We start from the raw sequence: 115,343 nt of genomic DNA, 5'->3' as shown, positions 1-115,343 counted from the left end.
GCGCCGGTAGCCACGAAGTGCGCCGAACTCGGGCTGTCACGTCTGCTGGTCGATGCGGGACTGGCCTAACTCGCGGCCGGCCGTATCGTCGTGCAGATCTTGCAGCCACAAGACGATGGGAGCAAGCATGCAATTCGGTGTCCTGACGTTCGTCACCGACGAGGGAATCGGCCCGGCGGAGCTGGGTGCGGCACTCGAGCACCGCGGGTTTGAGTCGCTGTTCCTCGCCGAGCACACCCATATTCCCGTCAACACGCAGAGCCCCTACCCGGGCGGTGGCCCAATTCCGGAGAAGTATTACCGCACCCTGGATCCCTTTGTGGCGTTGGCGGCCGCGGCAGCTACCACCCAGTCACTGGTGTTAGGCACCGGCATCGCGCTGATCCCGGAACGCGATCCGATCGTCACGGCCAAGGAGGTCGCCTCGCTGGATCTGGTGTCGCAGGGACGGTTTCGCTTCGGCGTGGGTGTGGGCTGGTTGCGCTAAGAAGTCGCCAACCATGGTGTGGACCCTGCGGTGCGCGGACGTGTGATCGATGAGCGGTTGCGCGCGATAATCGAGATCTGGACGCAGGAGCAGGCGGAATTCCATGGGACATATGTGGACTTCGATCCGATCTACTGCTGGCCGAAGCCGGTGACAAAGCCCTATCCTCCGCTGTATGTGGGCGGGGGACCGGCGAACTTCCCGCGGATAGCCCGGCTCAATGCCGGGTGGATCGCGATCAGTCCATCACCGCAGCGGCTGTCGGGTCCGCTTCAGCGGTTGCGCGCCATGGCCGGGGGCGACGTGCCGGTGACCGTGTGCCAGTGGGGTGAAGCGGCGGCTAAAGACCTTGAGGGATACCGGCATCTAGGGGTGGAGCGGGTTTTGCTGGAGCTGCCGACCGAGCCTCGCGACCCGACGCTTCGATATCTGGACAAGCTTCAGGCCGAGCTAGCGCGGCTGGCGTAGTTGGACGGGTCGCCGTCAGAGGCCAATGATGACGATGACCACGCCGATCACGATGGCCACCGAGAGGGACAACAACAGAAAGCTGACGAATCCCTCCTTGGCGGCCGGGGCTTTGTGGTCGCCGGTCGCGATGGGCGCGAATTTACGGCCCGCTCCCCAGGCCGCCGCGAGCAGGGTCGCCAGCCAGTTGGCGTAGGCGGAGTAAACGATCAGCGCCACCGCGATAACCTGCCATGCCTCGGGCAGATCGATGTGCGGCCAGAGCAGGCCGAGCACGACGAGGAACATCCCGTTGAGGACCCCCTCGAGGTGGCTCGACAGCGCCATGCGCGGGTTCTTCAGTGCCGGGATGACCAATCCGGTAAGCAGGCCGATCAGGAACAGGGCCAACCCGATGGTGAATAGCAGCTTCTGCAATTAGCGCACGAACCTTCCCAACACTCGCCGCACCAAACCGTTGGATGCCCCGCTCGGCGGCAGTCGATGAGCATACGGCCACGGTTGGTTGCGTTCCGGTACCGATACCGCACGTTGCTGTTTGAGCAGCATCCGCAGATGCTGTCGCAGCTCGTGCAGTTGTGGGTCGGTCCACCGGTTGTATGCCTCGATGGGATCGGCGGTCAGGTCGTAGAGCTCCCACTGGTCGTCCAGTGGATCGGTGCGATAGGCGTCGCCGCCCATGCCGTTGGTGGCCAGGTGACGCACACCGGGTTCGGTCCAGGTGGCCGGGTCGTCGAAGGTACGCACCAGTTTCCACAGGTGCCCGGCACCACCGGCGGCGTCGGTGTCATCGACCCGTACGACTAATCCCTCGAAGTTGGCGGCGACGTGGGCGGGCACCTTGATGCGCAGCGGTGCAGGCGGATTCACGATACGGCCCAGTTGCCGCGACAGCAGGGACGCGCCGGTGTCGCCTTCGAGCACGTTGTCACGCGTCATCAGGTAGATGGCCCGACCCTCGTCGGCCGAAGCCCCGTCCACGACCGGCATCAGGTCACGACCGGGCAGCGGATGCACCTCGGAGAACGATTCGGCCAGGGCCGCGGCCACCACGTCTACGTCCACGCCGGCCGCGCTAAGCAGCGTCGGCACCAAGTCGACATGCGAGGTGGGCGCCGAGACCGTGCGCGGTTGGGTTGCCTTCTCGCCGATGCGGGCAATGACGAACGGCACCCTGGTTGCCTCGTCATAGAGGTTGAACCACTTCTGGTGCAGTCCGCCATGCGCCCCGAGCAGATCGCCATGGTCGGAGGTGCGCACCAGCATGGCATCCTCGGATCCGCCCTCGGTGACCGCGCGGCGCACCCGGTCGATCGGCCCGTCGACCTCGGCGTGCAGGCGGTAGTAGAGGTCCCGGTAGCGCTGCGCGTTGCGGGCATAGTTGCGGCTGACCATACGCGTTAGGCCGTATCCGGAGTAGTACGCCTCCCGGTAGGCGACCTGCGCGGCCGGCTTGGTCGACAGGTCCTCGTCGGCGGTCGGCGCCGCCGGTACGTGTGGCGGGTCCAGTGGGGAGGGCTTTAGCGGGCTGCGCCACACCCATGCCGGGAACAGCACGATGTCGTGCGGGTTGACGAAGCTGGCCACCAGCAAGAACGGGCGCATCGCGGCGGTGTCACCGGCGCGCCGCCGGGCGTAGCGCTCGGTCAGCCACGCGACGACACGATCGGCGACCAGCGGGTCGCGACGAAAACCGCTGTTGGCCAACCCCGCCCCATGGGGCTCGGGGCCCACCCACCCGGAGAAGCCGTATGGCCCGAGCGGGTCGGCGTCGAGGTAACGCCGCACCGCGGCCGAGTCGACGACGCCCTCGTTGTCGTTGGTGGCCAGTGGTGCACCGGTCGCGGGGTCTTCCAGATCGGCGTGCGAGATGTGCCACTTGCCGTCGTAGTGAGTGTCATACCCGGCCGCGCGAAACCAGTTACCCAACGTCGGCACCTCGCCGGCCCGTAGCCAGCGCAGCCGCGAATCATCGAATCGCTTGCCGATGCCGTCGGTCTGGGTGACGCCGTGCAGATCCGGATATTGGCCGGTGAAAATCGTCGGGCGGCTGGGCACGCACGCCAGCGAACCGGTGTAGTGCCGAGTGAAACTGATCCCGTGCTCGTCGAACCAACGGCGGCCGGTCAAGCTGCGTTGACGCCAGGCGAGCACCTCGGCCGACTCGTACGGCGGCACCGCACGTTCCTCGTCGGTCATCACGATGATGATGTCGGGACGGTTAGCCATGTTTGTCCTCCAATCGTTGTGCCAGCCCGGCGAGCATCGTGTTGGACCGCTTGGCCATGGCGCGGCCGACGACAAGTTCGGCCAGACGCGCCAGCGGGTTGCCGCCGATTTCGATCGTGCTGGTCAAGGTGACCACCGTCACCGCGCCTACAGGATCGGCCGGCCGTAGTGTCCAGCGGTTGGTGACTTTGCGCAGCCGGGCGGGCAGGCCCTCGATGCGGTAGGCCAGTGTCGTGGGTGGGTCGAACTCGATGACACGCTCCACCAGCGTGTTGCGGCCGACCTGCACGCGGCGGGTGCTGCCTAGAGCTCCGCCGTCGGGACCGTGGTTCAAGACGCAGGAGTGGTCGACGCCCTCGACCCATGAACTCAAGGAACCAAAGTCGGCCAGGACGTCCCAGATGGTTTGCTGCCGGGCCGCTATCGTCCGGCTGCGGCGAGTGTCGGACACCACGCCATCCAACACCATGGACGTGGGTTTTGCGGGGCATCCTGCCAATCCGATTTGCGACGTCGCTACGGTTTAAGGAGAACAATGTCGACATCGACTGAGCGAAGAGACACTAGATGACCTCAATGTATGAACAGGTCGATACCAACACGGCGGATCCGGTGGCCGGGTCTCGTATCGATCCGGTTCTCGCGCGGAGTTGGTTACTGGTCAACGGCGCGCACGGCGACCGGTTCGAGTCCGCCGCGCACTCACGCGCCGACATCGTCGTGCTCGATATCGAGGACGCGGTCGCTCCCAAAGACAAGCATGCCGCCCGGGACAACGCCGTGCGTTGGTTTGGTGACGGAAACGCTGACTGGGTGCGCATCAACGGCTTCGGCACACCTTGGTGGGCGGACGATCTAGCGATGTTGGCCGATAGCCCCGTTGGCGGAGTGATGCTGGCGATGGTCGAATCGGTGGACCATGTCACCGAGACCGCGAAACGACTACCTAACGTGCCGATCGTTGCACTGGTCGAAACGGCGCGGGGTCTGGAGCGCATCAACGAGATTGCTGCGGCCAAGGGCACCTTCCGGCTCGCCTTCGGTATCGGCGACTTTCGCCGGGACACCGGCTTTGGCGAAGACCCGGCAACATTGGCCTACGCGCGGTCGCGCTTTACCATCGCGGCCCGGGCCGCCGGTCTGCCCAGCGCGATCGACGGGCCGACCATCGGCTCCAACGCGCTCAAGCTGATCGAGGCCACGGCCGTCTCCGCCGAGTTTGGCATGACCGGCAAGATCTGCCTTTCGCCGGACCAATGTCCGGTGGTGAATGAGGGGCTATCCCCGTCGCAGGACGAAATCGTCTGGGCGAAGGAATTTTTCGCTGAGTTCGCCCGCGACGGGGGCGAGATCCGCAACGGGTCTGACCTGCCGCGCATTGCCCGGGCCACCAAGATCCTCGATCTGGCCCGCGCCTACGGCATCGAAGTGTCCGACTTCGAGGACGAACCGGTTCACATGCCGGCTCCGACTGACACCTACCACTACTAGGCGGCGTATCGAGCGAGCGCGATGCCGATTCGGACCTCGAGTTCGCTGACGGTGACCGCAGGCAGGTGCGGCGGGGCGCCGGACCGGTGTCGACTGCCTGTCGGGGTAATGAATTCGGCTGTGTGCGTGTGATTTTCGTCGACACTTGTGCTGACCCGCCAGCCGGGGGCTTGTTTGGCGTAGTTGCAGCGTTCGCAGGTCCCAAGCCCGTTGTGCGCGCTGGTCGGGCCGCCGTCGGCCCAGGGGTGGGCATGGTCGCGGTGTCGGATCGGCGCGTCACAGTAGGGGGTGCGGCAACGCTGATCGCGCAGCTCGATGAAGGCGGCCAGACCGCGGGGAAACAGCCGCGCCCGTGATTCCATCGACACCAGCGCCCCGGCCTGAGGATGAGCGTAGAGCCTGCGCAGGGTGGCCCGCGATCTCTGGTCGGTGACGGCGCTAGCGACCATGGTCCGTGCCACGGCCGCAGGAATGGGACCGTAGCCGCACAGCTGCGCCGGTGTGTTGGCCGCACCCAGCAGCGTTTCATCCGACATGACCAGGTTGACCGCGATCGGGGTCGGGACCGCCGCGTCGCGGCCGGTGACCCGTTCGACCAGGGTGTCGGCCATGACTTGGCCGCGGGAGCGCCCGTCGCAGCGGGTGTCTGCCGCTCGGGTCAGCGCCGCATACACCGACACGCCTTGGGCGACTGGCAACAGGGCGGTCAGATACGTCATGGTGTCCGGTGCCGGCCGAATGGTGACCGTACGGTCATTTTCGGCGTTGGCCGCCCGGTCGACGACGGCCTGCGGGTCCAGCCGATAGGCGATCGCCCTGGCGGCCGCGACCACCCGCGCATCGCCCATCCCCTCCAAGTCGCCGGGGTCGCCACATAACTCGGCATCTAATGCGCGCCGGTCCGCGACATCCAGACATGCGCTTTCGCGCACGATCAGGGTGGCCCGCCACTCCGAGAGGGCGCCGCAGTCCAGGGCGGCCAGCGTGTGTGGCATCTCGTAAACCAAGGCCTTGGCAAACCCCAGATGCCGGCTGCCCCGGGCTGGTGAATCTCGTCGAGCCAGGGCAATCTCACTGGCCAGCCCACGTCCACGGCGCGCAGCCGGCACCCCGGCAGCTCCTTCGGCGGCTCTGCGGGCGGCGTCCACAGCGGCCGCCGCCCGCGCCTGGCCAGCCGCGGCTGCCGACTTAAGCCGCTCCAGCTCGGCGATTCGCTCGATCAACGCCGCTTCCTCGGCATCCGGGTCGATCGCGGTCAATGTCTCGAACATGTGTTCGAGAATAGCAGCCTGCACAGACCGGGACAACTGGTGGCGCCGGTGGCTGTGGATAAGCCCCCGCGGTAACGGCTATACGCTGGCACAATGGTGCGCGAGACACGGGTGCGGGTGGCCCGCGTCTATGAAGACATCGATCCCGACGACGGCCAGCGTGTCCTGGTCGATCGCATCTGGCCGCACGGAATCCGCAAGGATGACCAGCGGGTGGGCATCTGGTGCAAAGACGTCGCACCATCCAAAGAGCTGCGCGAGTGGTACCACCACCAGCCGGAGCGGTTTGACGAATTCGCGTCGCGCTACCAGGAGGAGCTGCACGACAGCGCGGCACTAGCCGAGCTGCGCAAGCTGACCGGGCGCAGCGTTGTGACCCCGGTGACCGCGACGCGCCACGTGGCACGCAGCCATGCGGCCGTCTTGGCGCAGTTGCTCAACGGCCGCTAATGCCAATTGGCCTGTGTGAGACGCTCGTGCGATGTGACTGGGACTGCACGCGCTGGAATAGGTGCCGGCGCCGACCCGGCGGTCGTCGATGCCGTCGCGGTTGCGGCGGACGACTGTGGCTTCGCCACCTTGTGGGTCGGCGAACATGTCGTGATGGTGGACCGGCCCGCGTCGCGTTATCCCTACTCCCGCGACGGCGTCATCGCGGTTCCGGCACAGGCGGATTGGCTTGACCCGATGATCGCGTTGAGTTTCGCCGCTGCCGCCTCGTCGCGGGTGGACGTCGCGACGGGCGTGCTACTGCTGCCTGAGCACAACCCGGTGATAGTGGCCAAAGAAGCGGCGAGCCTGGATCGGTTGAGTGGTAGGCGGCTGACACTAGGCGTGGCGTCGGATGGTCCAAGGAGGAGTTCGACGCGCTCGGAGTGCCATTCGAGCGGCGCGCAGAGCGCACCGCCGAATACGTCGCTGCAATGCGCACATTATGGCGCGACGACGTCGCATCGTTCGACGGCAACAGTCGGGTCGTGATCGTGGCGAACTGCGGCTGGCCGTGGCCCTGGCTAATCCTCAGGTTGGTGATGTCGATGTGCTCGCGAACTGGGCGTTGACGAGTTGGTGTTGGTCGAGGTGCCACCGGATAATCCTGAGGTCGTAGCGGGCTGGGTATCGGCGCTGGCCGACAAATGGATGTTCGCATCGCGGGTTGGGTAAGCGTCCCCGACGTGGGATCTGACCAATCTGGCGGCTGGCACTCAGTAGTCGTAGCGCGCCAGTGGGGTTTCACCGGTCTTTTGCGTGCCATCCCGTGACCCGGTGAGTGACACGGCCGCAGGGACCATCTCACTGGTTACCAGCCCGTGCCAGTTCGTCAGCTCATCGACGATGTCGAAGCTGCGCGCGATAGCCTGGGGTGTGTCGACGATGATCGTGGTCACCGGCACCCTACGCACCAGCTGAAATAGCTTGTCCCCATGGGGTTTATGGTCGCCGTAAAAGCCCCAGATGCCGCGCAGCGCGGTAGCGCCCCGCGCCGTTTCGGACTGCATCAGTCGATGGACAAGCGCTCGGTGGATCGGCAGCCCCTCATGATGGGTTGCTTCGGCGGTGTGAACCATGAGCTTTTGCCACAGGGTGCGTCCCTGGTCATCGGTCTGCGGCAGCTGTTGGGGGCGGGCGAACAACTCGCCGTCGCGCTTGCACAGCCGCACCCGTTCGATGGTCAGCAGCGGGTTAGGCAGTGCTGCGGTGAGTTCCATTGCGGCCACGGCAACCTGTGCAGGCGTTCCGACGGCAATGATCATCAGTGGAACATTGACGTTGCGGCCGAAGAACCGGGCCCGGCGGCGCCGACCGTGTGCCGTGCCGTCGACGCCGAGCAGCACTGTGGCACCTGCGAATCCATGTCGATGCAAAAGCTCGCAGATGGTGTAGTAGGCCGGCGCCCCGGCAACCCGCACCTGGCGGCCGGCGTAGATGGTGAGCTTGGCGGCATCTCCGTTTCGGCTGTCGATGTCGCCGAATTCCTCGGCGCCGCTGTGCCGGGTGACCAGTCGCGCCCGTTCCAGGGTCACCAGGCCGCGGTCGGTCATCGCTGTGACGTCGTCGACCAGGGAGCGGATTTTCGATTCGATGTCGACGGCGGCGACGGTCACCGGCGGGTCCTCGGACAGGCTCAGCGATTGATCGCAGCGAAACTCGTGCTTTGGCCCGAAACTGGTGGTACCGCGCAGCATCACGCTGGTCGCGACGTTATGGGAGCCGAACAGATCCAGCATCGCATCGGCCAGAAACCTCCCCGCCCCGCCGACAGCGCGTTGCCGCTCGCCGAAATACGCGGTCAGCTTCAGGCATTGCTCGTTCATATCTGGGCGATCCACTGACCGAGTAGCGCCGCGGCTAGACCGAGCACAACGCTGACGACGATATTGGCCAATGCCGAAACCATCTGGCGGTCCTCTCCCAACCGTTGGGTTTCTAGCATCCAGGTGGAAAAGGTGGTGTAGGCGCCGACGAACCCCGTGCCGGCCAGTAAGGCTGCGTCTTTCGGCAACGCCAGGCCGGCCAGAAACCCCAGCAGCGCGGCTCCGGTGATGTTCACCGTCAGTGTGCCGTAGGGAAAAGTCCGGGCCAGCCGGCGGGCCACCGAGCGATCGACCAGAAAACGCAACACGGACCCAATACCGCCGATGAGCATCACGCCGATCCAGATTGCCACCGTCAGGGCCGTCGAGGCCGTCATCGGCGTATCCGCACTCGGCGTACCAAGACCGTGGCCAGGTGCACCGCCAGCAATCCGAGGGTGATGCTGACGACGGAGTAGGCAGCGGCCAAACCCCAATGACCGTGTTCGATCATGCTGATCGTCTCGACCTGCATCGTCGAGAAAGTGGTCAGTCCGCCGCACAATCCGGTGCCGAGCAATGGGCGTCGATAACTCGACAGGGGCAATCGCTCCAGCAGCCGGGTGGTGAAATAACCCACCAGGAAGGCGCCGACGACGTTGACCGTGAACGTCGGCCATGGCCACCGGGCTGGGTCGGGGATGGCGAGTGCGCTCAGCGCTGCTCGGGCCAGCGCACCCAACGCTCCGCCGGCGAAAACCGCAGCCAACTCGCGATAATCGTGGTTTGGCACTGGTCGATCCCTCTCGGTGTGCTAATGCTGCGCTTCGCACTGTAGGGCCTGTGGGCAGAATTGGTAGCCATGGTGGCCAACCCACGAGCCGGTCAACCGGCCCAGCCCGAAGACCTCGTCGACCTGCCCCATCTGGTGACTGCGTACTACTCGATCGAACCCGATCCCGACGACCTCGCTCAACAGGTCGCTTTCGGCACCTCAGGGCACCGGGGCTCAGCCCTGACCGGAACGTTCAACGAACTACATATTCTGGCCATCACCCAGGCTATCGTCGAATACCGCGCCGCCCAGGGGACCACCGGGCCGCTGTTCATCGGCCGTGACACCCATGGCCTTTCGGAACCGGCATGGGTATCGGCGCTGGAGGTACTCGCCGCCAATCAGGTGGTGGCCGTCGTCGACTCCCGCGACCGCTACACGCCGACGCCGGCAATCAGCCACGCCATCTTGACCTACAACCGCGGCCGGACCGAAGCGCTGGCCGACGGGATCGTTGTGACGCCGTCGCACAACCCGCCGTCCGACGGCGGCATCAAGTACAACCCACCCAACGGTGGCCCGGCGGACACCGCTGCGACCACCGCAATAGCCAAGCGTGCCAACGAGATTCTGCTCGCTCGGTCGATGGTGAAGCGGTTGCCGCTGGCCCGCGCGTTACGCACCGCCCAGCGACACGACTACCTGGGCCACTATGTCGATGACCTGCCGAACGTGGTCGATATCGCCGCCATTCGCGAGGCCGGGGTGCGGATCGGCGCCGACCCGCTCGGCGGGGCCAGCGTGGATTACTGGGGTGAGATCGCCCACCGGCATGGCCTAGACCTGACCGTGGTCAATCCGCTGGTCGACGCAACCTGGCGGTTCATGACCCTGGACACCGACGGGAAGATCCGGATGGACTGCAGTTCACCGGATGCGATGGCTGGGCTCATCCGAACGATGTTCGGCAACCGGGAGCGCTACCAGATCGCCACCGGCAACGACGCCGACGCCGACCGACACGGCATAGTCACCCCTGACGAAGGGCTGCTGAATCCTAACCACTATCTGGCCGTGGCCATCGAATATCTCTACACCCACCGCCCGTCCTGGCCGGCCGGCATCGCCGTGGGCAAGACGGTGGTCAGCTCGTCGATCATCGACCGGGTGGTCGCCGGGATCGGCCGTCAACTCGTTGAGGTACCGGTCGGATTCAAATGGTTCGTCGACGGTCTGATCGGCGCCACCTTGGGCTTCGGCGGCGAGGAATCGGCGGGGGCATCATTTCTGCGACGGGACGGATCGGTATGGACCACCGACAAGGACGGCATCATCATGGCGCTGCTGGCCGCCGAGATCCTGGCGGTCACCGGGGCTACGCCGTCGCAGCGATATCACGCGCTGGCCGGCGAGTACGGTGGGCCGTGCTATGCGCGGATCGACGCGCCCGCCGATCGGGAGCAGAAAGCCCGCCTGGCCAGGCTGTCGGCCGACCAGGTGAGCGCCACCGAGTTGGCCGGTGAGCCGATCACCGCAAAGCTGACGACCGCGCCCGGCAACGGTGCTGCGCTGGGCGGATTGAAGGTGACGACGGCCAATGCGTGGTTTGCCGCGCGTCCGTCGGGCACCGAGGACGTCTACAAGATCTACGCGGAGTCCTTCCGTGGACCGCAACATCTGGTCGAGGTGCAGCAGACCGCCCGCGAAGTGGTCGATCGGGTCATCGGGTGAGGCTCGCTGACCTGGGGCTTTGAACGCTTTCCGGCGGTGGTGTAGCTTCGATGGGCATCACTTCATGGGGCTATGGCGCAGCTGGTAGCGCACCACACTGGCAGTGTGGGGGTCAGGGGTTCGAGTCCCCTTAGCTCCACTCAGGATCCCGGTGGCAGCACAGCGTCGTACTTCGGACAATACGTGCGAATCGAGACGGCCACGTAAGCGGTTGTCCGGTCGCCAAGTGCAGGGCTGCTACTCTGCAATGCCTCGACCACCTGCTGCACGGTCATGCCGCCGCCGAGATTGGTGCAGACCATCTTGCCGTTGTAGACGGCGGCATCGGGGTTGGTGAACGAGATGCCGCGATCGTGCAGGTTGCCAAGAAAGACGCTGTCCAGGTCTGGGCTTTGCAGCGTTGACGGCGGGGCGGCGGTGGGCGCGGACCGTGTTGTTAGCCCCGCAGGGGGTGGTGTCGCGGCCGCCCCAGGCTGGTCCGGGTGCCGGTGCGCTAACGTGAACCACCCGAGGAGGATGGCCGCGCCTATCCCGACGCCGACCGTCAGCAATGCTGCGGCGCTTCCCCAGAAGACCCGCCAGGACTGGTATTCGGCGGTTACTTCGTATTCGCGGGCGGTGTCAATCTCAGGTGCCGCACCGGTGGTGGGAGCCGCTGCGGTGTCAGTCGGGGGTTCGTCCCGCATGGGCAGATTGTCCCACTTCGCGCTGTTCCGGGCCGTCCGCAACCAGCCTGGCGATGGCATCGGTGAGCTCATCGGTGCTCAGCGGGGTACCGGTGATAAGCGCGTGCAGCGTAGCGCCGTCGAAAAACACGGTGACCGCGTTGGCGGCTCGTCGACCGATGCGCGGTTCGAGCAGCGCGAGTAGACCATCTGGCCACAGCCGGGCCAAGCGCTGCAGTTCCGGTCGATGAGCTGCCGCCATGTACAACTCGTTGAGCGTGCGATAGCGGTCCTGGTCGGCCAGGTAGACGGTGGTGAGCCGGGCCAGGGTCGCGGCCAGGTCGCGGTCCTTGTCGAGGTCGCTGCGCCACTGCGCCAACAGGTCGGCCGAGGCGTTTGCGGCGTGCGCGAGCGCGGCTTCCCGCAGCGCGTCGAGGTCATTGAAGTAGTAGGTCGTCGACCCGACCGGTACATTGGCCTCCGCGGCAACCCTGCGGTGGCTCAGCCCGCCAAGGCCCTGGCGAGCGATCACGCGCTCGGCCGCCTCGACGATCGCCTGCCGGCGACCGGCTGGGTCGCGTGGACGGCGGTCGGAGCCTGCGGTCAATGGGCACCCGCCAGGTTCAACGTGACCACGCCGACGACAATCAGGCCGACGCCAACCACCTTCATCACAGATATCGGCGAGCCGAGAAACAGTACGGCGACCAGCACAATGGCGGCCGTACCGATTGCCGACCACAGCGCATAGGCGACGTCCGTCTGCATGCCGTGCGAGATCGACAAGGCCAGCAGCGCGAAAGCGATGCCATAACCCACTAGACAGCCCACCGTGGGCCACAACCGAGTGAACCCTTCCGTGCTTTTGAGCAGGCTGGTTGCCACCACTTCCGCGAAGATCGCGCACAAGAGGTATAGGTAGATCAAGACCCCTCCTTTGTGTACATTTGTACATGTACAAATGTACACAAAGGAGGCTCGTGCGTCCACACGTGAGTAGGCACACCGGTGGGAGACAAAATCCGCCCAGCGTTCGCGCGGTCGATCCCCGTAACGTCGTGTCATGGTGAAAGATCTCGACCGTCGGCTCGCCGGCTGTTTGCCGGCTGTGCTGAGCCTCTTTCGGTTGGTATACGGGCTGCTGTTCGCCGGCTACGGATCGATGATCCTTTTCGGCTGGCCCGTCACCTCGGCTCAACCCGTCGAATTTGGATCCTGGCCCGGCTGGTATGCCGGGGTCATCGAGTTGGTGGCAGGTCTGCTGATCGCAACCGGGCTGTTTACCCGCGCTGTGGCGTTCGTTGCCTCGGGCGAAATGGCGGTCGCCTACTTCTGGATGCATCAACCGTATGCACTGTGGCCGATCGGCGGTCCACCGGACGGCAATGGCGGAACTCCGGCGATACTGTTCTGCTTCGGCTTCTTCCTGCTGGTGTTCACCGGTGGTGGGATCTACTCAATTGATGCTCGACGCACTGTCACTGCATAAGGCTGGTCAGGCTACCCAAGCGTCCATTGTGGCGGGGCGTCAGGGCACGTCCCTATAGGTGCCTTCGAATCCGTTTACCTGGAATCGTCGATGATCGGGGCTAGCGGATCAGGTTCCAATGGATCCTCGCGAGCGACACCACCGCCGCTCGTGAGAGCCATCGTGCCCAGCAGACCGGCCATGAGTCCCCGAGCGAACCGATAACGTCTCTTGGTCGCCCTCTCCGCCGGCTGCCGCGAATCGCGGGTTGGACCCACGCCTACTCGCCGTCTGATTGCGGCGCCGGTACCACTGCAGCGGGAGGGCTAGTCGGGCGCCGCGACGGAAGCCGAGGCCGGCGCGCCCAAACGTCGTTGCAACTTTCGCTCTGCGGCTGTAGGAATCAGGCCAGCGGGCGCGAACAACGTCGACGGCGCCGGATCGTCCTCGGCCAACGGTATGCCGCGGCCGCGAATTGTCTTCAGCGCCACTATGACTCCGGCGACAACAACCAGCACGACGACCACCACGAAGACGATCGACAGGGTGCCCTGGACGAATGTGTTCCGGACGACGTCGTTGATCTCATCGGCGTTGGTGGCCGAGCCGAACGCGGTCTCGCCTGCGTGCTGGGCTGCCGCGTAGTGAGCATGCTGAGTCCAGTAGCCGACAGAAGGATCAGCGGAGAAGATCTTCTGCCACGATGCGGTCAGGGTGACCGCCAGATCCCACAGCAGTGGAATACCCGGTATCCAAGCCCACTTCAGTCGCCCCTTCTTGATGACGACGACGGTGATGACGGTCAGCGCAATTCCGGCAAGCAACTGGTTGGCAATGCCGAACAGCGGGAACAGCGTGTTGATGCCGCCCAGCGGATCGGTCACACCGAGCAGCAGGATGCTGCCCCACGCCGCGACGACCACCAAACTGCAAGCCCACGCACCGGGACGCCAGCTCGGATTCTGCAGTTTGCGCAGCACACCGCCAAAGTTGCCCAGCGCATCGGAGATCATGAAGCGCGCGGCCCTGGTGCCGGCGTCGACGGTGGTGAGGATGAACAGAGCCTCAAACATGATCGCGAAGTGATACCAGAACGCCTTGAGGCCCACACCGCCGACCACTCGATGCAGCATCTCCGCCATGCCGAACGCCAGCGTCGGCGCACCGCCGGTGCGCGACACGATCGTCTGTTCGCCGACGCTGGCGGCGGCCTGGCTGATGTGGTCTGGGGTCACCGGTGAGCCCGTCAAACCGAGCCCGTTGACGTACTTGGCGGCGGTGGCTGCGCTGTCGTGGGTATGCAGGGACGGCGCGTTGAGGGTGAAGTATAGGTGCTGGTCGAGGATCGCCGCGGTGAGTAGTGCTATGACGGCGACGAAGGACTCGGTCATCATGCCGCCGTAGCCGATCACGCGCATCTGGCCTTCCTTCTCCAGCATCTTCGGCGTCGTGCCCGAGCAGATGAGCGCGTGGAATCCAGACAGCGCCCCGCACGCGATGGTGATGAACAGGAATGGAAACAGTGAGCCGGCGAACACCGGGCCGTTGCCGCTACCGGCGAATTTCGACACCGCTGGGGCCTCGATGATCGGGTGAGCCGCACAAACACCGATCGCGAGAAGCGCGATGGTGCCGACCTTCATGAACGTTGACAGGTAGTCGCGTGGCGCGAGCAGCAGCCACACCGGCAGCACCGAAGCTGCGAAGCCATAGCTGATGAGAAGCCAACACAGTGTCACCGGTGACAAGCTGAACCACGCTGCGCCCCAGGAGGTATGGGCAACCCAATCACCGGAGACAACGGCGAGCAGCAGCAGTCCGATCCCGATCAATGAAACTTCCGACACCCGCCCGGGACGTAGGAACCGCAAGTAGCAGCCCATGAAGATGGCGATGGGGATGGTCATGGCGATCGAGAAGACGCCCCATGGGCTCTTGGCCAGGGCCCGCACGACCACCAGCGCCAGCACCGCGATCACAATGGTGATAATGACCGGGATTCCAACGAGGGCGGCCACTCCGGCGGTGGCGCCGAGTTCGTCGCGAACCATCTGACCCAGGGAGCGGCCACGCCGCCGCACGGAGATCCACAACACCAGGTAGTCCTGGACACATCCGGCCAGCACCGCGCCGACGACAATCCAGATGCTGCTGGGTAAGTAACCCATCTGGGTGGCCAGTACTGGTCCGACAAGCGGCCCGGCACCGGCGATAGCGGCGAAGTGGTGTCCGAATACCACCCGCCGGTCGGTGGGCACGTAGTCGGTGCCGTCGTCGAGGATTTCGGCCGGGGTGGCGTGATCGTCGCGGGGACGGACGACTTTCATTTCGATCAGCCGCGCATAAAACCGGAACCCGATGATGTAGGTGCAGCCCGCTGCGACCACGATCCAGACCGCGTTGACCGGCTCGTTGCGGAAGAACGCGACGACGGTCCAGGCGAGAGCGCCGATCACGGCAACGGCCACGAAGAAGATCTTGTGCCGAAGCGTGATGGGGGAGCGACCGAGGATGGCCACGGGTGGCAGGTCGGCATCGGCGCGGACGCAGCTGGCGTGTCCGGAGCGTTCTTCGATCCGATTCGACGGGGTCGGCGCTGCCACCGTCACCTCCCTCAATCACGGGTGCGATCTCCGTTGATCCTTGCAGCTGCTTGTCCCGCCCGCTTGGTCGACGAGCGTGAATCTGGCGACGCCCAGCCGGCGTGTCCCGTCGCAGGAGTCACTCTCGCCGTGCGATCAGTAGAGCGCGCGCACGGCATCGATGGTGTCGGCCTCGGCCGGGTCCTTGTCGGCGCGGTAGCGCACCACGCGGGCAAACCGCAATGCCAGCCCGCCCGGGTAGCGCGACGACCTTTGCACGCCGTCGAGGGCTACCTCGACCACCTGCTCGGGCCTAAGTTGGACGACGTAGCCGTCTGTCGGACCCACCGCGATCTCGTGAAACCTGGTGGTCTGCCAGTCCAGCATGGCGTCGGTCATTCCTTTGAAGGTCTTGCCCACCATCACGAATCCACCGGTAGCCGGATCGCGTGCGCCCAGGTGAATATTGGAGAGCTTGCCGCGCCGGCGTCCCGAGCCCCATTCCACCGCGAGCACCACCAAGTCGAGTGTGTGCACCGGCTTGACCTTCAGCCAGCCCGCTCCGCGGCGACCCGCAAGGTAACGAGCGGCCGGTGCCTTGGCCATCACCCCCTCGTGGCCGGCGGCCAGCGTCGCATCCAGGAAGTTGGCCGCGTCCGTTGGATCGGACGTGATCAGCCGGTCCACGCGGTGCCGAGCCGGCACCAGTGCGTCCAGGGCGGCCAGCCGCTCGGTGGTCGGCGCTTCGAGCAAGTCGGTACCATCCCGATGCAGGATGTCGAAGAAGAACACCGAAAGTGGCTGCGTCGCGCGGGCAGCCGCAACATCGACCGATCGGCCGAACCGTGATGCGGTGACCTGGAAACGCTGCGGCCGGTTGTCCGGGCACAGCGCGATCGCCTCGCCGTCGGCCACTAGATCCCGGACCGGCAGTGCCAGTGTTGCCTCCACCACCTCGGGCAGCCGGGCAGTGACGTCGTCCAGGCTTCGGGTGTAGATCCTGACCTGGTCGTTTGCCCGGTGGATCTGCACTCGCGCGCCGTCTAGTTTAGCCTCGAAAATGGTTGTGCCGCCGTGACGTTCGAGTGCATCATGGACGCTGGTCGCGGTCTGTGCCAGCATCGGGCCTATCGGTCGGCCCACTCGCAGGGTGAAGGTGTCCAGCGCCGCGCCGGACAGGCCGGCCGCCGCCGCTGCCGCCAGGTCGCCGCCTAGCATCGCGGCGCGTTGGACCGTCGCGGCCGGGAGCCCGGCGGCCTGGGCGACCGCATCGGCCATGATCCCGCCCTTTGCGCCCTGGCGCAGTTCACCGCCGAGCAGTCGCAACAAAAAGGTTTGCTCAGCTTCGGTTGCGGCGGAGAACAATTCCGCAACGAGTGCCGCGCGCTGCGCCTGAGACCCTTTGCCCGATAGAGTGCCGATCTTAGAGAGGGTGGCGTCGACACCGGTGACGGTCAACGCCGGTTGCGGCGCGGGCGGCGGTAGGGACCGCAATGCCGCCCACCCGACACCGATATGGCGTTGCGGCAGCTCGCCGGAGAGCCACGACACGATGATCGTGACCAGCTGTGTGTCTGGCGCGGCGCGGTGCAACAGGGCGGCGATGCGCGCGACCTTGGTCAGCCGCGACGAGGTGGCGGCCACGTCCATTGAGGTGATGGCCACGTCGTGAAGGAGCACGGTTCAGCTTGGCATGTCTCGCCGACATCGTTGGCGAGGGCAAGGCTGGCGTGCCCGAGCAAGCCGTGTCTCGCGGCCGCGACAGACAATTAGTATACTCTTTACCAATACCGCCTGGGGGCTATGTGGGTCCGGTAGTGCCGCTAGGAGGCCTTGATGGGTATTGCATTGACCGACGACCATCGCGAGCTCTCCGGGGTGGCTCGCGCGTTCTTGACTTCGCAGAAGGTGCGCTGGGCGGCGCGTGCATCACTGGACGCGGCGGGGGACGCCCGCCCGCCGTTCTGGCAGAACCTCGCCGAGCTGGGCTGGCTCGGCCTGCATATCGACGAGCGACACGGTGGCTCTGGCTATGGCCTGTCCGAGCTTGTGGTGGTGATCGAAGAGCTCGGTCGTGCGGTGGCACCGGGGCTGTTTGTGCCGACCGTGATCGCCTCAGCGGTGGTCGCCAAAGAAGGTACTGATGACCAACGGGCACGGCTGTTGCCGGCGCTGATTGACGGAACCCTGACGGCGGGTGTGGGACTGGATAGTCAGGTGCAGGTTACCGACGGTGTTGCCGACGGTGAGGCGGGAATCGTGTTGGGCGCCGGGCTTGCCGAGCTGCTGTTGGTTGCCGCCGGTGACGACGTGCTGGTGTTGGAACGCGGCCGCAAGGGCGTCTCGGTTGATGTGCCGGAAAACTTTGATCCGACCCGGCGGAGTGGCCGCGTGCGCCTGGACAACGTGCGCGTCACGACCGACGACATCCTGCTTGGTGCGTATGAATCGGCTTTGGCCCGCGCGCGCACATTGCTGGCCGCCGAGGCCGTCGGTGGGGCGGCCGACTGCGTGGACAGCGCCGTGGCCTATGCCAAGGTGCGACAGCAATTCGGCCGTACCATCGCCACGTTTCAAGCGGTGAAGCATCACTGCGCGAACATGCTGGTGGCCGCCGAGTCGGCGATCGCCGCGGTCTGGGATGCCGCGCGTGCGGCAGCAGAGGATGAGGAGCAGTTTCGGCTGGCCGCCGCGGTCGCTGCGGCCCTGGCGTTTCCGGCCTATGCACGCAATGCCGAGCTCAACATCCAGGTGCACGGCGGTATTGGCTTTACCTGGGAGCATGACGCGCATCTGCATCTACGCCGGGCGTTGGTGACCGTGGGATTGTTCGGCGGTGATGCGCCCGTCCGAGACGTTTTCGAGCGCACCGCGGCTGGCGTTACCCGGGCGATCAGCTTGGACCTGCCGGCACAGGCCGAGGAGCTGCGCGCCCGCATCCGTTCGGACGCCGCTGAAATCGCTGCTCTGGAAAAGGATGCACAGCGCGACAAGCTGATCGAGACGGCCTATGTGATGCCGCATTGGCCCAGGCCGTGGGGTCGTGCCGCGGGCGCGGTGGAGCAGTTGGTGATCGAGGAAGAGTTCAGCGCGGCGGGCATCGAGCGCCCGGATTACTCGATCACCGGGTGGGTGATCTTGACGCTGATTCAGCACGGAACGCCTTGGCAGATTGAAAGATTCGTCGAGAAAGCGCTGCGCCAGCAGGAGATATGGTGCCAACTGTTCTCCGAACCTGACGCGGGGTCTGACGCGGCCTCGGTCAAGACCCGCGCAACTCGGGTGGAGGGCGGCTGGAAGATCAACGGGCAAAAGGTGTGGACCAGCGGAGCGCAGTACTGCGCGCGTGGCCTGGCTACCGTGCGTACCGATCCGGATGCCCCCAAACACGCTGGCATCACCACGGTGATCATCGACATGTTGGCCCCCGGTGTCGAGGTGCGGCCGCTGCGGCAGATCACCGGCGACTCGGAATTCAACGAGGTGTTCTTCAACGATGTCTTCGTCCCCGATGAGGACGTTGTCGGGGCGCCGAACTCCGGGTGGACGGTGGCGCGGGCAACGCTGGGCAACGAGCGGGTCAGCATCGGCGGCAGTGGCTCGTACTACGAAGCAATGGCGGCGAAGCTGGTGCAATTGGTCCAGCGGCGGTCAGATGCGTTTGCGGGCGCCCCAATTCGAGTCGGCGCTTTCCTCGCAGAGGATCACGCACTGCGGCTGCTGAACCTGCGCCGTGCCGCTCGCAGCGTCGAAGGAGCCGGCCCTGGTCCGGAGGGCAACATCACCAAGCTCAAAGTGGCAGAGCACATGATCGAGGGCGCCGCCATCGCGGCCGCGCTATGGGGGCCCGAGATTGCGTTGCTGGACGGCCCCGGCAGGGTGATTGGCCGAACGGTGATGGGCGCCCGTGGCATGGCGATCGCCGGCGGCACGTCGGAGGTGACCCGCAATCAGATTGCCGAGCGGATCCTGGGCATGCCGCGTGATCCCCTGATTAGCTAGGGCCCAGCTCGCCCGGTTGCGCGAGCAGACGCAGAATCGCCTCAAAATCTTGGATTTTGGGCGATTCTGCGTCTGCTCGCGCCCTTGACTCAGCCAATACAGTACACTCTATTGAAATGAGCACCGAGCCGGACGCGGTCTGGACGGACAAGCGAGCGTCGAAGATCGCCCGCCGCATCGAGGCGGACATCGTCCGCCGCGGCTGGCCGATCGGAGCATCCTTGGGTTCGGAAAGCGCTTTGCAGCAACGCTTTTGCGTGAGTCGATCGGTGCTGCGCGAAGCTGTGCGTCTGGTTGAGCACCATCAGGTGGCAAGAATGCGTCGTGGACCGAACGGCGGGCTGTTCATCTGCGAGCCAAATGCCGGGCCCGCTACCCGCGCCGTGGTCATCTATCTCGAATACCTGGGCACCACCATCGGTGACTTGCTCGGCGCGCGTCTGGTGCTCGAACCCTTGGCGGCCTCTCTTGCCGCAGAGCATATCGACGAACCCGGCATCGAAAGGCTGCGAGCGGTCTTGCGCGCAGAGGAACGGTGGCGGCCCGGTTTGCCCCCGCCGCCTGAGCAGTTTTACCGCGTGCTCGCGGAGCAATCGAAAAACCCTGTCCTACAGCTGTTTATCGACATCTTGATGCGGCTGACCAAGCGATACGTCCAGAAGTCAGGTACCCAATCCGCAGGTGAGGCCGTCGAGGCGGCCGGTCAAGTGCACAACGAACATTCCGATATCGTCGCGGCCGTCACGGCGGGTGATTCGGCGTGGGCCAAAACCTTAAGCGAACGACACGTTGAGGCGGTAGCCGGCTGGCTGCAGCAGCACCAGCGCGGCAACGATGCGGCCGTCCGCAACGGGGGCCGGGCGCGTGAGCCGCGCCGGGCCCAGCAGCTGATCCTGGGCGCGCCCCGCGGCAAGCTGGCCGAGGTGTTGGCGGCCACCATTGGCGACGATATCGCCGCCAGCGGCTGGCAGGTCGGGTCGGTCTTCGGGACCGAGACAGCGCTGTTGGAACGCTACCAGGTGAGCCGCGCGGTGCTTCGGGAAGCGGTGCGGCTGCTGGAATATCACGCGATCGCGCACATGCGCCGCGGACCCGGCGGCGGGTTGGTCGTCACCACCCCCCAGCCACAAGCCAGCATCGACACCATCGCGCTCTATCTGCAGTACCGCAAGCCGAGCCGCGAAGACCTACGGTGCGTCCGGGATGCCATCGAGATCGACAATGTCGCGAAAGTTGTCAAGCGCCGCAGCGAACCTGAGGTTGCGTCCTTCCTCGATACGCTGGGGCGGCCGAGGTTGGATAACCCCACCGACGATGTACGCGCGGCCGCCGTCGAGGAGTTTCGGTTCCACGTCGGACTGGCGCGAGCGGCCGGCAATACGATGCTGGATCTGTTCCTGCTGATACTGGTCGAGCTGTTCCGCCGGCACTTGTCGAGCACAGAGCAGGCGCTGCCGACATGGAGCGACGTGGTCGCTGTGGGACATGCCCACGTACGGATTCTCGAAGCGATCGGCTCTGGTGACGACAGCCTGGCCCGTTGCCGCACCCGCCGCCATCTGGACGCTGCCGCTTCCTGGTGGCTCTAAGCACCAAAGTACGGATGAGTGTGTCCGCGCTCGTCCGCACCGTGCCCGACGGCGACGTGACTGCCCCATCGGGTAGTTAGCAGCTACCCTGAGGCCGGACCTACCGCCTTAACTCCTGCTGCGGGAGAGGTGGCTGAGGCATCTGGATTGTGCATCCCACCGCTGTCAGGGCAAAAGCAGCGACCAGTGCTGCGCCCAGCAATTGCCCTACCCGGATCCGCCTGTTGCCTTTTGCGATCATCGGTCGCGCCCTTCTTGCTCCTGCATGTGCGTGGTTGCGCTGCACCCGTCCGGCGAGGTCGCAGAGCAGCTAACCGAGGCTTTGAGGAATTAACTCCGATTCCGGCAGAACCGTGGGAACGCGCTGGGTAGCGCAGCCCGCTGCTAGTACTGCAACTACCGCAGCCAGCGCCGCGACCAGTGTCTGAAACGCCCGCAAACCCTTGCTTTTAGTCGCGCTCATCGATTGAGCCTTTCGTCGCTGGAGCACACCCATATTCCGCGGTTTCCACACCGTCATCAGATGCTATCGCCAGGTTCCACCGCAGCGAGGGTTTTCTGCAACAGGGGACGTCCAAATTCAAACGGTCGTCATAGAAGTCGAAAGGGCTTGCACCGTCGGCGCACGATAGCGACGCTGACCATTCGCGCGACCCGCGGCGGGATCTGATCCAGACCGACTCCCGCCGCGGGTCGAAAGTGGGTGCGGGCTGCGCACTGGCACTTTCATCTGCGGCACCGGTGGATTGGCGGAATCCGCCGAAGAGGGCCTACCTGGGACGCAGCACGATCGGCATCCCGTCCATCGGGATCGGCATGGCACTGTAGTCCCAGCGGGGCTGGTAGTCGGGACGGGACAGCTCCAGCCGGTAGCGGCGCAGCAGCCGGTGCAGGATCGTCTTTATCTCCAATTGGCCGAACACCATCCCGATGCACTTGTGCACGCCGCCGCCGAACGGCGTGAACGCATAGCGGTGCCGCTTGTGCTCGTTGCGCGGCTCGGTAAACCGTTCCGGGTCGAATGTCAGCGGGTCTGTCCAGATTTCCGGCAGGCGATGATTCATCCCTGGGTATGCGATCACGTTGGTGCCCTTGGGTAGGTAGTAGCCCAGCAGTTCGGTATCGCGCACCGTCTGCCGCATCGCCCACTGGACCGGCGTCACCAACCGGATCGACTCGTTCATCACCAGGTCGAGCGATTCCAGCTGCTCTAGGGATTCGATGTCGAGCGGCCCATCGCCATGCCGGTCCGATTCGTCGCGGCAGCGCTGCTGCCATTCCGGGTGGGCGGCCAGCTGGTAGGCCATCGTCGTGGCCGTTGACGTCGAGGTATCGTGGGCGGCCATCATCAAGAAGATCATGTGGTTGACGATGTCGGCGTCGGAGAACCGGTTGCCGTCGTCGTCTTCGGTCTGGCACAACACCGTCAGCAGGTCGTTGCCCGACGCTTCGCGGCGCTCTTTGACTCGGGCGGTGAAGTAGTTTTCCAGCAGCTCGCGTGCTCGCAGTCCTCGCCACCAGGTGAACGGTGGCACGCTGGTGCGGATCACCGCGTTGCCGGCACGGGTGGTAATCGTGAACGCCTTGTTCACCTTGGTGACCAGTTCGTGATCGGTGCCGGGTTCGTGGCCCATGAAGACCATCGAGGCGATGTCAAGCGTGAGCGCCTTCATGGCCGGATAGACAAGGAAGCGTGCGTCGTTGACGACCCAGTCGTCGGCGACCACCCGCGAGACGACCCTGTCCATCTGCTCGAGGTAGCCGGCGAGCCTGGACCGGACGAACGCCTCCTGCATGATCCGTCGGTGGAACATGTGCTCTTCGAAGTCGAGCAGCATCAGGCCGCGGTGGAAGAAGGGCCCGATCACGGGCACCCAGCCCTGCTGCGAGTAGTCCTTGTTGCGGTTGGAGTAGATGACCTGCGCCGCGTCAGGGCCCAGTGCTGCGACACCCGGCAGCACAGCTGAGTCGCCGAATACGACCGGACCCTTCGTCTTGTACAGGAACATCAGATAGTCCGGTCCGCCGCGCAACATCTCGATCATGTGCCCAAGGATCGGCAGCCCCGCGTCACCGACGACCGGCTTGAGCCCGCTGCCTGGCGGCGGTTCGGCGAGTTTCTTCTCCGGGAATTTGGTGTTCAGCAGCATGTGTTCGACAAGACTCATGCCGGGAAAGTTGTTGAACGACGGCGTGAAGCGACGCTTGGCTTGGTCAAGGAGGTATGCCGGGGGGTGGATCGTCGCCATTGGCGCTCCTTACCGGTGGTGGCTGTAACTGAAATCTATCCTTCTGGTCAATTTGACGGCTACCGATGTTCCGTTTTCAGACGCCATGGTGCAAGGTCAAGGGGGTGATCAAAAGGTGACCAGTCATGCCGCAGACGAGAAGCAGGCTGCGCCGCCGATGCGACGGCGTGGTGACAGGCATCGCCAGGCGATTCTGCGGGCCGCACGCGAACTGCTGGAGGAGACACCGTTCGCGGAATTGTCGGTGCGCGCTATCAGCCTTCGCGCAGGGGTAGCCCGCTCCGGTTTCTACTTCTACTTCGATTCCAAATACTCGGTGCTCGCCCAGATCTTGGCCGAGGCCACCGAAGAACTCGAAGAAGCCAGCCAGCATTTCTCCGCCCGTCAGCCAGGGGAGTCACCCGAGCAGTTCGTCAACCGGATGATCGGCAGCGTCGCCGCCGTTTACGCGAACAACGACCCGGTGCTGCGGGCCTGTAATGCGGCACGCCAGAGCGACATGGAGATCCGCGATATTCTCGAGCGGCAGTTCCAAGTGCTGTTGCGTGAAACCATCGGCGTCTTCGAGGCTGAGGTGAAGGCCGGCACTGCGCATCCGATCAGCGAAGACCTCCCGACGCTCGTCCGCACCCTGGCAGCTACCACCGCGCTGATGCTGACCGGTGACGCTTTGCTCGTCGGCCCCGACAGTGACGCAGCGCGCCGGGTTCGGGTGCTTGAACAGATGTGGCTCAACGCGCTTTGGGGTGGCGGCAAGGCCCCATAGCTATCGGGGCGCATCGATCGTCCTACCGGAGGGGGTGTCGGTACCGCCGGTATCGTCACGACCATGTTGCAGAGGGGAGCCGGACAGTATTTCGCGGGTAAGCGGTGCTTTGTCACCGGCGCGGCCAGTGGCATCGGTCGCGCGACCGCGTTGCGCCTCGCGGCGCAAGGTGCCGAGCTGTATCTGACCGACCGCGACCGTGATGGCTTGGCGCAAACCGTGTGTGACGCCCGTGCACTCGGCGCTCAGGTGCCCGAGCATCGAGTTCTGGACGTCTCCGACTACCAGGACGTGGCGGCATTCGCGGCCGATATCCACGCCCGTCATCCCAGCATGGACGTGGTACTAAACATCGCCGGTGTGTCGGCCTGGGGCACCGTTGACCAGCTCACGCACGATCAGTGGAGCAGGATGGTCGCGATCAATCTCATGGGCCCAATCCACGTCATCGAGACCTTGGTCCCACCGATGGTCGCCGCCGGTCGGGGCGGGCACCTGGTCAATGTGTCCTCGGCGGCCGGGCTGGTTGGCTTGCCGTGGCATGCGGCCTATAGCGCTAGCAAGTACGGGTTGCGGGGACTTTCTGAGGTGCTGCGCTTCGATCTGGCCCGGCACGGCATCGGGGTGTCGGTCGTGGTGCCTGGCGCCGTCAAGACCCCGCTGGTCAATACGGTCGAGATCGCCGGAGTGGATCGCGACGACCCGAGGGTCAACCGCTGGGTCGAACGGTTCAGTGGTCACGCCGTGACGCCGGAGAAGGCGGCCGACAAAATTTTGGCCGGGGTCACAAGGAACAGATACCTGGTCTATACGTCGGCGGACATCCGGGCGCTGTATGCGTTCAAGCGATATGCGTGGTGGCCATACACCCTGGTGATGCGACGAGTCAACGTGTTCTTCACGCGCGCGCTTCGGCCCGGGCCATAGCGGCCGGTGCGGTCAAGACTTCGCGCCGCCCAGGTGCGGTGTGCCCGCCGGTTCTAGGCCAGTTCTAACCGCACTCCCAGCAACCGGACGGGCCGATCCAGCTCGAATAGGTCAAGAACGTGCCGGGCGGCAGCGGTGATGACGTCGGGATCGGTGCTGGGAGCTTGCAGCTTTCGGATCTTGGTGCGGGTGTAGAACGTCGCCGTGCGCACGGTGACCGCGACTCGGGTGACGGTTCGCGACGAAGCCACCACCTCGTTGAGTGTTCGCTGCGCCAATTCCGTCACGGCCGATTCCATTTCGGATCGGCAGGTGAGGTCTCGTGGAAAGGTGACGGCGTGGCTGCGCGAGCGTGGAACCCAAGCTTGGGCACTGACTTCGGTATCGCCTCCGCCTTTGGCCAGCAGCAGCCACAGCGCGGTTCGCGGACCGAACGTGGACATCAATAGCCCGGAATCGGTGTGTGCAAGTTGGTAAACGGTGTTGATCCCAAGCTTTGCCAGCCTTTTCGTAGTCTTGGGCCCCACACCCCACAGTGCTTCGACGGTACGGTCACCCATGATGGCCATCCAGTTGGCATCGGTGAGCTGATAGATGCCAGCTGGTTTCGCCAACCCGGTAGCGATCTTGGCGCGCTGCTTGTTGTCACTGATACCTATCGAGCAAGACAGCCCGGTTTGCGACAAGATGACTTTTCGGATCTCTTCGGCGACTTCGATGGGGTCGTCGGGAGTCCCGGGCGCCACCGCGAGGTAAGCCTCGTCCCAGCCCCATACCTCGACCGGGTATCCCAGGTCGCGCAATAACGCCACCACCTCCTCGGACGCCGCGTTGTAGGCGGCTGGGTTCGACGGCAAGAAGGTGGCCTCAGGGCATCGTCGGGCGGCGGTCCGCAACGGCATGCCGGCGCGCACACCGTAGGCGCGGGCCTCATACGACGCACAGGTGACGACCTTTCGCGGTTCGGTCGGATCACCGTTGCCGCCGACGATGACCGGCAAACCTGCCAGTTCGGGGTGGCGGAGCAGTTCGACCGACGCCAAAAACTGGTCGAGGTCTACGTGCAGGATCCATCGCGGTGCTGCTGTCGGCATAGTGATCGATCATCGTCCGCACAGTTTTCGCGCCAGGCTCTCCCATGCGTCGCCCAGGGTTTGCAGGGTATGGCCGCCGGCGTTGAGTTGGTGCTCGACATAGTCGACGTCGAGCAGCGCTAGCAGGGCATCGGTCTGGGCATCCAGGTCGCCGGTGGTCGGCGCCGAGGCCAGCAGTACCCGCAAATGGGTGCGCAGTACCGATAGCGCCGCGCTGTGGCGGGTTTGTGGATCCCGGTTGGCTTCCGACAGCAGCTGGTGATGGGCATGGACGAAGCGCATTCGCTCCCGACCGAATGCGATCAGGCGGTCCAGCGGCGGAGCATCCGGGCCCAGCGGTGGCGGGCCGAACAGGAAGGCCTGCTGACTGGCTCGCTCGTCTTCATCGAGCAACACCATCATCAGGCCGGCACGGCTGCCGAAGCGGCGAAACAAGGTGCCTTTGCCGACGCCAGCGGCCGCGGCAACGTCGTCCATGGTGATTGCGTCCGCACCGCTTCGGGCGATCAGGCGGCGCGCCGCCTCCAACAGGAGTGCACGATTGCGTGCCGCGTCGCCCCGCTCTGGTACGGGCTCTTGCCTCGCGAACACAGGCAAGTCACCCAACCGCTCGGCGCCGCTCACCTTTGCACTGTAACGCGATCGGAATAAATCGGACCATGGTCCGGTTGGCTCGTGCAAGGACGTGGACCAACAAGCGGAAAGGAACGTAGCAGTGTCAGATACCAAGTCCGACATCAAAATCTTGGCCTTAGTGGGAAGCCTGCGCGCGGCGTCGTTCAACCGCCAGATCGCCGAGCTGGCTGCCAAGGTCGCTCCGGACGGCGTCACCGTCACCATGTTCGAGGGGCTGGGGGACCTGCCGTTCTACAACGAAGACATCGACACAGCGACGGAGGTGCCGGCGCCGGTGAGCGCGTTGCGGGAGGCCGCGTCTGACGCGCACGCTGCCTTGGTGGTCACGCCGGAATACAACGGCAGCATTCCGGCCGTGATCAAGAACGCGATCGACTGGCTGTCCAGGCCATTCGGCGATGGCGCGTTGAAGGACAAGCCGTTGGCCGTGATCGGCGGCTCCATGGGCCGCTACGGCGGGGTATGGGCGCACGACGAGACTCGCAAGTCGTTCAGCATCGCTGGCACGCGGGTGGTCGATGCGATCAAACTGTCGGTGCCGTTCCAAACTCTGGGCAAGTCGGTCGCGGACGACGCCGGGCTGGCGGCGAATGTGCGCGACGCCGTCGGCAACTTGGCCGCTGAGGTCGGCTGATCCCTGGGCCGAGGCGGGTCAGCCAATAGCGGCTCCATCGGCTTTGCTGGTAGCGGTTCGGCGGGAAGCTAGCGGCGACGTTGTCGGTGGCCGGTGATATATCGGGTCAGACGGGTATGGCGGCGGCTGAGGTGATCTGCGACACGCCGCCGCGGTGCTCGAGCCAGGCTTACGACCAGGGAATTTCGAAAATGTTATTCAGAACATCTTGTATCTCTTCTCCGTGCCACCCCCTAGGTGTAGTGTTTTCGAGTACCGGCAGATCCCAGGTTCACCAGGTCTCACCAGATCCACGGGGCGCGATGAACTTCCCGGCATCGGCATCGCCAGGTCGACGGACGTGGTCGCGCTATGACGGGAATCTGGAGCCTTGTCGGGCCGCTCAACATATCGAAGATGCACTACTTGAGTCGTTGCCAGATCCTGTCAGATTCCCGATTTCCGCAAAGGAGCGGTACGCCCATGACCGTGACCGTTTACACTAAGCCCGCGTGCGTACAGTGCAGTGCCACCTCCAAGGCGCTGGACAAGCAGGGCATCGCCTACCAGAAGGTTGATATCAGCCTGGATTCCGAAGCGCGGGACTACGTGATGGCGCTGGGTTACCTACAAGCACCCGTCGTGGTCGCCGGAAACGACCACTGGTCGGGTTTCCGCCCCGATCGCATCAAGGCGCTCGCCGGGGCAGCGCTGACCGCCTAGCGCGGCAGACATAGATAAGGAAGATTGCGGTGCCATGGATATCGCGGGGCGCAGCCTGGTCTATTTCTCCAGCGTGTCGGAGAACACCCACCGCTTTGTGCAGAAACTGGGTATTCCCGCCACGCGGATACCGCTGCATGGCCGGATCGAGGTCGACGAGCCGTACGTGCTGATACTGCCCACCTACGGTGGCGGCCGGGCCAACCCGGGTCTCGATGCCGGCGGATACGTCCCCAAACAGGTCATTGCCTTCTTGAACAACGACCACAATCGAGCGCAGCTGCGCGGGGTCATCGCTGCCGGCAATACCAACTTCGGTGCCGAGTTCTGCTACGCCGGCGACGTCGTCTCCCGAAAATGTAGCGTTCCCTACCTATACCGCTTCGAACTGATGGGCACCGAGGACGACGTCGCCGCCGTCCGCACCGGTCTCGCTGAATTCTGGAAGGAACAGACGTGCCACCAACCGTCATTGCAGAGCCTGTAGCCTCCGGCGCGCACGCCTCTTACTCTGGGGGGCCGGGCGAAACGGACTATCACGCGCTGAACGCGATGCTGAACCTGTACGACGCGGACGGCAAGATCCAGTTCGACAAGGATCGGGAAGCAGCCCACCAGTACTTTTTGCAGCATGTCAATCAGAACACGGTCTTCTTCCATAATCAGGACGAGAAGCTCGACTACCTGATCCGCGAGAATTACTACGAGCGTGAGGTTCTCGACCAGTACTCGCGCAACTTCGTCAAGACGCTGCTAGACCGCGCCTACGCCAAAAAGTTCCGGTTTCCGACGTTTTTGGGTGCGTTCAAGTACTACACCTCCTACACGCTGAAAACCTTTGACGGGAAGCGCTATCTGGAGCGCTTCGAGGACCGCGTGGTCATGGTGGCGCTAACGTTGGCCGCCGGCGATACCGCACTTGCCGAGCTGCTGGTCGACGAGATCATCGACGGCCGCTTCCAGCCCGCCACACCGACGTTTTTGAATTCTGGCAAGAAGCAGCGCGGGGAGCCCGTGAGCTGTTTTTTGCTTCGCGTCGAAGACAACATGGAGTCGATCGGACGGTCGATCAACTCCGCGCTGCAGCTATCCAAGCGTGGCGGGGGAGTGGCGTTGCTGCTGACCAACATTCGCGAGCACGGCGCGCCGATCAAGAACATCGAGAACCAGTCCTCGGGCGTCATCCCCATCATGAAGTTGCTGGAGGATGCGTTCTCCTACGCCAACCAGCTGGGCGCTCGTCAAGGTGCCGGCGCGGTGTACCTGCACGCCCATCACCCCGACATCTACCGATTCCTGGACACCAAGCGTGAGAACGCCGACGAGAAGATCCGGATCAAGACGCTGAGTCTGGGGGTGGTGATCCCCGACATCACCTTCGAGTTGGCCAAGCGCAACGATGACATGTACCTGTTCTCGCCCTACGATGTCGAGCGGGTCTACGGTGTGCCGTTCGCTGACATCTCGGTCACCGAGAAGTACTACGAAATGGTCGATGACGCGCGCATCCGCAAGACCAAGATCAAGGCACGGGAGTTCTTCCAGACGCTGGCCGAGCTGCAGTTCGAGTCCGGCTACCCCTATATCATGTTCGAAGACACCGTCAATCGCGCTAATCCAATTGATGGCAAGATCACGCACAGCAACCTGTGCTCGGAGATCCTGCAAGTGTCTACGCCGTCATTGTTCAACGAGGACTTGTCGTATGCCAAAGTGGGCAAAGACATTTCGTGCAACCTGGGGTCGCTGAACATCGCCAAGACGATGGACTCGCCGGACTTCGCGCAGACGATCGAGGTGGCGATCCGCGCGTTGACCGCGGTGAGCGACCAAACCCATATCAAGTCGGTGCCCTCAATCGAGCAGGGCAACAACGACTCCCACGCGATCGGGCTAGGACAGATGAACCTGCACGGCTACCTGGCCCGGGAACGCATCTTCTACGGATCCGACGAAGGCATCGACTTCACCAACATCTACTTCTATACGGTGCTGTATCACGCGTTGCGGGCATCCAACCGCATCGCGATCGAACGCGGCACGCACTTCAAGGGTTTCGAGCGGTCCAAGTACGCGTCCGGGGAATTCTTCGACAAGTACACCGACCAGATTTGGGAGCCGAAGACCCAGAAGGTACGCCAGCTGTTCGCCGACGCCGGCATCCGCATCCCAACGCAGGACGACTGGCGTCGGCTCAAGGAGTCGGTGCAAGCGCACGGCATCTACAACCAGAACCTGCAGGCGGTGCCGCCGACCGGGTCGATTTCCTACATCAACCATTCGACGTCGTCGATTCACCCGATCGTGTCGAAGGTCGAGATCCGCAAGGAAGGCAAGATCGGGCGGGTCTACTACCCGGCGCCGTATATGACCAACGACAACCTGGAGTACTACGAAGACGCCTACGAGATCGGTTACGAGAAGATCATCGACACCTACGCGGCGGCCACCCAGCATGTGGATCAAGGGCTTTCGCTGACGTTGTTCTTCAAAGACACCGCCACCACCCGCGACGTGAACAAGGCGCAGATTTACGCCTGGCGCAAGGGGATCAAGACGCTGTACTACATCCGGCTGCGGCAGATGGCGTTGGAGGGCACCGAGGTCGAGGGTTGCGTGTCCTGCATGCTGTAGCACCGGCGCGCCAGAGTGAAAGTGGCGACGGCTTCGCGGCGTGTCGCGTCGTGAACCTCACATTCAACCAAGCCTGGCGTGGCCAGTCTGCCCAGGTCAGCGCTTGCAACGCGGTAAGGTGCTTGATGTGGTCAGAATCCCCCGACCCCACCCCAGTGCAAAGCCGGGGGTGAAAGTCGACGCCCGCAGTGAACGGTGGCGTGAGCACCGCAAGAAGGTGCGCAACGAAATCGTCGACGCGGCGTTCCGCGCTATCGACCGGCTGGGCCCCGAGCTGAGTGTGCGCCAAATCGCCGAAGAGGCCGGCACCGCCAAGCCCAAGATCTATCGGCATTTCACCGACAAGTCCGATTTGCTCGAGGCTATCGGGATGCGACTGCGTGACATGCTGTGGGCGGCGATCTTCCCGTCGCTCGACTTAGCCACCGACTCTGCCCGCGAAGTTATCCGGCGCAGCGTCGAGGAGTACGTCAACCTCGTCGACCAGCACCCCAACGTGCTGCGGGTGTTCATTCAGGGCCGCTCGGCAAAGCAGTCCGAGGCGACGGTACGCACCCTCAACGAAGGCCGGGAGATCACGCTGGCCATGGCCGAGATGTTCAACAACGAGCTGCGCGAGATGGAGCTGAATCGAGCCGCGCTCGAACTCGCCGCATTCGCGGCGTTCGGATCGGCCGCATCGGCAACCGAGTGGTGGTTGGGCCCCGAACCCGACAGCCCGCGCCGCATGCCGCGTGAGCAGTTCGTGGCGCATCTGACCACCATCATGATGGGCGTGATCGTCGGCACCGCCGAAGCGCTGGGCATCGCGGTCGACCCTGACCAACCGATCCACGACGCGGTACCCAACAATCCCGCCGTGCGTTGAGCGCGGCGGCCGTTGACATCGCTGCGGCAATCAACAACACTCGTCATATCCGATACCCTGGGTACTGGGTATTTGCGCCGGCGAGGGTGACTGAAGCGCCAAACTCGCCGCTGAACAGGAAGACCGATCCATTGTGAGCATTGCCGATACGGCTGCCAAGCCGTCCACGCCAAGCCCGGCCAACCAGCCGCCGGTACGTACCCGCGCCGTCATCATCGGAACCGGATTCTCCGGTTTGGGCATGGCCATCGCACTGCAAAAGCAAGGAGTGGACTTCGTCATATTGGAGAAAGCCGACGACGTCGGCGGCACCTGGCGCGACAACACCTACCCCGGCTGCGCGTGCGACATCCCGTCGCACCTGTACTCCTTCTCGTTCGAGCCCAAGGCGGACTGGAAACACCTGTTTTCCTACTGGGACGAAATCTTGGGCTACCTCAAAGGGGTCACCGACAAGTACGGCCTGCGCCGCTACATCGAGTTCAATTCGCTCGTCGATCGCGGCTACTGGGACGACGACGAATGCCGCTGGCACGTGTTCACCGCCGACGGGCGTGAATACGTCGCGCAGTTCCTGATCTCCGGGGCCGGTGCGTTGCACATCCCGTCCTTCCCCGAGATCGCAGGTCGCGACGAATTCGCCGGCCCCGCTTTCCATTCCGCCCAGTGGGACCACAGTATCGACCTGACCGGCAAGCGGGTGGCGATCGTCGGGACCGGTGCCAGCGCGATCCAGATCGTGCCCGAGATCGTCGGCCAGGTCGCCGAACTTCAGCTCTATCAGCGCACCCCGCCGTGGGTGGTCCCGCGCACCAACGAAGAGCTGCCGGTGTCGCTGCGCCGGGCGTTGCGAACCGTCCCCGGGCTACGGGCACTGTTGCGCCTCGGCATCTACTGGGCCCAGGAGGCGCTGGCCTACGGCATGACCAAGCGGCCCAACACGTTGAAGATCATCGAGGCCTATGCCAAATACAATATTCGTCGATCGGTGAAGGATCGCGAGCTGCGGCGCAAGCTGACGCCGCGGTATCGCATCGGCTGCAAACGGATCCTGAACTCCTCTACCTATTACCCCGCGGTGGCGGACCCGAAGACCGAACTGATCACCGACCGCATCGACCGGATCACGCACGACGGGATCGTCACCGCCGACGGCACTGGCCGTGAGGTCTTCCGGGAAGCCGATGTGATCGTGTACGCCACCGGCTTCCACGTCACCGACTCCTATACCTATGTGCAGATCAAGGGGCGTCACGGCGAGGACCTGGTCGACCGCTGGAACCGTGAGGGCATCGGTGCACACCGCGGGATCACCGTCGCCAACATGCCCAACCTGTTCTTCCTGCTGGGGCCGAACACTGGGCTGGGACACAACTCCGTGGTGTTCATGATCGAATCGCAGATCCATTACGTGGCCGATGCGATCGCGAAATGCGACCGGATGGGCGTGCAAGCGCTGGCCCCCACCCGCGAGGCGCAAGACCGGTTCAACCAGGAGCTGCAGCGCAGGCTGGCTGGGTCGGTGTGGAACAGTGGCGGCTGCCGCAGCTGGTATCTCGACGAGCACGGCAAGAACACCGTGCTCTGGTGCGGCTACACCTGGCAATACTGGCTGACCACCCGCTCGGTCAACCCCGCCGAGTACCGGTTCTTCGGGATCGGCAACGGTTTGTCGAGCGACCGCGCGACGGTCGCTGCGGCGAACTAGCCGGCGAAACAGGCGAGCGGATTCGCGACACGCAAACACAACTTCTTGTGTTGCAGTACCTTGTCGGACCCCAGGGGTAGTGTTTGAGGCCTAGCAAGGCAGCTTGTTGTCCTGGTGAAGTGGGGTTCTGGTGACTGGAAACGCAAAGCTAATTGATCGAGTCTCAGCGATCAACTGGAACCGACTGCAAGATGAGAAGGACGCCGAGGTCTGGGATCGGCTGACCGGAAACTTCTGGCTGCCCGAGAAGGTGCCGGTGTCCAATGACATCCCGTCGTGGGGCACCCTGACCGCCGGCGAGAAGCAACTAACCATGCGGGTCTTCACCGGCCTGACCATGCTGGACACCATCCAGGGCACCGTTGGTGCGGTCAGCCTGATTCCCGACGCGCTGACTCCGCATGAGGAGGCGGTGTTGACCAACATCGCGTTTATGGAGTCGGTGCACGCCAAGAGCTACAGCCAGATCTTCTCCACGCTGTGTTCCACCGCCGAGATCGACGACGCCTTCCGCTGGTCGGAGGAAAATCGCAATCTGCAGCGCAAGGCCGAGATCGTGCTGCAGTACTACCGCGGCGACGAGCCGCTCAAGCGCAAGGTGGCCTCCACCCTGCTGGAGAGCTTCCTGTTCTACTCTGGGTTCTACCTGCCGATGTACTGGTCGAGTCGGGCCAAGTTGACCAACACCGCCGACATGATCCGGCTGATCATCCGCGACGAGGCCGTGCACGGTTACTACATCGGCTATAAGTTCCAGCGTGGTCTGGCGTTGGTTGACGACGTCACGCGCGCCGAGCTCAAGGACTACACCTACGAGCTACTGTTCGAGCTCTACGACAACGAGGTGGAATACACCCAGGACCTCTACGACGAGGTCGGGCTAACCGAGGACGTCAAGAAGTTCTTGCGCTACAACGCCAACAAGGCGCTGATGAACCTCGGCTATGAGGCGCTGTTCCCCCGCGATGAGACCGACGTGAACCCGGCCATCCTGTCGGCGCTGTCACCCAACGCCGACGAGAACCATGACTTCTTCTCCGGATCCGGGTCGAGCTATGTGATCGGCAAGGCGGTCGTCACCGAGGACGATGACTGGGACTTCTAGAGTCGCGGGAAAATGGGCCATTGTTCGGCCGGACTCCGAGGCCAGCAAACACTGACCTGATGCGGTAACTAGCTACTACGTCGAGTTGATCTTTGACATGGGCGGACCGTTCGATGCGGACGCGGAGGCGCATTTCGACGAGGTTGCCGAGGCATTCGCCAAGCTCACCAATGTGGACCGCGACGTCGGCGTAGACCTGGAGAAGGAGCTGTGCATGACGGTGGAGGCCGATGACCGCTCGGACGCGCTCGTCACAAGGCGTTTGTTGCCGCGCGTACCGCGGTGCATACCGCTGGCGGCGCGACTGGCACCTGGGACAATTGGCTGCCCAAGCTTCTGGAATCCGATAGCTACCGGTGGAGCGTCACGCCAAGCTCTTTGACCCGCGGCGACTGGCCGGCCTGACACCGTCGACGTCCGCTGCCCGGGGCCGGTCATTTCTCACGAGGGCACTCCAGCGCGTGACAGCGCAACGCCAGATGGCCTTGCCCCGCAGCGCGCGAGCCAGCTTGCCAAACGCCACCTAATCGAGCGGGGTGAAAAATCGAGCGGGGTGAAAACCCAGTTCGTCGTTGCCGTCCCGCTAGACGACGCTGCAGAATGTCACGGGCTCATGGGTCCATGGGCTCGCGATCGTGGTGAACGCCTCGTGAATTGTCTGAATCGCGCCGCACCACACTGGCGCGAGTGATGTCGAAACCTTGAGACTGGTGGGGTGACGAAAACGTTCTCGCACCCGCATTTCTTCCGTTCGGTGCTGCGCTGGCTTCAGGTTGGCTACCCCGAGGGCGTCCCCGGGCCGGACCGGGTGGCGCTGCTGTCGCTATTGCGCAGCACCCCGCTGACCGAGGAGCAGATCGGGGAGGTGGTGCGCCACTTCACCGAGAACGGGTCGCCCGCCGTGGCGGACCGTGTGATCGACCGCGACGAGATCGCCGAGTTCATCTCCGAGGTGACCCATCACGACGCCGGACCGGAAAACATCCAACGGGTGGCAGGCATCCTGGCCGCCGCCGGATGGCCGCTGGCCGGCGTCGACGTCGGCGAGTCCGAATCCGGAAGTGATCGCGCACCGGCCTCACAGGGCTGAGATGTCGATGACGAAGCGGTAGCGCACGTCGCTGGCCAGCACGCGCTCGTAGGCGTCGTTGATGTAGTCCGGTTCAATCAGCTCGATTTCGGGTGTCACGCCGTGCTCGGCACAGAAATTGAGCATCTCCTGGGTCTCGGCGATCCCGCCGATGTTGGACCCGGCCAGGCTGCGTCGCATGAGCGCTAGCGCGAACGCCGGCACGGCCATGGGGTGCTCGGGGATACCCAGTTCCACGAGTGTGCCGTCGACGTCCAGCAGGTTCAGGTACTGGCCGAGGTCCAAATTAGCCGAGACGGTGTTCAGGATCAGGTCGAAGCCGCCGCGCAGCTTGCGGAAGGTGTCCGGGTCGGCGGTCGCGTAGTAGCTCTTGGCCCCCAAGCGCAGACCGTCCTCCATTTTCTTCAGCGATTGGGACAGCACCGTCACGTCGGCGCCCATCGCGGCGCCCAGCTTGACGCCCATGTGACCCAGTCCGCCTAGGCCGATGATCGCCACCCGCGTGTTCGCCCCGGTATTCCAGTGGCGCAGTGGCGAGTACAGCGTGATGCCCGCGCACAACAGCGGCGCCGCCACATCCAGGGGCAGCACGTCGGGTATGCGCAACACGTAGTTTTCGTCGACGACGATCGCTTCGCTGTAGCCGCCCTGGGTTGGCTGGCCGTCTTTGCCGATCGAGTTGTAGGTGAAGTTTGCGCCCGGCTTGCAGTACTGTTCGATGCCGCGCGTGCAACTGTTGCACTCGCGGCACGAGTCCACGAAACAGCCAACCCCAACGCGGTCGCCCTGCCGGTACTTGGTCACCTCCGAGCCCACGGCGGTCACCACGCCGGCGATCTCGTGGCCAGGGACCACAGGGTAATTCGGTTGGCCCCACTCGGCTTTGACGGTATGGATGTCCGAGTGACAGATTCCGGCGAACTTGATGTCGATCGCCACGTCGTGCGGGCCCGGGTCGCGACGGGTGATCGTGGTCTTGGTCAGGGGTTCGGTCGCCGACATGGCGGCGTAGGCGGCAACAGTGCTCATGGCAACCCTCTTCGTTTCTTTGATTAACTTTTTAGCTGTGGGTATCCCAAAGCCTAGCGCTGCGCCTCACTAGTTGATCGGCGCGTCGACCCAGCGCAGATCATCGACAATGCCGCGGGCAGCGACCATACCCTCGCCGGTCTGCCATACCTGGTCGTTGACGACGAAGACCCGGTTGTCACGGTTGGCGGACAGCTTGCGCCATGGGTCGCTATCCAGGATGACGGCCGCGCGTTCCGCGGCTGCTTCCGACGCGCACGACAGGTAGACGATATCGGCGTCGGCCGCCGAGAAGTCCGGTGATTTCGCCAGGTCGGCGGCCGTGGTGCCGATCTCGATGTAGGCCTTGTCGGTGAACCGTTGAGACGGCGGTCGGTCGACGCCGACCGCGCTCAGCACGCTGGCCGGGAAGTTGTTGGCGCCGTATACCCGCATGGTGTTGGCGGTCAGCTGCACGATCGACGCTTGGAAGTGGGTCGCGTCATGCTTGGTCCCGACCTGGGTGGCGTGTTCGGCGAACCCGGTGATCAGCGCGTCCACCGCGGCGATACGGGCCGTGGCGGCACCGACACCACGCAGGTTATTTTCCCAGTCCGCGCCCGGTGCCGCGGTAAACACCGTCGGGGCGATCGCCGCCAGCTGCGGATACAACTGCGGCGTCAAACCCTGCGAACCCAGGATCAGATCCGGGTGAGCCGCCGCAATGGCGCGCAGGTCGGGGGCGCTGCGAGTACCGACACCGGGCAGATCATGCACGGTCGTGCCCAGATAGGAAGGTTGACTTGAGGAGCTGTTCGGCAACGCGGCGGCGACGATCCGCGATTGCAGGCCCAGCGCGCACAGCGCGTCGAGCTGGTCACCGGAGAGCACCACGATGCGCTGCGCCTCCGCCGGCACCTGCACCATCTCCGGGCTGACTCCCGCCGCATTGTGCGCTGGTCGGGTCGGTGGCCCCGGATCGGCCGCGGCCGCCGCACGCGCGCACGACTCATCCGGCTTTCTGTCGTTTCCCAGCACCCCGGCGCCGGCGATCTGGGTGGTGGGCGTGATCATCGATTGTGACGCCTTATGGGCCGGTTGATCGGAGCCGCAACCACTGGACGCTGCGATCACGGCTGCCGCTACGGCGACAGCAACAGTGGATCGCATCCCGCCGGACAGCACGCGTTCGACGGTAGCACTCGGCCAGCCGTCGACCCCGATTCGCGCGGGCGGAAAGCGTTGGTCTGCAACGGCCCGCCGGCGGAGTCTGGCATTTACGACGGTTTGTAGGACCAGGCCTGCCGCCAGCCTGATCGAGGGCTAAGATGCCTCTCAATACTGGGTTTTGGCCCGGTCCGGGCTGGATGTTTGGAGGAGTGCGTTGACAGCCGAAGCGCCCCCGCTGGGAGAACTCGAAGCCATTCGTCCTTACCCGGCCCGCACCGGTCCCAAGGGGAGCCTGGTCTACAAGCTGATCACCACCACCGATCACAAGATGATCGGCATCATGTACTGCGTCGCGTGCATAAGCTTTTTCTTCATCGGTGGCCTGCTGGCGTTGTTGATGCGGACCGAGCTGGCCGCACCCGGTCTGCAGTTCTTGTCGAATGAGCAGTTCAACCAGTTGTTCACCATGCACGGCACGATCATGCTGCTGTTCTATGCCACGCCGATTGTGTTTGGTTTCGCCAACCTGGTGCTGCCGCTGCAGATCGGCGCACCCGACGTGGCCTTCCCCCGGCTGAACGCCTTTTCGTTCTGGCTGTTCGTATTTGGCGCCACCATCGGGGCAGCCGGCTTCATCACTCCGGGCGGGGCCGCGGACTTCGGGTGGACCGCCTACACGCCGCTGACCGACGCCATTCACTCGCCCGGCGCCGGGGGCGACCTGTGGATCATGGGTTTGATCGTTGCGGGTCTGGGCACCATCCTGGGCGCGGTCAACATGATCACCACCGTGGTGTGCATGCGCGCACCCGGGATGACGATGTTCCGGATGCCGATCTTCACCTGGAACATCATGGTGACGTCCATCCTGATATTGATTGCGTTCCCGCTGCTCACGGCGGCATTGTTCGGGCTGGCCGCCGACCGGCATCTGGGAGCTCACATCTATGACGCCGCCAATGGCGGAGTCCTGCTGTGGCAGCACCTGTTTTGGTTCTTCGGCCACCCCGAGGTCTACATCATCGCGCTGCCGTTTTTCGGGATCGTCTCGGAGATCTTCCCGGTGTTTTCCCGCAAGCCGATCTTCGGTTACACCACGCTGGTTTATGCGACGCTGTCGATCGCCGCGTTGTCGGTCGCGGTATGGGCGCACCACATGTTCGCGACCGGAGCCGTCCTGCTTCCCTTCTTCTCTTTCATGACGTATCTGATCGCGGTGCCGACCGGGATCAAGTTTTTCAACTGGATCGGCACCATGTGGAAGGGGCAATTGACCTTTGAAACCCCGATGTTGTTTTCGGTGGGCTTCATGGTCACCTTCTTGCTGGGCGGACTCACCGGTGTGCTGCTGGCCAGCCCGCCGCTGGACTTCCACGTCACCGATAGCTATTTCGTGGTTGCACACTTTCACTACGTGCTGTTCGGCACGATCGTGTTCGCCACCTTCGCCGGCATCTATTTCTGGTTCCCCAAGATGACCGGCCGGCTGCTCGACGAGCGGTTGGGCAAACTGCACTTCTGGTTGACGTTCATCGGTTTTCACACCACGTTCCTGGTGCAGCACTGGTTGGGCGACGAGGGTATGCCGCGTCGCTACGCCGACTACCTACCCACCGACGGCTTCCAGGGTCTCAACGTCGTCTCGACGATCGGGGCCTTCATCCTGGGTGCGTCGATGTTCCCGTTCGTGTGGAACGTCTTCAAGAGCTGGCGCTACGGCGAGGTGGTCACCGTCGACGACCCGTGGGGGTACGGGAATTCGCTGGAGTGGGCGACAAGTTGTCCGCCGCCGCGGCACAACTTCACCGAGCTGCCTCGCATCCGCTCCGAGCGTCCCGCGTTCGAACTGCACTACCCGCATATGGTGGAACGCCTTCGCGCCGAGGCCCACGTCGGGCGTCATCATGACGAGCCCGCCATGGTGACTTCGAGCTGATGGGGCCGTACCGGTTGGGCCCCATCTGAAGGTGAGCATGCCAGCCAAGGTGTCGGTGCTGATCACGGTCACCGGCATGGATCAGCCAGGCGTGACATCCGCGCTCTTCGAGGTGCTCGCGCAGCACGGAGTCGAGCTGCTCAACGTCGAACAAGTGGTGATCCGGGGCCGGCTCACGCTGGGTGTGCTGGTGTCGTGCCCGCTGGACGTTGCCGACGGTACCGCGCTGCGCGACGACGTCGCGGCCGCCATCCACGGGGTGGGTCTAGACGTCGCCATCGAGCGCAGCGACGATCTGCCAATCATTCGGCAACCGTCCACCCACACCATTTTCGTGCTGGGACGCCCGATTACCGCCGGAGCGTTCAGCGCGGTGGCCAGGGAAGTGGCCGCACTCGGCGTCAACATCGACTTCATCCGCGGCATTTCCGACTACCCGGTCACCGGCCTGGAGTTGCGGGTCTCGGTGCCGCCTGGATGCGTGGGTCCGCTGCAGATCGCCCTGACCAAGGTGGCCGCCGAAGAGCATGTCGATGTGGCCGTCGAGGACTACGGCTTGGCTTGGCGCACCAAACGCCTGATCGTCTTCGACGTCGACTCCACTCTGGTCCAAGGCGAGGTCATCGAGATGCTGGCAGCCCGTGCGGGTGCCCAGGGACAGGTCGCCGCGATCACCGAGGCCGCGATGCGTGGTGAGCTGGACTTCGCCGAGTCGCTGCAGCGTCGTGTTGCCACCTTGGCGGGGCTGCCCGCGACGGTGATAGACGACGTCGCCGAGCAGCTCGAACTGATGCCCGGTGCTCGGACCACGATCCGGACCTTGCGGCGTCTGGGTTTTCGCTGCGGTGTGGTTTCCGGCGGCTTTCGGCGGATCATCGAGCCGCTCGCACGCGAGTTGATGTTGGATTTCGTTGCGTCCAACGAGCTGGAAATCGTCGATGGCATTCTTACCGGCCGGGTCGTGGGGCCGATTGTTGACCGGCCCGGCAAGGCCAAGGCGCTTCGGGACTTCGCGAGCCAGTATGGGGTGCCGATGGAGCAGACCGTCGCGGTCGGCGACGGCGCCAACGATATCGACATGCTGGGCGCGGCCGGGCTGGGAATAGCATTCAACGCCAAGCCGGCGTTGCGTGAGGTCGCCGATGCGTCGTTGAGCCATCCGTACCTGGACACGGTGTTGTTCTTGTTGGGCGTGACTCGCGGTGAGATCGAGGCCGCCGACGCCGGCGACTGTGGGGTGCGTCGCGTCGAAATCCCGGCCGACTAGGTTGCTCGCGGAGCATGCGGCACGATAGTCGGGTGCTCGACAACGGCGGCCCTGATGCGGCCGACCCCGACCTGCTGATCGATTTCCGAAACGTGTCCCTGCGCCGTAATGGGCGCACGCTGGTCGGCCCGCTGGATTGGGCGGTCGAACTCGACGAACGCTGGGTGATCGTCGGCCCCAACGGGGCCGGCAAGACGTCATTGCTGCGCATTGCCGCCGCGGCTGAGCATCCGTCGTCGGGGGTGGCCTTTGTGCTCGGTGAGCGGCTAGGCCGGGTTGACGTCTCGGAACTGCGTGCTCGGGTCGGGCTCAGTTCCTCGGCGCTGGCGGAGCGGGTGCCCGGCGACGAACGCGTCCGCGATCTTGTCGTCTCCGCCGGCTATGCAGTGTTGGGCCGGTGGCGCGAGCGCTACGAGGCCGTCGACTACCACCGCGCGATCGACATGCTGGAGAGCCTGGGCGCTGAGCATTTGGCCAACCGCACATACGGAACACTGTCGGAGGGCGAGCGCAAGCGAGTGCTGATTGCGCGGGCTTTGATGACAGATCCAGAGCTGCTGCTGCTCGACGAACCCGCCGCCGGCCTGGACTTAGGTGGCCGAGAGGAATTGGTCGCCCGGCTGGCCGACCTGGCAGCCGACCCTGACGCGCCCGCGCTGGTTCTGGTCACCCACCACGTCGAGGAGATTCCGCCCGGCTTCAGCCATTGCCTGCTGCTGTCGGAGGCCCGGGTGGTTGCCGCGGGCTTGCTTCCCGACGCGCTGACCGCCGAGAACCTGTCCACCGCGTTTGGCCAGGAGATCACGCTGGAGGTGGCCGACGGGCGATATTTCGCCCGACGGCGTCGCAGCCGAGCAGCCCATCGGAGACAGTCATGAATTCACCTCGCGAGCCACTAGTACCCCCGCCTACACCGAGGCCGGCGGCGACCGTGATGTTGGTCCGCGACCCGGACGCCGGATCAGCGTCCGGTCTGGCCGTCTTCTTGATGCGGCGGCACGCTGCGATGGATTTCGCCGCCGGGGTAATGGTGTTTCCCGGCGGGGGAGTCGACGACCGCGACCGCGACGCCGACTTGGGCCGGCTGGGGGCATGGGCCGGTCCGCCGCCGCAGTGGTGGGCGCAGCGGTTCGGCATCGAGCCTGATCTCGCCGAAGCCTTGGTCTGCGCGGCGGCCCGCGAGACGTTCGAGGAGTCGGGGGTGCTATTCGCCGGGCCGGTCGATCAGGACCATTCGGCACCGAACAGCATCGTCTCGGATGCCTCGGTGTACGGCGACGCGCGTCGCGCACTGGCCGACCGGACGCTGTCCTTCGCGGACTTCCTGCAGCGGGAAAAGCTGGTGCTGCGATCCGACCTGCTACGGCCCTGGGCCAACTGGGTCACCCCGGAGGCCGAACTGACCCGGCGCTACGACACCTACTTCTTTGTGGGTGCCCTACCTGAAGGTCAGCGCGCCGACGGCGAGAACACCGAATCCGACCGGGCTGGTTGGGTGTTGCCAGCCGACGCTATCGCCGACTTCGCCGCCGGCCGCAACTTCTTGCTGCCGCCGACCTGGACGCAACTGGACTCGCTGGCCGGTCATACCGTTGCCGACGTGCTGGCCGTCGAACGCCAAATCGTCCCGGTGCAGCCACAGCTGGCCCGCAACGGCGACAACTGGGAGATCGAGTTCTTCGATTCCGACCGCTATAACCAGGCCCGGAGATCGGGCGGATCGACCGGGTGGCCGCTGTGACGCCAACGGTGCCCGAGTTCGTCAACGTCGTGGTCAGTGACGGCTCCCAGGATGCCGGCCTGGCCATGTTGCTCCTATCGCGACCGCCTACCAACGCGATGACCCGCCAGGTCTACCGGGAAGTGGTCGCCGCGGCCAACGAGCTGGGGCGACGCGACGACGTGGCCGCAGTGATCCTGTATGGCGGCCACGAAATCTTCTCCGCCGGCGACGACATGCCCGAACTGCGGACATTGAGCGCGCAGGAGGCCGACACCGCCGCCCGGATTCGGCAGCAGGCCGTCGACGCCGTTGCGGCGATCCCCAAGCCGACCGTGGCCGCCATCACCGGATACGCGTTGGGTGCCGGCCTTACGCTGGCCCTAGCCGCCGATTGGCGAGTCAGCGGTGACAACGTGAAATTCGGCGCGACCGAGATCCTGGCCGGCCTGATCCCCAGCGGCGACGGAATGGCCCGGCTGACCCGTGCGGCCGGTCCGAGCAGAGCCAAGGAGCTGGTGTTCAGCGGGCGCTTCTTCGACGCCGAGGAGGCCTTGGCGCTGGGCCTGATCGACGACATGGTGGCCCCCGACGACGTTTACGACGCCGCGGCGGCCTGGGCGAGGCGCTTTCTTGACGGCCCGCCGCACGCGCTGGCCGCGGCCAAAGCCGGGATCAGCGACGTCTACGAGCTGGCGCCGGCCGAGCGGATCGCCGCTGAGCGTCGGCGCTATGTCGAGGTGTTCGCCGCTGGTCAAGGTGGTGGCAGCAAGGGTGACCGGGGCGGCCGTTAGGCTCGCCTATATGACGAGGAGTTCAAACATCCCCGCCGACGCCACTCCCAATCCACATGCCACGGCCGAGCAGGTGGCCGCAGCTCGGCACGACAGCAAGCTCGCCCAGGTGCTCTACCACGACTGGGAAGCCGAGAACTACGACGAGAAGTGGTCGATCTCTTATGACCAGCGTTGCGTCGACTACGCCCGCGGCCGGTTCGACGCGATCGTGCCTGATGAGGTCATCGCGCAGCTGCCCTACGACCGCGCACTGGAACTGGGCTGTGGAACCGGATTCTTCCTGCTCAACTTGATCCAGGCTGGCGTTGCCCGGCGTGGATCGGTCACCGACCTCTCACCCGGCATGGTCAAGGTCGCCACCCGCAATGGGCAAGCGCTGGGGCTAGACATCGACGGCCGGGTCGCCGACGCCGAGGGCATCCCGTACGACGACGACGCTTTCGACCTCGTGGTCGGGCATGCGGTGCTGCACCACATTCCCGACGTCGAGCTGTCGTTGCGGGAGGTGGTTCGGGTACTCAAGCCGGGCGGGCGCTTCGTGTTCGCCGGCGAGCCGACCACCGTCGGCGACGGCTACGCTCGCACACTGTCCACGCTGACCTGGCGTGTCGTCACCAACGCTACCAAGCTGCCCGGCCTGAGAGGCTGGCGCCGACCACAAGGCGAGCTCGATGAGTCCTCGCGCGCCGCGGCGCTGGAGGCCCTGGTCGACCTGCACACATTCACGCCCCAGGACCTGCAGCGGATCGCGCACAACGCGGGTGCAGTCGAGGTCCAAACCGCCACCGAGGAGTTCACCGCGGCGATGCTGGGTTGGCCGTTGCGCACGTTTGAGTGCACGGTGCCGCCAGGGCGGCTGGGCTGGGGTTGGGCGCGCTTCGCCTTCACCAGCTGGAAGACTCTGGGCTGGGTGGACGCCAACGTCTGGCGGCATGTGGTGCCGAAGGGCTGGTTCTACAACGTGATGATTACCGGGGTTAAGCCGTCCTGACCAGCGGCTTCACTGGTCTCACGTTCACCACCGCCGACGTCAGCTATCTGCGGTCAGAATCGGGTGCGGTTGCGCTGGCCGCGGTCGCAGAGCTCGAGCTGACCGCTGCCACTCGCATTGCCGACACCGCCGCGGTGCGCGCCCGGTTTGGCGATCGGGCGCCGTGGCTGGTGGAGACCACGCTGCTGCGCCGCCGCGCCGCCGGCAAACTGGGCGAGCTGTGTCCGAACGTTGGGGTGTCGCAATGGCTATTCACCGATGAGGCGCTGCAGCAGGCTACCGCAGCACCCGTGGCCCGGCACCGGGCCAGGCGACTGGCCGGTCGGGTAGTGCACGACGCGACCTGCTCCATCGGCACCGAGCTGGCCGCGCTGCGCGAGCTAGCTGTCCGGGCGGTCGGCAGCGATATCGACCCGGTGCGGCTGGCCATGGCGCGCCACAACCTGGCCGCCCTGGGAATGGAAGCTGACCTGTGCCGCGCCGATGTGCTGCATCCGGTGACCCGCGACGCGGTCGTCGTCATCGACCCGGCGCGTCGCAGCAACGGGCGGCGACGCTTCCACCTCGCCGACTACCAGCCCGGCCTGGGCCCCCTACTGGACCGCTACCGCGGCCGTGATGTGGTCGTCAAGTGCGCTCCCGGAATAGATTTCGAGGAGGTGGGCCGGCTCGGTTTCGAGGGCGAGATCGAGGTGATCTCATACCGCGGTGGGGTTCGAGAAGCATGTCTTTGGTCGGCCGGGTTGGCCGGATCGGGTATCCGCCGTCGAGCCAGCATCCTCGATTCCGGTGAACAAATCGGTGACGACGAGCCCGACGACTGCGGTGTGCGGCCCGCCGGGAAATGGATCGTCGACCCCGACGGCGCCGTCGTCCGTGCCGGCCTGGTACGCAACTACGGCGCCCGGCATGGGCTGTGGCAGCTCGATCCCCAAATCGCTTACCTGTCCGGTGACCGGCTGCCGCCTGCGTTGCGCGGGTTCGAGGTGCTCGAGCAGCTGGCCTTCGACGAGCGTCGGCTGCGTCAGGTGCTGTCAGCGCTGGATTGCGGGGCAGCCGAAATCCTGGTGCGCGGCGTTGCGATCGATCCCGACGCTCTGCGGCGACGGCTCCGGCTGCGGGGCAGCAGACCGCTGGCGGTGGTCATCACCCGCATTGGTGCCGGGTCCTTGAGCCATGTGACCGCCTATGTGTGTCGGCCGTCCCGGTAGCGGCACGGGTAGGCTGGCGGCGGTCACCCCTAAGCTGCGCCAACGCCTTTGGTCTGCGAGGACGATTAGACGATGCGTTATCTGATAGCGACCGCAGTGCTCGTTGCTGTGGTCCTGGTGGGCTGGCCGGCGGCTGGTGCGCCGCCGTCATGCGCCGGCCTGGGCGGCACTGTGCAGGCCGGCCAGATCTGCCATGTGCACGCCTCGGGCCCTAAGTACATGCTGGATATGACATTTCCTGTCGACTATCCCGACCAGCAGGCGCTGACCGACTACATCACGCAAAACCGCGACGGGTTCGTCAACGTCGCGCAGGGGTCCCCGCTGCGAGACCAGCCCTACCAAATGGACGCCACCAGCGAACAGCACAGCTCCGGCCAGCCGCCGCAGGCCACCCGCAGCGTAGTGCTCAAATTCTTCCAGGACCTCGGTGGGGCACATCCGTCCACCTGGTACAAGGCCTTCAACTACAACCTCGCGACCTCGCAGCCCATCACCTTCGACACGTTGTTCGTGCCCGGCACCACGCCACTGGACAGCATCTACCCCATCGTTCAGCGCGAGCTGGCACGTCAGACCGGTTTCGGTGCCGCGATATTGCCTTCGACCGGCCTCGACCCGGCTCACTACCAGAACTTTGCTATCACCGACGACAGTCTGATTTTCTACTTCGCCCAGGGTGAGCTGCTGCCGTCGTTTGTCGGCGCTTGCCAAGCCCAGGTGCCGCGCAGCGCCATTCCGCCGCTGGCAATCTAAGGTGCGAAGCTGTAGACCTGGCCGTCGCTGGTGGCGGTCACCACGCGGCGGTCGTTGCCGACCGATACACCGACGGGATATCCGGTCGCTCCGGGTAGCGGATAGCTGTTGACCGTGTGGCCGTTGGCCGGATCGAAGACCAGCAACGACAAACCGGGCGTGCCATCGTGGTTTGGACCGCTGATGACCGTATAGCCGACGCCGGTGCCGGCCAGACTCGCGGTCGACAGCGCAGTAACGTCGTCGCGTCGCCAGGCCCCCTCGGCGTGATCACCGGCATCCCGGAACGCCGCCAGCGCGGTGTCGGGGCCCCCGCCGGACACGATCAGTCCATGTGGGGTCAGTGCGGGCGGCGTCTGCGCCAGAAAGCCCAGGGGAGCTGACCACTTCGCTTTCCCGTCGGCGGCGTTGAGTGCCCATAGCCGGTGGTCGCGCCCATTGACGTAGACCGTCGATCCGTCGGCGGAGAGCACTGGGCTGGCCAGCACGCCCGCGCTGACAGCGTCACTGGTCCACTCGCGGACGAGTTGCTCAGCGTGGTATTTCAGCCCGACCAGCTTCGCGGCCGGTTCGCCCGGCTGCCAGACGCTGACCACCACCGTGCCGTTGACCGACGAGAACGCAGGGGCGGCCGCGACCGGGCAGCCCGGCCGGGCTGGCGCGCAGTCGGCCAGTCCGCGTGTCGCATCGGTGGGATCGATGCCGTCCACCAGGTCCACCGGACTGCCGACCACCATGCCGCGGCGGGTATCGAATACCAGCAGCTGCCCCAGGTGTGTACTCACGAGCAGGCGGCCATGCCCCAGAAACCGCGGGGTGGACGGCATCCCGATCACGGGCTGGCGCCAGCGCGTCCACTGGGTCGGCGGAAAGGAGATTATCGCTCCCGGCTGGCCGACGTAGAGGTTGTCGAAGCCGTCGAACAACGGGCCGGCGAAGCCGCCGCCCTGGACCAGCCGCACACACCAGCGCTGCCGGCCGTTGTTGTCGTTCTGCCACTCCATCAGCGAACACCCGGCCGGGGTCTGCCCGTTTAACGCGAGGTACCCGCGTGCGCTCAGGGCTGGTCCGGCAGCCAAGCTTCCTTTGACCGAACGCGTCCACCGCAGCGTGAGATTGGTGGCGCCATTCGTCGTGGTGTAGCTGCTGTTGGCGGCGTCGCCGTATTGTGCGGGCCAGCCTTGTGCGGGGGCCGCTTCTACCCACGAGTCGGCACTTCCGCAACCGCCCAGCTCGACCGCGATTACGGCGGCCGCAACGGCCGCCGGAAGGCGTCGCGCAAGCGCCTTATCCTTTCGCAGGTTCCCAGATCCTTCCGCTACGTGGGTCGCTCATCGGCGGGCCCGGCCGAATGAGTACAGGTGAGGGTAACCGCTACAAATGAAGTTGGTCAGTGCTGGCCAACTGTGTAATGGTTGCCCGGCTCGGGTCACCACGTACATTCTGGCAAGGCGGGCGAGATTCGGTTCCTCGCGTCCTTGGCCGGTGGCGGTTCCCGGTTGTCCGTGGGCGTGTCGTGTACGTGGTGTAAGTGTCGTGAACGTCCTCAGTTTGGGCTCGTCATCGGGTGTGGTGTGGGGCCGGGTGCCGATCACCGCCCCCGCGGGGGCGGCCACCGGCGTCACCTCGCGCGCCGATGCGCATTCTCAGATGCGCCGATACGCCCAAACAGGTCCGACAGCTAAGCTAAGCTCTGCGCCAATGACAACCATGTGGGGTGCTCCGCTTCACCGCAGGTGGCGAGGATCGCGGCTGCGCGACCCACGTCAGGCCAAGTTCCTCACGCTGGCATCGCTGAAATGGGTGCTTGCCAACCGCGCCTACACTCCGTGGTACCTGGTGCGCTACTGGCGGCTGTTGAGGTTCAAGCTGGCCAACCCGCACATCATCACCCGCGGCATGGTGTTTCTCGGCAAGGGTGTGGAGATCCACGCGACACCGGAACTAGCGCAACTGGAGATCGGCCGCTGGGTGCACATCGGGGACAAGAACACGATCCGTGCCCACGAGGGCTCGCTGCGGTTCGGCGACAAGGTGGTGCTGGGCCGGGACAACGTCATCAACACCTATCTCGACATCGAGATCGGGGACTCGGTGCTAATGGCCGACTGGTGCTATATCTGCGATTTCGACCACCGGATGGACGACATCACGCTGCCGATCAAAGACCAGGGCATCATCAAGAGTCCGGTGCGGATCGGGCCCGACACCTGGATCGGCGTGAAGGTGAGCGTGCTGCGCGGCACCACCATCGGACGGGGCTGCGTGCTCGGCTCGCACACGGTGGTCCGCGGCGCAATTCCCGACTATTCGATCGCGGTCGGGGCGCCGGCCAAGGTGGTCAAGAACCGCCAGCTGTCCTGGGAGGCATCGGCCGCGCAGCGCGCTGAGCTAGCCGCTGCCTTGGCCGACATCGAACGCAAGAAGGCGGCCCGCTAGCCCCGAGCACCCTAAAGCCGATGGTGCTCCGGCGACCATCCACATCGGGTACGCGAAATTGGCTGCCGGGCAGCCGATTCCACGGTGAGCCTACTCGGGGTGGTCATCGACCTTGAAATCGAAGTTGACATCGCCGGCGTCAACGCTGGTGACAATCACCGAGATGCCATACGTTTTGCTGCCGTCGGTCAGTCGACACCGCAGTTTGGCTCCCTCGACGCCCTTTAGATTGTCGGGGCAGGTCACCGAATCGGGCCTGGCGCCCACCCGCTGGAACAGTTTGTCGCTGATGATGTTGGCAACCTGGTTCTTGTCGACGGTCTCCACCATGTCGAACTTGACGTCGCTACCGTCGACACTGGTCACGGTGACGTTGACGTTGAACGTGCGGTCCTTGATCTTCATTTCGCAATTCAGCTCGGCCCCGACCTCTGCCGGGAGATCGCTTGGGCACGTCACCGATTCGGGCTTGTTGCCGGCGGCGTCTGTCATCTTGGCGGTGATCTGCCGGGCGACCTCGGCCTTGCTCACCGAGTGCGAGTGCGACGTTCCGATCGAAAACGAGCAGGCTGTGGGAATGGCGATCAGGGCCGTGGCGGCACCTGAGGCCAGCAGCGTGCGAACGATCGAGTGAGCCATGTCGCCTCCCTGGCATCTCAAACTGCGAATTCGCCGATCATGGCATGTCAAACGGCGTCTTCGATACCGAATCGATAAAGGGGGTTGACCTCCGGCAGATAATTGTGCGCCGGTGCGGCTTGGATGCAGGCGCCTCCAGGCCGAGTCGGGTTGTGCCCAGCACGGGGCGCTCGGCGAACTAGCTGCTGAGCGCGGCGACCAGCCCTTCGGGGTCCGCAACGGTCACTGTCAGCGCCGAATGGTCCCGCAGTCCAATCACGCGGTGGATCCGCGGCTCGAAGTGGATGCAGACACCGGCAGCTGCGTTGGTTCCGAACGTGAGTCCGTCGTCGACCATCGACAGTCGGGGGCCCACCGCTGTCCACCATCGGTATGGGCCGGTGATGTGCGCATCGCGGACGCTAGACAGTGGCGCCTCGACGCGAAACGGCCCGTAGCGTGCGACGAAGCGGCCATCCTCGGTCACGGTCACGCCTTGGCTGCCCGGCCATCGAAACGGTAGCCACATAGGCGCCAGTCGAAGGTCGTAGCGATAGGGGAAGTGGAGCCCCTGGTCCTGCGGTTTCACTGCGGTGCTCCGATCATCACGTCCCTGCCACGGCTACCGATCGGGAAGAGCGTGCTCGACGATGGGCAACCGGGGCTGCGGCTGCCGTTCACCGCGCTTCGCCGCCAGGTACACCTGCGCGGTCGCGGTGGCCACCGTCTGCCAGTCGAAGTCGGAGGTGAGCCGTTGCCGGGCGGCTCGTGCGCGCCGCTGCGCGGCGGCCGGATCGTCGAGCACGCTACGCACCGCGGCGGCCAGCCCCGCTACGTCGCGGGGTGCACACGACACCCCGGTCTGTCCATTGATGACCGCTTCACCCAGACCGCCGATGTTGGACGTCACCAGCGGGGTGCCGGCCGCGGCGGCCTCCAGTGCCACCAGCCCAAACGGTTCGTAGTGGCTGGGCAGCACCGCGGCGTCGGCTCGGTGCAGCAACGCCAGCAGCTCGGTGTGGTCGAGGTGTCCGACGAACCTGGTTGCTCTGAGCACCCGGTGTTTGCGGGCCTGATCGATCAACCAATCCTGCTGGGTGCCTTCGCCGGCGATGGTCAGTGTGGTGCCTGGGTGAGTGCGCCTGAGCCGCGGCAGCGCGGCGATGGCGTCGTGCACGCCCTTCTCGTACTCCAGCCGCCCCACATAGAGCAATTCGGCTGGCCCGGTGCGCGGGCGGCGGGCCGCGAACGGCCAGCGCGCCGCGTCAATGCCGTTACGGATCACGGTGATCTCGGCCAGCCCGGGCCCGAACAGCTCGGTGATCTCGTCGTTCATCGACGCCGAGCATGTGATCAGCGAATCGGATTCACGCACCAGCCACGACTCGACCGCGTGCACCTGACGGCTGAGAGCTCCGGAGACCCAGCCGGAATGTCGACCGGCCTCCGTTGCATGAATCGTGGAAACCATTGGCACGTCATAGAACTGGGCAAGGGCGATGGCCGGATGGGCCACCAGCCAGTCGTGTGCGTGCACGACGTCAGGACGCCACGAGCGGTCGGTGCCAAGTTTCTTCAAGCGCAGCCCGGCGCGGATCATGGCGTGGCCCATCGCCAGGGTCCAGGCCATCATGTCGTTGCCAAACGTGAACTCGTGCGGGTCCTGCGCGGCCGCAATCACCCGGACCCCTTCGGTCACCTCATCGGAGGATGGGTGTGTGCTGGGATCGGTGCCCGACGGACACCGGGACAACACGACGACATCGTGACCGGCTGCGGCTAGCGCGGTCGACAGATGATGCACGTGGCGGCCGAGTCCGCCGATCACCACCGGCGGGTACTCCCACGACACCATGAGGATCCTCATGCGCGCGGCCGGTTCCGCCTGTGCGAGGCGTTCACTTGGGCAGCCTCCGAGCGTCCAGGGCGCCGAACAGACCGTCGGCGCGGTTCCACCCTTCGGCGAGCCGCCGTGCGGTGTCGCGTCGGCCCGCGGCCAGCGCGCCGGCGATCTCCCGGGTGGCGTGTGCGTGCAGGTGAGCACGATAGCGGGCGTAGTCGGCGGCGGAGTCCTTGCTCACCATGAACGGCCAGTCGCTGGACACGGTGAGCAGGGTCTCGCGCAGGATCTGATCAGCAACGTGATCGCGAGGCAGCGGTCCGTCCAGGGACGCTGTCTGGGCCAGCGCCTTGTCGATGGTGGTCAACGCGGTATCGACCACTTCGCTGTTGAGCTGGACCAGATCGGCCACCTTGGCACCGCTCCACACCTGCCAGTCCTTGCCGGAACCCCAAGAGCTGGGTGGCAATTCGACCGGGTCGCCGACGAATCCGTCGGCGATCGCATCGCTCAGGGTGCCCACCCGGACACCGGCGGCGGGTAAAGCCCGCAATACCCGTTGCAGCCAGGTTGGGCCCTCGTACCACCAGTGGCCGAACAACTCGGTGTCGAAGGCGGCGATCACGTGGGCGGGCCGGCCGATGCGCTCGGACTCGGAGAGCAGCCGATTGCGCACCACGTCGACGAAATCGGCAACATGGACGTCGACGGCGCGGTCAGCGCGCTCGGGATCGTAGGGTGCCTTTTGCTCCGACGGCACGTTACGCCCGGTGACCCTGGCCGGTTTGAGTCCGGTCAGGTGGTCGTAGGTGTGGAAGTCGCGGTAGGCGGCGTGCCCGGGGTAGCCGGATTTCGGTGACCACACCCGGTAGCTGACCTGCAAGTCGCGACCGAAGGCGACCACATCGGTTTTCCCCACCGGCCGGCCCAGCGCGGTGTCGCCGTGCAGCGACGGGCCGTCGACCATGAAGTGACTGACCCCCGCGGTGGCGTAGTCGACCTCCATCCCCGGGGCGTATGCGCATTCGGGTGCCCAGATCCCTTTCGGGCGGTGCGCCAGCCGCAGCTGAGCATCGGCGAGGCCTTCGCGCAGCGCGAACTCGCGCAGCCGCGGTGCCAGCAGCGGCTGGAACGGGTGGGCAAGTGGGCCACCGAGCAGCTCCACCGTGCCGGCGTCGATCAGGCCGCGCAGCAGTGGGCTGCCGCCGTGCCGCCACCGCGTGGCGAAGTTGTCGAGCGCGCGAGCTGCATCGGCACATTCGCGAATCCCAAAGGCCCGCAACGCCTCCGGTGTGCATGACGGATAGTCAGCCGACTTCGACTGACGGGCATACCGCACGCTGGCGGCCTCTTCGGCGCGCAGCTGCCAGTTGGCTAGCCAGTGATGCACACCGTTGAGGCAGTATGGGTCGTCGAGCTGGGCGTTGACCACCGGCGTCATCCCGAGGGTGATCAACCGGTGCCGGTTCTCGTCGGCCAGCGCGGCCAGCACCTGCAGCAGCGGCAGGTAGGCCGCCGCCCACGACTGATAGAGCCATTCCTCGCCGACCGGCCAGCGCCCGTGGTGGGCCAGCCAGGGCAGGTGAGTGTGCAGAACAAGCGTGAACAGGCCGGGCACCGGGCTTGCGGACGTGTTCAAGGCCGCACCGCGATCGCGATCAGATCCAGGCTGTCATCGATGTCACGGTCGTGACCCGCTGCCACCATCTCGAAGTCGGCGGTGGTGACCGCCGCGACGTCTGCGGCTAGCTCGGGTGGCCACGGTGCGCCGGCCACCGCCCGCATGATCTGTGCGTCGATGATGGAGCCGCCGTGGCGGGCGTCCATGTCGCGCAGGCGTGGGCCATGAAACAACCCGCACATGGCCACATCGACGAATCCCGCGTCGATCAACAGCGAAGTGAGCTCGTCGGCATTGAGCTCGCGGGTGTGGAATGGGTTGATCGGGGTATCGCGGCCGGGGGAAAAGGTGATCCGGTTGGGGGTGGACACCATCAACAGTCCCGAGCCCCGCAGTACCCGGGCGCACTCGCGAACGAATCGGGCTTGATCCCACAGATGCTCGATGACCTGGAAGTTGACCACGACGTCTACCGACGCGTCGGGCAATGGCAGCTCGGCCAGGTTTGCTTGCATCACCTCCACTCGGGGATAGCGGCTCCGGACATGGGCCACCGCAGTCTCGTCGTAGTCCACCGCGATGACCTGGCGAGCGACGCAGGCGATCAGGTCGGCGCCATATCCCTCGCCGCAGCCGGCTTCCAGCACGTCGCGGGCCGTGCAGCGGGGTGCCAGCCGCTGGTAGACGACCTGGTGGCGGCGAAACCAGTAGTTCTCGATGTCCAGATCGGGGATGGTGCGCTCGCCGGTCAGCGTCAACACCGCAGGGCTAGCCGTGGAGGCCGACGGCGGGTTGTCGCCTCGGCTATGGCGGGGAACGTGGGGAACGAATGCGCACATTGTTAAGGCAGGCTAACCCGTGGCATCGGATTCGCGAACCGGGCACCGGGAGTATCCGCCGGTCGTGGGCGAGGCACAGGCGTGGGAACCTGCTCTACCACCCGCTATGGTGTGAGGGCGCACCACGCGAACTTACCGAATAGTAATATCGCTGTGCGGTTGCAAAACGTGTGACCGAGGTTCCGCAGTCGAGCGCTGCGGGCCGCCTTCGAGGAGGACGAACCACAGTCATGACGAACATCGTGGTCCTGATCAAGCAGGTCCCAGATACCTGGTCGGAGCGCAAGCTGACCGACGGCGATTTCACGCTGGACCGCGAGGCCGCCGACGCGGTGCTGGACGAGATCAACGAGCGCGCCGTGGAGGAAGCGCTACAGATTCGGGAGAAAGAGGCCGCCGACGGCATCGAAGGGTCGGTAACCGTGCTGACGGCGGGCCCCGAGCGCGCCACCGAGGCGATCCGCAAGGCGCTGTCGATGGGTGCCGACAAGGCCGTCCACCTAAAGGACGACGGCATGCACGGCTCGGACGTCATCCAAACCGGGTGGGCTTTGGCGCGCGCGTTGGGCACCATCGAGGGCACCGAGCTGGTGATCGCAGGCAACGAATCGACCGACGGGGTGGGCGGTGCGGTGCCGGCCATCATCGCCGAGTACCTGGGCCTGCCGCAGCTCACCCACCTGCGCAAAGTGTCGATCGAGGGCGGCAAGATCACCGGCGAGCGTGAGACCGATGAGGGCGTATTCACCCTCGAGGCCACGCTGCCCGCGGTGATCAGCGTGAACGAGAAGATCAACGAGCCGCGCTTCCCGTCCTTCAAAGGCATCATGGCCGCCAAGAAGAAGGAAGTTACCGTGCTGACCCTGGCCGAGATCGGTGTCGAGAGCGACGAGGTGGGGCTGGCCAACGCCGGATCCACCGTGCTGGCGTCGACGCCCAAACCGGCCAAGACTGCCGGGGAGAAGGTCACCGACGAGGGTGAAGGCGGCAACCAGATCGTGCAGTACCTGGTTGCCCAGAAAATCATCTAAGACATACGCACCTCCCAAAGACGAGAGCGATATAACCCATGGCTGAAGTACTGGTGCTCGTTGAGCACGCTGAAGGCGCGTTAAAGAAGGTCAGCGCCGAATTGATCACCGCCGCCCGCGCCTTGGGCGAACCAGCCGCCGTCGTCGTCGGTGTGCCGGGGACGGCCGCGCCGCTGGTGGACGGGCTTAAGGCGGCTGGTGCCGCCAAGATCTACGTCGCCGAGTCCGACCTTGTCGACAAATACCTGATCACCCCGGCGGTCGACGTGCTGGCCGGGCTGGCCGAGTCCTCGGCCCCTGCCGGCGTACTAATCGCCGCCACCGCGGACGGCAAGGAGATCGCCGGCCGACTTGCGGCTCGGATCGGCTCGGGTCTGCTGGTCGACGTGGTCGACGTGAGAGAAGGTGGAGTGGGTGTCCACAGCATCTTCGGTGGGGCGTTCACCGTCGAAGCGCAGGCCAACGGCGACACCCCGGTGATCACCGTGCGCGCAGGAGCCGTGGAGGCGGAGCCGGCCGCCGGCGCCGGTGAGCAGGTCAGCGTGGAAGTGCCGGCTGCGGCGGAGAACGCCGCCAGGATCACCGCGCGCGAACCGGCGGTCGCCGGCGACCGGCCGGAGCTGACCGAGGCGACCATTGTGGTGGCCGGTGGCCGTGGTGTCGGCAGCGCGGAGAACTTCAGCGTGGTCGAGGCGCTGGCCGACTCGCTGGGCGCCGCGGTCGGGGCCTCGCGTGCCGCAGTCGACTCCGGCTACTACCCGGGCCAGTTCCAGGTCGGCCAGACCGGCAAGACGGTGTCGCCCCAGCTCTACATTGCCCTGGGCATCTCCGGGGCGATCCAGCACCGCGCTGGCATGCAGACGTCCAAGACCATCGTCGCGGTCAACAAGGACGAAGAGGCGCCGATCTTTGAGATCGCCGACTACGGGGTGGTGGGAGACCTGTTCAAGGTCGCTCCGCAGCTGACCGAGGCCATCAAGGCCCGCAAGGGCTAGGTTCCCTGCGCGAGCAGTCGCAAAAGACCCCGACACGCCGAGGCGTGGGGGGCCTTGGCGCCTGCTCACCTAGCCCAACAGTTCGTCATCTGACGTGCACCGACACGTCACAACGTTGATGCCGATTAGCTGATCGGCTGCGCCACGTTGGTGCTATGAGCATCGCTTCTGTGCTGATACCCAGTGACAAACCGCATGGCGTCGCGACAGGATCGTCAACCGGACCGCGCTATTCCCTGTTGCTATCCACCGATCCCAGCATGGTCGAGGCGGCGCAGCGGCTCCGCTATGACGTGTTCAGCACTACGCCAGGCTTCGCACTGCCGGCGGCCGCGGATACGCGCCGGGATGGCGACCGGTTCGACGAGTACTGCGATCACCTGCTGGTCCGCGACGACGACACCGGTGAGCTGGTGGGTTGCTACCGGATGCTGGCACCGGCGGGTGCCATCGCCGCCGGAGGACTCTACACCGCAACGGAATTCGACGTTTGCGCGTTCGATCCGCTGCGGCCGTCGTTGGTGGAGATGGGCCGCGCCGTGGTGCGCGAGGGTCACCGCAACGGTGGGGTGGTGTTGTTGACGTGGGCGGGCATCCTGGCCTACCTGGACCGATACGGCTATGACTATGTGACCGGATGTGTGTCAGTACCAATCGGGGGAGACGGTGAAACGCCGGGCAGCCGGCTGCGTGGGGTGCGCGACTTCATCCTCAACCGGCATGCCGCGCCGCCGCAGTGCCAGGTGTACCCCTACCGGCCGGTGCGCGTGGACGGGAGGTCCCTCGACGACATTCTCCCTCCGCCACGGCCAGCAGTTCCCCCGCTGATGCGCGGTTACCTGAGACTGGGCGCGCGGGCCTGCGGGGAGCCGGCGCACGACCCGGACTTTGGCGTGGGCGACTTCTGCCTGCTACTGGATAAGGACCACGCCGATACGCGATATCTGCGACGACTGCGGTCGGTTGCGGCGGCCTCGGAAATGGTGAACGACGCGCGATGAGCGCTCCCGCAGTCACCGAACACTCCTGGTTGCCCCGCGCAACGTGCGGCGTCAGCTGCGTGAGTGTCGGCGACGCTGCGCAGGTGCGGCGGCCGCTGGTGGTGCTGCGGGTAGCGCTTCGCGTCATGTTGGCTCTGCTCCTGGTACCGGGAGTGCCGCTGGTGGTGATGCCACTGCCGGGCCGAACGCGGGTGCAACGCATCTACTGCCGGTTGGTGCTGCGCCTTTTCGGTGTCCGGATCACGGTGTCGGGTAGTCCAGTTCGGAACCTGCGCGGAGTCCTGGTGGTCAGCGGGCACGTGTCCTGGTTGGACGTCTTCTGCATCGGTTCGGTGTTGCCCGGGTCGTTCGTCGCGCGCGCCGACATGTTCACCGGACGGACTATAGGGATCGTGGCGCGCATTCTGAAGATCATTCCGATCGAGCGAGCCAGCCTGCGGCGGCTTCCCGGGGTTGTCGATACCATCGCGCGTCGGCTGCGCGCCGGTCAGACGGTGGTGGCCTTCCCCGAGGGCACCACCTGGTGCGGTCGGCCGGGCGACGATGCCGGCCGTCCAGCGGCCCGAGCAGGAGCCGGGTGCTCGCATCGCGGTTGTGGGGCTTTCTATCCGGCGATGTTCCAGGCCGCAATCGATGCCGGCCGCCCGGTGCAGCCACTCCGGTTGACATATCACCACGTCGACGGCACCGTCTCGACCGCTCCGGCCTTTGTCGGCGACGACACCTTGGTGCGGTCGGTTTGCCGGCTGCTGACCGTGCGCCGCACGCTGGCCTGGGTGCGCGTCGAGTCTTTGCAGCTGCCAGGTACCGATCGTCGGAATCTCGCGCGCCGTTGCCAGTCAGCGGTGCTTGCGGGAGCCTTGGGGCAGTCGGGGCAACGCCCAGGCCGCCGGCACGTGCCGGCGACCTAAGTGGTCTGGCCCCAGCCAGATTGCCCAGCCGCTGCTGCGGCCGTGGCCTGCGCGCACGTTCTGCGTCGCCGCCCGGGCCAGTATTCTAGGTGCGTCATGGCCTACCTGGATCACGCTGCCACCACCCCGATGCACCCCGCCGCCATCGAGGCGATGGCGGCCGTGCAGCGCACCATCGGCAATGCGTCGTCGCTGCACACCAGCGGGCGCTCGGCGCGCCGGCGGATCGAGGAGGCCCGTGAGCTGATCGCGGACAAGCTAGGCGCTCGTCCGTCCGAGGTGATCTTCACCGCGGGCGGCACCGAAAGCGACAACCTGGCTGTCAAAGGTATCTATTGGGCACGCCGCGATGCGGAGCCGCACCGCCGTCGCATCGTCACCACCGAGGTGGAACACCACGCCGTACTGGACTCGGTGAACTGGCTCGTGGAACACGAAGGCGCCCATGTGACCTGGCTGCCGACCGCCGCCGACGGCTCGGTGTCGGCAACTGCGCTGCGCGAGGCACTGCAGAGCCACGACGACGTCGCGCTGGTATCGGTGATGTGGGCCAACAACGAGGTCGGAACTATTCTACCGATCGCCGAAATGTCAGTTGTCGCCATGGAATTCGGCGTGCCGATGCACAGTGATGCCATTCAGGCGGTGGGACAGCTCCCGCTTGACTTCGGGGCCAGCGGGCTGTCGGCGATGAGCGTGGCCGGGCACAAATTCGGTGGCCCGCCAGGAGTGGGTGCGTTGCTGCTGCGCCGCGACGTCACCTGCGTGCCCCTTATGCACGGCGGTGGGCAGGAGCGCGATATTCGTTCCGGCACACCCGATGTCGCCAGTGCAGTTGGAATGGCGACGGCCGCGCAGATCGCGGTGGACGGACTCGAGGAAAACAGCGCGCGGTTACGGCTGCTGCGGGATCGTCTGGTCGAGGGTGTGCTGGCTGAGATTGACGATGTTTGCCTTAACGGCGCCGATGACCCGATGCGGCTAGCGGGTAACGCGCACTTCACTTTCCGTGGCTGCGAAGGCGATGCGCTGTTGATGTTGTTGGACGCTAACGGAATCGAGTGCTCAACCGGATCGGCCTGCACGGCAGGTGTAGCGCAGCCCTCGCATGTGTTGATTGCAATGGGCGTCGACGCGGCCAGCGCCCGCGGATCATTGCGTCTCTCGCTGGGGCACACCAGTGTTGAGGCTGATGTCGATGCCGCGTTGGAGGTGCTTCCCGGGGCGGTGGCACGTGCACGGCGGGCCGCCCTAGCCGCCGCGGGAGCATCCCGATGAAAGTTCTCGCCGCGATGAGCGGTGGCGTCGACTCGTCTGTTGCTGCCGCCCGCATGGTCGATGCCGGACACGAGGTGGTCGGAGTGCACATGGCGCTATCGACCGCGCCCGGCACGCTGCGCACCGGCTCGCGGGGCTGTTGTTCCAAAGAGGACGCTGCAGACGCGCGCCGCGTCGCCGATGTGCTCGGAATCCCGTTTTATGTTTGGGATTTCGCAGAGAAGTTCAAAGAGGACGTGATCAACGACTTCGTGTCGTCGTATGCCCGCGGGGAAACTCCGAACCCTTGCGTGCGGTGCAATCAGCAGATCAAGTTCGCTGCTCTGTCCGCCAGGGCTGTGGCGTTGGGTTTCGATACGGTGGCCACCGGCCACTACGCCCGGCTGTCGGGTGGGCGGCTGCGCCGCGCCGTCGACCGGGACAAGGATCAGTCTTATGTGCTTGCCGTGCTCACTGCGCAGCAGCTGCGCCACGCCGCGTTCCCGATCGGCGACACGCCGAAGCGGCAGATCCGTGCCGAGGCGGCCCGCCGCGGCCTGGCGGTCGCCAACAAGCCGGATAGCCACGACATCTGCTTCATACCGTCCGGGAACACCAAGGCTTTTTTGGGTGAGCGCATCGGGGTTCGCCGTGGTGTGGTGGTTGACGCGGATGGTGTGGTGCTGGCTTCCCATGATGGGGTGCACGGGTTCACCATCGGGCAGCGTAGAGGCCTGGGCATCGCCGGGCCGGGCCCGAATGGTCGTCCGCGCTATGTCACGGCGATCGACGCCGACACCGCCACCGTTCACGTAGGTGACGTGACCGACCTTGATGTGCAAACGCTGACTGGGCGCGCTCCCGTCTTCACCGCCGGAGCCGCGCCGTCAGGACCCGTTGACTGCGTGGTCCAAGTGCGTGCGCACGGTGAAACCGTCAGTGCGGTAGCGGAATTGATCGGCGATGCGCTTTTCGTGCAGTTGCATGCCCCGCTGCGCGGCGTGGCGCGCGGCCAGACGCTGGTGCTCTACCGACCTGACCCAGCCGGTGACGAGGTGCTCGGCAGCGCGACCATCGCCGGCGCTTCAGGGTTGTCGACTGGCGGCAACCCCGGGGCTTGACTCGGCGCCAAATCACTCGTAGAAACCCGGCGACTGGAGTTACGTCCAGGGGTGTGGTGTACGGGCAGGTAAGGCCGGTGGGCGTGTCGTAGCCCAGTAGTGGGCGGTCATCGCGTGATCCTTCGAAACGACCAGCAAAAGTCAATCGAAGGAAATGACGCAATGACCTCTTCTCATCTTATCGACGCCGAGCAGCTTCTGGCTGACCAACTCGCACAGGCGAGCCCGGATCTGCTGCGCGGGCTGCTCTCGACGTTCATCGCCGCCTTGATGGGGGCTGAAGCCGACGCCCTGTGCGGGGCGGGCTACCGCGAACGCAGCGATGAGCGGTCCAATCAGCGCAACGGCTACCGCCACCGTGATTTCGACACCCGTGCCGCAACCATCGACGTCGCGATCCCCAAGCTGCGCCAGGGCAGCTATTTCCCGGACTGGCTGCTGCAGCGCCGCAAGCGAGCTGAACGCGCACTGACCAGCGTGGTGGCGACCTGCTACCTGCTGGGAGTATCCACTCGCCGGATGGAGCGCCTGGTCGAAACACTTGGTGTGACAAAGCTTTCCAAGTCGCAAGTGTCGATCATGGCCAAAGAGCTCGACGAAGCCGTAGAGGCGTTTCGGACCCGCCCGCTCGATGCCGGCCCGTATACCTTCCTCGCCGCCGACGCCCTGGTGCTCAAGGTGCGCGAGGCAGGCCGCGTCGTCGGGGTGCACACCTTGATCGCCACCGGCGTCAACGCCGAGGGCTACCGAGAGATCCTGGGCATCCAGGTCACCTCCGCCGAGGACGGGGCCGGCTGGCTGGCGTTCTTCCGCGACCTGGTCGCCCGCGGCCTGTCCGGGGTCGCGCTGGTCACCAGCGACGCCCACGCCGGCCTGGTGGCCGCGATCGGCGCCACCCTGCCCGCAGCGGCCTGGCAGCGCTGCAGAACCCACTACGCAGCCAATCTGATGGCAGCCACCCCGAAGCCCTCCTGGCCGTGGGTGCGCACCCTGCTGCACTCCATCTACGACCAGCCCGACGCCGAATCAGTTGTTGCCCAATATGATCGGGTACTCGACGCTCTGACCGACAAACTCCCCGCGGTGGCCGAGCACCTCGACACCGCCCGCACCGACCTGCTGGCGTTCACCGCCTTCCCCAAGCAGATCTGGCGCCAAATCTGGTCCAACAACCCCCAGGAACGCCTCAACCGAGAGGTACGACGCCGAACCGACGTCGTGGGCATCTTCCCCGACCGCGCCTCGATCATCCGCCTCGTCGGAGCCGTCCTCGCCGAACAACACGACGAATGGATCGAAGGACGGCGCTACCTGGGCCTCGAGGTCCTCACCCGAGCCCGAGCAGCACTGACCAGCACCGAAGAACCCGCCAAGCAGCAAACCACCAACACCCCAGCACTGACCACCTAGACTGCCACCCGAAGGATCACGCGAGGAACCTTCACTCGTACACCACGTCCCTGGCCTTGGCCGCGACTGGCTAGCCGGGCGGCTGCTCGGGTCCGCCGATAGAGACCGGGATGTCGCCCGACGACGGGCAGCCGGGTTGCGTGGGACGGGGCGGGGGTCGGGCAGCCCAAGCAACGGGCTAGTCCCCGAATCCTACGGAGCCGTCACCTACGCCTACGTAATAGTAGCTATCAATAACAGTTGACATACGCAACGATCTGTGAGATCAATATTGCCTGACGCATGTCAAGACAGGCGTCAAGACAGGTGTCAATAATTCGCTCCGCTGGTGACGGTAACCGGTCGTGCGGGTGTGTGACGCCTAAGGAAGGAGTGTGGGTGGTGACGCTGAGAGTGGTTCCTGAGGGTTTGGCGGCCGCCAGTGCGGCGGTGGAGGCGTTGACCGCACGGCTGGCCGCCGCACACGCTGGCGCGGCGCCGGCGATTACGGCGGTGGTGGCGCCGGCGGCGGATCCGGTGTCGTTGCAGAGTGCGGTGGGGTTTAGCGCCTTAGGTAGCGAGCATGCGGCGATCGCGGGCGAAGGGGTCGAGGAGCTGGGTCGTTCCGGGGTCGCTGTGGGTGAGTCTGGGATCGGTTATGCCGCCGGTGATGCGGTGGCGGCGGCGACGTATCTGGTTTCGGGTGGGTCGTTGTGACGGCGCCGGTGTGGTTGGCGTCGCCGCCGGAGGTGCATTCGGCGCTGCTAAGTGCTGGTCCGGGGCCGGGTTCGTTGCAGGCGGCCGCGGCGGGGTGGAGCGCGTTAAGCGCCGAGTACGCCGCTGTGGCGCAAGAGTTGAGCGTGGTGGTGGCCGCGGTGGGGGCCGGGGTGTGGCAGGGTCCCAGTGCTGAGTTGTTTGTGGCCGCCTATGTGCCGTATGTGGCGTGGTTGGTGCAGGCCAGTGCGGATAGCGCGGCGGCGGCCGGTGAGCATGAGGCCGCGGCGGCTGGCTATGTTTGTGCGTTGGCGGAGATGCCGACGTTGCCGGAGTTGGCGGCCAACCACCTCACGCATGCGGTGTTGGTGGCGACGAATTTCTTTGGGATCAACACGATCCCGATCGCGCTCAACGAGGCCGACTATGTGCGGATGTGGGTCCAGGCGGCCACCGCGATGAGCGCCTATGAGGCGGTGGTGGGTGCCGCGCTGGTGGCCACACCACACACCGGCCCGGCACCGGTCATCGTCAAACCCGGCGCCAATGAAGCCAGCAACGCCGTGGCCGCCGCAACCATAACCCCATTCCCATGGCACGAAATTGTACAGTTTTTAGAAGAAACGTTCGCAGCATATGACCAGTATCTGTCCGCTTTGCTTTCCGAACTCCCTGCGGTGGCTTGGGTTTGGTTCCAGCTCTTTGTGGATATCCTGGGTTTCAACATTATTGGGTTCATTATTACGTTGGCATCCAATGCTCAACTATTGACAGAGTTCGCTATCAATGCTTCTTATGTTGCGGTCGGATTATTGTATGCCATTGCGGGCGTTATAGACATAGTTGTCGAGTGGGTTATTGGGAATCTGTTTGGTGTTGTTCCCCTTTTGGGGGGGCCGTTGTTGGGGGCGTTGGCCGCTGCTGTGGTTCCGGGTGTAGCTGGGTTGGCCGGGGTGGCGGGATTGGCCGCTCTGCCGGCGGTGGGTGCGGCTGCTGGCGCGCCGGCGGCGTTGGTGGGCAGTGTGGCGCCGGTGTCGGGTGGTGTGGTGTCGCCGCAGGCGCGGTTGGTGTCGGCGGTGGAGCCGGCTCCCGCGAGCACGTCGGTGTCGGTGCTGGCTTCTGATCGGGGTGCTGGGGCGTTGGGGTTTGTTGGGACGGCTGGCAAGGAGTCGGTTGGGCAGCCGGCGGGGTTGACGGTGTTGGCCGATGAGTTTGGTGATGGTGCGCCGGTGCCGATGCTGCCGGGCAGCTGGGGGCCGGATTTGGTCGGTGTGGCCGGTGATGGGGGGTTGGTGTCAGTTTGACGATCTGACGGCCGTGAACTCGACCAAATTTTCGATCGAAAGAGTGTCTAAAAATCATTGCCCGGAATATTTGAAAGGGATTCGTGGTGTCGCAGAGTATGTACAGCTACCCGGCGATGACGGCCAATGTCGGAGACATGGCCGGTTATACGGGCACGACGCAGAGCTTGGGGGCCGATATCGCCAGTGAGCGCACCGCGCCGTCGCGTGCTTGCCAAGGTGATCTCGGGATGAGTCATCAGGACTGGCAGGCCCAGTGGAATCAGGCCATGGAGGCTCTCGCGCGGGCCTACCGTCGGTGCCGGCGAGCACTACGCCAGATCGGGGTGCTGGAAAGGCCGGTAGGCGATTCGTCAGACTGCGGAACGATTAGGGTGGGGTCGTTCCGGGGTCGGTGGCTGGACCCGCGCCATGCGGGTCCAGCCACGGCCGCCGACGCCGGAGACTAAACGCGCGTGGTGGAAATGTCAGCACCAATGTCGTCGCGCAGCGCAACGCACAACTGACCACGTTGACATCCGTCCTGGCATCCTGAACGCGGGCTCGAGGTGCTAACCCGGCACGTTGGCGGCGATGTTCGTCATCACGATGTCGGAGACCGATTCCGGGAAGCCGCAGAAGGTCACTTCCAACAGGGCCGCCGATAGGACCCGGTAGTCGCGACCGCAATCGCCGGCCCGGATGTGTAGGGAATTGCCGCCGGCGGTCCACCTACTGACGAACAGCCAGCCTGCCGGACTTGCCGCGCAGTCGTGGACGGTGACCGCCAGGGTGTCGAAGGCACGCCGGGCGGTGCCGGCATCCCGATAGGCGGCGGCCGCCTCGGAGATCAGACTGCCATCTGGCCGGTCCTGGAAGGTGGTCTTGTGAAACGCTTCGATCTCAGAGCCAAAGACTGCCGTCTCGGCATAGATGAACCGGCATTCTCGTGGTATGGGTTGGGCGAAATCGTCGACGTCGACGGGATACGTCGTGTCCATCGTGGGGATGATCGTCAGGTCATCGCCGGAGCCGGTGATTGCTTGCATCCGTGACTGATCCAACAGGATCGTAGCGACGTCAAGCATGCCCTGTCGGTCACCGCCAAAAGTCGCCGAAGCCGTGCCGCCCACCACCCGGGTGCACGCCGCAATCAGTAGTGTCGCGCCACATAACAGCAGCGGCCGCGTCAATCCCACCATCTGCCACCCTTCTGCTTCGAAGGTACCCGGGCGAACCTGCAGCAGACACCCCTGGCGGCCAGCCGACGATGTGAGGTCGAATACGGTTGCCGGGTGAGTGTTTTCGCAACGGCCACCGGGATCGGATCGTGGCCGGGCACCGCCGCGCGAGAGGCCGCGCAGGTCGTGGTCGGGGAGTTGGCGGGTGCATTGGCCTATCTCACCGAGCTGCCCGCCAGGGGCGTCGGCGCCGACATGCTGGGGCGAGCCGGCGGACTGCTGGTCGACGTGGCGATTGACACCGTGCCTCGTGGCTACCGCATCGCTGCTCGACCCGGCGCGGTGACACGGCGGGCCGCGAGCCTCCTCGACGAGGATATGGATGCCTTAGAAGAGGCCTGGGAGACCGCGGGCCTGCGTGGCTGTGGGCGGGCGGTGAAGGTGCAGGCGCCCGGGCCAGTCACATTGGTCGCGGGGTTGGAGCTGGCCAACGGTCACCGGGCGATCACCGACCCCGGAGCCGTGCGTGACCTGGCCGCCTCGCTGGCCGAAGGCGTTGCCGCGCATCGCGCGGCGCTGGCGCGTCGACTTGACACACCGGTGGTGGTGCAGTTCGACGAGCCGTCGTTGCCGGCGGCGTTGGGCGGCCGGCTGACCGGGGTGACCGCGTTGAGCCCGGTTGCCCCGCTCGACGAGACGGTGGCCGAAGCGCTGCTCGACACTTGCATCGCGGCTGTCGACGCGGACGTAGCGCTACACAGCTGCAGTCCGGATTTGCCGTGGGATCTGCTGCAGCGCAGCAGAATTAGTGCGGTATCGGTGGATGCGAGCACACTGCAGGCTGCGGATTTGGATGCTGTCGCGGCATTTGTCGAGTCGGGCCGAACCGTCGTGCTGGGCCTGGTCCCGGTGACCGCCCCGGAGCGAGCACCTTCGATGGAAGAGGTCGCTGCTGCGGCGGTCGCGGTCACCGATCGGCTCGGCGTTCCTCGCTCGGCGCTACGCGATCGACTCGGCGTCAGCCCGGCGTGTGGTCTGGCCAATGCGACGGGGCAGTGGGCCCGCACCGCGGTCGGGCTTGCCCGTGATGTCGCTGAGGCGTTCGCGCGGGACCCAGAGGCCATCTGAGGGAAGAGCCCCCTCGGCTAGCCTGCCAGAGTGAGCTCCCCAGACGCCGATCAGACCGCTCCCGAGGTGTTGCGGCAGTGGCAGGCACTGGCCGAGGAGGTGCGTGAGCACCAGTTCCGTTATTACGTGCGGGACGCGCCGATCATCAGCGACGCGGAATTCGACGAGCTGCTGCGCCGTCTGGAAGCCCTCGAGGAGCAGCATCCCGAGCTGCGCACGCCCGATTCGCCGACCCAGCTGGTCGGCGGTGCCGGCTTCGCCACGGATTTCGAGCCCGTCGACCATCTCGAACGAATGCTCAGCCTCGACAACGCGTTCACCGCCGACGAACTCGCCGCCTGGGCCGGCCGCATCCATGCCGAGGTCGGAGACGCCGCACATTACCTGTGTGAGCTCAAGATCGACGGCGTCGCGCTGTCTTTGGTCTACCGCGAGGGACGGCTGACCCGGGCCTCCACCCGCGGCGACGGGCGCACCGGCGAGGACGTCACCCTGAACGCCCGGACCATCGCCGACGTTCCCGAACGGCTCACCCCCGGCGACGACTACCCGGTGCCCGAGGTCCTCGAGGTCCGCGGCGAGGTCTTCTTCCGGCTGGACGACTTCCAGGCGCTCAACGCCAGCCTCGTCGAGGAGGGCAAGGCGCCGTTCGCCAACCCCCGCAACAGCGCGGCGGGATCGCTGCGCCAGAAAGACCCGGCGGTCACCGCGCGCCGCCGGCTGCGGATGATCTGCCACGGGCTGGGCCACGTGGAGGGCTTTCGCCCGGCCACCCTGCATCAGGCATACCTGGCGTTGCGGGCATGGGGACTGCCGGTTTCCGAACACACCACCCTGGCAACCGACCTGGCCGGTGTGCGCGAGCGCATCGACTACTGGGGCGAGCACCGCCACGAGGTGGACCACGAAATCGACGGCGTGGTGGTCAAAGTCGACGAGGTGGCGTTGCAGCGCAGGCTGGGTTCCACGTCGCGGGCGCCGCGCTGGGCCATCGCCTACAAGTACCCGCCCGAGGAAGCGCAGACCAAGCTGCTCGACATCCGGGTGAACGTCGGCCGCACCGGGCGGATCACGCCGTTTGCGTTCATGACGCCGGTGAAGGTGGCCGGGTCGACGGTGGGACAGGCCACCCTGCACAACGCCTCGGAGATCAAGCGCAAGGGCGTGCTGATCGGCGACACCGTGGTGATCCGCAAGGCCGGCGACGTGATCCCCGAGGTGCTGGGACCCGTCGTCGAACTGCGCGATGGCTCCGAACGCGAATTCATCATGCCCACCACCTGCCCGGAGTGCGGTTCGCCGTTGGCGCCGGAGAAGGAAGGCGACGCCGACATCCGTTGCCCCAACGCCCGCGGCTGCCCGGGGCAACTGCGGGAGCGGGTTTTCCACGTCGCCAGCCGCAACGGCCTAGACATCGAGGTGCTCGGTTACGAGGCGGGTGTGGCGCTCTTGCAGGCGAAGGTGATCGCCGACGAGGGCGAGCTGTTCGCGCTGACCGAGCGGGACTTGCTGCGCACCGACCTGTTCCGAACCAAGGCAGGCGAACTGTCGGCCAACGGCAAACGGCTGCTGGTCAACCTCGACAAGGCCAAGGCGGCACCGCTGTGGCGGGTGCTGGTGGCGCTGTCCATCCGCCATGTCGGGCCGACGGCGGCCCGCGCCCTGGCCACCGAGTTCGGCAGCCTTGACGCCATCGCCGCGGCGTCCACCGACCAGCTGGCCGCCGTCGAGGGGGTGGGGCCGACCATTGCCGCCGCGGTCACCGAGTGGTTCGCCGTCGACTGGCACCGCGAGATCGTCGACAAGTGGCGGGCCGCCGGGGTGCGAATGGTCGACGAGCGTGACGAGAGTGTGCCACGCACGCTGGCCGGGCTGACCATCGTGGTCACCGGCTCGCTGACCGGTTTCTCCCGCGACGACGCCAAGGAGGCGATCGTGGCCCGCGGCGGCAAGGCCGCCGGCTCGGTGTCGAAGAAGACCAACTATGTCGTCGCCGGAGACTCGCCGGGATCCAAATACGACAAGGCGGTGGAGTTGGGGGTGCCGATTCTGGACGAGGATGGGTTCCGGAGACTGCTGGCCGACGGACCCGCGTCACGAACGTAACGGCACTGCGAATCTCCGCGCGGTTTTTCGCAGTGGCGTTACGCTCGGCGAACCTTGGTTGCCAACGAACCGCTCAGCGCAGCATCGTCGCCACGATGCCGGCTAGATAACCCAACCGCGCCACCTCCGACGGGCGAAATTCCGGGCCTGGCCTGCCCAGCACCACCGCGGTGTGCGTGTCACCCAATGGAGCCGCGACCATGGTGGTATCCATGTCGCGCCAGGCTTGCGGCACCCAGTCGGCGCCGCCGTCCAGCGCCGCGGCCCGCTCGATCGGCAGCCAGGGCGCCGAATTGGCCCGGGTCTCCGGCGCACCTGGGCTGCCGGCCAGACGGTGCAGCTCCCCGCCGGAACTGCGCAACACCGTGCACCAGCTCACCCGGAGCACCCGGGGGGCCTCGTTGACCAGAACCTGGAGCCGTGCGGTCGCGCCCTCAGCCGCGGCCACATGATCGAGCAGTTCCAGCTCGCGGTGGGCTTCCAACAGGCCGGTGTGCGGGCGGACGCTGTCTACCCGGACGCCGTTCAGCGCCTCGGCAGCAGTGATCAGCGTGTCGGGCATCGCTCCCGGGGGCAGTTCGACCACCAGGTCGTCGATCGCATAGCCGTTGCCGCGCTCGACCACGTCGAGCGAGAGGATGTCGGCGCCCACCGAGCCGAGCGCGACCGCCAGCGACCCAAGGCTGCCCGGCCGGTCGGCCAGCTCGATACGCAATAGATACGAACGCACGGCCAACACTGTGGCACAACGATGTATCCACGGCGTTTCGGCAGCCGGCGTCGGCCGTCCGGCCACCCATTAGGCTTTGCGGTCGTGTCCCAGATCTCCCGCGACGAGGTTGCCCACCTCGCCAGGCTTGCCCGGCTGGCATTGACCGAAACCGAGCTGGACAGTTTCGCCGGCCAACTCGACGCCATCCTGACCCACGTCAGCCAGATCCAGGCCGTCGACGTCACCGGTGTGCAGGCCACCGACAATCCGCTCAAGGACGTCAACGTCACCCGCCCGGACGAGACCGTGCCGTGCCTGACCCAGCGTCAGGTGCTCGACCAGGCGCCCGATGCCGTCGACGGCCGCTTCGCCGTCCCGCAGATCCTGGGGGATGAACAGTGACGGACATCATCCGATCCGACGCCGCGACGCTGGCCGCCAAGATCGCCATCAAGGAGGTGTCGTCGGCCGAGATCACCCGGGCCTGCCTGGATCAGATCGAGGCGACCGACGAGACGTACCACGCCTTCCTGCATGTGGCGGCCGATGAGGCGCTGGCGGCGGCGGCCGCCGTCGACAAGCAGGTGGCCGCTGGAGAACCCTTGCCGTCGGCGCTGGCCGGGGTGCCGCTGGCGCTCAAGGACGTCTTCACCACCAGCGACATGCCCACCACCTGCGGGTCAAAAATCCTGGAGGGATGGCGATCTCCCTACGACGCCACGCTGACCGCGCGGTTGCGCGCCGCGGGGATCCCGATCCTGGGCAAGACCAACATGGACGAGTTCGCGATGGGCTCGTCGACGGAGAACTCCGCTTACGGTCCCACCCGCAACCCGTGGAATCTCGACCGGGTACCCGGCGGTTCCGGTGGCGGCAGCGCGGCGGCGCTGGCCGCGTTCCAGGCGCCGCTGGCCATCGGATCCGACACCGGGGGGTCGATCCGCCAGCCGGCCGCGCTGACCGCGACCGTCGGCGTCAAACCCACCTACGGCACGGTGTCGCGCTATGGGCTGGTGGCCTGCGCGTCCTCGCTGGATCAGGGCGGCCCGTGTGCGCGCACCGTCTTGGACACCGCGCTGTTGCATCAGGTGATCGCCGGCCACGACCCGCGCGACTCCACGTCGGTCGACGCCGAGGTGCCCGACGTGGTGGGCGCCGCTAGGGCCGGCGCGGTCGGGGATCTGCGTGGCGTGCGGGTCGGCGTGGTTCGACAGCTGCACGGCGGCGAGGGCTACCAGCCGGGCGTGCTGGCCTCCTTCGAGGCTGCCGTGGAGCAGCTAACCGCGCTGGGCGCTGAGGTCAGCGAGGTCGACTGCCCGCACTTCGACCATGCCCTGGCCGCCTATTACCTGATTCTGCCCTCGGAGGTGTCGAGCAATCTGGCGCGCTTCGACGCGATGCGCTACGGGCTGCGGGTCGGCGACGACGGCACCCGCAGCGCCGAGGAGGTGATGGCGATGACCCGGGCCGCCGGTTTCGGGCCCGAGGTCAAGCGGCGCATCATGATCGGCACCTACGCGTTGTCGGCCGGCTACTACGACGCCTATTACAACCAGGCGCAGAAGGTGCGCACGCTGATCGCCCGCGACCTCGACGCGGCGTATCGGTCCGTCGACGTGCTGGTGTCGCCCACGACCCCGACCACCGCGTTCCGGCTGGGTGAGAAGGTGGACGATCCGCTGGCGATGTACTTGTTCGACCTGTGCACGCTGCCGCTGAACTTGGCCGGCCACTGCGGCATGTCTGTGCCGTCGGGGCTCTCCCCGGACGACGGGTTGCCGGTTGGCCTACAGATCATGGCGCCGGCATTGGCCGACGACCGGCTCTACCGGGTGGGGGCGGCTTATGAGGCCGCCCGCGGCCCGCTACTGAGCGCCATTTAGCGGCGAGCAGACACAGACTCGCATCCGGCGCCCCTCGCCCGTGCGATTCTGTGTCTGCTCGCGCCAGGTCGGCGGCCGCGAGGCAAGATGAGGGTATGCGGATTGGAGTTCTTACCGGAGGCGGCGACTGTCCCGGCCTTAACGCCGTCATCCGTGCGGTGGTGCGTACCTGCCACGCCCGATACGGCTCGTCGGTGGTCGGATTTCAGAACGGCTTTCGCGGGCTGCTGGAGAACCGCCGTGTTCAACTGCACAACGACGACCGCAATGACCGGCTGCTGGCCAAGGGCGGCACGATGCTGGGCACGGCCCGGGTGCACCCCGACAAACTGCGGGCGGGGCTGCCCCAAATCATGCAGACCTTGGACGACAACGGGATCGACGTCCTGATCCCGATCGGCGGTGAGGGTACGCTGACCGCCGCGAGTTGGCTCTCCGAAGAGAATGTGCCGGTGGTCGGGGTGCCAAAGACGATCGACAACGACATCGACTGCACCGATGTGACCTTCGGCCACGACACCGCGTTGACCGTGGCCACCGAGGCCATCGACCGGCTGCACAGCACCGCCGAATCCCACGAGCGGGTGATGCTGGTGGAGGTGATGGGTAGGCATGCCGGCTGGATCGCGCTGAACGCCGGGCTGGCCTCCGGTGCTCACATGACCCTGATTCCTGAGCAGCCGTTCGACATCGAAGAGGTGTGCCGACTGGTCAAAGGCCGTTTCCAGCGCGGGGACTCGCATTTCATCTGCGTGGTCGCCGAAGGCGCCAAACCGGCTCCGGGGACGATCATGCTGCGCGAGGGTGGTCTCGACGAGTTCGGGCACGAGCGTTTCACAGGTGTAGCGGCGCAGCTGGCGGTCGAGGTCGAGAAGCGCATCAACAAGGATGTCCGGGTGACGGTGTTGGGCCACATCCAGCGGGGTGGTACTCCGACCGCCTACGACCGAGTGCTGGCCACCCGATTCGGGGTGAACGCCGCCGACGCCGCGCATGCGGGCGAGTACGGCCAGATGGTGACGTTGCGCGGCCAGGACATCGGTCGGGTTCCGCTGGCGGATGCGGTTCGCAAACTCAAACTGGTGCCGCAGAGCCGTTACGACGACGCCGCCGCCTTCTTCGGTTGACGTCGGGTGCTCAAACTAGGATCGCGGCTATGACTGTTGCTGCCGGGGCAGCCAAGGCCGCAGGGGCTGAACTGCTCGATTACGACGAGGTCGTCGCGCGCTTCCAGCCGGTACTCGGCCTCGAGGTGCACGTCGAGCTGTCCACTGCGACCAAGATGTTCTGTGGCTGCACCACCACATTCGGCGGCGAGCCAAACACCCAGGTGTGTCCGGTGTGTCTGGGCTTGCCCGGTTCGCTGCCGGTGCTCAACCGGGCCGCCGTGGAGTCGGCGATCCGCATCGGGCTGGCGCTGAACTGCGAGATCGTACCCTGGTGTCGCTTCGCCCGGAAGAACTACTTCTACCCCGACATGCCCAAGAACTACCAGATCTCACAGTACGACGAGCCGATCGCCATCAACGGCTACCTGGACGCGCCTTTGGAAGACGGCACCACTTGGCGGGTGGAGATTGAGCGAGCTCACATGGAAGAAGACACCGGCAAGCTCACCCACATCGGCAGCGAGACGGGCCGGATCCACGGTGCCACCGGTTCGCTGATCGACTACAACCGTGCCGGCGTGCCGCTCATCGAGATCGTCACCAAACCCATCGTGGGCGCCGGTGCCCGGGCGCCGCAGATCGCCCGGTCCTATGTGACGGCGTTGCGGGATCTGCTGCGCGCATTAGATGTATCTGATGTCCGGATGGACCAGGGTTCGATGCGCTGTGACGCCAACGTGTCGCTGAAGCCGGCCGGGACGACCGAATTCGGCACCCGGACCGAGACCAAGAACGTCAACTCGCTGAAGAGCGTCGAAGTCGCCGTCCGCTACGAAATGCAGCGCCAGGGCGCTATTTTGGCGTCTGGTGGTCGGATCACCCAGGAAACCAGACACTTTCACGAGGCCGGTTACACCAGCGCGGGCCGCACCAAGGAGACCGCCGAGGACTATCGGTACTTCCCGGAGCCGGATTTGGAGCCTGTCGCGCCCAGTCGCGAGCTGGTCGAGCGACTACGCCAGACGATCCCCGAATTGCCGTGGTTGAGCCGCAGGAGGATTCAGCAGGAGTGGGGTGTTTCCGACGAGGTGATGCGCGATCTGGTCAACGCCGGCGCCGTCGAATTGGTTGCTGCCACCGTCGAGCACGGCGCGTCCAGCGAGGCGGCGCGCGCCTGGTGGGGAAACTTCCTGGCGCAAAAGGCCAACGAGGCCGGCATCGGGCTGGACGAACTGGCCATCACTCCTGCCCAGGTCGCAGCCGTGGTGGCATTGGTCGATGAGGGCAAGCTGTCCAACAGCTTGGCCCGCCAAGTCGTGGAGGGTGTGCTGGCCGGTGAAGGTGAGCCCGAACAGGTGATGACTGCGAGAGGGTTGGCGTTGGTCCGCGACGACTCGTTGACCCAGGCCGCGGTCGACGAGGCCCTGGCCGCAAATCCTGATGTGGCGGACAAGATTCGCGGCGGCAAGGTGGCCGCGGCCGGCGCGATTGTCGGTGCGGTGATGAAGGCGACCCGCGGACAGGCCGACGCGGCCCGAGTGCGCGAACTCGTTCTAGAGGCCTGCGGGCAGGGTTAGTTGCCGTCCGCGGGTAGCGGTTCATCACCGTCAGGGGAGTTGCGACGATACACGTTGAGTGTCCCGATGGTGGCCGCGCGGTCGTACGCATGGCGGAATTCAGGAAGGGCTATCGTGGCGGCGTCGACAGATTGCTCGGTGGTGACCAAGTAGTCGGGTTTGGCCGACAGCCACCGCGAAAATTCGTCGCGTCGGACCGTTTCGTCGGCCCTGGAATCCAGGAGCCCCAGGTAGTCGACCATATTGGCGCGGCCGAAAGAGCCAGCGGCACTGATCTGCGTTGCGGCAACAGCGGGGTGTGCGGTTGCTGTGTCGTGGTCGATCCACTCGGCGATCTCTTGGTAGTGACTGCGAATCTCGTTCCACTGTGCGAGCTGCGGGTCGCGTTTCGCAGCCGCACCGGGTCCTATCCGGGCCCCTGATACCAATCCGGCTGCGGTAATCGCCACCGCAAGGGGCGTCGCAACGCGATCACCTCGCCACACTCCCGCGCCCGACGCAACACCCCTACCGGCCATCACCCATAGTGTCCATGGCCCGCAGTACCACAAATCGTTGTCAGGCATGTGTAGCACTAATCCACATTCGAGTATGCCTATGACAGCGACGACAGTGAGCATCGGGAGCGCGTGTCGGCCGGGTTGAGAAGCCGCGGCGCGACCGTGGTGACTTCCCACGCCAGCGAGGCTGGCCGGGACCCAATCAGGTTCTGATTCCGTGCCCAGATCGTCGCCGATTTGGGGCCGTGACGGCGGCCTCACCGGTCGACGTGATGGCGGTAGCGGCGATTCGCCGACTGAACGCTCGGAAAGAGTGTCAGAAGACGTTGCGCGGATTCATGATCGATGAGTCGTTCGACGAGTTGATGGGGATGCTGGACCACCCGGTGTTTGTGGTGACAACCCAGGCCGATGGTCACCCCGCGGGTTGTCTGGTCAGCTTCGCTACCCAAACGAGCGTGCAGCCCCCGAGTTTTATGGTCGGCCTGCCGAGGAGCACCGGCACCTCCGAGGTGGCGAGCCGATCCGAGCACCTCGCCGTGCACGTGCTTTCGCAGCGGCAGCATGTGCTCGCCGAACTGTTCGGCAGCCAAACGGAGGAGGAGGTCAACAAGTTCGCCCGTTGCTCGTGGCGCGCTGGCCCCTGTGGAATGCCGATTCTCGACGACGCGGCCGCCTGGTTCATCGGTAGGACGGCCAGTCGCAGCGATGTCGGGGATTATGTGGCTTACCTGTTGGAGCCCGTGAGCGTGTGGGCTCCGGAGTGCTCGGAAGATCTGCTCTACCTCTCCGACCTCGACTTTGATGTCGACGACATCGACCCTGGCAAGGAAGCCTCACCCCGGTTCTACGAGCGTGAACGGGGCGACGAGACACGCCGATACGGCGTCGTAAGGTTCACGCTCGACGTGTCCTAACCGGGTCAGGTCTTGTCGTCGTTGTTGCGCGGGAAGCCGCCACCCTGCGGGAACAGCGGGAACACCACATCGTCGAGCTTCTCGGCGTCGCCGGCGGTCTTGTTGACGGTGGCTCCCCAGACGTTGCCGTCCGGCGACATCCGTAATGCCCACGCATGCGCATGAGTGTCTTTGCGGACAACGTCGGGTTCTCCGGTGACCGCACCGGTCGACGGCGCGAGCCGGACCGCCACCGTCAGTTTGGTATTAATCAGGTTGACCAGCACGGTGCCGTCCATCGCGGCACACCCGGCCACGCCGGGCTTGTCCGGCCAGGTCCATACCGTAGAGACCTCCGAGTTCTTGGTGATGCGCTGCAATCGGTCCGCCGTTGGCGTGCGGTCGGCGACATATAGCGAGCCGTCGACCGGATCGATGCACAAGCCGCCGCCGGAGCCGATGCCAGACAGCGCCGTCGTCGGCGGCGTCTGGCCGATGGTGGTGGGCTGTTCGATACGCAGGACCTTACCGGCCAACGATTGGGGATCGGCGGCCAACGCCGGGTCGCCAGCATCCCCGGTCATCACGACCAGCGTGGTGGGACTGGTGAAGATCAGCGCCCCGGTGTTACCGGCAGCACCTTTGGGGATGCCGGTCAGGATGTCCTTGGGGATGTCGCCGTCGGCCACTCGCACCACCCGGTTGTCGGTGGGCGTGCTGATGTAGGCGTACATCAGCCGGTCTTGCGAGTAGGTGGGCGACAGCACAATGTCCATCAAGCCACCGTCACCGGCAGGATCCACGGGGATGACCGTCTTTACCTTCGGCTCGGCGCTGATAGAGATCTCCTCGACGGCACCGGTGATGCGCTCGGCGACCAGTGCGGTCTTGCTGTCGATGCCCATGATCAAGCCGCTGGTGCTCTCAAGGCAGCCTTGCATCACGCCCGGCGCCGGACATTCCTTGGGAAAGGGAACCGGCGGCAGCGGCGGCGGGGGGGGAGGTGTCGAGCTGGGTTGGGGCCGCAGCTCCGGTTCGGTGGTGAACGGCTGAGATTGAGCGTCGTTGAACCGTGCGCAGCCGCTCGATACCAGCACTGCCGCGCACAGCGCGGCGAGTCCGGATCGAACCAACCGCGTTGTCCACATGACCGACAGGCTACGGACATTGTGGGCATCGCCGCCACCTGCCGGGGTGCGCACTGTCGGCATGGCGGCCCAATTGGGGCCTTTTGGTGGGCTGGTCAGGGTCAATGTGCGGATTGTCTGGCGAAAGCGCCGCTCAAATCCCCAATTCGGCACTAAATGGCCTTACCCTGACACGAGTGACCAGTTCGAATGACTCACATTGGCAGCGGCCGGATGATTCGCCTGGGCCAATGCCTGGACGGCCTGTCTCGGCAAGCCTGGTCGACCCCGAGGATGACCTGACGCCGGCCAGATATGCCGGGGACTTTGGCAGTGGAACCACCACCGTTATCCCGCCCTATGATGCCGCTAGCTCTGGTGTCGGCAACTCCGGGTACAGCCTGATCGAAGCTGCGGAGCCGTTGCCCTACGTCCAGCCGCAGCCGGGCCGGCAGGTACCGGCGGGATCTGCCGGAATCGACATGGACGACGACGAGCGGGTACGCGCCGCAGGTCGGCGCGGCACCCAGAATCTCGGGCTGCTGATATTGCGGGTCGGTCTGGGCGCGGTCCTTATCGCCCATGGGCTGCAGAAATTGTTCGGCTGGTGGGACGGCCAGGGTCTGGCCGGATTCCAGAACTCGCTGTCCGACATTGGTTACCAGCACGCCGAGATCCTCGCTTATGTGAGCGCTGGCGGCGAGATCGTCGCCGGAGTGCTGCTGGTGTTGGGTTTGTTTACTCCGCTGGCGGCCGCGGGCGCGCTGGCCTTCTTGATCAACGGCCTGCTCGCCGGCATCTCGGCACAGCATTCGCGGCCCGTCGCGTACTTCCTGCAGGACGGGCATGAATACCAGATCACCCTGGTCGTGATGGCGGTCGCCGTTATCTTGAGTGGTCCCGGCCGCTACGGTCTGGACGCGGCCCGCGGCTGGGCTCATCGGCCATTTATCGGATCGTTTGTAGCGCTGTTGGGTGGCATCGCGGCGGGTATTGCCGTATGGGTGCTGCTCAACGGGGCAAATCCGCTGGCCTGAACGCTGTCATCGGTACGGGTTGGGGACCCGTCCCGAGCTGGCTTCGGTCAGGTGCGGCAGCGTCGCAAAGGTCACCGCGGGCAATCGCAGCTCGGTACCGTCCTTGAGCGTTGCGCGCGCCCAGGACCCGCGGTGGAACCGCAGCCCGTCGATGTCGTCCCAGCGCACCGCGCGGCTGCCGACCAGCGTCCGCACGGTCACGCCCCGCTCGTCGGCGAGCGTGCGGAGCCGAATGATCGATGCCGACAACGCCACCGGAATGACTAACAGCGGGGCGCTCACCGGCCAGGTCAGTACCGGCACCAGCAGACCCAGGGTCAGGAATCCCACGGCGAAGTGCGCCATCGGCGACACCTTGATCACGACCGGCGATGTGGTGGCCACCCCAGCATCATCTCACCGCTTGGTGGGCGTCGAGTTCGCGAGCGTAACGCCACCGCGAAAATTCGCATGGGATTTCGCAGTGCCGTTACGCTCGCGGATCAAGACTGACACCGCGGATTTGACTGCTGAGCTGTGTGAAGGCTACCGTCGGACACTATGGACAAGGCCGGAAAGCCCGGGATGCTCGTAGTAATTGGTCGGCGCGTTGGTGCCTGACTAGCCCAAGCGAGCACCAACGCGACCCTCGTGCAGCAGCTGAGCTGGCGAGGGTTTTTTCTTGTCCACCAACGAGACTTCCAGAGCAATAGAGGATCACACAACAGTGAGCGCACCAACCAAGCCACACTCACCGACATTCAAGCCAGAGCCACACAGCGCGGCGAATGAGCCAAAGCACCCGGCGGCTCGTCCGAAACATGTTGCACTGCAGCAGCTTACCGGTGCACAGGCGGTCATCCGGTCGCTGGAGGAACTCGGCGTCGACGTCATTTTCGGGATTCCGGGCGGTGCGGTGCTGCCGGTGTATGACCCGCTGTTCGACTCGAAAAAGCTGCGCCACGTGCTGGTCCGCCACGAACAGGGCGCCGGGCATGCCGCCAGCGGCTACGCGCACGTCACCGGCCGGGTGGGCGTGTGCATGGCAACGTCGGGTCCCGGAGCGACCAACCTGGTGACCCCGCTGGCCGACGCGCAGATGGACTCGATCCCGGTGGTCGCTATCACCGGTCAGGTCGGGCGGGGGCTGATCGGCACCGACGCCTTCCAGGAGGCCGACATCTCGGGCATCACGATGCCGATCACCAAGCACAACTTTCTGGTCCGCTCCGGTGACGACATTCCGCGGGTGCTGGCCGAGGCCTTCCACATCGCGGCCTCCGGCCGTCCGGGCGCGGTGCTGGTCGACATCCCCAAGGACGTGCTGCAGGGCCAGTGCACGTTCAGCTGGCCGCCGCGGATGGAGCTGCCCGGCTACAAGCCCAACACCAAACCGCACAGCCGGCAGGTCCGCGAGGCCGCCAAGCTGATCGCGGCCGCGCGCAAGCCGGTGCTGTATGTCGGCGGCGGCGTCATCCGCGGTGAGGCCACCGAGCAGCTCCGGGAGCTGGCCGAGCTGACCGGCATCCCGGTGGTCACCACGCTGATGGCCCGCGGCGCGTTTCCCGACAGCCACCGGCAAAACCTCGGCATGCCCGGCATGCACGGCACGGTGGCCGCCGTGGCGGCGCTGCAGCGCAGCGACCTGCTGATCGCGCTGGGTACCCGCTTCGACGACCGGGTGACCGGCAAGCTCGACTCGTTCGCGCCGGAAGCCAAGGTCATCCACGCCGACATCGACCCGGCCGAGATCGGCAAGAACCGCCACGCCGACGTGCCCATCGTCGGTGACGTCAAGGCCGTCATCACCGAACTGATCGCGATGCTGCGCCACCACCACATTCCCGGCACCATCGAGATGGCCGACTGGTGGGCATACCTGAACGGTGTGCGCAAGACCTATCCGCTGAGCTATGGGCCGCAGAGCGACGGCAGCCTGAGCCCGGAATACGTGATCGAAAAGCTCGGCGAGATCGCCGGGCCGGACGCCGTCTTCGTCGCCGGCGTCGGCCAGCACCAGATGTGGGCCGCGCAGTTCATCAGATACGAAAAGCCGCGCAGCTGGCTGAACTCCGGCGGTCTGGGCACCATGGGGTTTGCCATCCCGGCGGCCATGGGCGCCAAGATCGCCCTCCCCGGCACCGAGGTCTGGGCGATCGACGGCGACGGTTGCTTCCAGATGACCAACCAGGAGCTGGCCACCTGCGCGGTCGAGGGCATACCGGTCAAGGTGGCGCTGATCAACAACGGCAACCTGGGCATGGTGCGGCAGTGGCAGAGCCTGTTCTATGCCGAGCGGTACTCGCAGACCGACCTGGCCACTCATTCGCACCGCATCCCCGACTTCGTGAAACTGGCCGAGGCCTTGGGGTGTGTGGGGTTGCGGTGCGAGCGGGAAGAGGACGTCGTCGACGTCATCAACCAGGCGCGGGCGATCAACGACTGCCCGGTGGTGATCGACTTCATCGTCGGTGCCGACGCGCAAGTGTGGCCGATGGTGGCCGCGGGCACCAGCAATGACGAGATCCAGGCCGCCCGCGGCATTCGCCCCCTGTTCGACGACATCACCGAAGGCCACGCCTGATGAGCCCGAAGACGCACACGTTGTCGGTGTTGGTCGAAGACAAGCCCGGCGTGCTGGCGCGGGTGGCGGCGCTGTTCTCCCGGCGCGGTTTCAACATCGAGTCGTTGGCGGTGGGTGCCACCGAGTGCAAGGACAGGTCACGGATGACCATCGTGGTCTCCGCCGAGGACACTCCGCTCGAGCAGATCACCAAGCAGCTCAACAAGCTGATCAACGTCATCAAGATCGTCGAGCAGGACGACGAGCACTCGGTGTCACGGGAATTGGCGCTCATCAAGGTCCAAGCCGACGCCGGCAGCCGCAGCCAAGTGATCGAAGCGGTGAATCTGTTTCGCGCCAACGTGATTGACGTATCCCCGGAGTCATTGACCGTCGAGGCCACCGGTAACCGCGGCAAGTTAGAGGCCCTGCTGCGGGTGTTGGAGCCGTTCGGTATTCGCGAAATCGCCCAATCCGGAATGGTGTCGCTGTCCCGCGGTCCGCGCGGCATCGGCACCGCCAAGTAGCTAGCAGGTAAGGAGAGATTCAGCGGTGGCACTAGAGATGTTCTACGACGACGACGCAGACCTGTCGATCATTCAGGGCCGCAAGGTTGGTGTGATCGGCTACGGCAGCCAGGGGCACGCGCACTCGCTAAGCCTGCGCGACTCGGGTGTGCAGGTGCGCGTCGGGCTGAAGCAGGGTTCGCGGTCGCGGCCCAAGGTAGAAGAGCAGGGCCTGGACGTCGACACTCCCGCCGAGGTCGCCAAATGGGCCGATGTGGTCATGGTGTTGGCCCCCGACACCGCCCAGGCCGAGATCTTCGCAGGAGACATCGAACCCAACCTCAAGCCCGGTGACGCGCTGTTCTTCGGTCACGGACTCAACGTTCACTTCGGCTTGATCAAGCCGCCCGCCGACGTCGCCGTCGCGATGGTCGCCCCGAAGGGACCGGGTCATTTGGTGCGCCGCCAGTTCGTCGACGGCAAGGGTGTGCCGTGTTTGGTTGCGGTAGAGCAGGATCCGCGAGGCGACGGCTTGGCGCTGGCGCTGTCGTATGCCAAAGCGATCGGCGGCACCCGGGCCGGCGTCATCAAGACGACGTTCAAAGACGAGACCGAAACCGACCTGTTCGGTGAGCAAACGGTGTTGTGCGGCGGCACCGAGGAATTGGTCAAGGCCGGGTTCGAGGTCATGGTCGAAGCCGGCTACCCCGCGGAATTGGCCTACTTCGAGGTGCTGCACGAGCTGAAGCTGATCGTCGACTTGATGTACGAGGGTGGCCTGGCGCGGATGTACTACTCGGTGTCGGACACCGCGGAATTCGGCGGCTACCTCTCAGGCCCGCGCGTCATCGATGCCGGCACCAAGGAGCGGATGCGCGACATCCTGCGGGAGATCCAGGACGGTAGCTTTGTCCACAAGCTGGTCGCCGACGTCGAGGGCGGCAACAAACAGCTCGAAGAGTTGCGCCGGCAAAACGCCGAGCACCCCATCGAGGTCGTCGGCAAGAAACTCCGCGACCTGATGAGCTGGGTGGACCGCCCGATCACCGAGACGGCCTAGCTCCTAGGCCGTCTCGACACTGCAGTGATCGTGACCGGCAACCGCCGTGTGCCACGGGGCAGGTCCGCCCCGTTGTGTCACCGGCGTCGCTGCCTTCATCGGGGCTTCATCTGGCGCCGTTAGCGTCGCCTTCGTAACCACGACGACGACAAGAAGGGATGAAGCGATGAGGGTGCTCGTCACCAAACCCGATGGTACTCAGGTGGAAGTGCACCTGGATCAGGGCTTTCGCTTCCTGGGCACGGAGACCGTGGATAACGACTGACAACGGCCACATGCCACAGCGGCGATTGGCTGTGATCGAGTCGCGAACTCATGCCCGACGAGTCGCCGCGGGCAGCGAAACGAGCCGGTGCGCGCGGTCGAATAAGGCACGTTCAGCCAGGCGTGCACAGGTCAGCGCTGCCACCGCGGTGGCGGCGAGCAGCAGGTACATCACCACGATTTGGTAGCGGATCGCGGTCAGCGGGTCGACCCCGGCCAGGATAAGTCCGGACATCGCACCCGGAAGGCTAATCAGCCCAACGACTTTCGTGGAGTCGATCGCGGGTATCAGCGCAGTGCGCAAGGCGGATCGTTGGTGCGGCAAGAACGCTTCGCGTGCGGACTGGCCGAGACACAGCCGCGCCAGCAGCTCGGTCACTCGACCTTCTGGCAGGTCCGGGCGTCCGACGCGAACCTCATTGAGCACCGCATCGGTAAGCACCACGGGAGCCTGCGCAACCAGGCCGACCCGCCGACGTAACACGAGCACATCCAGATCGGTGAGCGGCACACCGTCAAGCCAGACTTTTCCGGACGTCGGATCGATGAGCCGGTTCAGCAACCGCAGCAGCGTGGTCTTTCCCGATCCACTGGCGCCCCGCACCGCACTGCAGCGGCCAGCGGGAAAATGCGCGCTGACCTGCCGCAGCACCGTCGCCTCGTCGCGCACCACGCTGACCCGTTCGAGCAGGAAACCATGCACCGCCATCAGGATGCATCAGCCACACCAGCCCTTATGCGGTTGCATCGGGATTATGACGACTGCAGGTTGGTGGCATCCATCGCCGGGCGCAGCGCCCGCGCCAGGGTGACCGCGTCGTCGACGGCCCAGTAATGCATGTAGAACAGGCGGGGCTCTTCGGTCAGCCCATGGTTGTGCAGTTCCACGATCGTGATGTTGCCGGCACGCATTGCCCGGATGACCTCCTGAACCTCGGGGGCGATCAGGATGAAATCGCCGTTGATCGCTGCGCGACCGCGGCCCACCGGCTGAAAATTGATCACCGTCGTCAGGTTCAGCGACACTGCGGGCAGCACGTGCCCGTCCTCGATGATGGTGTCTTTGCGGGGGATGCTGTACTTCAACAGCCCACCATCTTGGGTTCCCTTGCGGCCCAACGCCTGGTCGACGCCGGCGACGTCGATGTCGACCGGTGGTTGCCGTGCCGGCGGTGGGGTAGGCGGGCCGATCGTTGTGGCATCCAACGCCGCCTTGAGTCCTTGGGCCAGTCGGGCGGCATCACCCATGCCGTGAATGTGGGTCCACCACACCGGCGGGTCTTGCTGCAGCAGATGCTTGTGCAGTGCGGTCTGGGCGATACCATGCGCCTGCAACGCATCGGTGACCTTGGGCAACTCCTCCTCGGTGATCACGAGGTCGCCCATCAGCAGCGTTTCGTTGTTGTCGTATCGGGCGAATGCCGCGTACCCGCCCAACGACAGCCCCGGTTTGATGTCCACACCGTAGGACGTGATGTGAAGGTCATTGCGCGGCAGGTTGATCCGATACGCGGTGTTGTTGTCTCCGAGCTTGCCGCTACGTCCCAGCGCGTCGGCCACCGGCTTCCAGTCGGCATCGGTGGTGGTCACCGCCGAACGAGCTTTGCCGGCGTGGCCGCTGCCCGCTCCACCCTTGGAGCCCGAACTGCACGCCGCCAGTATCACCGCCGCCGCGGTGGTGATCGCGACGATTCTCCCAGCATGTTTGGCGCCCGCCATGCGCGTTCCCTCCATCCGTTGCATCCACGGCGTGGATGGCAGTTCGGTTAGCCATGGTCTATCGGGTGATTATGAAACCACGATGAAGCTCGATCGCACCGATCCGGGCACGGCCAGACGTCCTCATCGACGCCCTGGGCGCGTATCTGCTGGCCGCCGCGGCTCTTCGACCCGTGGAACGCATGCGCATCCGCGCCGCGGGCATCAGCGCCACCGACCCACATGCCCGTCTGCCATTGCCACTGGCTCGAGACGAAATCCGGTATCTTGGAACAACATTCAACGACCTTCTGCAGCGGCTGCAAGACGCGCTCGAGCGAGAACGTCAATTCGTCAGCGATGCGGGCCACGAACTTCGCACCCCCTTAGCCTCCTGACCACCGAACTCGAACTCGCCCTGCGGCGTCCACGAAGCAACCCCGAACTGCTCGCCGCAATCCGCTCGGCTCTCGCGGAAACCACCGACACCGCGCGCACCACCGGCGGCACCGGGCTTGGACTGGCCATCGTCGACACCCTCAGCCAACGCAACCACGCCAGCGTCACCGCCCGAAACCGCGCCGCAGGCGGTGCCGAAATCTCCCTCCGGCTTGCTCTTGGCTGAGCTTAAGCCAAGACGGCTGGTGGAGAACCGCCCCAGCGTGCTGTCACCGGCTAGCCTTATAGACATGCGAGTCACCCGCGTCACCATCGACCCCGACGTGATGGGAGGCATGCCATGCATCCGGGGCTTGCGCATCCCAGTGGCGACTGTGGTCGCGATGGTCGCGGACCAAATGACATCCACCGAGATTCTCGCCGAACTTCCTGAGCTTGAGGAAGCAGACGTCACCGAGGCCCTGCGATACGCAGCCGTGGGTTCCCAATGAAATCCCTTCAGTCCGCACGAACCCGCGGGCAAGGGGTAGACACTACCTCCTCGCCGAACGCCTCACCGCGACAACGAACCCCCGCCATTCTGATGCACACCGTGCACCCGTGATTGAGCACCGTGCCGACGTTCCGGTTGTCGCCGCTGCCGCCTGGCGCGCCTCCGAATAGTCGATGATCGCAAGCTTCGTTATGGCCTCAGCTCATGGCCCAAAGGGGGCATGCGGGTGATGCCGAACTCGGTGCGCAACAGCGTTCGAGCGGCATACCAGCCGCACATGCCGTGCACGCCGGCGCCGGGCGGAGTCGCCGCAGAACACAGGTACACCTTGGGAATCGGTGTGCGCCAGGGATTCAACCGCGGGGTGGGGCCGGCGATCGCGCGCCAGGTCGAGTTGGCGCCGACCGTGATGTCACCGCCGACGTAGTTGGCGTTGTGGTCGGCCATCCGCGCGGCGGGCACGGCGCGGGCCGCCACCACGATGTCACGGAAGCCGGGGGCGAACCGCTCGAGGACGCTGGTTACGGTCTCGGTCGCGTCGAGCGTGGACCCCGACGGCACGTGGGCATAGGTCCAGAACGGACGGCGGCCGGTTTCGTCGATGCGGCCGGGGTCGGCGACGTGCGGACACGCGGCCAGCACCATCGGCCAGTCGGCGTGGCGTCCCGCCGCGACGTCTGCCTCGGCGCGCGCCATCTGGTCACGGGTGCCGCCGAGATGCAGGGTCGCAGCCCGCCGCAGCCGCGGATCCGACCACGGGATCTCGTCGCTGAGCACGAAGTCCACCTTGGCGATGCCAGCGCGAAATCGATAGCGGCGCAATGCTTTGGCATACCGATGTGGAAGCTTGTCGCGGTAAACCCGCAGCAGGGCGGTGGGTGCGGTGTCGAAGACGACCACACTTCTTTGCGGTTCGGTGATCTCGACACCGGCCGCGAGCCGACCACCATGCGCGCGTAGATCGGCGATCAGCGCGTCGGCTATCGCCTGGGTGCCGCCCACCGGAATCGGCCAGCCGACCGAATGGGCCAGCGTTGCCAGCATCAGTCCGGCGCCGGCCGACACCAGTGACGGCAACGGTGAAATCGCGTGGGCGGCAACGCCGGTGAACAACGCGCGGGCATCCTCGCCCGCCAGCGACCGCCAGGCAGGGGTGCCCTGGGCCAGCATCCGCAGCCCGAGACGCAGGACCGAGCCCAGTGCAGTAGGCAAAGACCGCTTGTCGGAGAGCATGAACTCCACGACCGTCTCCGAGTGCGCCACCAACGGGCCCAGCAGGCGCCGCCAGGACGCGCCGTCGTCCAGCTTGGCGCAGGTGTGCGCCAGATCGTGATAGGCGATCGCCGCGGGCCGCCCGGGTAGCGGGTTGGCGTAGGCGATGTCGGGCACGGTCAGCGTCACTCCGCGCGCGGGTAGGTCGAATTCGGCGAAAAACGGCGACGCCAAAGCAAGCGGATGCACCGCGGAGCACACGTCGTGTAAAACTTCGGGAAATTCGAAGTCGGCCGCGCTGCGGGCGCCGCCGCCGAAGGTCGCCTGGGCCTCGACGACCTGCACGTTCAGGCCCGCGCGGGCGCAGATGACGGCCGTGGCGAGCCCGTTGGGTCCGCTGCCGACGACGGTGACGTCCACTCGTCAATTACAGCCGATACGCTATCGGCGTGAGCCTGCCTGTTGTGTTGATCGCCGACAAACTTGCCCCATCAACGGTTGCCGCCTTGGGAGATCAGGTCGAGGTGCGCTGGGTTGACGGTCCGGACCGAGACAAGCTGCTGGCCGCGGTGCCCGAAGCGGACGCGCTGCTGGTGCGATCGGCCACCACGGTTGACGCCGAGGTGCTGGCCGCCGCCCCCAAGCTCAAGATCGTCGCGCGCGCCGGCGTCGGGCTGGACAACGTCGACGTGGACGCCGCGACGGCCCGCGGCGTGCTGGTGGTCAACGCCCCGACGTCGAACATCCACAGCGCCGCGGAGCATGCGCTGGCGCTGCTGCTGGCCGCCTCACGCCAGATTCCGGCGGCCGACGCGTCGCTGCGCGAGCACACCTGGAAGCGTTCGTCGTTTTCCGGTACCGAGATCTTCGGCAAAACCGTCGGCGTGGTGGGTCTGGGCCGCATCGGGCAGTTGGTCGCCCAGCGGATCGCTGCGTTCGGCGCTTACGTCGTCGCCTATGACCCGTACGTTTCGCCGGCCCGTGCGGCGCAGCTGGGCATCGAACTGCTGTCCCTGGACGACCTGCTGGCCCGCGCCGATTTCATTTCGGTGCACCTACCGAAAACACCGGAGACGGCGGGACTGATCGACAAGGAGGCGCTGGCGAAGACCAAGCCGGGCGTCATCATCGTCAACGCCGCGCGCGGCGGCCTGGTGGACGAGGCGGCACTGGCCGACGCGATCACCGGCGGCCACGTGCGGGCGGCCGGTCTGGACGTGTTCGCCACCGAACCGTGCACCGACAGCCCGCTGTTCGAGCTGGCACAGGTGGTGGTCACACCGCATCTGGGTGCGTCCACCGCGGAGGCGCAGGACCGGGCGGGCACCGACGTCGCCGAGAGCGTGCGGCTGGCCCTGGCAGGGGAATTCGTGCCCGACGCGGTCAACGTCGGCGGCGGAGTGGTCAACGAGGAGGTGGCGCCCTGGCTGGATCTGGTGCGTAAGCTCGGCGTGCTGGCGGGTGTGTTGTCCGACGAACTGCCGGTGTCGTTGTCGGTGCAGGTGCGCGGTGAGCTGGCCGCCGAAGAGGTTGAGGTGCTGCGCCTTTCGGCGCTGCGCGGCCTGTTCTCGGCGGTGATCGAGGATGCGGTGACATTTGTCAACGCACCGGCATTGGCCGCCGAACGTGGCGTCACCGCCGAGATCTGTAAGGCCTCGGAAAGCCCCAACCACCGCAGCGTCGTCGACGTTCGCGCGGTCGGCGCGGACGGTTCGGTGGTGACCGTCTCGGGCACGCTGTATGGCCCACAGCTGTCGCAGAAGATCGTGCAGATCAACGGCCGCCACTTTGATCTGCGCGCCCAGGGGATCAACCTGATCATCCACTACGTCGACCGGCCGGGAGCGCTGGGCAAGATCGGCACGTTGCTGGGGACGGCCGGGGTGAATATCCAGGCCGCGCAGCTCTCCGAAGACGCCGAAGGCCCGGGCGCGACGATTCTGCTGCGGCTGGACCAAGACGTGCCCGACGACGTGCGGACGGCGATCGCGGCGGCGGTGGACGCCTACAAGCTCGAGGTTGTCGATCTGTCGTGAGCCCTTCCACGCCGATGAAACTCGCGATCATTGCCGGTGACGGGATCGGGCCCGAGGTAACCGCCGAGGCGGTCAAAGTGCTCGACGCGGTTGTGCCGGGCGTCCAGAAAACCAGCTATGACCTGGGTGCGCGGCGCTTTCATGCCACCGGCGAGGTGCTGCCGGACTCGGTGGTGGCCGAGCTGCGCAACCACGACGCGATCCTGCTCGGGGCGATCGGTGACCCGTCGGTGCCAAGCGGCGTCTTGGAGCGCGGTCTGTTGCTGCGACTGCGCTTCGAGCTGGATCACCACATCAACCTGCGTCCGGCCCGGCTGTATCCGGGGGTGGCCAGCCCGCTGTCCGGCAATCCCGGCATCGACTTCGTGGTGGTGCGCGAGGGCACCGAGGGACCCTACACCGGCAACGGCGGGGCGATTCGCGTCGGCACGCCCAACGAGGTGGCCACCGAAGTCAGCGTGAACACCGCGTTCGGTGTGCGGCGTGTGGTTGCCGACGCGTTCGAGCGGGCTCGACGGCGTCGCAAGCATCTGACATTGGTGCACAAAACCAACGTGTTGACCTTCGCCGGGGGATTGTGGTTGCGGACCGTCGACGAGGTCGGCGAATGCTACCCGGACGTCGAGGTGGCCTACCAGCACGTCGACGCCGCCACCATCCACATGATCACCGACCCGGGTCGCTTCGACGTGATCGTCACCGACAACCTGTTCGGCGACATCATCACCGATCTGGCCGCGGCGGTATGTGGCGGTATCGGCTTGGCGGCCAGTGGGAATATCGACGCGACCCGGGCCAACCCGTCGATGTTCGAGCCGGTGCATGGCAGCGCGCCGGACATCGCCGGTCAGGGCATCGCCGACCCGACGGCGGCGATCATGTCGGTGGCGTTATTGCTGTCCCACCTTGGCGAACACGACGCGGCTGCCCGGGTGGACCGGGCCGTCGAGGCCCATTTGGCCACGCGTGGCAGCGAACGGCTTGCCACCAGCGATGTCGGCGAACGGATTGCCGCCGCGCTCTAGTCTCCAAGCCGGGTGGGAGCAGCCGAACCGGCACCAGCGGCACCGCGGCCAGCGGGAACACACCGCATAAGGCCCATGCCGTCGGGTAGGCCGCCGTGGTGATCAAACTACCGAACAGTGGGGGTCCGGCGGCCGCCATCAGCCGCTGCGTAGTGTTCTGGATACCCAGCGCCCGGCCACTCCAGTACGGTCCGGCGTACTCGGTGATCGCGGTGGCTTCTAGCCCGTTGTCCAGAACGGCGATCACCGAGATGGCGATCATGAGCAGCACGTCATATCTCGAGCCCTCGTTATCGACCGCCGCGAGCAGAAACAACGTCGCCGCGGCGGCAGCGGCGATCAGGCGGACGGGACGCATGCGTGACCCGACATGGTCCGACCAGCGGCCGACCGCGACCCGGCCCAGCGCCCCCAGCAGCTGCGATATGGTCACCAAGACACCGGCCTGCGCGACCGACCAGCCGTGGTGGTTGATCAGCCAGACCAACATGAACGTCACGGTCACCGTCTGCGGCATCATCAGCAACGCCGACGCCGCGTGTATCCGCCACAGGATCGACGATCCCCGATAAGGGCTGGCCAGCTCCTGTTCGGAGGCTTTCGTGCGGGATTTTCGCGGTGGGTCGACGATACCGAGCACGCTGGCCACCGCGGCCAACGTGCACACGACGGCGGGAAACATCAGCCCTGCGTGCACCCCGCGTTCGGCCAGTTCGGGTATCACCAACGCGCCGGAGGCGATGCCCAAAGGTTGTGCGGTCTGGCGGATTCCCATGGCCAGACCGCGTTGCTGGGGCGGGAACCAACCCGAGACCAGCCGCCCGCCGGCGCTGTTGCAACCACCGGCGGCCATGCCGCCGAGAAACAGGAAGACACCGATCCACAGCAGCGAATGAACCGATGCCGCGGCGTAGGCGGCCGCGGCGGTCAGCGCCGAGCCCACGGCCATCACCATCCGTTCGCCGACGTGATCGAGCAGATAGCCTCAGGCGAACATCGTGACCACCAGGCCCCAGCTGGGCATCGACGCCAACAGACCCGCGTGAGATAGCGGGGTTCCGCGCGCATTTTCCAGCCGGGGGATCAAGAACGCGACACCGTTGATGAAGAGAAACGAGCTTGCGGTCACCCCCAGCGAGACGATCATGATCGCCCAGCGCGCACCCACCCCAGTCGGATCTCGCGACATCCACCCATGCTGGCACAGTCACCCGGCACGGGGCCCGATGGTGAGGGCCCGCAGCGCCCGGCAGGGTCTGATTGCCGGGCTCCTCATCGGGCCGTGCCGGCCCGAATCGTCGCCCGGCAGGGTCTGATTGCCGGGCTCCTCATCGGGCCGTGCCGGCCCGAATCGTCGCCCGGCAGGGTCTGATTGCCGGGCTCCTCATCGGGCCGTGCCGGCCCGAATCGTCGCCCGGCAGGGCCCGGCTAAGCTCATCCAAATGCGTATCGGTCGAATCGCCAGCCCGGACGGTGTCGCTTTTGCCAGCATCGACGGCGAGCTGGGCGAGCCGAGTGAGATGACGGCCCGCGAGATCGCCGAGCACCCGTTCGGTACGCCGACCTTCACCGGACGCTCCTGGCCGCTGGCCGACGTTCGCCTGCTGGCTCCGATACTGGCGAGCAAGGTGGTCTGTGTCGGGAAGAACTATGCCGATCACATCGCCGAAATGGGTGGCCGGCCGCCGGCAGACCCGGTGATATTCCTCAAGCCCAACACCGCGATCATCGGTCCGAATACGCCAATTCGATTGCCCGCCAACGCATCACCGGTGCACTTCGAGGGTGAGCTGGCGATCGTGATCGGCCGGGCGTGCAAGGATGTCCCGGCCGCCCAGGCCGTCGACAATATCCTCGGCTACACCATCGGCAATGACGTGTCGGCCCGCGATCAGCAGCAATCCGACGGTCAGTGGACGCGAGCCAAGGGGCACGACACCTTCTGCCCGGTCGGGCCGTGGATCGTCACCGACCTCGCTCCCTTTGACCCGGCCGATCTCGAGCTGCGCACCGTCGTCAACGGCGACGTCAAACAGCACGCCCGCACCTCGCTGATGATCCATGACATCGGCGCCATCGTGGAATGGATCTCGGCGATAATGACCTTGCTGCCAGGTGATCTCATCCTCACCGGCACACCCGCGGGAGTCGGTCCCATCGAGGACGGCGACACCGTCTCGATCACCATCGAGGGAATCGGCACCCTCACCAATCCCGTAGTCCGCAAAGGAAAGCCGTGACCGCCACGGAAACAGTCCGGGTCCGATTCTGCCCTTCACCCACCGGAACTCCGCACGTCGGTCTGGTCCGCACCGCGCTGTTCAACTGGGCCTACGCCCGGCACACCGGTGGCACCTTCGTGTTCCGCATCGAGGACACCGACGCCCAACGCGACAGCGAGGAAAGCTATCTGGCGCTGCTGGACGCGCTGCGCTGGCTTGGCCTGGATTGGGATGAGGGGCCCGAGGTGGGTGGGCCGTACGGGCCGTACCGGCAGTCGCAGCGCGCCGAAATCTACCGTGACGTGCTCGCCCGACTGCTCGCCGCGGGCGAGGCCTACCACGCTTTCTCCACACCCGAGGAAGTGGAGGCCCGTCATGTCGCGGCCGGGCGCAATCCCAAGCTGGGTTACGACAATTTCGATCGTCACTTGACCGACGCGCAGCGTGCGGCGTACCTGGCGGAGGGCCGCCAGCCGGTGGTGCGGCTGCGGATGCCCGATGACGACCTCGCTTGGAATGACCTGGTGCGCGGGCCCGTGACGTTCGCGGCTGGCTCCGTACCCGACTTCGCGTTGACCCGAGCCAGCGGTGATCCGTTATACACCTTGGTCAACCCGTGCGACGACGCGCTGATGAAGATCACCCATGTGTTGCGTGGCGAGGACCTGCTGCCGTCGACGCCGCGCCAGCTGGCGCTACATCAGGCGTTGATCAGGATCGGGGTAGCTGAGCGGATTCCGAAATTCGCGCACCTCCCAACGGTCTTGGGGGAGGGCACCAAGAAGCTCTCGAAGCGCGATCCGCAGTCGAACCTGTTTGCCCACCGCGACCGCGGGTTCATCCCCGAAGGCCTGCTGAACTACCTCGCGTTGCTCGGCTGGTCCATAGCCGACGACCACGACCTGTTCGGTCTCGACGAGATGGTGGCCGCGTTCGACGTTGCCGACGTCAACTCCAGCCCGGCCCGGTTCGACCAGAAGAAGGCCGACGCGCTGAACGCCGAGCACATCCGGATGCTCGACGTGGGCGACTTCACGGTCAGGCTGCGCGACCATCTGGATACCCACGGCCATCACATCGCGTTGGATGAGGCGGCATTCGCCGCCGCCGCCGAGTTGGTGCAGACCCGCATCGTGGTGCTCGGTGACGCGTGGGAGCTGTTGAAGTTCTTCAACGACGATCAGTATGTGATCGATCCCAAGGCCGCGGCCAAGGAGCTAGGCCCAGACGGGGCCGCGGTGCTCGACGCGGCCCTGGCCGCGCTGACAAGTGTGACGGACTGGACGGCACCCCTGATCGAGGCGGCCCTTAAGGACGCCTTGATCGAAGGTTTGGCGCTCAAACCCCGCAAGGCGTTCAGCCCCATCCGGGTGGCCGCCACCGGCACGACCGTCAGCCCGCCGTTGTTTGAATCGCTGGAGCTGCTCGGTCGTGACCGCAGCATGCAGCGGCTGCGCGCGGCGCGCCAGCTGGTCGGGCACGCGTGAGCCTTGTGTGGCGAATCTTTGGTAGTCTGCACGTCGGCCCATAACAGCTGGCGGCAGCGGTTTTAGGCAGCCCATGGGGTATGGTGTAATTGGCAACACAGCTGATTCTGGTTCAGCCATTCTAGGTTCGAGTCCTGGTACCCCAGCACAAGGCGTGAGCTATGCTGGCAGCTCGGATCGGTTCCGGCCCCGTCGTCTAGCGGCCTAGGACGCCGCCCTCTCACGGCGGTAGCGTGGGTTCGAATCCCATCGGGGCTACAACTGCCGAGCAGACGCAAAATCGCCCAATTTCGTCTCGAAATGGGCGATTTTGCGTCTGCTCGCCGGGCAGCTACGGGGCGGTCGAGCCACCCACCGACATGTGTGGCAGCCCCAGCTTGCGGTGATCCCACGAGCGGGTCCGACGGGCCACGATGCGCACACCGACCCGCTTGTTCATCATCTGGTCGACCATCGGTTTGCACTCGTCGGTGTAGGGGCCGGTGTAGCGTTCCCACACGCTGACCCCGACGCGGTGCAGCGCCTCGGGCTCCTCGACGATCTCGGCAACGCCCTCGAACGACACGCCGCGCAGCGTGTCGTAGGTGTCGCCGTCTTCAAGCAGGAAGCTCACCCGCGGATCCCGTCGGAGGTTGACGGCCTTCTGCGACTTGGCCTTGGTCTCCAGCCAGATTTCGCCGTCGATCACGGCATACCACATCGCCGTCAAGTGCGGCTGGCCGTCGGGTCCGATGGTGGCCAGCGTTCCGGTACGGCTCGAGTTGACGAAGTCGGCGATTTCAGCCTCGGACATGACGATGTCGGCGCGCTGTTTGGTTCCCATGGCGTCAGTGTGTCAGCAAGGCTCCGCCGGTAGCGCGTCGTCGCCACCCCAGTGACGCTCGCGGTGCCTAGTTTGAAAATGAATATCGTTTGCTATAGAGTTTCGGTGGGTCGGTTCATCGGTAGTCCGCCAGCTTCAGCCGTGAGGAAGACATCACAGTGGTTACTCCGAGGAAGCACCCACGACGATCGCTCGGTTGGCAGGGTCTGAAGCCGGCGCCGCGATACCGCGCTCGGCCGAACCGGCCGCATGGACGTCTGCGATGTGTGTGACCTGGGCCGAAATGCCCAAGATCGCAGCCCTGATCCGCCACATCGAAGACCTACACGCCCGCCACGGTCGCTCGTACATACTGAGGGCCGGGATCTCATCCTTGTTCCGCTACATCGAAGGCGTGCACGGCGAAAGACCCTGGGGCACTGTCTTGGATGCCGGTACCGGTGTGAAATCGCTTCAGTGGATACAGACTTTGCCGACCGAGCGCTGGACGGCGGTCACGGCCGCCCGCAGCCTGGCGGACAAGACCCGCGCCGCGTTGGGTAGCGCCATGCGCCCGCAGGACCGCCTGCTCGTCGGCAACTGGGTAGACGACAGCCTTCTTGCCGGCGAGACGTTCGACACCATCTTGGTCGACTACCTGGTCGGGGCCATCGAAGGCTTCGCCCCGTACTGGCAGGACCGCGTGTTCGAGCGGTTGCGCCCGCATCTCGCCGATCATGGTCGTCTTTACCTAGTCGGCTTGGAGCCCTACGTGCAATTCGAGCCGGAAACCGAAAGTGGCAAAATCATCTGGGAAATCGGTCGCGTGCGCGACGCCTGCCTGTTGCTTGCCGGCGAACGACCGTACCGAGAGTTCCCGCTGGACTGGATGCTGGGGCGACTGGGCCTTGCGGGCTTTCGCATTCTTGAAGCGCGCCGCTTCCCCATCCGCTACCGAGCTCGCTACGTGAACGGCCAACTCAACATGTGCTTGGCCCGAATCGAGCGATTCTCCTCCAACGGGCTTGGCATGGCAATGCGTGCCTATGTGGAAGAACTGCGCGCTCGGGCATTGCAGCTCAACGAGCGGCAAGACGGTCTGTGGCACGGCAATGACTATGTGATCGCGGTCGAACCGATGTAGCACAACGCGGCTAGAGCCGTCGGGTGAGCGCGTCCGCCGCGGACAGCAGGTCGGCGGCCCATCGGACCCCCGGGCGGCGGCCCATCCGGTCGATCGGGCCGGACACCGAGATGGCAGCGATCACGACGCCCCGGCCGTCGCGCACCGGCGCCGACACGCTCGCCACGCCAGGCTCGCGTTCGGCCACGCTTTGCGCCCAGCCGCGCCGGCACACCTCGGCCAGCGCTCGGGCGCTGAACACCGCCTTTGGCAATACGGCCGCTTGGGTGGCGGCGTCGGTGTGGGCCAGCAACACTTTGGCGCCCGAGCCCGCGGTCATCGGCAACCGTGCCCCGACCGGGACCGTATCGCGAAGGCCCGCAGCTGGTTCCAATGCGGCCACGCAGACCCGCGACGTTCCCTCGCGGCGATATACCTGCACGCTTTCGCCGGTGGCGTCGCGCAGCTGAGGCAGTACCGCCGCGCACGCCACCAGCAGTGGATCGTCGACATGGGTCGCGAGTTCGGTGATGGCCGGACCGAGCCGCCAGTGGCCATCCTGGCCGCGCCCCAGCAGGCGATGCACCTCCAGCGCGGCCGCCAGCCGGTATGCGGTGGCCCTGGGCAGGTCGGTTCGATCGCAGAGTTCGGCCAGTCCGCAGGGAGATTCCGCGACCGCGTGCAGCACGCCAACGGCTTTGTCGAGGACACCGATACCGCTATGCTGTCTCACAAAGAGATCATAGCGTCTCGTATTTTGAGATGACCAGCGAGTCGCGAACGAATGAATAGAGGCACTTCGAGATGGCCTTGCAGACCGGCGAGCCACGCACACTGGCCGAGAAGATTTGGGACGACCACATTGTGGTATCAGGCGGGGGCTGTGCGCCCGACTTGATCTACATCGATCTGCATCTGGTGCATGAGGTCACCAGCCCGCAGGCGTTCGACGGCCTGCGCCTGGCCGGGCGCCGGGTGCGGCGGCCCGAGCTCACCCTCGCCACCGAGGATCACAACGTGCCCACCGTCGACATCGACCAGCCGATCGCCGACCCGGTGTCACGCACCCAGGTGGAGACGTTGCGCCGAAACTGCGCCGAATTCGGAATCCGGCTGCATTCAATGGGCGATATCGAGCAGGGCATCGTGCACGTCGTCGGACCGCAATTGGGTCTCACCCAGCCGGGAATGACGATCGTCTGTGGCGATAGCCACACCTCAACCCACGGCGCATTCGGCGCGTTGGCGATGGGCATCGGTACGTCGGAGGTCGAGCACGTGCTGGCCACCCAGACGCTGCCGCTGCGGCCGTTCAAGACCATGGCGGTCAACGTCGATGGGCGGCTGCCCGACGGTGTGTCGGCCAAGGACATCATCCTGGCGTTGATCGCCAAGATCGGCACCGGCGGCGGCCAGGGGCATGTCATCGAATACCGGGGCAGCGCCATCGAATCGCTGTCCATGGAAGGCCGGATGACGATCTGCAACATGAGCATCGAAGCCGGCGCTCGTGCGGGCATGGTGGCTCCGGACGAAACCACCTACGCGTTCTTGCGTGGTCGTCCGCACGCACCCACCGGTGCCCAGTGGGACACCGCACTCGTCTACTGGCAACGGCTTCGCACCGACGTCGGCGCCGTTTTCGACACCGAGGTGTATCTCGACGCCGCGTCGTTGAGCCCGTTTGTCACCTGGGGCACCAACCCAGGCCAAGGGGTACCGCTGGCGGCCGCGGTGCCAGATCCGCAACTGATGACCGACGACGCCGAGCGGCAGGCCGCCGAGAAAGCATTGGCGTACATGGACCTTCGACCCGGAACCGCGATGCGCGACATCGCGGTCGACGCCGTGTTCGTCGGGTCGTGTACCAACGGTCGCATTGAAGATCTGCGGGTGGTCGCCGAAGTGCTGCGTGGCCGCAAGGTGGCCGACGGCGTGCGGATGCTGATCGTTCCGGGCTCAATGCGGGTACGCGCGCAGGCCGAGGCCGAAGGGCTCGGTGAGATCTTCACCGACGCGGGCGCGCAATGGCGGCAGGCGGGATGCTCGATGTGTCTGGGCATGAATCCCGATCAGCTGGCGTCCGGGGAGCGCTGCGCCGCGACGTCCAACCGCAACTTCGAAGGGCGGCAGGGCGCGGGCGGCCGCACACATTTGGTGTCCCCAGCAGTGGCGGCCGCCACCGCGGTTCGCGGCACACTGTCCAGCCCGGCCGATTTGAATTGAACTGAGAACAGCTAGGGGATCAGCATGGAAGCCTTTCACACCCACTCTGGTATTGGCGTGCCGTTGCGGCGGTCCAATGTCGACACCGATCAGATCATTCCCGCGGTCTTTCTGAAGCGGGTCACCCGAACCGGTTTCGAGGACGGCTTGTTCGCGGGTTGGCGGTCGGATCCTGCATTCGTGCTAAACCTCAGTCCCTTTGACCGGGGTTCGGTCCTGGTTGCCGGGCCCGATTTCGGCACCGGATCCTCGCGAGAGCATGCGGTCTGGGCGCTCATGGACTACGGATTCCGGGTGGTTATCTCATCCCGATTTGGTGACATTTTCCGCGGCAACGCGGGCAAGGCCGGGCTGCTGGCGGCCGAGGTTGCCCAAGACGATGTGGAACTCCTGTGGAAGCTCATTGAGCAGAGTCCGGGCCTGGAAATCACTGCCAATCTTCAAGATCGAATTATCACCGCAGCAACAGTGGTGCTGCCGTTCAAGATTGACGACCACTCGGCGTGGCGGCTGCTTGAAGGTCTCGACGATATAGCCCTTACGCTGCGGAAACTCGACGAGATCGAGGCCTTTGAGGGTGCGTGCGCGTACTGGAAACCGCGCACTCTACCCGCCCCCTGAGGCGTAGAACCGGGCGAAATTTCAGCGTGACCCGCCGGCAGAACCTGAGCCATTTTGGGGCCGCGCCACCGGTCAAGGGCGGCAACCGGATTGCGAAAAACCGGTCGTTGGCTCAGTGAAATTGCGCGTGGCTCTTGGAAATCAGCCGGGTAAGGGTTTACCGTGTCCACTAGTCGGTTCCAAACGAGGACCACTGGTTTCGGAGGGTTGGGATGAACAAAGCAGAGCTCATTGACGTGCTCACACAGAAATTGGGCTCGGACCGTCGGCAGGCGACCGCCGCCGTCGAGAATGTCGTTGACACGATTGTGCGTGCGGTACACAAAGGCGACAGCGTCACCATTACCGGGTTCGGTGTGTTCGAACAGCGTCGCCGCGCGGCTCGAGTGGCCCGCAATCCGCGTACCGGCGAGACAGTAAAGGTGAAGCCGACGTCGGTGCCGGCGTTCCGCCCGGGCGCGCAATTCAAAGCGGTTGTGTCTGGCGCGCAGCGTCTCCCGGCAGAAGGACCCGCTGTTAAGCGTGGTGTGGGGGCCAGTGCAGCCAAGAAGGTAGCGAAGAAGGCACCTGCCAAGAAGGCGACAAAGGCCGCCAAGAAGGCGGCGACCAAGGCGCCCGCCAGGAAGGCGGCGACCAAGGCGCCCGCCAAGAAAGCGGCGACCAAGGCGCCCGCCAAGAAAGCTGTCAAGGCCACGAAGTCACCCGCCAAGAAGGTGACCAAGGCGGTGAAGAAGACCGCGGTCAAGGCATCGGTGCGTAAGGCGGCGACCAAGGCGCCGGCAAAGAAGGCAGCGGCCAAGCGGCCGGCTACCAAGGCTCCCGCCAAGAAGGCAACCGCTCGGCGGGGTCGCAAATAGGTCAAGACACACGGATACCCTTTGCACGGTGGCAATGTGACGAAGGGTATCCGTGTGTTAGGCCCGCACGTTGGCGGCCAGCGCACCGCCGATGTGGTCGGCTGTCACAAGCCTGCCGGCTGACAACGACAACACCCACGTGCTGCCTTTGCGATTGCGGGACTTGTCGGGGTGCACACCGTCGCGCTCGCACCACCACGTGATCAGATCGGGAATGACCTTGCCCTGCGTGCAGATCACGGGTGTGCCTACTTGCTCGACGATCTGCAGCACTCGGTGTCGGCCGCGTTTGGGGTTGTTGGCGTAGGACTCTTCGGTCAGGGTGGGCTCGTTGTGTATGGTCACGTTCAGTTCCGCGGCGAGTGGCTCCATCGTCTGGTGGCAGCGCACCCGGTCGGCGGCATAAACATCGGTGGCGCCGAACGCCAGCAGCTGTGGTACCAACGCTTCTGCCTGCGCACGACCCCTCTTGTCTAGCGGTCGCTTGCTGTCGTCCCCGGAGAAGTGCGCTTTGCTGCCCGCGGTGCCATGCCGCACCACCAGCACCGTCTGAGTGTCCGCCGGGTGTTTAGCGAACCGGCACAGGACTTTTCGATCCTGGGCGTAGTCAAGCTTGTTCATCGCGTCGGGAACCGGTAACCAGATCAGCTCGTCGACCTCACTGCCGGGGGTGAATTCCCCACCGGTGCTGCGCGCTGCCCAGTAGTGCACCTTCTTGACGCCTCGAAAAGGGGAGTCGGTCGGGTAGGTCACCGTCAGGAGCCGCCTACCCAGGTTGGCGCGGTGACCGGTCTCCTCGAGTATCTCCCGCACCGCCCCCACCGGTGCGGTCTCGCCCGGATCCACTTTGCCCTTGGGCAGCGACCAGTCGTCGTAACGGGGGCGGTGAATGACAGCGATCTCGACCGGCCCTTCCGAATCGGCACTGCCGGGTCGCCAGAGCACCGCACCGGCGGCGTACACAATCCGGCCCGCCGAGCGCCGGCGGGCGGACGAGTTCTGGATCGACACCTCAACTCCTGCAGGTCAATTCGGCCAGGCTGCTCGCGGTCGTGGATGTGGTCGGTGCAGCAGCGGGAATCACCACGCAGTGTCAGGGGCTGCGGTGCCGTTCCATCAGCGATTCCTGATGGTCGCGCACGCTATGGCCTTCTTGCGGCGACGCGGTCCACTGCCCGTCGGGCCCGAGCTCCCAGCACCGGGTGCACGGGTCCAGTGCGGATTCGAACAATTCGTCCAGCTGCGCGGTCAGCCTCGGGTTTTTGACTTGAGCCATAACCTCGACTCGCCGGTCGAGGTTGCGGTGCATCATGTCGGCGCTGCCGATCCAGAACTCGTCGATGGCACGGAAATGGAGGATCCGCGAGTGCTCGAGGAAGCGGCCGAGAATCGAGCGCACGATGATGTTTTCCGAAATGCCCTGCGCACCTGGACGCAGCGCGCAGATGCCGCGTACCACCACCTCGATCCGCACACCGGCTCGCGACGCGCGGTACAGCGCATCGATGACCTGCTCATCAACAAGGGCATTCATCTTGAGTCGGATGCGGCCTTTGCCGTTGTGGGCACCCTCTGCACGGTGCGCCGCGACCTCCCGCTCGACGCGGTCAATGATGCCGGCGCGGATTCCGTGCGGGGCCACCAACAAGTTGCGGTAGGACAACTTGCGTGAGTAGCCGGTGAGCGAATTGAACAAGTCGGTCAAGTCGGCGCCGATATCGGGTGCAGCGGTCAGCAGTCCGACGTCCTCGTAGAGTCGTGCTGTCTTGCTGTTGTAATTGCCGGTGCCGACATGGCAGTACCGCCGGATTGTCGGACCTTCGCGGCGCACCACCAAGGCGGTCTTGCAGTGCGTCTTGAGCCCGACGAGCCCGTACGCCACATGCACGCCGGCTTGTTCTAGTGCGCGCGCCCAGGCGATGTTGGCCTGTTCGTCGAAGCGTGCCTTGATCTCGACCAGTGCCACCACTTGCTTTCCGGCTTCGGCGGCGTCGATCAGCGCCCGGACGATCGGCGAGTCGCCGGAGGTGCGGTACAGCGTCTGTTTGATCGCCAGCACGTTGGGGTCGGCCGCGGCCTGTTCGATGAATCGCTGCACGCTGGTGGAGAACGAGTCATACGGATGGTGAACCAGCACATCGCCTTCGCGCAGCGTCGCGAAGATGCTTTTGGGTGTTTCCCGCTCGGCGAAGGCGGGATGGGTAGCTGGGACGAATGTCCGATCCTTAAGCGTCGGGCGGTCCACGGCGTAGATCTGCCACAACGACGATAGGTCGAGCAGCCCGGGCACTTCGATGACATCACCGGGATGCACGTCGAGTTCGCGAAGCAGCAACTCCAGCATGCTCTCGGTCATGTCGTCTGCGATCTCGAGTCGCACCGGTGAACCGAACCGGCGGCGGGCCAGTTCTCGCTCGAGCGCCTGCAGTAGGTCCTCGTCGCGATCCTCTTCAACCTCGAAGTCAGCGTTGCGAGTGATGCGAAATGCGTGGTGCTCGACGATTTCCATACCCGGGAAAAGCACCGGAAGGAAGGCCGCGATCAGCTCCTCCATCGGCAGGAACCGCAGCGCGGTCCGGCCTTCGGTCCCCGCAGCTTCCTCGCTGGCCTCACGTGCAGCGAGTTCGACGAAGCGGTCGACGTTGTCGGGCACCTTGACCCTCGCGAAATGCTGGGTGCCGTCTTCAGGTTGGCGTACCGTGACCGCCAGGTTCAAGCTCAACCCGCTGACAAACGGGAACGGGTGGGCGGGATCGACGGCCAGCGGGGTCAGGACGGGGAAGACCTGTTCGTTGAAATAGGTCGACAATCGGTCGCGCTCAGCCTGATCCAAATCGGCCCAGGTGACGATGTAGATGCCTTCCTCGCCGAGCGCGGGTAGCACCGAATCGAGGAACACCCGGGCATGCCGGCTGGCGAGCTGTTGAGTCTGCTCGCCGATCCGGCCTAGTTGTTCGCGCGGTGTTAGACCGTCGGCGGAGCGCACCGACAACCCCATCTCGTCGCGGCGTTTGAGGCCGGCCACCCGGACCATGTAGAACTCGTCGAGATTGGACGCGAAGATTGCCAGAAACTTGGCGCGCTCGAGCAATGGCATCGACTTATCGGCGGCCAGGGCAAGCACGCGCGCGTTGAAGTCCAGCCAACTCAGCTCCCGGTTCAGGTAGCGATCCGAGGGTAGCTGGTCGCTAATCGCGGCGGGGGTGGCAGCGGGCGGTGCCGCCAGCGCCGAGTCGTCTGGATACCACGCATGCTCCTCTGGCCGCACCTCTGTGACGGGACTGTTTTCGATTTCGGTCACCTTGCGATCATTGCTCATCATTGGGTGGGGTTGCCAGCACTCGGCAGGCATCCGTTCGCCGTTGGTCTGCCGTTCACCCCCTGGATGCCTCGCCGGCGTTGCCCCGTCCCGGTCAACGATGTGCGACCGCTCGCGCGGTCGCGGGCCCTACCCCGAGCTGGCGTGCGGCCGTCAGGTCGGCGGGGGTGTCGACATCGCAGCGCAGGCCCGGCCAGGCTCCTGTCAGCTCGACAGCGCCCGAACGGCGGTGCCGCGCGGACGAATCCGGCCCGAACCGCGGGTGCAGCGCGGTGCCGAACGCACACAGTACCGCGGTGCCGGTCCCAAGCCGGTCGGCGACGAAGCTGCGCCGATGGTGGCGTGCGGCCGAGATTGCCTCGGCGAGTTCCTGTGTCTGTAATGCCGGCAAATCGCCTTGCAGCACAACGATGTTGGAGGCCCCTTCGGCAACCACGCGTTCGGCAGCGGTGATGGCGGTGTTCAGTGGGTCGGGATCGTCTTCGGGTGTCGGGTCGGCCAGTACATCGGCGCCCAGCCCGGCCGCCGCAGCCGCCGCGGCTTCGTCGGGGGTGATAACAGTGATCGAGCGCAGTGAACCGACACCCGCCGCGGCGGTCAACGTGTCGACGAGCATGGCCAGCACCACGTTCTCGCGAGTCTGCGCCGAGAACACCGGGGCCAGCCTGGTTTTGGCCGCGGCCAAGCGCTTGACGGCGATGATCAAGCCGATATCGCCGTCGTCCGGTGTGCCGCTCATGAAGTCATCCTGCCAGCGTCGATCCACGCGGCACACTTCGACGGCATTGCCGCCACGGTCGTGGCCGGGGCCCAGGCACGGTCCCGACGGCAACCGCGGCGCAGATTAGTGTGTGTGGATGGCCGGAATAGCAAGCACCGTCGCGGTGATGGGCGCCGGTGCATGGGGCACGGCCCTGGCTAAGGTGCTGGCCGACGCGGGCGGAGAGGTCACGCTGTGGGCGCGGCGAGCTGAGGTGGCCGATCAGATCAATACCACCCGATATAACCCCGACTATCTGCCCTGTGCGCTGTTACCACCGAGCATTCATGCCACCGCAGATGCCGAGGAGGCACTTGGGGGCGCATCCACGGTGCTGTTGGGAGTGCCCGCGCAGACCATGCGGGCCAATCTCGAGCGGTGGGCTCCCCTGTTGCCCGAGGGTGCGACCTTGGTCAGTCTGGCCAAGGGCATCGAGTTGGGCACCCTGATGCGGATGAGCCAGGTCATCATCTCGGTGACCGGTGCCGAGCCGGCGCAGGTCGCGGTGATCTCTGGACCCAACCTGGCCAGCGAGATCGCCGAATGCCAGCCCGCCGCTACCGTCGTCGCGTGCAGCGACTCCGGCCGCGCGGTTGCCTTGCAGCGCGCGCTGAACAGCGGGTACTTCCGCCCCTACACCAACGCCGATGTCGTCGGCACCGAGATCGGCGGGGCGTGCAAGAACATCATCGCGCTTGCGTGCGGAATGGCGGTGGGCATCGGGCTGGGCGAAAACACCGCGGCCGCGATCATCACCCGGGGCCTGGCGGAGATCATCCGGCTCGGGACGGCGCTCGGCGCCAACGGCGCGACGTTGGCCGGTCTGGCAGGGGTCGGTGATCTGGTGGCCACCTGCACCTCACCGCGTTCGCGCAACCGATCGTTTGGCGAACGCCTGGGCCGGGGCGAAACGTTGCAGTCGGCGGGCAAGGCTTGTCATGTCGTCGAAGGCGTGACGTCGTGCGAATCCGTGCTCGCGCTGGCGTCCAGCTACGACGTCGAAATGCCACTCACCGACGCGGTGCATCGGGTCTGTCATAAAGGGCTGTCGGTGGACGAGGCGATAACGCTGCTGCTGGGTCGCCGCACCAAGCCCGAATGAGCCTCGCACGGGCCGGCACGACCGAAAACTGCAGCTCGTGGGAGCCCGTCTGCCTGACCCGGTAGCCTCTGCAGGTTGTGAGTGCTAACGACCGGCGTGATCGGCGTGTCCGCGTTGCCGTCGTGTTCGGCGGGCGCAGCAACGAGCACGCCATCTCGTGTGTGTCCGCCGGCAGCATCCTGCGCAACCTGGACTCGCGGCGGTTCGACGTGATCGCGGTGGGTATCACCCCGGCAGGTTCGTGGGTGCTCACCGACGCCAACCCCGACGCCCTGACGATCACCAACCGGGAGCTTCCTCAGGTCAAATCAGGATCGGGCACCGAGCTGGCGCTGCCGGCCGATCCGCGGCGTGGTGGCCAGTTGGTGTCGCTGCCGCCCGGGGCCGGCGAGGTTCTGGAGTCGGTCGACGTGGTGTTCCCGGTACTGCACGGCCCGTACGGCGAGGACGGCACGATCCAGGGACTGCTCGAACTCGCCGGGGTGCCCTACGTGGGCGCCGGTGTGCTGGCCAGTGCCGTCGGCATGGACAAGGAGTTCACCAAGAAGCTGCTCGCCGCCGATGGACTTCCGGTGGGTGCGTACGCGGTGCTGCGTCCGCCGCGGTCGACACTGCACCGCCAGGAGTGCGAACGGCTGGGCTTACCGGTGTTCGTCAAACCCGCCCGAGGCGGCTCGTCGATCGGTGTTAGCCGGGTGTCGAGTTGGGATCAACTGCCCGCCGCGGTCGCGCGGGCCCGCCGGCATGACCCTAAGGTCATCGTCGAGGCCGCGATCAGCGGCCGCGAGCTGGAATGCGGTGTGCTCGAAATGCCGGACGGCACACTGGAAGCCAGCACGCTGGGGGAGATCCGGGTGGCCGGGGTGCGGGGACGCGAGGACTCTTTCTACGACTTCGCAACCAAGTATCTCGACGACGCAGCCGAATTGGACGTGCCCGCCAAGGTCGATGACCAGGTCGCAGAGGCGATTCGTCAGCTGGCGATCCGGGCGTTCGCGGCTATCGACTGCCGGGGTCTGGCCAGGGTGGACTTCTTCCTCACCGACGACGGTCCGGTGATCAACGAGATCAACACGATGCCGGGATTCACCACGATCTCGATGTACCCGCGGATGTGGGCGGCCAGCGGTGTCGACTATCCGACCCTGCTGGCGACGATGATCGAGACGGCATTGGCCCGCGGCGTGGGCCTGCACTAGCCCGATGGTGCCGACCCGCCGCGCCCGGCGCTAGCGCCGCGCTTGCGATCGGCACTTAGCCCGATGGTGCCGACCCGCCGCGCCCGGCGCAAGCGCCGCGCTTGCGATCGGCACTTAGCCCGATGGTGCCGACCCGCCGCGCCCGGCGCAAGCGCCGCGCTTGCGATCGGCACTTAGCCCGATGGTGCCGACCCGCCGCGCCCGGCGCTAGCGCCGCGCTTGCGATCGGCACTAGCCCGATGGTGCCGACCCGCCGCGCCCGGCGCTAGCGCCGCGCTTGCGATCGGCACTAGCCCGATGGTGCCGACCCGCCGCGCCCGGCGCTAGCGCCGCGCTTGCGATCGGCACTAGCGAGCCGGCGCCGGGTCGATGGGTACCGCGGGGATGGTGTGGTCGATAACGTCTGACAATTCCTGGATCGCGGTGGGCCCCGATCCCGAGGGGAGTGTCAGCGCCACATACACCGGCCGGTCCACGGTGTACCAGGTGGACCGGCCTGGCTCGTCCGGGTTTTGCGCGGCCACCTGAAACCACTGCACCCGATCGACGACTTGGATGGCCGAACCCACCACGAACTCGGCCGGGCGGTCGAGTCCACAGCGCAAAATCACCGGTGTGCTGTTTGGCCCCGTTCGCCAGGCCGTGGCACCCGCAGTGGTCGGCTCCGCGACGGGCGCGCGCCGATACTCGCCGAGTCGTTGAGGCAGCGCCGCCAGCAGTGCTTTGCAGCCGGGACCGGTGGCCTGCGGAGCGGGCACGGCCGGAATGACAACCGGTCGCTCCGGCGGCTGGCGGTTCGCCGCGACAACCAGGATTACCCCGATCACCGCCGCCGCCAGCGCCGCCGCGGCGATCAGCACGGCGCGCGGCGGCCCGTCGGACTCGCCTGTCACCTGCGCGGCCACCTCTTTGCTCTCATACACTGGCGCGGTCCGCTCGCGCCGGCAGTGACTCAACTTACCGCAGGTCGGGCGAGGTGTTCGAAGGTCCACAGGGCCAGAACGGGCCGAAGGAGGCGGCGTGGGCGACGACGCATCGGGGGGTGCCAGCTGTTGCGGGTTGAGTGGTCGGTAGTTGTCAGTGGCGTGCGGTAGGAACAGAGATATGAACCTGGCGACGTGGGCGGAGCGCAACGGTGTTGCTCGGGGGACCGCCTACCGCTGGTTTCGTGCTGGTCTGTTGTCGGTGATGGCGAGGCGAGTGGGCCGACTGATTCTCGTCGACGAACCGGCTGGGGACGCTGGCATGCGATCACCGACCGCGGTGTATGCACGGGTGTCGTCGGCCGATCAGAAAGCCGATCTGGATCGGCAGGTCGCGCGGGTGACCGCGTGGGCCACGGCCCAACAGATGCCAGTCGACAAGGTCGTGACCGAGGTCGGTTCCGCGTTCAACGAGCACCGCCGTAAGTTCCTTTCACTGCTGCGCGACCCGTCAGTCCACCGGATCGTGGTGGAGCACCGGGATCGGTTCTGCCGGTTGGGCTCGAAGTACGTGCAGGCAGCGTTTGCGGCGCAGGGCCGCGAACTGGTGGTAGTCGACTCTGCCGAGGTCGATGACGACCTGGTGCGGGATATGACCGAGATCCTGACGTCGATGTGCGCCCGTCTGTATGGCAAACGGGCTGCCGAGAATCGAACCAAGCGCGCATTGGCGGCCGCTGCTGGCGAGGACCATGAGGCCGCCTGATGCCCAAGTTCGAGGTTCCCGATGGCTGGACGGTCCAAGCGTTTCGGTTCACGCTGGACCCGACCGAGGACCAGGCCAAGGCGCTGGCACGGCATTTCGGTGCTCGTCGCAAGGCATACAACTGGACCGTGGCCACCCTGAAAGCCGACATCCAGGCGTGGCATGCCAGCGGGACCGTGACAGCGAAACCGTCGCTGCGCGTGCTGCGCAAACGCTGGAACACCGTCAAGGACGACGTGTGCGTCAACACCGAGACCGGTGTCGCGTGGTGGCCTGAATGCTCAAAAGAGGCCTACGCCGATGGCATCGCGGGTGCGGTCGAGGCGTACTGGAACTGGCAGACCTCCCGCGCCGGCAAACGCGCCGGTAAACGGGTCGGGTTTCCCCGTTTCAAACGCAAAGGCCGCGACCAGGATCGAGTGTCGTTCACGACCGGAGCGATGCGTGTGGAACCCGACCGCCGTCACCTCACCCTGCCGGTCATCGGGACCGTCCGCACGCACGAGAACACCCGCCGTATCGAACGCCTGATCAAGGCCGGTCGGGCGCGAGTATTGGCGATCTCGGTGCGCCGCAACGGCACTCGTCTGGATGCCAGTGTGCGGGTGCTTGTCCAGCGTCCGCAGCAGCCGAAGGTGGTGCACCCCGGTTCGCGGGTTGGTGTCGATGTCGGGGTCCGGCGCCTGGCGACGGTCGCCACCGCTGACGGCACGGCGATCGAGCAGGTTGAGAACCCACGACCGCTCGGCGCCGCGCTGCGCGAGCTACGCCACGTGTGCCGGGCCCGTTCGCGTTGCACGAAAGGTTCACGGCGCTACCGTGAGCGCACCACTCAGATTTCCCGGTTGCATCGCCGGGTCAACGATGTCCGCACCCATCACCTGCACGTCCTGACGACACGGTTGGCTCAAACCCACGGCCGCATTGTTGTCGAAGGCTTGGACGCGACAGAGATGTTGCGGCAAAAAGGGTTGCCGGGTGCCCGCGCTCGTCGGCGCGGACTGTCGGATGCGGCCCTGGGCACTCCGCGTCGGCACTTGTCCTACAAGACAGTCTGGTACGGGTCGGCGCTGGTGGTCGCCGACCGCTGGTTCCCGTCGTCGAAAACCTGCCACGCCTGCCGGCATGTGCAAGACATCGGCTGGGACGAACAATGGCAATGCGACCGATGCTCAGTGGTCCATCAGCGTGATGACTGCGCTGCCATCAACCTCGCACGCTACGAGGAAACATCCAGCATCGTCGGCCCAGTTGGGGCCGCCGTCAAGCGTGGAGCCGACCGTAAGACCGGGCCTCGCCCGGCAGGTGGCTGTGAAGCGCGGAAGGGAAGCAGCCCCAAGGCTGCCGAACAACCCCGAGACGGGGTGCAAGTCGCGTGACCACTAAAGATCACTCACTTGCAACGGAGTCCCCGACGCTGCAGCAGCTCGGCGAGTTCGCCGTGATCGACCGGCTGGTGCGGGGGCGCCGACAACCCGCCACGGTACTGCTCGGGCCCGGCGACGATGCCGCGCTGGTGTCTGCCGGCGATGGTCGCACTGTGGTGTCGACGGACATGCTGGTGCAAGATAGTCACTTCCGGCTGGACTGGTCGACACCGCAGGACGTCGGCCGCAAGGCGATCGCCCAGAATGCCGCCGACATCGAGGCGATGGGGGCGCGGGCCACCGCGTTCGTGGTCGGCTTTGGAGCACCCGCTGAGACGCCGGCGGCGCAGGCGAGCGCGTTGGTCGACGGAATGTGGGAGGAGGCGGGGCGCATTGGTGCCGGCATCGTCGGCGGCGATCTGGTCAGCTGCCGGCAGTGGGTGGTGTCGGTCACCGCGATTGGTGACCTTGACGGTCGTGCCCCGGTGCTGCGCTCCGGGGCGAAGGCCGGCTCGGTGCTGGCCGTCGTCGGTGAGCTGGGCCGCTCGGCTGCTGGCTATGCGCTGTGGTGCAACGGGATTGAAGACTTCGCCGAACTGCGCCGCCGCCATTTGGTGCCGCAGCCGCCCTACGGCCACGGCGCGGCGGCCGCGGCTGTCGGGGCTCAAGCGATGATCGATGTCTCCGACGGGCTGCTCGCCGATCTGCGGCACATCGCCGAGGCATCCGGCGTGCGCATCGACCTGTCCGCCGCGGCGTTGGCCGCTGACCGCGACGCTTTGACTGCGGCCGCAACCGCTCTGGGCACCGACCCCTGGCCGTGGGTGCTAAGCGGGGGTGAAGATCATGCCCTGGTCGCCTGTTTCGTCGGTCCGGTGCCGGCCGGGTGGCGCACCATTGGCCGGGTTCTCGACGGGCCGGCTAGGGTGCTGGTCGACGGCGAGGAGTGGACTGGATACGCGGGCTGGCAATCGTTTGGGGAGCCAGACAATCAAGGTTCGCTAGGGTGACGCGGTGACCGTCTGTACGCGAAAGGGATGCAGTGACCGCACGGCCGTTGAGTGAGCTCGTCGAGCGGGGGTGGGCCGCCGCGCTCGAGCCGGTGGCCGACCAGGTGGCCCACATGGGGCAGTTCTTGCGGGCCGAGATCGCGGCCGGGCGCAGATACCTGCCCGCCGGATCGAATGTGTTGCGCGCCTTCACTTTCCCGTTCGACAACGTCCGTGTCCTTATCGTTGGCCAAGACCCTTATCCGACTCCAGGACATGCTGTGGGTCTTAGCTTCTCGGTGGCCCCTGATGTACGTCCGTGGCCGCGCAGTCTGGCCAACATCTTCGACGAGTACACCGCGGATTTGGGCTATCCGCTGCCCTCGAACGGCGATCTGACGCCCTGGGCGCAACGCGGTGTGTTGCTGTTGAACAGGGTGCTGACGGTGCGACCCAGCAACCCGGCGTCGCACCGGGGCAAGGGCTGGGAAGCGGTCACGGAATGCGCGATTCGCGCCCTGGCGGCGCGCGCAGCGCCGCTGGTGGCGATCCTGTGGGGTCGTGACGCGTCGACTCTGAAGCCGATGCTGGCCGCGGGCAACTGCGTTGCGATCGAGTCGCCGCATCCTTCACCGCTATCGGCATCGCGCGGGTTCTTCGGCTCGCGTCCGTTCAGCCGCGCCAACGAACTGCTCGTCGGGATGGGTGCCGAGCCGATCGATTGGCGGTTGCCCTGAGTCGTGCAGGTGTTACCGGGCGTCAGCCGCGGGTGATCTTGCCCGCCTTGATGCAGGATGTGCAAACGTTGAGTCGCTTCTTGTTGCCGCCGGGACGGGTCACGGCGTGCACAGTCTGGATGTTCGGATCCCACCGGCGGCTGGTGCGGCGGTGGGAGTGCGACACCGACTTGCCGAAGCCGGGGCCTTTCCCGCAGATATCGCACACAGCGGCCATTCGTCAAGCTCCTCAAATCTCTTAGGTCCGGCGACCTGGCCGGGACGCCTACGTGTAGCCCGCGGCTAGCACAGGATAGCCATTGTTGTGCGGTAGCGCCAAAACGATCAGCCCTTCGCGGACATGTCAGCACCCGCCTTGGCCGGGAGAGCGGCGTCGTGACCGTGCTGTCACCACGTCTGGTTAGGCTCGGGGCGCGGGCTGGCGCGGAGGAGGTGTGTTGCGGAGGAGGTGTGTTGTAGTGGGGACGGCGGATCGGCCGTTGGACGCCTCGGCCTTGCGGGACTGGGCACACGCCGTCGTCAGCGATCTGATCCTCCACATCGACGAGATCAACCGGCTCAATGTGTTCCCGGTCGCTGACTCCGATACCGGCGTCAACATGCTGTTCACCATGCGTGCCGCGGTCGTAGAAGCTGATTTGCACGCGAATTCGCAGGCTGACGCCGAAGACGTGGCGCGGGTTGCGGCCGCTCTCGCGGCCGGCGCGTTGAACGGAGCTCGCGGCAACTCCGGCGTGATCCTGTCCCAGATCCTGCGCGGGATCGCAGAGGTGACCGCGACTGCGGCCGCCGCCTCTGGCGCGGTATTGCGGGCGGTCGACGCCAACGCCCTCGGGGCCGCGTTGTGGCGCGGCGTCGAGTTGGTCGTCGCGTCGATGGGTGGCGTGGAGGTGCCGGGAACTATCGTCTCGGTGCTGCGGGCCGCCGCCGGAGCCGTCGACCAGTGCGCGCACGAGGGGTTGGCCGGTGCGGTCACCGCCGCCGGTGACGCGGCGGTCATCGCGCTGGAAAAGACCCCCGAACAGCTTGACGTGCTCGCCGATGCGGGCGCGGTGGACGCCGGCGGACGGGGCCTGCTGGTTCTGCTGGACGCGTTGCGCTCCACCATCTGCGGGCAGGCACCTGCCCGGGCGGTCTACGAACCCTCGCCGCGCGCGTTGCCGACCGACACGGCTACCCAACGCCCCGCCCCGCAATTCGAGGTGATGTATCTGTTGGCGGTATGTGATGCTGCAGCGGCGGACCAGTTGCGGGATCGACTCAAGGAATTGGGTGAGTCGGTGGCCATCGCCGCTGCTCCGCCCGACAGCTACTCCGTACACGTCCACACCGACGACGCCGGTGCCGCCGTGGAAGCCGGATTGGCGGTGGGGCGAGTTAGCCGGATCGTGATCTCGGCGCTCGGTTCCGGGACCAGCGGATTGCCGGCCGGTGGCTGGACGCGGGGCCGCGCCGTGCTGGCGGTCGTCGACGGCGACGGTGCCGCCGAGCTGTTCGCCGGGGAGGGCGCCTGCGTGCTGCGACCGGGTCCAGACGCCGTGACACCGGCCGCCGATATCAGTGCCCACCAGCTGGTGCGGGCCGTGGTAGACACCGGCGCCGCGCACGTGATGGTGCTGCCCAATGGCTATGTGGCCGCCGAAGAACTGGTGGCCGGGTGTACCGCGGCGATCGGCTGGGGCGTCGACGTGGTACCCGTGCCGACCGGATCGATGGTGCAGGGGTTGGCCGCGCTGGCCGTGCATGACGCGGCCCGCCAGGCCGTCGACGACGGCTACAGCATGGCCCGTGCCGCCGGTGCTTCCCGGCACGGATCGGTGCGCATTGCCACCCAAAAGGCGCTGACCTGGGCCGGTACCTGCAAGCCGGGCGACGGTCTGGGTATCGCGGGCGACGAGGTGCTGATCGTCGCCGACGATGTCGCCGCGGCGGCCATCGGTCTGGTCGACCTGTTGTTGGCATCGGGAGGCGATCTGGTGACGGTGCTAATTGGCGCCGGCGTAACCGAAGACGTGGCTGTCGTCCTGGAACGGCATGTGCACGACCACCATCCAGGCACCGAGCTGGTCTCCTACCGCACCGGACACCGCGGCGACGCGCTGCTGATCGGGGTCGAGTAGCGGTGGCGTCGTTAAGCGATCGGCTCGATCGCGTCCTCGGCGCCACGGCAGCCGATGCCCTCGACGAGCAGTTCGGCATGCGGACCGTCGACGACCTGCTCCGCCACTACCCGCGCAGCTACGTCGAGGGCGCGGCGCGGGTGGGTATCGGTGACGCGCGACCGGAAGCTGGCGAGCACATCACCATCGTCGACGTGATCACCGATACGTATTCGTTTCCGATGAAAAAGAAGCCGAATCGGAAATGTCTGCGCATCACCGTCGGCGGCGGCCGCAACAAGGTGACGGCCACGTTCTTCAACGCGGACTACATCATGCGGGACCTCACCAAGCACACGAAGGTGATGCTCTCCGGGGAAGTCGGCTACTACAAGGGCGCGATGCAGCTCACGCATCCGGCGTTTCTCATCCTCGACTCGCCGGACGGGAAGAACCACGGCACCAGGTCGCTCAAAAGTATCGCTGATGCCTCCAAGGCCATCAGCGGTGAATTGGTCGTGGAGGAGTTCGAGCGTCGTTTCTTCCCGATCTATCCGGCCAGCACAAAAGTGCAGAGCTGGGACATCTTCAAATGCGTGCGGCAGGTGCTCGATGTTCTCGACCGGGTCGATGATCCGTTGCCCGCGGAACTACGCGCCAAGCACGGCCTGATCCCCGAGGACGAGGCACTGCGCGCCATTCACCTTGCCGAAAGCCAGTCGTTACGCGAGCGCGCCCGGGAACGCCTGACCTTCGACGAGGCCGTGGGTCTGCAGTGGGCGCTGGTGGCCCGACGGCACGGTGAACTGTCGGAATCCGGGCCCTCGGCGGCCTGGAAATCTAACGGTCTTGCCGCTGAGCTACTGCGGCGGTTGCCTTTTGAGCTGACGGCGGGACAGCGTGAGGTGCTCGACGTGTTGTCCGACGGGCTCGCGGCGAACCGCCCGCTGAATCGCCTGCTGCAAGGCGAAGTGGGCTCGGGCAAAACGATCGTTGCGGTGTTGGCGATGCTGCAGATGGTGGACGCGGGTTACCAGTGTGCCCTGCTGGCGCCAACGGAAGTCCTTGCCGCACAACACTTGCGATCGATCCGCGATGTCCTAGGGCCGCTGGCCATGGGCGGCCAACTGGGAGGCGCCGAAAACGCCACCCGGGTGGCACTGCTCACCGGTTCGATGACGGCAGGGCAGAAGAAGCAAGTTCGCGCCGAAATCGCCAGCGGTCAGGTCGGCATCGTCATCGGCACGCACGCGCTGCTGCAGGAGGCCGTCGACTTTCACAACCTGGGCATGGTGGTGGTCGACGAGCAACACCGGTTTGGTGTCGAGCAGCGAGATCAGTTGCGCGCCAAGGCCCCCGCCGGCATTACCCCGCACCTGCTGGTGATGACCGCGACGCCGATACCGCGCACGGTCGCGCTGACCGTCTATGGCGACCTGGAAACCTCTACGCTGCGCGAACTTCCGCTCGGGCGGCAGCCGATTGCCACCAACGTCATCTTTGTCAAGGACAAGCCCGCCTGGCTCGACCGCGCCTGGCGGCGCATCATCGAAGAGGCTGCCGCCGGCCGCCAGGCCTATGTGGTGGCGCCCCGCATCGATGAGTCCGACGACACCGACGTTCAAGGCGGCGTCCGACCATCGGCCACTGCCGAAGGCCTGTTCTCCCGGTTGCGTTCCGCCGAGCTCGCAGAGTTGCGGTTGGCGCTCATGCATGGACGGTTGTCGGCCGACGACAAGGACGCTGCGATGGCGGCTTTCCGGGCCGGTGAGGTCGATGTGCTGGTGTGCACCACGGTCATTGAGGTTGGCGTCGATGTCCCCAACGCTACGGTCATGCTGGTGATGGACGCCGACCGGTTCGGCATCAGCCAATTGCACCAGCTGCGCGGCCGCATCGGGCGCGGCGAACATCCCAGCGTGTGTCTGCTGGCCAGCTGGGTGCCGCCGGATACGCCGGCGGGTCAGCGGCTGCGTGCGGTCGCCGGGACAATGGACGGGTTCGCCCTCGCCGATCTGGATCTGAAGGAGCGCAAGGAGGGAGATGTGCTGGGCCGCAACCAATCCGGCAAGGCCATCACGCTGCGGTTGCTGTCATTGGCCGAACACGAGGAATACATAGTGGCCGCGCGGGACTTCTGCATCGAGGCTTACAAGAACCCCACAGACCCCGCATTGGCGCTGATGGCCGCGCGATTCACCAGCACCGACCGCATCGAATACTTAGATAAGTCATGAACCGCAGAACGCTACTGTGGCTGTCGGCGATCGCGGCGCTGGCGCTGGTGGTCGCGTATCAGACGCTGGGATCATCGGCGGGCAGGCACGCTGACGAGTTCGCCGCCCGCGCTGGCGTGCCAACCGTGCAACCCGGTGCCGACGTGCTCGCCGGCATCGCCGTGCTACCCAAACGGATCCACCGCTACGACTACCGCAGGTCCGCATTCGGTCACCCCTGGGACGATCGCAATGACGCGCCGGGAGGGCACAACGGGTGCGACACCCGCGACGACATCCTCGACCGGGATCTGGTCGACAAGACATATGTGTCGATCAAGCGGTGTCCGAATGCGGTGGCCACCGGCACCCTGCGCGATCCGTACACCAACACCACCGTTGCCTTCCAACGCGGCGCCAGTGTTGGCCAATCGGTCCAGATCGACCACATCGTTCCGCTCTCGTATGCCTGGGACATGGGCGCCTATCGGTGGCCGAACTCCGAGCGAATGCGCTTCGCCAACGATCCGGCCAACCTGCTGGCCGTGCAGGGGCAGGCAAATCAGGACAAGGGCGATTCGCCACCGGCCCAATGGATGCCACCCAACAAGGCCTTCGCCTGTCAGTACGCGATGCAATTCATCGCCGTGCTGCGCGGCTATTCACTGCCAGTGGATCAGCCATCGTCCGACGTACTGCGTCAGGCCGCGGCCACCTGCCCGACGGGCTAGTCCACGCGCCGACGGTGAATCTCACGACGTGACACGCCGAGGAGACGTCGCGCGGTTCACAGTCGGCGGCGTATCAGGTGCCGGCGTAGGTCAGTGGATCCTCGCGCACCCGGGTGCCGTCATTGAGCCCGCCCAATGCATCCATGTGTTCGGCCGCCAACTCGAAGTCGAAGACGTCGAAGTTGCTGGCGATGCGCTCGGGTCTGGCCGAGCGGACGACCACCGCATTGCCCAATTGCAGGTTCCACCGCAGCAGCACTTGTGCGGGCGTCTTGACGTATTCGCTGGCGATTGATGTGACGGTTGGGTTGTCCAGCAGCCTGCCGAGTGCCAGGGGGCAGTAGGACTGTGTGACGACGGTGTGCTGGGCGTTAGCTTTGCGCAGTTCGTCCTGGTTGAGCAGCGGGTGCAGCTCGATCTGGTTGACCGCCGGCGTGACGAATGTGAGGTCGATAAGGTTTTCGATGTGCTCCGCGGTGAAGTTGGACACGCCGATCGATCGGGCATGGCCCTCTCCGCGGGATTGAATCATGCCTCCCCAGGCGTCCACATACTTGCCCACCGGCGGGGCCGGCCAGTGAATTAGGTAAAGGTCGACGTAGTCGAGGCCGAGGCGGTCCAAACTGGCTCTACATGCTTCCTGGGAACGGGTGAAACCCTGGTCGGGGGTGGCTAGCTTGGTGGTGACGAACAGCTCTTCGCGGGCAACGCCGGAGGCTGCAATTGCGCGGCCGACCGCGGCCTCGTTGCCATAGGCGTAGGCGGTGTCGATCAGCCGGCAGCCAATTTCCAGCGCCGCGGACACCGCACGTTCGGTCTCGTCGTCCGACAATTCCGCGACGCCGAGGCCAAGCACCGGCATCGTATGCTCGCCGTTGAGGGTAATCGAGGGTGCGGCGGCGGCGCCCGACTCGCCAGTCACGTCATCTCACCTGCCTGTGAAATTGAAGGTTTTCGGATTCGGACCAAGCCGGGTTCCGTCATCGAGCGAGGGAAATCGAACGCGTCGAAGTTGCTCGCAATCCGCATTGGGTTCACCGACTTGGGGATCACGATATTACCGAGTTGGATATGCCACCTAATCAACACCTGGGCAGGTGCTGAGCCACAGCCTTCGGCGACGGCGGCGTAAGCCGCGAATAGTGCTGGTCGGCATTCAACACTTTGGTCACCACGTAGAGTTGGCCGTTGGGCACGCCGGACTCGCGGCACCTACCGCTTGCCCGGTGTCGGCCGGCAGGACCCGAAAGACATCCAGCCTGACGGCGCGGATCGAGTGTCCGTTGCTGCGCGTGACAGAGTTTTGTAGGGAGCAGCCCATGACCAAGAGTCTGCCAGGTGTGGCAGACCTCCGTCTCGGAGCAAACCACCCGCGCATGTGGACACGGCGTGTGCAGGGCACCGTCGTCAACGTCGGAGTCAAGGTCCTTCCGTGGATCCCGACGCCTGCCAAACGGATCCTGTCGGCCGGCCGATCGGTCATTATCGATGGCAATACGCTTGACCCCACCCTGCAGCTGATGTTGTCGACTTCGCGGATCTTCGGTGTCGACGGCCTGGCCGTAGACGACGACATCGTCGCCTCTCGCGCGCACATGCGCGCGATATGCGAGGCGATGCCCGGTCCGCAGATCCACGTCGACGTGACCGACCTGTCAATACCCGGACCAGCCGGTGAGATCCCGGCGCGGCACTACCGCCCCAGCGGCGGTGGCGCCACGCCGCTGCTGGTCTTTTACCACGGTGGCGGCTGGACGCTCGGGGACTTGGACACCCATGACGCGCTGTGCCGGTTGACCTGTCGCGACGCCGACATCCAGGTACTGTCGATCGACTACCGGTTGGCTCCCGAGCATCCGGCGCCGGCCGCGGTTGAAGATGCCTATGCGGCTTTTGTATGGGCCCATGAGCACGCTTCCGATGAGT

108 protein-coding genes, 3 tRNA genes and 5 pseudogenes (2 of these 116 only partly in view) are annotated in these 115,343 nt (G+C 65.7%); 73 read left to right on the top strand and 43 right to left on the bottom strand.

All coding sequences use genetic code 11. From position 1 onward, the window contains the following. On the top strand, positions 1–69 hold the final stretch of the coding sequence (gene pknK, locus FF952_RS16250; protein ID WP_003899905.1) for a serine/threonine protein kinase PknK. It extends 3,264 nt beyond the left edge of the window; 69 of the gene's 3,333 nt are visible here — the last part of the coding sequence; its start codon lies off the left edge, out of view; the stop codon is at positions 67–69. Between the two features lie 58 nt (positions 70–127). After that, a pseudogene (locus FF952_RS16245) lies at positions 128–955 on the top strand (LLM class F420-dependent oxidoreductase). A gap of 15 nt (positions 956–970) precedes the next feature. Here the strand turns inward: FF952_RS16245 and FF952_RS16240 are convergent. From FF952_RS16240 to FF952_RS16230, 3 genes are read right to left on the bottom strand one after another with little or no spacing between them, the layout of a single operon-like run. Then, complete coding sequence (locus FF952_RS16240) at positions 971–1,372, bottom strand: styrene oxide isomerase (RefSeq protein ID WP_003416059.1); 402 nt, start codon at positions 1,370–1,372, stop codon at positions 971–973. Beyond that, positions 1,373–3,184: a sulfatase-like hydrolase/transferase gene (locus FF952_RS16235; protein ID WP_003901535.1), complete on the bottom strand. Its 1,812-nt coding sequence runs from the start codon at positions 3,182–3,184 to the stop codon at positions 1,373–1,375. It abuts the gene before it with no gap. Beyond that, positions 3,177–3,653 (bottom strand): SRPBCC family protein, encoded by a 477-nt coding sequence (locus tag FF952_RS16230; RefSeq protein WP_003416053.1) that lies wholly within the window; start codon positions 3,651–3,653, stop codon positions 3,177–3,179. The genes FF952_RS16235 and FF952_RS16230 overlap by 8 nt, the downstream gene beginning before the upstream one ends. A gap of 107 nt (positions 3,654–3,760) precedes the next feature. Between FF952_RS16230 and FF952_RS16225 the strand changes: the two genes are divergently transcribed. Then, positions 3,761–4,675 carry an HpcH/HpaI aldolase/citrate lyase family protein gene (locus FF952_RS16225; protein WP_003912070.1) on the top strand — a complete coding sequence of 305 codons (915 nt, stop codon included), beginning with the start codon at positions 3,761–3,763 and terminating at the stop codon, positions 4,673–4,675. Here FF952_RS16225 and FF952_RS16220 read toward each other — a convergent pair. After that, the gene (locus FF952_RS16220; RefSeq protein WP_003416051.1) at positions 4,672–5,946 is read right to left on the bottom strand and encodes an HNH endonuclease; all 1,275 of its coding nucleotides are present in this window, start codon (positions 5,944–5,946) and stop codon (positions 4,672–4,674) included. The two genes, FF952_RS16225 and FF952_RS16220, sit on opposite strands and share 4 nt — an antisense overlap. 93 nt (positions 5,947–6,039) lie before the next feature. Between FF952_RS16220 and FF952_RS16215 the strand changes: the two genes are divergently transcribed. Together FF952_RS16215 and FF952_RS20840 are read left to right on the top strand one after the other, a co-directional pair. Continuing rightward, positions 6,040–6,396: a DUF488 domain-containing protein gene (locus FF952_RS16215; RefSeq protein WP_003416050.1), complete on the top strand. Its 357-nt coding sequence runs from the start codon at positions 6,040–6,042 to the stop codon at positions 6,394–6,396. A 15-nt stretch (positions 6,397–6,411) separates the two neighbouring features. After that, a pseudogene (locus tag FF952_RS20840) lies at positions 6,412–7,007 on the top strand (LLM class flavin-dependent oxidoreductase). A gap of 144 nt (positions 7,008–7,151) precedes the next feature. Here the strand turns inward: FF952_RS20840 and FF952_RS16200 are convergent. The 3 genes from FF952_RS16200 to crcB (FF952_RS16190) are packed head-to-tail and all read right to left on the bottom strand — an operon-like array spanning position 7,152 to position 9,033. Further along, positions 7,152–8,261: a DUF190 domain-containing protein gene (locus FF952_RS16200; RefSeq protein ID WP_003901532.1), complete on the bottom strand. Its 1,110-nt coding sequence runs from the start codon at positions 8,259–8,261 to the stop codon at positions 7,152–7,154. Next, positions 8,258–8,638 carry a fluoride efflux transporter CrcB gene (crcB, locus tag FF952_RS16195; protein ID WP_003416046.1) on the bottom strand — a complete coding sequence of 127 codons (381 nt, stop codon included), beginning with the start codon at positions 8,636–8,638 and terminating at the stop codon, positions 8,258–8,260. The genes FF952_RS16200 and crcB (FF952_RS16195) overlap by 4 nt, the downstream gene beginning before the upstream one ends. After that, entirely contained in the window at positions 8,635–9,033 is a 399-nt protein-coding gene (gene crcB, locus FF952_RS16190; protein WP_003416045.1) for a fluoride efflux transporter CrcB, read from the bottom strand. Before crcB (FF952_RS16190) ends, crcB (FF952_RS16195) begins: the two co-directional genes overlap by 4 nt. Positions 9,034–9,102: 69 nt before the next feature. Here crcB (FF952_RS16190) and pgm point away from each other — a divergent pair, with 69 nt between their 5' ends. Both pgm and FF952_RS16180 read left to right on the top strand, forming a co-directional pair. Beyond that, entirely contained in the window at positions 9,103–10,746 is a 1,644-nt protein-coding gene (pgm, locus tag FF952_RS16185) for a phosphoglucomutase (alpha-D-glucose-1,6-bisphosphate-dependent) (RefSeq protein WP_003899902.1), read from the top strand. A 66-nt stretch (positions 10,747–10,812) separates the two neighbouring features. Next, positions 10,813–10,885: transfer RNA gene (locus FF952_RS16180), tRNA-Ala, on the top strand. 1 nt (position 10,886) lies between these two features. Here the strand turns inward: FF952_RS16180 and FF952_RS16175 are convergent. Genes FF952_RS16175 through mmr form a run of 3 tightly spaced genes read right to left on the bottom strand, consistent with a single transcriptional unit; the run spans position 10,887 to position 12,338 of the window. Then, positions 10,887–11,432 carry a DUF732 domain-containing protein gene (locus FF952_RS16175; protein WP_017351165.1) on the bottom strand — a complete coding sequence of 182 codons (546 nt, stop codon included), beginning with the start codon at positions 11,430–11,432 and terminating at the stop codon, positions 10,887–10,889. Further along, the gene (locus FF952_RS16170) at positions 11,410–12,018 is read right to left on the bottom strand and encodes a TetR/AcrR family transcriptional regulator (RefSeq protein WP_003416005.1); all 609 of its coding nucleotides are present in this window, start codon (positions 12,016–12,018) and stop codon (positions 11,410–11,412) included. Before FF952_RS16170 ends, FF952_RS16175 begins: the two co-directional genes overlap by 23 nt. Next, the gene (mmr, locus tag FF952_RS16165; RefSeq protein WP_003415995.1) at positions 12,015–12,338 is read right to left on the bottom strand and encodes a multidrug efflux SMR transporter Mmr; all 324 of its coding nucleotides are present in this window, start codon (positions 12,336–12,338) and stop codon (positions 12,015–12,017) included. Before mmr ends, FF952_RS16170 begins: the two co-directional genes overlap by 4 nt. 136 nt (positions 12,339–12,474) lie before the next feature. Between mmr and FF952_RS16160 the strand changes: the two genes are divergently transcribed. After that, entirely contained in the window at positions 12,475–12,900 is a 426-nt protein-coding gene (locus FF952_RS16160; protein ID WP_003415994.1) for a DoxX family protein, read from the top strand. A gap of 305 nt (positions 12,901–13,205) precedes the next feature. On the opposite strand, the gene FF952_RS16155 is transcribed toward FF952_RS16160, so the two are convergent. Together FF952_RS16155 and FF952_RS16150 are read right to left on the bottom strand one after the other, a co-directional pair. After that, positions 13,206–15,482, bottom strand: a complete 2,277-nt coding sequence (locus tag FF952_RS16155) for a carbon starvation CstA family protein (RefSeq protein WP_003415992.1) — start codon at positions 15,480–15,482, stop codon at positions 13,206–13,208. A 135-nt stretch (positions 15,483–15,617) separates the two neighbouring features. Next, positions 15,618–17,141 (bottom strand): ATP-dependent DNA ligase, encoded by a 1,524-nt coding sequence (locus tag FF952_RS16150; protein ID WP_003415991.1) that lies wholly within the window; start codon positions 17,139–17,141, stop codon positions 15,618–15,620. Positions 17,142–17,297: 156 nt separating this feature from the next. Between FF952_RS16150 and FF952_RS16145 the strand changes: the two genes are divergently transcribed. Both FF952_RS16145 and FF952_RS16140 read left to right on the top strand, forming a co-directional pair. Then, complete coding sequence (locus FF952_RS16145) at positions 17,298–19,463, top strand: acyl-CoA dehydrogenase family protein (RefSeq protein WP_031680806.1); 2,166 nt, start codon at positions 17,298–17,300, stop codon at positions 19,461–19,463. A gap of 116 nt (positions 19,464–19,579) precedes the next feature. Further along, positions 19,580–21,052 carry a FadR/GntR family transcriptional regulator gene (locus FF952_RS16140; protein WP_003415989.1) on the top strand — a complete coding sequence of 491 codons (1,473 nt, stop codon included), beginning with the start codon at positions 19,580–19,582 and terminating at the stop codon, positions 21,050–21,052. A gap of 770 nt (positions 21,053–21,822) precedes the next feature. Here the strand turns inward: FF952_RS16140 and FF952_RS16135 are convergent. Beyond that, on the bottom strand, positions 21,823–23,301 hold the full coding sequence (locus FF952_RS16135) for a cytochrome P450 (protein ID WP_003415988.1): 1,479 nt from the start codon (positions 23,299–23,301) through the stop codon (positions 21,823–21,825). 115 nt (positions 23,302–23,416) lie between these two features. Between FF952_RS16135 and FF952_RS16130 the strand changes: the two genes are divergently transcribed. Both FF952_RS16130 and FF952_RS16125 read left to right on the top strand, forming a co-directional pair. Beyond that, positions 23,417–24,067 carry a TetR/AcrR family transcriptional regulator gene (locus FF952_RS16130; protein ID WP_003415987.1) on the top strand — a complete coding sequence of 217 codons (651 nt, stop codon included), beginning with the start codon at positions 23,417–23,419 and terminating at the stop codon, positions 24,065–24,067. A gap of 63 nt (positions 24,068–24,130) precedes the next feature. Continuing rightward, on the top strand, positions 24,131–24,994 hold the full coding sequence (locus FF952_RS16125; protein ID WP_003415986.1) for an SDR family oxidoreductase: 864 nt from the start codon (positions 24,131–24,133) through the stop codon (positions 24,992–24,994). A gap of 53 nt (positions 24,995–25,047) precedes the next feature. Here the strand turns inward: FF952_RS16125 and FF952_RS16120 are convergent, their stop codons facing one another. Both FF952_RS16120 and FF952_RS16115 read right to left on the bottom strand, forming a co-directional pair. Beyond that, entirely contained in the window at positions 25,048–26,088 is a 1,041-nt protein-coding gene (locus tag FF952_RS16120; protein WP_003899898.1) for a DNA polymerase IV, read from the bottom strand. 9 nt (positions 26,089–26,097) lie between these two features. Further along, positions 26,098–26,712, bottom strand: a complete 615-nt coding sequence (locus FF952_RS16115) for a TetR/AcrR family transcriptional regulator (protein ID WP_003415984.1) — start codon at positions 26,710–26,712, stop codon at positions 26,098–26,100. 91 nt (positions 26,713–26,803) lie between these two features. Here FF952_RS16115 and FF952_RS16110 point away from each other — a divergent pair, with 91 nt between their 5' ends. The 9 genes from FF952_RS16110 to FF952_RS16070 all read left to right on the top strand — a co-directional run bounded on the left by FF952_RS16110 (position 26,804) and on the right by FF952_RS16070 (position 35,465). Continuing rightward, entirely contained in the window at positions 26,804–27,358 is a 555-nt protein-coding gene (locus tag FF952_RS16110) for an NAD(P)H-dependent oxidoreductase (RefSeq protein ID WP_003415983.1), read from the top strand. 462 nt (positions 27,359–27,820) lie between these two features. Beyond that, positions 27,821–28,060, top strand: coding sequence for a redoxin NrdH (gene nrdH, locus FF952_RS16105; protein ID WP_003415982.1), 240 nt, complete (start codon positions 27,821–27,823; stop codon positions 28,058–28,060). Between the two features lie 34 nt (positions 28,061–28,094). Beyond that, the gene (gene nrdI, locus FF952_RS16100) at positions 28,095–28,547 is read left to right on the top strand and encodes a class Ib ribonucleoside-diphosphate reductase assembly flavoprotein NrdI (RefSeq protein WP_003415981.1); all 453 of its coding nucleotides are present in this window, start codon (positions 28,095–28,097) and stop codon (positions 28,545–28,547) included. After that, positions 28,517–30,694 carry a class 1b ribonucleoside-diphosphate reductase subunit alpha gene (gene nrdE, locus FF952_RS16095; RefSeq protein WP_003914457.1) on the top strand — a complete coding sequence of 726 codons (2,178 nt, stop codon included), beginning with the start codon at positions 28,517–28,519 and terminating at the stop codon, positions 30,692–30,694. The genes nrdI and nrdE overlap by 31 nt, the downstream gene beginning before the upstream one ends. Positions 30,695–30,821: 127 nt before the next feature. Next, positions 30,822–31,562, top strand: coding sequence for a TetR/AcrR family transcriptional regulator (locus FF952_RS16090; protein WP_003415979.1), 741 nt, complete (start codon positions 30,822–30,824; stop codon positions 31,560–31,562). A gap of 133 nt (positions 31,563–31,695) precedes the next feature. Beyond that, entirely contained in the window at positions 31,696–33,270 is a 1,575-nt protein-coding gene (locus FF952_RS16085; protein WP_003899895.1) for a flavin-containing monooxygenase, read from the top strand. Between the two features lie 130 nt (positions 33,271–33,400). Next, on the top strand, positions 33,401–34,375 hold the full coding sequence (gene nrdF / locus FF952_RS16080; protein WP_003415973.1) for a class 1b ribonucleoside-diphosphate reductase subunit beta: 975 nt from the start codon (positions 33,401–33,403) through the stop codon (positions 34,373–34,375). Positions 34,376–34,472: 97 nt separating this feature from the next. Beyond that, positions 34,473–34,757, top strand: a complete 285-nt coding sequence (locus tag FF952_RS16075; protein ID WP_003899894.1) for a hypothetical protein — start codon at positions 34,473–34,475, stop codon at positions 34,755–34,757. A 333-nt stretch (positions 34,758–35,090) separates the two neighbouring features. Then, positions 35,091–35,465 (top strand): DUF3349 domain-containing protein, encoded by a 375-nt coding sequence (locus tag FF952_RS16070; RefSeq protein WP_003415968.1) that lies wholly within the window; start codon positions 35,091–35,093, stop codon positions 35,463–35,465. On the opposite strand, the gene FF952_RS16065 is transcribed toward FF952_RS16070, so the two are convergent. Both FF952_RS16065 and FF952_RS16060 read right to left on the bottom strand, forming a co-directional pair. Then, the gene (locus tag FF952_RS16065) at positions 35,454–36,494 is read right to left on the bottom strand and encodes an NAD(P)-dependent alcohol dehydrogenase (protein WP_003904154.1); all 1,041 of its coding nucleotides are present in this window, start codon (positions 36,492–36,494) and stop codon (positions 35,454–35,456) included. The genes FF952_RS16070 and FF952_RS16065 overlap by 12 nt on opposite strands. Positions 36,495–36,563: 69 nt before the next feature. Then, the gene (locus FF952_RS16060) at positions 36,564–37,643 is read right to left on the bottom strand and encodes an iron-siderophore ABC transporter substrate-binding protein (RefSeq protein WP_003415959.1); all 1,080 of its coding nucleotides are present in this window, start codon (positions 37,641–37,643) and stop codon (positions 36,564–36,566) included. A gap of 214 nt (positions 37,644–37,857) precedes the next feature. On the opposite strand from FF952_RS16060, the gene ctaD reads away from it, so the two are divergent. From ctaD to FF952_RS16020, 8 genes are all read left to right on the top strand, one after another. Then, a complete protein-coding gene (ctaD, locus tag FF952_RS16055; protein ID WP_003415946.1) occupies positions 37,858–39,579 on the top strand; it encodes an aa3-type cytochrome oxidase subunit I in 1,722 nt (573 codons plus the stop codon). Positions 39,580–39,616: 37 nt separating this feature from the next. Next, complete coding sequence (serB, locus tag FF952_RS16050; RefSeq protein ID WP_003415945.1) at positions 39,617–40,846, top strand: phosphoserine phosphatase SerB; 1,230 nt, start codon at positions 39,617–39,619, stop codon at positions 40,844–40,846. A 14-nt stretch (positions 40,847–40,860) separates the two neighbouring features. Beyond that, a complete protein-coding gene (locus tag FF952_RS16045; protein WP_003415944.1) occupies positions 40,861–41,724 on the top strand; it encodes an ABC transporter ATP-binding protein in 864 nt (287 codons plus the stop codon). After that, positions 41,721–42,587: an NUDIX hydrolase gene (locus FF952_RS16040; RefSeq protein ID WP_003415943.1), complete on the top strand. Its 867-nt coding sequence runs from the start codon at positions 41,721–41,723 to the stop codon at positions 42,585–42,587. The genes FF952_RS16045 and FF952_RS16040 overlap by 4 nt, the downstream gene beginning before the upstream one ends. An 8-nt stretch (positions 42,588–42,595) precedes the next feature. Next, positions 42,596–43,360, top strand: a complete 765-nt coding sequence (locus FF952_RS16035; RefSeq protein ID WP_003415942.1) for an enoyl-CoA hydratase — start codon at positions 42,596–42,598, stop codon at positions 43,358–43,360. Between the two features lie 10 nt (positions 43,361–43,370). Next, entirely contained in the window at positions 43,371–44,354 is a 984-nt protein-coding gene (locus FF952_RS16030) for a class I SAM-dependent methyltransferase (protein ID WP_003415941.1), read from the top strand. Next, positions 44,351–45,565 (top strand): class I SAM-dependent methyltransferase, encoded by a 1,215-nt coding sequence (locus FF952_RS16025; protein WP_014585367.1) that lies wholly within the window; start codon positions 44,351–44,353, stop codon positions 45,563–45,565. Before FF952_RS16030 ends, FF952_RS16025 begins: the two co-directional genes overlap by 4 nt. Before the next feature lie 72 nt (positions 45,566–45,637). After that, positions 45,638–46,321 carry an esterase gene (locus FF952_RS16020; RefSeq protein ID WP_003415939.1) on the top strand — a complete coding sequence of 228 codons (684 nt, stop codon included), beginning with the start codon at positions 45,638–45,640 and terminating at the stop codon, positions 46,319–46,321. On the opposite strand, the gene FF952_RS16015 is transcribed toward FF952_RS16020, so the two are convergent. Then, complete coding sequence (locus tag FF952_RS16015) at positions 46,318–47,565, bottom strand: outer membrane protein assembly factor BamB family protein (protein WP_193586988.1); 1,248 nt, start codon at positions 47,563–47,565, stop codon at positions 46,318–46,320. The genes FF952_RS16020 and FF952_RS16015 overlap by 4 nt on opposite strands. Before the next feature lie 457 nt (positions 47,566–48,022). On the opposite strand from FF952_RS16015, the gene FF952_RS16010 reads away from it, so the two are divergent. Next, positions 48,023–48,760 (top strand): acyltransferase, encoded by a 738-nt coding sequence (locus FF952_RS16010; protein WP_015631518.1) that lies wholly within the window; start codon positions 48,023–48,025, stop codon positions 48,758–48,760. A gap of 90 nt (positions 48,761–48,850) precedes the next feature. On the opposite strand, the gene FF952_RS16005 is transcribed toward FF952_RS16010, so the two are convergent. The 5 genes from FF952_RS16005 to FF952_RS15985 all read right to left on the bottom strand — a co-directional run bounded on the left by FF952_RS16005 (position 48,851) and on the right by FF952_RS15985 (position 53,678). Beyond that, on the bottom strand, positions 48,851–49,399 hold the full coding sequence (locus FF952_RS16005) for an anti-apoptotic protein (protein WP_003415932.1): 549 nt from the start codon (positions 49,397–49,399) through the stop codon (positions 48,851–48,853). Between the two features lie 178 nt (positions 49,400–49,577). After that, positions 49,578–49,967 (bottom strand): hypothetical protein, encoded by a 390-nt coding sequence (locus FF952_RS16000; protein ID WP_003415930.1) that lies wholly within the window; start codon positions 49,965–49,967, stop codon positions 49,578–49,580. A gap of 33 nt (positions 49,968–50,000) precedes the next feature. Beyond that, on the bottom strand, positions 50,001–51,245 hold the full coding sequence (locus FF952_RS15995) for a glycogen synthase (protein WP_003415928.1): 1,245 nt from the start codon (positions 51,243–51,245) through the stop codon (positions 50,001–50,003). Between the two features lie 31 nt (positions 51,246–51,276). Continuing rightward, the gene (locus FF952_RS15990) at positions 51,277–52,857 is read right to left on the bottom strand and encodes a 1,4-alpha-glucan branching protein domain-containing protein (RefSeq protein WP_003899891.1); all 1,581 of its coding nucleotides are present in this window, start codon (positions 52,855–52,857) and stop codon (positions 51,277–51,279) included. Beyond that, a complete protein-coding gene (locus FF952_RS15985) occupies positions 52,854–53,678 on the bottom strand; it encodes a class I SAM-dependent methyltransferase (RefSeq protein ID WP_003415922.1) in 825 nt (274 codons plus the stop codon). Before FF952_RS15985 ends, FF952_RS15990 begins: the two co-directional genes overlap by 4 nt. Positions 53,679–53,908: 230 nt before the next feature. On the opposite strand from FF952_RS15985, the gene FF952_RS15980 reads away from it, so the two are divergent. The 10 genes from FF952_RS15980 (at position 53,909) to esxQ (ending at position 63,850) form a co-directional block, all read left to right on the top strand. Further along, complete coding sequence (locus FF952_RS15980) at positions 53,909–54,709, top strand: electron transfer flavoprotein subunit beta/FixA family protein (protein WP_003415921.1); 801 nt, start codon at positions 53,909–53,911, stop codon at positions 54,707–54,709. A 38-nt stretch (positions 54,710–54,747) separates the two neighbouring features. Then, positions 54,748–55,704 (top strand): electron transfer flavoprotein subunit alpha/FixB family protein, encoded by a 957-nt coding sequence (locus FF952_RS15975; protein ID WP_003899889.1) that lies wholly within the window; start codon positions 54,748–54,750, stop codon positions 55,702–55,704. Between the two features lie 155 nt (positions 55,705–55,859). Continuing rightward, complete coding sequence (locus FF952_RS15970) at positions 55,860–56,705, top strand: GNAT family N-acetyltransferase (RefSeq protein ID WP_031680804.1); 846 nt, start codon at positions 55,860–55,862, stop codon at positions 56,703–56,705. Next, positions 56,702–57,616, top strand: coding sequence for a lysophospholipid acyltransferase family protein (locus FF952_RS15965; protein WP_003415914.1), 915 nt, complete (start codon positions 56,702–56,704; stop codon positions 57,614–57,616). The genes FF952_RS15970 and FF952_RS15965 overlap by 4 nt, the downstream gene beginning before the upstream one ends. A 96-nt stretch (positions 57,617–57,712) precedes the next feature. Then, a complete protein-coding gene (locus FF952_RS15960) occupies positions 57,713–58,894 on the top strand; it encodes a cysteine desulfurase family protein (RefSeq protein ID WP_003415911.1) in 1,182 nt (393 codons plus the stop codon). Beyond that, complete coding sequence (mnmA, locus tag FF952_RS15955) at positions 58,891–59,994, top strand: tRNA 2-thiouridine(34) synthase MnmA (protein ID WP_003415909.1); 1,104 nt, start codon at positions 58,891–58,893, stop codon at positions 59,992–59,994. Before FF952_RS15960 ends, mnmA begins: the two co-directional genes overlap by 4 nt. A gap of 162 nt (positions 59,995–60,156) precedes the next feature. Next, positions 60,157–61,404 (top strand): IS256-like element IS1081 family transposase, encoded by a 1,248-nt coding sequence (locus FF952_RS15950; protein ID WP_003901078.1) that lies wholly within the window; start codon positions 60,157–60,159, stop codon positions 61,402–61,404. A gap of 381 nt (positions 61,405–61,785) precedes the next feature. Beyond that, on the top strand, positions 61,786–62,100 hold the full coding sequence (locus FF952_RS15945; RefSeq protein ID WP_003415766.1) for a PE family protein: 315 nt from the start codon (positions 61,786–61,788) through the stop codon (positions 62,098–62,100). Beyond that, positions 62,097–63,401, top strand: coding sequence for a PPE family protein (locus tag FF952_RS15940; protein WP_024470851.1), 1,305 nt, complete (start codon positions 62,097–62,099; stop codon positions 63,399–63,401). Before FF952_RS15945 ends, FF952_RS15940 begins: the two co-directional genes overlap by 4 nt. An 86-nt stretch (positions 63,402–63,487) precedes the next feature. Further along, on the top strand, positions 63,488–63,850 hold the full coding sequence (esxQ, locus tag FF952_RS15935; protein WP_003415272.1) for a type VII secretion system ESX-3 effector EsxQ: 363 nt from the start codon (positions 63,488–63,490) through the stop codon (positions 63,848–63,850). 102 nt (positions 63,851–63,952) lie between these two features. On the opposite strand, the gene FF952_RS15930 is transcribed toward esxQ, so the two are convergent. Beyond that, on the bottom strand, positions 63,953–64,582 hold the full coding sequence (locus tag FF952_RS15930; protein ID WP_003415270.1) for a sensor domain-containing protein: 630 nt from the start codon (positions 64,580–64,582) through the stop codon (positions 63,953–63,955). 93 nt (positions 64,583–64,675) lie between these two features. Here FF952_RS15930 and FF952_RS15925 point away from each other — a divergent pair, with 93 nt between their 5' ends. Next, positions 64,676–65,689 carry a uroporphyrinogen decarboxylase/cobalamine-independent methonine synthase family protein gene (locus FF952_RS15925; protein WP_003415268.1) on the top strand — a complete coding sequence of 338 codons (1,014 nt, stop codon included), beginning with the start codon at positions 64,676–64,678 and terminating at the stop codon, positions 65,687–65,689. Between the two features lie 30 nt (positions 65,690–65,719). Continuing rightward, entirely contained in the window at positions 65,720–67,795 is a 2,076-nt protein-coding gene (gene ligA / locus FF952_RS15920; RefSeq protein WP_003415263.1) for an NAD-dependent DNA ligase LigA, read from the top strand. A gap of 73 nt (positions 67,796–67,868) precedes the next feature. Here ligA and FF952_RS15915 read toward each other — a convergent pair whose 3' ends face one another. Next, positions 67,869–68,525: an ACT domain-containing protein gene (locus tag FF952_RS15915; RefSeq protein ID WP_003901515.1), complete on the bottom strand. Its 657-nt coding sequence runs from the start codon at positions 68,523–68,525 to the stop codon at positions 67,869–67,871. An 84-nt stretch (positions 68,526–68,609) separates the two neighbouring features. On the opposite strand from FF952_RS15915, the gene gatC reads away from it, so the two are divergent. The 4 genes from gatC to gatB all read left to right on the top strand — a co-directional run bounded on the left by gatC (position 68,610) and on the right by gatB (position 73,076). After that, on the top strand, positions 68,610–68,909 hold the full coding sequence (gatC, locus tag FF952_RS15910; RefSeq protein ID WP_003415256.1) for an Asp-tRNA(Asn)/Glu-tRNA(Gln) amidotransferase subunit GatC: 300 nt from the start codon (positions 68,610–68,612) through the stop codon (positions 68,907–68,909). Beyond that, entirely contained in the window at positions 68,906–70,390 is a 1,485-nt protein-coding gene (gatA, locus tag FF952_RS15905; RefSeq protein WP_003415253.1) for an Asp-tRNA(Asn)/Glu-tRNA(Gln) amidotransferase subunit GatA, read from the top strand. Before gatC ends, gatA begins: the two co-directional genes overlap by 4 nt. 95 nt (positions 70,391–70,485) lie before the next feature. Beyond that, on the top strand, positions 70,486–71,517 hold the full coding sequence (locus tag FF952_RS15900; protein ID WP_003415251.1) for an ATP-dependent 6-phosphofructokinase: 1,032 nt from the start codon (positions 70,486–70,488) through the stop codon (positions 71,515–71,517). 29 nt (positions 71,518–71,546) lie between these two features. Then, positions 71,547–73,076 (top strand): Asp-tRNA(Asn)/Glu-tRNA(Gln) amidotransferase subunit GatB, encoded by a 1,530-nt coding sequence (gatB, locus tag FF952_RS15895; RefSeq protein WP_003415248.1) that lies wholly within the window; start codon positions 71,547–71,549, stop codon positions 73,074–73,076. On the opposite strand, the gene FF952_RS15890 is transcribed toward gatB, so the two are convergent. Next, positions 73,073–73,696, bottom strand: a complete 624-nt coding sequence (locus FF952_RS15890) for an Rv3008 family efflux pump protein (RefSeq protein WP_003899584.1) — start codon at positions 73,694–73,696, stop codon at positions 73,073–73,075. The two genes, gatB and FF952_RS15890, sit on opposite strands and share 4 nt — an antisense overlap. Before the next feature lie 193 nt (positions 73,697–73,889). On the opposite strand from FF952_RS15890, the pseudogene FF952_RS15885 reads away from it, so the two are divergent. Next, positions 73,890–74,493, top strand: a pseudogene (locus FF952_RS15885) (flavin reductase family protein). A 5-nt stretch (positions 74,494–74,498) separates the two neighbouring features. On the opposite strand, the gene FF952_RS15880 reads toward FF952_RS15885, so the two are convergent. Beyond that, a complete protein-coding gene (locus FF952_RS15880) occupies positions 74,499–75,620 on the bottom strand; it encodes a PQQ-dependent sugar dehydrogenase (protein ID WP_003415173.1) in 1,122 nt (373 codons plus the stop codon). A gap of 176 nt (positions 75,621–75,796) precedes the next feature. Between FF952_RS15880 and FF952_RS15875 the strand changes: the two genes are divergently transcribed. Continuing rightward, on the top strand, positions 75,797–76,636 hold the full coding sequence (locus tag FF952_RS15875) for a DoxX family protein (protein WP_003415171.1): 840 nt from the start codon (positions 75,797–75,799) through the stop codon (positions 76,634–76,636). 6 nt (positions 76,637–76,642) lie between these two features. Here the strand turns inward: FF952_RS15875 and FF952_RS15870 are convergent, their stop codons facing one another. Continuing rightward, complete coding sequence (locus tag FF952_RS15870; protein WP_003900612.1) at positions 76,643–77,020, bottom strand: PH domain-containing protein; 378 nt, start codon at positions 77,018–77,020, stop codon at positions 76,643–76,645. Positions 77,021–77,342: 322 nt separating this feature from the next. Here FF952_RS15870 and FF952_RS15865 point away from each other — a divergent pair, with 322 nt between their 5' ends. Genes FF952_RS15865 through ilvC form a run of 3 tightly spaced genes read left to right on the top strand, consistent with a single transcriptional unit; the run spans position 77,343 to position 80,744 of the window. Next, positions 77,343–79,199: an acetolactate synthase large subunit gene (locus FF952_RS15865; RefSeq protein WP_003415168.1), complete on the top strand. Its 1,857-nt coding sequence runs from the start codon at positions 77,343–77,345 to the stop codon at positions 79,197–79,199. Further along, on the top strand, positions 79,199–79,705 hold the full coding sequence (gene ilvN / locus FF952_RS15860) for an acetolactate synthase small subunit (protein ID WP_003415167.1): 507 nt from the start codon (positions 79,199–79,201) through the stop codon (positions 79,703–79,705). The genes FF952_RS15865 and ilvN overlap by 1 nt, the downstream gene beginning before the upstream one ends. A 37-nt stretch (positions 79,706–79,742) precedes the next feature. Continuing rightward, positions 79,743–80,744 (top strand): ketol-acid reductoisomerase, encoded by a 1,002-nt coding sequence (gene ilvC / locus FF952_RS15855; protein WP_003899581.1) that lies wholly within the window; start codon positions 79,743–79,745, stop codon positions 80,742–80,744. A 313-nt stretch (positions 80,745–81,057) separates the two neighbouring features. On the opposite strand, the gene FF952_RS15850 is transcribed toward ilvC, so the two are convergent. Both FF952_RS15850 and FF952_RS15845 read right to left on the bottom strand, forming a co-directional pair. After that, positions 81,058–81,717 carry an ABC transporter permease gene (locus tag FF952_RS15850; RefSeq protein ID WP_003415160.1) on the bottom strand — a complete coding sequence of 220 codons (660 nt, stop codon included), beginning with the start codon at positions 81,715–81,717 and terminating at the stop codon, positions 81,058–81,060. A 44-nt stretch (positions 81,718–81,761) separates the two neighbouring features. Further along, complete coding sequence (locus FF952_RS15845; protein ID WP_003901513.1) at positions 81,762–82,727, bottom strand: DUF1259 domain-containing protein; 966 nt, start codon at positions 82,725–82,727, stop codon at positions 81,762–81,764. A 182-nt stretch (positions 82,728–82,909) separates the two neighbouring features. Between FF952_RS15845 and FF952_RS15840 the strand changes: the two genes are divergently transcribed. After that, the gene (locus FF952_RS15840) at positions 82,910–83,104 is read left to right on the top strand and encodes a hypothetical protein (RefSeq protein WP_229298038.1); all 195 of its coding nucleotides are present in this window, start codon (positions 82,910–82,912) and stop codon (positions 83,102–83,104) included. On the opposite strand, the gene FF952_RS15835 is transcribed toward FF952_RS15840, so the two are convergent. Next, entirely contained in the window at positions 83,053–83,466 is a 414-nt protein-coding gene (locus tag FF952_RS15835) for a hypothetical protein (protein WP_223695529.1), read from the bottom strand. The genes FF952_RS15840 and FF952_RS15835 overlap by 52 nt on opposite strands. Here FF952_RS15835 and FF952_RS15830 point away from each other — a divergent pair. After that, positions 83,396–83,596, top strand: coding sequence for a DUF433 domain-containing protein (locus tag FF952_RS15830; protein ID WP_003900610.1), 201 nt, complete (start codon positions 83,396–83,398; stop codon positions 83,594–83,596). The two genes, FF952_RS15835 and FF952_RS15830, sit on opposite strands and share 71 nt — an antisense overlap. Positions 83,597–83,787: 191 nt before the next feature. Here FF952_RS15830 and FF952_RS15825 read toward each other — a convergent pair whose 3' ends face one another. Then, positions 83,788–85,230 (bottom strand): phytoene desaturase family protein, encoded by a 1,443-nt coding sequence (locus tag FF952_RS15825; protein WP_003415150.1) that lies wholly within the window; start codon positions 85,228–85,230, stop codon positions 83,788–83,790. A 29-nt stretch (positions 85,231–85,259) separates the two neighbouring features. On the opposite strand from FF952_RS15825, the gene serA reads away from it, so the two are divergent. Further along, positions 85,260–86,846, top strand: coding sequence for a phosphoglycerate dehydrogenase (gene serA / locus FF952_RS15820; protein WP_003899578.1), 1,587 nt, complete (start codon positions 85,260–85,262; stop codon positions 86,844–86,846). Between the two features lie 14 nt (positions 86,847–86,860). Beyond that, positions 86,861–87,871, top strand: coding sequence for a 3-isopropylmalate dehydrogenase (locus tag FF952_RS15815; RefSeq protein ID WP_003899576.1), 1,011 nt, complete (start codon positions 86,861–86,863; stop codon positions 87,869–87,871). Positions 87,872–88,004: 133 nt separating this feature from the next. Here the strand turns inward: FF952_RS15815 and FF952_RS15810 are convergent. Together FF952_RS15810 and FF952_RS15805 are read right to left on the bottom strand one after the other, a co-directional pair. Further along, positions 88,005–88,850, bottom strand: a pseudogene (locus FF952_RS15810) (MFS transporter); the annotation flags it as partial. Between the two features lie 6 nt (positions 88,851–88,856). Continuing rightward, complete coding sequence (locus FF952_RS15805; protein ID WP_003904974.1) at positions 88,857–89,060, bottom strand: hypothetical protein; 204 nt, start codon at positions 89,058–89,060, stop codon at positions 88,857–88,859. A gap of 253 nt (positions 89,061–89,313) precedes the next feature. Here FF952_RS15805 and FF952_RS15800 point away from each other — a divergent pair, with 253 nt between their 5' ends. The 4 genes from FF952_RS15800 (at position 89,314) to FF952_RS15785 (ending at position 91,838) form a co-directional block, all read left to right on the top strand. After that, positions 89,314–90,111 (top strand): fumarylacetoacetate hydrolase family protein, encoded by a 798-nt coding sequence (locus tag FF952_RS15800; protein WP_003415138.1) that lies wholly within the window; start codon positions 89,314–89,316, stop codon positions 90,109–90,111. Beyond that, a complete protein-coding gene (gene gltX / locus FF952_RS15795) occupies positions 90,108–91,580 on the top strand; it encodes a glutamate--tRNA ligase (protein WP_003415122.1) in 1,473 nt (490 codons plus the stop codon). The genes FF952_RS15800 and gltX overlap by 4 nt, the downstream gene beginning before the upstream one ends. A gap of 74 nt (positions 91,581–91,654) precedes the next feature. Next, positions 91,655–91,726: transfer RNA gene (locus FF952_RS15790), tRNA-Gln, on the top strand. A gap of 39 nt (positions 91,727–91,765) precedes the next feature. Further along, positions 91,766–91,838: transfer RNA gene (locus tag FF952_RS15785), tRNA-Glu, on the top strand. A gap of 73 nt (positions 91,839–91,911) precedes the next feature. Here FF952_RS15785 and FF952_RS15780 read toward each other — a convergent pair. Then, on the bottom strand, positions 91,912–92,403 hold the full coding sequence (locus FF952_RS15780) for a PPOX class F420-dependent oxidoreductase (RefSeq protein WP_003899572.1): 492 nt from the start codon (positions 92,401–92,403) through the stop codon (positions 91,912–91,914). A gap of 262 nt (positions 92,404–92,665) precedes the next feature. Between FF952_RS15780 and FF952_RS15775 the strand changes: the two genes are divergently transcribed. Beyond that, positions 92,666–93,526, top strand: a complete 861-nt coding sequence (locus FF952_RS15775) for a class I SAM-dependent methyltransferase (protein ID WP_003415118.1) — start codon at positions 92,666–92,668, stop codon at positions 93,524–93,526. A 10-nt stretch (positions 93,527–93,536) separates the two neighbouring features. Here the strand turns inward: FF952_RS15775 and FF952_RS15770 are convergent, their stop codons facing one another. Beyond that, positions 93,537–94,238 (bottom strand): IclR family transcriptional regulator, encoded by a 702-nt coding sequence (locus FF952_RS15770; RefSeq protein WP_003415115.1) that lies wholly within the window; start codon positions 94,236–94,238, stop codon positions 93,537–93,539. Between the two features lie 71 nt (positions 94,239–94,309). Between FF952_RS15770 and leuC the strand changes: the two genes are divergently transcribed. The 3 genes from leuC (at position 94,310) to hupB (ending at position 97,209) form a co-directional block, all read left to right on the top strand. Continuing rightward, positions 94,310–95,731 (top strand): 3-isopropylmalate dehydratase large subunit, encoded by a 1,422-nt coding sequence (leuC, locus tag FF952_RS15765; protein ID WP_003899570.1) that lies wholly within the window; start codon positions 94,310–94,312, stop codon positions 95,729–95,731. Between the two features lie 24 nt (positions 95,732–95,755). After that, complete coding sequence (gene leuD, locus FF952_RS15760) at positions 95,756–96,352, top strand: 3-isopropylmalate dehydratase small subunit (protein WP_003415110.1); 597 nt, start codon at positions 95,756–95,758, stop codon at positions 96,350–96,352. 212 nt (positions 96,353–96,564) lie between these two features. Continuing rightward, complete coding sequence (gene hupB / locus FF952_RS15755) at positions 96,565–97,209, top strand: DNA-binding protein HupB (RefSeq protein ID WP_003415107.1); 645 nt, start codon at positions 96,565–96,567, stop codon at positions 97,207–97,209. Positions 97,210–97,266: 57 nt separating this feature from the next. Here hupB and mutT1 read toward each other — a convergent pair whose 3' ends face one another. The 3 genes from mutT1 to cofC all read right to left on the bottom strand — a co-directional run bounded on the left by mutT1 (position 97,267) and on the right by cofC (position 101,267). Then, positions 97,267–98,220 (bottom strand): 8-oxo-(d)GTP phosphatase MutT1, encoded by a 954-nt coding sequence (gene mutT1 / locus FF952_RS15750; protein ID WP_003899569.1) that lies wholly within the window; start codon positions 98,218–98,220, stop codon positions 97,267–97,269. A gap of 82 nt (positions 98,221–98,302) precedes the next feature. Further along, a complete protein-coding gene (locus FF952_RS15745; protein WP_003415097.1) occupies positions 98,303–100,531 on the bottom strand; it encodes an RNA degradosome polyphosphate kinase in 2,229 nt (742 codons plus the stop codon). Positions 100,532–100,622: 91 nt separating this feature from the next. Continuing rightward, positions 100,623–101,267, bottom strand: coding sequence for a 2-phospho-L-lactate guanylyltransferase (gene cofC / locus FF952_RS15740; RefSeq protein ID WP_003415094.1), 645 nt, complete (start codon positions 101,265–101,267; stop codon positions 100,623–100,625). 118 nt (positions 101,268–101,385) lie between these two features. On the opposite strand from cofC, the gene FF952_RS15735 reads away from it, so the two are divergent. Both FF952_RS15735 and ddlA read left to right on the top strand, forming a co-directional pair. After that, positions 101,386–102,390, top strand: a complete 1,005-nt coding sequence (locus FF952_RS15735; RefSeq protein ID WP_003904971.1) for an NAD(P)H-dependent glycerol-3-phosphate dehydrogenase — start codon at positions 101,386–101,388, stop codon at positions 102,388–102,390. A 77-nt stretch (positions 102,391–102,467) separates the two neighbouring features. Further along, entirely contained in the window at positions 102,468–103,589 is a 1,122-nt protein-coding gene (ddlA, locus tag FF952_RS15730) for a D-alanine--D-alanine ligase DdlA (protein WP_003415088.1), read from the top strand. 347 nt (positions 103,590–103,936) lie between these two features. Here the strand turns inward: ddlA and FF952_RS15725 are convergent, their stop codons facing one another. Then, positions 103,937–104,482, bottom strand: coding sequence for a DUF3515 domain-containing protein (locus FF952_RS15725; RefSeq protein ID WP_003415041.1), 546 nt, complete (start codon positions 104,480–104,482; stop codon positions 103,937–103,939). 211 nt (positions 104,483–104,693) lie between these two features. On the opposite strand from FF952_RS15725, the gene FF952_RS15720 reads away from it, so the two are divergent. Genes FF952_RS15720 through FF952_RS15705 form a run of 4 tightly spaced genes read left to right on the top strand, consistent with a single transcriptional unit; the run spans position 104,694 to position 108,371 of the window. Next, the gene (locus FF952_RS15720; RefSeq protein WP_003415039.1) at positions 104,694–105,278 is read left to right on the top strand and encodes an IS607 family transposase; all 585 of its coding nucleotides are present in this window, start codon (positions 104,694–104,696) and stop codon (positions 105,276–105,278) included. Continuing rightward, positions 105,278–106,657 (top strand): IS607 family element RNA-guided endonuclease TnpB, encoded by a 1,380-nt coding sequence (gene tnpB, locus FF952_RS15715; protein ID WP_003415037.1) that lies wholly within the window; start codon positions 105,278–105,280, stop codon positions 106,655–106,657. Before FF952_RS15720 ends, tnpB begins: the two co-directional genes overlap by 1 nt. Then, a complete protein-coding gene (locus tag FF952_RS15710) occupies positions 106,654–107,655 on the top strand; it encodes a thiamine-phosphate kinase (protein WP_003415034.1) in 1,002 nt (333 codons plus the stop codon). The genes tnpB and FF952_RS15710 overlap by 4 nt, the downstream gene beginning before the upstream one ends. 32 nt (positions 107,656–107,687) lie before the next feature. After that, positions 107,688–108,371 (top strand): uracil-DNA glycosylase, encoded by a 684-nt coding sequence (locus FF952_RS15705; protein WP_003899565.1) that lies wholly within the window; start codon positions 107,688–107,690, stop codon positions 108,369–108,371. 22 nt (positions 108,372–108,393) lie between these two features. Here the strand turns inward: FF952_RS15705 and rpmB are convergent, their stop codons facing one another. Next, the gene (rpmB, locus tag FF952_RS15700; RefSeq protein ID WP_003415030.1) at positions 108,394–108,588 is read right to left on the bottom strand and encodes a 50S ribosomal protein L28; all 195 of its coding nucleotides are present in this window, start codon (positions 108,586–108,588) and stop codon (positions 108,394–108,396) included. Between the two features lie 241 nt (positions 108,589–108,829). Between rpmB and FF952_RS15695 the strand changes: the two genes are divergently transcribed. The 3 genes from FF952_RS15695 to FF952_RS15685 are packed head-to-tail and all read left to right on the top strand — an operon-like array spanning position 108,830 to position 113,417. Continuing rightward, positions 108,830–110,491, top strand: coding sequence for a DAK2 domain-containing protein (locus FF952_RS15695; protein ID WP_003902383.1), 1,662 nt, complete (start codon positions 108,830–108,832; stop codon positions 110,489–110,491). A 2-nt stretch (positions 110,492–110,493) separates the two neighbouring features. Next, positions 110,494–112,707: an ATP-dependent DNA helicase RecG gene (recG, locus tag FF952_RS15690; RefSeq protein WP_003415026.1), complete on the top strand. Its 2,214-nt coding sequence runs from the start codon at positions 110,494–110,496 to the stop codon at positions 112,705–112,707. Continuing rightward, positions 112,704–113,417 (top strand): HNH endonuclease family protein, encoded by a 714-nt coding sequence (locus FF952_RS15685; RefSeq protein WP_003415024.1) that lies wholly within the window; start codon positions 112,704–112,706, stop codon positions 113,415–113,417. Before recG ends, FF952_RS15685 begins: the two co-directional genes overlap by 4 nt. 73 nt (positions 113,418–113,490) lie before the next feature. Here FF952_RS15685 and FF952_RS15680 read toward each other — a convergent pair whose 3' ends face one another. Together FF952_RS15680 and FF952_RS15675 are read right to left on the bottom strand one after the other, a co-directional pair. Then, positions 113,491–114,339: an aldo/keto reductase gene (locus FF952_RS15680; protein ID WP_003904970.1), complete on the bottom strand. Its 849-nt coding sequence runs from the start codon at positions 114,337–114,339 to the stop codon at positions 113,491–113,493. A 6-nt stretch (positions 114,340–114,345) separates the two neighbouring features. After that, a pseudogene (locus FF952_RS15675) lies at positions 114,346–114,539 on the bottom strand (aldo/keto reductase); the annotation flags it as partial. 197 nt (positions 114,540–114,736) lie between these two features. On the opposite strand from FF952_RS15675, the gene lipN reads away from it, so the two are divergent. Continuing rightward, on the top strand, positions 114,737–115,343 hold the 5' portion of the coding sequence (gene lipN, locus FF952_RS15670; protein ID WP_003415015.1) for a lipase/esterase LipN. It continues 524 nt past the right edge of the window; 607 of the gene's 1,131 nt are visible here — the first part of the coding sequence; the start codon lies at positions 114,737–114,739; its stop codon lies off the right edge, out of view.

The organism is Mycobacterium tuberculosis complex sp. N0072 (assembly GCF_030323725.1).
GTDB lineage: Bacteria > Actinomycetota > Actinomycetes > Mycobacteriales > Mycobacteriaceae > Mycobacterium > Mycobacterium tuberculosis.
Note: the sequence above shows the minus strand (reverse complement) of the source record. Positions and strands in the feature narration are given on the sequence as shown.

Coding starts and splice junctions, on each gene's coding strand:
- FF952_RS16235 (WP_003901535.1), bottom strand. CDS start 3,184: ATGGCTAACCGTCCCGACATCATCATCGTGATGACCGACGAGGAACGT.
- FF952_RS16230 (WP_003416053.1), bottom strand. CDS start 3,653: ATGGTGTTGGATGGCGTGGTGTCCGACACTCGCCGCAGCCGGACGATA.
- FF952_RS16225 (WP_003912070.1), top strand. CDS start 3,761: ATGTATGAACAGGTCGATACCAACACGGCGGATCCGGTGGCCGGGTCT.
- FF952_RS16220 (WP_003416051.1), bottom strand. CDS start 5,946: ATGTTCGAGACATTGACCGCGATCGACCCGGATGCCGAGGAAGCGGCG.
- FF952_RS16215 (WP_003416050.1), top strand. CDS start 6,040: ATGGTGCGCGAGACACGGGTGCGGGTGGCCCGCGTCTATGAAGACATC.
- FF952_RS16200 (WP_003901532.1), bottom strand. CDS start 8,261: ATGAACGAGCAATGCCTGAAGCTGACCGCGTATTTCGGCGAGCGGCAA.
- crcB (WP_003416046.1), bottom strand. CDS start 8,638: ATGACGGCCTCGACGGCCCTGACGGTGGCAATCTGGATCGGCGTGATG.
- pgm (WP_003899902.1), top strand. CDS start 9,103: ATGGTGGCCAACCCACGAGCCGGTCAACCGGCCCAGCCCGAAGACCTC.
- FF952_RS16175 (WP_017351165.1), bottom strand. CDS start 11,432: ATGCGGGACGAACCCCCGACTGACACCGCAGCGGCTCCCACCACCGGT.
- FF952_RS16160 (WP_003415994.1), top strand. CDS start 12,475: ATGGTGAAAGATCTCGACCGTCGGCTCGCCGGCTGTTTGCCGGCTGTG.
- FF952_RS16145 (WP_031680806.1), top strand. CDS start 17,298: ATGGGTATTGCATTGACCGACGACCATCGCGAGCTCTCCGGGGTGGCT.
- FF952_RS16140 (WP_003415989.1), top strand. CDS start 19,580: ATGAGCACCGAGCCGGACGCGGTCTGGACGGACAAGCGAGCGTCGAAG.
- FF952_RS16135 (WP_003415988.1), bottom strand. CDS start 23,301: ATGGCGACGATCCACCCCCCGGCATACCTCCTTGACCAAGCCAAGCGT.
- FF952_RS16125 (WP_003415986.1), top strand. CDS start 24,131: ATGTTGCAGAGGGGAGCCGGACAGTATTTCGCGGGTAAGCGGTGCTTT.
- FF952_RS16120 (WP_003899898.1), bottom strand. CDS start 26,088: ATGCCGACAGCAGCACCGCGATGGATCCTGCACGTAGACCTCGACCAG.
- nrdH (WP_003415982.1), top strand. CDS start 27,821: ATGACCGTGACCGTTTACACTAAGCCCGCGTGCGTACAGTGCAGTGCC.
- nrdI (WP_003415981.1), top strand. CDS start 28,095: ATGGATATCGCGGGGCGCAGCCTGGTCTATTTCTCCAGCGTGTCGGAG.
- FF952_RS16075 (WP_003899894.1), top strand. CDS start 34,473: ATGGGCGGACCGTTCGATGCGGACGCGGAGGCGCATTTCGACGAGGTT.
- FF952_RS16065 (WP_003904154.1), bottom strand. CDS start 36,494: ATGAGCACTGTTGCCGCCTACGCCGCCATGTCGGCGACCGAACCCCTG.
- FF952_RS16060 (WP_003415959.1), bottom strand. CDS start 37,643: ATGCGATCCACTGTTGCTGTCGCCGTAGCGGCAGCCGTGATCGCAGCG.
- serB (WP_003415945.1), top strand. CDS start 39,617: ATGCCAGCCAAGGTGTCGGTGCTGATCACGGTCACCGGCATGGATCAG.
- FF952_RS16045 (WP_003415944.1), top strand. CDS start 40,861: ATGCGGCACGATAGTCGGGTGCTCGACAACGGCGGCCCTGATGCGGCC.
- FF952_RS16040 (WP_003415943.1), top strand. CDS start 41,721: ATGAATTCACCTCGCGAGCCACTAGTACCCCCGCCTACACCGAGGCCG.
- FF952_RS16030 (WP_003415941.1), top strand. CDS start 43,371: ATGACGAGGAGTTCAAACATCCCCGCCGACGCCACTCCCAATCCACAT.
- FF952_RS16020 (WP_003415939.1), top strand. CDS start 45,638: ATGCGTTATCTGATAGCGACCGCAGTGCTCGTTGCTGTGGTCCTGGTG.
- FF952_RS16010 (WP_015631518.1), top strand. CDS start 48,023: ATGACAACCATGTGGGGTGCTCCGCTTCACCGCAGGTGGCGAGGATCG.
- FF952_RS16005 (WP_003415932.1), bottom strand. CDS start 49,399: ATGGCTCACTCGATCGTTCGCACGCTGCTGGCCTCAGGTGCCGCCACG.
- FF952_RS15995 (WP_003415928.1), bottom strand. CDS start 51,245: ATGAGGATCCTCATGGTGTCGTGGGAGTACCCGCCGGTGGTGATCGGC.
- FF952_RS15985 (WP_003415922.1), bottom strand. CDS start 53,678: ATGTGCGCATTCGTTCCCCACGTTCCCCGCCATAGCCGAGGCGACAAC.
- FF952_RS15980 (WP_003415921.1), top strand. CDS start 53,909: ATGACGAACATCGTGGTCCTGATCAAGCAGGTCCCAGATACCTGGTCG.
- FF952_RS15975 (WP_003899889.1), top strand. CDS start 54,748: ATGGCTGAAGTACTGGTGCTCGTTGAGCACGCTGAAGGCGCGTTAAAG.
- FF952_RS15970 (WP_031680804.1), top strand. CDS start 55,860: ATGAGCATCGCTTCTGTGCTGATACCCAGTGACAAACCGCATGGCGTC.
- FF952_RS15965 (WP_003415914.1), top strand. CDS start 56,702: ATGAGCGCTCCCGCAGTCACCGAACACTCCTGGTTGCCCCGCGCAACG.
- FF952_RS15960 (WP_003415911.1), top strand. CDS start 57,713: ATGGCCTACCTGGATCACGCTGCCACCACCCCGATGCACCCCGCCGCC.
- mnmA (WP_003415909.1), top strand. CDS start 58,891: ATGAAAGTTCTCGCCGCGATGAGCGGTGGCGTCGACTCGTCTGTTGCT.
- FF952_RS15950 (WP_003901078.1), top strand. CDS start 60,157: ATGACCTCTTCTCATCTTATCGACGCCGAGCAGCTTCTGGCTGACCAA.
- FF952_RS15930 (WP_003415270.1), bottom strand. CDS start 64,582: ATGGTGGGATTGACGCGGCCGCTGCTGTTATGTGGCGCGACACTACTG.
- FF952_RS15900 (WP_003415251.1), top strand. CDS start 70,486: ATGCGGATTGGAGTTCTTACCGGAGGCGGCGACTGTCCCGGCCTTAAC.
- gatB (WP_003415248.1), top strand. CDS start 71,547: ATGACTGTTGCTGCCGGGGCAGCCAAGGCCGCAGGGGCTGAACTGCTC.
- FF952_RS15890 (WP_003899584.1), bottom strand. CDS start 73,696: ATGCTCACTGTCGTCGCTGTCATAGGCATACTCGAATGTGGATTAGTG.
- FF952_RS15880 (WP_003415173.1), bottom strand. CDS start 75,620: ATGTGGACAACGCGGTTGGTTCGATCCGGACTCGCCGCGCTGTGCGCG.
- ilvN (WP_003415167.1), top strand. CDS start 79,199: ATGAGCCCGAAGACGCACACGTTGTCGGTGTTGGTCGAAGACAAGCCC.
- ilvC (WP_003899581.1), top strand. CDS start 79,743: ATGTTCTACGACGACGACGCAGACCTGTCGATCATTCAGGGCCGCAAG.
- FF952_RS15850 (WP_003415160.1), bottom strand. CDS start 81,717: ATGGCGGTGCATGGTTTCCTGCTCGAACGGGTCAGCGTGGTGCGCGAC.
- FF952_RS15845 (WP_003901513.1), bottom strand. CDS start 82,727: ATGGCGGGCGCCAAACATGCTGGGAGAATCGTCGCGATCACCACCGCG.
- FF952_RS15840 (WP_229298038.1), top strand. CDS start 82,910: ATGCGCATCCGCGCCGCGGGCATCAGCGCCACCGACCCACATGCCCGT.
- FF952_RS15830 (WP_003900610.1), top strand. CDS start 83,396: ATGCGAGTCACCCGCGTCACCATCGACCCCGACGTGATGGGAGGCATG.
- FF952_RS15835 (WP_223695529.1), bottom strand. CDS start 83,466: ATGCGCAAGCCCCGGATGCATGGCATGCCTCCCATCACGTCGGGGTCG.
- FF952_RS15815 (WP_003899576.1), top strand. CDS start 86,861: ATGAAACTCGCGATCATTGCCGGTGACGGGATCGGGCCCGAGGTAACC.
- FF952_RS15805 (WP_003904974.1), bottom strand. CDS start 89,060: ATGTCGCGAGATCCGACTGGGGTGGGTGCGCGCTGGGCGATCATGATC.
- FF952_RS15800 (WP_003415138.1), top strand. CDS start 89,314: ATGCGTATCGGTCGAATCGCCAGCCCGGACGGTGTCGCTTTTGCCAGC.
- FF952_RS15780 (WP_003899572.1), bottom strand. CDS start 92,403: ATGGGAACCAAACAGCGCGCCGACATCGTCATGTCCGAGGCTGAAATC.
- FF952_RS15775 (WP_003415118.1), top strand. CDS start 92,666: ATGTGTGTGACCTGGGCCGAAATGCCCAAGATCGCAGCCCTGATCCGC.
- leuC (WP_003899570.1), top strand. CDS start 94,310: ATGGCCTTGCAGACCGGCGAGCCACGCACACTGGCCGAGAAGATTTGG.
- leuD (WP_003415110.1), top strand. CDS start 95,756: ATGGAAGCCTTTCACACCCACTCTGGTATTGGCGTGCCGTTGCGGCGG.
- hupB (WP_003415107.1), top strand. CDS start 96,565: ATGAACAAAGCAGAGCTCATTGACGTGCTCACACAGAAATTGGGCTCG.
- FF952_RS15745 (WP_003415097.1), bottom strand. CDS start 100,531: ATGATGAGCAATGATCGCAAGGTGACCGAAATCGAAAACAGTCCCGTC.
- cofC (WP_003415094.1), bottom strand. CDS start 101,267: ATGAGCGGCACACCGGACGACGGCGATATCGGCTTGATCATCGCCGTC.
- FF952_RS15735 (WP_003904971.1), top strand. CDS start 101,386: ATGGCCGGAATAGCAAGCACCGTCGCGGTGATGGGCGCCGGTGCATGG.
- FF952_RS15720 (WP_003415039.1), top strand. CDS start 104,694: ATGAACCTGGCGACGTGGGCGGAGCGCAACGGTGTTGCTCGGGGGACC.
- tnpB (WP_003415037.1), top strand. CDS start 105,278: ATGCCCAAGTTCGAGGTTCCCGATGGCTGGACGGTCCAAGCGTTTCGG.
- rpmB (WP_003415030.1), bottom strand. CDS start 108,588: ATGGCCGCTGTGTGCGATATCTGCGGGAAAGGCCCCGGCTTCGGCAAG.
- FF952_RS15685 (WP_003415024.1), top strand. CDS start 112,704: ATGAACCGCAGAACGCTACTGTGGCTGTCGGCGATCGCGGCGCTGGCG.